The organism is Rhodoferax sp. GW821-FHT02C08 (assembly GCF_059421805.1).
This window is the reverse complement of sequence record NZ_JBWKVR010000009.1, coordinates 1-113,749: the sequence shown is the minus strand read 5'-3', so window position 1 is coordinate 113,749 and position 113,749 is coordinate 1. Positions and strand designations below refer to the sequence as shown.

Genomic DNA, 113,749 nt, shown 5'->3' with positions numbered 1-113,749 from the left:
TCATCGTGGTGTATGTGTTCCTGCAAAGCTGGCGTGCCACCATCATCCCGACGCTGGCCGTGCCGGTGTCGCTGATTGGCACCATGGCGGGTCTGCATCTGCTGGGCTACAGCATCAACACGCTGACCCTGTTCGGCATGGTGCTGGCCATCGGTATCGTGGTGGATGACGCCATCGTGGTGCTGGAAAACGTCGAGCGCCTGATGCATGAAGAGGGTATGACGCCGCGTGAAGCCGCGATTGAAGCCATGCGTGAAGTGACCGGCCCGGTGGTCGCCATCGTGCTGGTGCTGTGCGCGGCCTTTATTCCAGTGGCCTTCCTGGGCGGATTGGCCGGCGAGTTGTACCGCCAGTTCTCGGTGACCATCACCATTGCCGTCTGCCTGTCTGGCATCGTGGCGTTGACCTTGACGCCGGCACTCTGCGCCGTGTTGCTCAAGCCGGGTGCGGAGCGCAAGAACAAAGTGTTCACCTGGTTCAACAAGAGCTTCAGCAACCTGACCCACCGCTATACCAAGGGTGTGGCCTTCTTCCTGAAGCGTGGCGTGCTGGGTCTGGTGTTGTTCGTTGCCATGGGCGCGCTGACCGGCGTGCTGTTCAAGCTGGTGCCCAGCAGCCTGGTGCCCGACGAAGACCAGGGCTACTACATTGCTGCGGTGATTCTGCCGGAAGGCTCGTCGCTGGACCGTACCAACCAGGTGGTCAAGCAGGTCGAAGCCGCCGTGGGCGGTAACAAGAACATCGACACCACGTTCAGCCTGGTGGGCTTGAACTTCCTGGGTGGCGGCGGCTTGAAGTCGTCCGCGGCCACCATGTTCTTCCCGCTGAAGCCTTGGGCTGAGCGTGACCAGTCCGCCCAACAGTTGGTGGGCGAGTACTACATGAAGACCGGTGGCATCAAGGAAGGTTTGCCGCTGGCCTTCGGCCCTCCGGCGATCCAGGGCCTGGGCCAGACCGGTGGTTTCGAGTTCTACATGCAGAACAAGGGTGACGGTGGTGTGCGCCGCCTGGCCCAGTTGCTGCCAGCCCTGCTGGAAGAAGCCAACAAGCAGCCCGAGCTGCAAGGCGTGAAGACGCTGTGGCAAGCCAACTCGCCCCAGCTGTTTGTGAGCGTGGATACCGAAAAGGCGCGCTCCATGGGCATCGCCGTGGCCGATATCTACAGCACCTTGGCGGCTACGCTGGGTAGCTACTACGTGAACGACTTCAACAAGAGCGGCCGTATCTACCAGGTGCTGATGCAGGCCGAAGGCCAGTTCCGCTCCAAGCCAGATGACATTGGCGCGCTGTATGTGCGTTCCAACGCCGGCAAGATGATCCAGCTGCGCTCGGTGGCGGACGTGAAGTTCGTAGCCGGTCCGGAGTCCGTGCAGCATTTCAACGCGCTGCCGTCGATCCAGATACTGGGTGATCCCAAGCCCGGTTTCAGCTCGGGCCAGGCGATTGCCGCCATGGAACGCGCTGCCAACAAGGTGCTGCCTTCTGACGTGGGTTTCGACTGGGGCGGTACCGCGTTCCAGCAAAAGCGTAGCAGCGGCGCGGCGGGTCTGGCCATTGGCGCGGGCTTTGTGATGATCTTCCTGATCCTGGCCGCGCAGTATGAAAAGTGGTCGCTGCCGTTCTCGGTGCTGTTGGCTCTGCCCTTCGGTATCTTCGGCGCGCTGGTGGCGGTGTACTTGCGCAACCATGCGAACGACGTGTACTTCCAGATTGGTCTGGTCACGCTGCTGGGGCTATCGGCGAAGAACGCGATTCTGATTGTGGAGTTCGCGATGATGAAGGTGCACGACGGCATGACGCCAGTGGCTGCGGCCCTGGAAGCCGCACGTTTGCGCTTCCGGCCCATCATCATGACCTCGCTGGCCTTTATTCTGGGCGTGGTGCCCTTGGCCATCTCCACCGGCGCTGGCGCGGCAGCGCGCCAGTCCATTGGTACGGGCGTGGTCGGCGGCATGATTGCGGCGACCTTCCTGGCGGTGTTCCTGGTGCCGCTGTTCTTTAAATTGGTGAACGACTGGAACTTCCGCAGCAATCCGGAAGACTTCGACAGCGTGAACAAACCCGCCCACGGCGAAGGAGCGGCCCATGTTTAAGCGCATGCCCAAATTTGCTATAACTCTGATAGCGGCTGGCGTACTGTCTGCCTGCGGTATTGCACCTGTTGGCCCTGACTACAAACGGCCTGAGCTGGATGTGCCCGCCACGCTGTCGGTGAACGGCACAGCCACCAATGTGGACTGGCTGAGTTGGTGGAAGGGTTTCCAGGACCCGGTGCTGGACAGCTTGCTGCAGGAAGCCTCCAGCAACAGCCAGGACCTGGCCCTGGCCACGGCCCGTATCGCCGAAGCCCGTGCCACGGTGGACCAGAACTTGTCCAACTTCTACCCGACGGTGGACCTGAATGCCAGCGCCACGCGCCGGCGTGCCAGCGAGAATTCAGCCAGCTTTTCCACCCCCGGTGCAGACCCGCATTCGAATGACCGCCAGCTGGGCCTGACCGCCAGCTACGAGATCGACTTCTGGGGCCGGTACGCACGTGCTGACGAGGCCGCGCGGGCCCGCCTGCTCAGCCAGGCTGCCAGCCGCGGAACGGTGCTGACCTCGCTGTACGCCAACGTGGCGCAAAGCTACTTTGCACTGCGCGGACTGGATGCGCAAACAACGCTGGCCGAACAGACCCTGGCCACCCGGCAAGAGAACCTGCGCTTGCAAAAGCGCCGCTTCGACGCCGGTGTGATCGGCGAGCTGGACATGCGCCAGGCCGAGTCCGAAGCCGCCAGCATCGAAGCCACGCTGCAACAGACCCGCCAAAGCCGCAGCAATGCCGAGTCGGCCCTGGCCGTGTTGTTGGGCCGCAAGCCCAGCGACATCGTGCATCCGGTGCTGGCACGTGGTGCGGAACTGGGCAAGCTATACGCCGCCCAGCCAATTCCTGCGGACCTGCCGTCCGACGTGCTGACACGCCGGCCCGACGTGGTCAGCGCCGAGCAAAGCCTGATTGCGGCCAATGCCGACATTGGCCAGGCCCGCGCTGCCTACTTCCCCAAGTTCAGCTTGACGGCAAGCTTGGGCCAGCAGTCGAAAGACATGTCGACTCTGTTCGATCCGGCATCTTTGTTCTGGAGCCTGGTGGGCAATTTGACCCAGCCCATTTTCCGTGGCGGTGCGCTGAAAGCGGTGGAAGCCGCCGCCAATGCGCGCCAGCAGCAGGCCGTGGCAACGTACACGCAGACGGTGCAAAACGCCTTCCGCGATGTCCATGACGCCTTGAACAATGTGTCTACCGGCAACGAGATCACCGCCACCACTGCCAAGCGCATCGCGGCATTGCGCGATACCTTGCGCCTGGCGGACCTGCGCTACAAGGGCGGCTATTCCAGCTACCTGGATGTGCTGAATGCGCAGCGCGATCTGATGCAGGCCGAGTCTGGCCTGATCGACGCGCAACGCACCCAGCTGAACGCGGTGGTCAGCCTATACAAGGCACTCGGCGGCGGCTGGGATGCCAGCAGCCTGGTGGCCCAAGGCACCCAGCCCTGAGCACCCGCTGGGCGACCTGTTTGCCTACGGGCAGCAGCTTGTCTTGAAGCATCAAAATAGCACCCAGCGCAGGCAATATCTGCGCTGGGTGCTATTTTGTTTGTAGCAATGCGGAGGTGCTGGTGTGCTTGCTGCATCCATGCACAGGGATGGCTTGGGCGTTCAGCCTGCCGTCCATAGGCCGCTGGGGCCGAGGTTGTCTCTGGTGGCCCTGCAGGCTGCAGCCGCCTGTGATACCTTCCGTGCCCAGTTCAGAATAGATTTACGCTTGATTGACGTAGCAGCCGAGGCCGCAGGCCGCCACCGGGTGCTACGTGAGTCCTCTTACGGATACCCACGACATGCCCAGTTTGCCCACACCGTCCCACGCCGCCTTGCTGGAGCGCCTGCAGGCACTCGCGCCCGACCGGCTCCAGGGCATACGCCGTGGGCTGGAGAAGGAAAGCCTGCGCGCCCAACCCGGCGGCAGCCTGGCGTTGACGCCGCATCCTGCTGCACTGGGCTCGGCGCTCACGCATCCGCACATCACCACCGACTTCAGCGAGTCGCAGGTTGAGCTGATCACCGGTGTGCATGCCGGTGTGGAGGCCTGCCTGGACGAGCTCACCGAGGTGCACCAGTTCACCTACCGCGCCATGCAGGCCGTGGGCGACGAGATGCTGTGGGTGTCCAGCATGCCCTGCGGTCTGCCCACCGACGAGACTATTCCCATTGGCCGCTACGGCAGCTCGAATGTGGGCCGCGCCAAGAGCGTATACCGCATGGGCCTGGGCCACCGCTACGGCCGGCGCATGCAGACCATCTCTGGTATCCACTACAACTGGTCGTTGCCAGGCGTGTCCAGCGAGGAGTATTTCGGGCTGATCCGCAACTTCCGCCGCCATGCCTTTCTGCTGCTGTACCTGTTCGGCGCCTCGCCTGCCGTGTGCTCCAGCTTTGTGGCCGGCCGCCAGCACGAGTTGCAGCAGCTCAATGAGCGCACCATGTACATGCCGCACGGCACTTCGTTGCGCATGGGCCGCCTGGGTTACCAGAGCGATGCCCAGGCCTCGCTGGCTGTCAGTTACAACAGCCTGGAAGGTTATGGCGCGTCCCTGCAAGAAGCGCTGACCCGCCCGTACCCGGCCTACAAGGCGGTGGGCGTACGCGGCACCGGTGGCGATTACAACCAGCTGGCCACCAGCCTGCTGCAGATCGAGAACGAGTTTTACGGCACCATCCGCCCCAAGCGCGTCATTCACCCCGGAGAGCGTCCGCTGCACGCGCTGCGTGAGCGCGGCGTGGAGTATGTGGAAGTGCGCCTGCTGGACCTGGACCCGTTCGTGCCCGTGGGCATCACCGCGCAGACCATGCGTTTCATCGATGTATTCCTGCTGCACTGCCTGCTGTCCGACAGCCCGCCCGACAGCCCGCAGGAAATTACCGAGCTGGCCCACAACCAGCACCGCGTGGCGGCCCGTGGCCGTGAACCTGGCTTGACCCTGGAGCGCGCCGGCGCAGAAGTGTTGTTGACCGCCTGGGGCCAGGATCTGGTGGCCGCCTGTCGCCCGATTGCCGCCGCGCTGGACGCCACCCATGGCGGCCGCCTGTACACCGAGGCGCTGGATGCAGCCGACGCGGCCCTGGTTGACCCCAGCCTGCTGTCGTCTGCACGCGTGCTGGCCGCCATGCAAAGCAGTCACGGTGGCGCTTTTGTTCCGTTCATCGCCGAGCAGTCGCAACGCACCCGCAAGACGCTGCTGGATTTGCCGTTCAGCGCCGAGCAGCAAGCCCGTTTTGAGGCCATGGCCGTGCAGTCCGTCCAAGCCCAGAAAGATATAGAAGCGGCCGACACCATGCCCTTCGACGTCTATTTGCCGCAGTACCTTTCCGCCGAGCGGCTGGAAGTGAAACACCGCCGTACGCCCGCAGCCGTGCAGTCTGCCTGACTCTTGGTGTGTGATGAAATAGGCCGCCAGCGCAGAATTTTACTGCGCTAATAGCTATCAAATATGTAGCATTTCGAGTCAGGGCTTGGGTGTGCCAGTCCATACCAGGGTCTGGCCCTGGCTGGATACCAGCCGCAGGACCGGCGGGCTGCCTGCTGCCAGCAGCAATTGCAAAGGTTGGGCGAGCAGGGCGCTGATGGCTTTGTCTGCTTCCATCAGCGGCGCTTCGCAGCCCTTGCGCGTGCCCATCAGCGGGCCCACCTCCAGCATGCCTGCATCCAGCGTCCGGTAGTTGCCGCCCAGGCCATTGCAGCCACCGCTTACCGCCATGCGGTCGGCCATGAATTCCATGACAAAGCGGCGGTCAGCGCGCGGGAACAGTACTGCCATGGCCTGGCCTTGTCCGTCGCTGGCCGAGTCCAGCGTCCATCGAAAATCCTGCAGCTGGCTGGCGGTGGGCGGGCTGGCGTGGGGCATGGCCGGGGCGTTGGCCTTGGTCGCGCAGGCTGTCAGCGCGCTACCGAATACCAGGACACAGGCGATGGCCAGCAGGCCGGCAGAACGGTTCAGCATATAAAAATTTCTCCAGCGTATTTTGAAATGGCAGCTTGCCATGGTAGGCCTTTTGCCTGACTTGCAGCTTGGGCAATCGTTTTCCTTGGGCTGCTTAAATTTTAGGCGTTGCAAGCTTTGTCTTTATAAAACAAACACTTAGCTGCCCCATACAGCGGATTTCCAAACTTATCCACAAGTTTGTCCAGTGCCGGCGGGTAAAACTTTGTGGGCGGTTCTGGCGTGCCGCTGCGCGTTTCTCCAGCTTGACGCCGCGGCGGGCTTGGGGCATCATTCCTGGGTGTTGTCTGACAACTGATGACACTCTAGATTCCAATGTTCCCACGCGCCCGCACCGCCTCACTATAAGGACCGCCCGTATGACTTCCTCCACCCCGCTGACCATTTCCATGCATCCGCGGGATAACGTGGCCATCGTGGCGAACGACGGCGGCCTGCCCGCGGGCACCGTGCTGTCCAGCGGCTTGGTGCTGCGCGACAAGGTGCCGCAGGGCCACAAGGTCAACCTGGTAGACCTGGCCGCCGACGCGCCCGTGTTGCGTTACAACGTGGTTATTGGCTATGCGGAGCGCGATATCCCGGCCGGCAGCTGGGTCCATGAGCGCCTGCTGAAAATGCCTGCAGCCCGCGAGTTGGAAGGCCTGCCCATGCCCGGCGATGCCGGGGTGGTGCCGCCACCCGTGCTGCCGCCGCTGGAGGGCTATACCTTTGAGGGCTACCGCAACGCCGATGGTTCGGTGGGCAGCCGTAACATCCTGGCCATTACCACCACGGTGCAGTGCGTGGCCGGCGTACTGGACTTCGCCGTCAAACGCATCAAGTCCGACCTGTTGCCACGCTATCCGCATGTGGATGACGTGGTGGGGCTGGAACACACCTACGGCTGCGGTGTCGCCATTGACGCGCCCGACGCCATCATCCCCATCCGTACCCTGCGCAATATCAGCCTGAACCCGAATTTTGGCGGCGAGGTGATGGTGCTGAGCCTGGGCTGCGAGAAGCTGCAGCCCGAGCGTCTGCTACCGCCGGGCGTGATCCCGATCGAAGACCAGCGCGACGCTGCATTAGACGTGGTCTGCCTGCAGGCTGAGGAAAACGTGGGTTTCATGTCCATGATCGACGCCATCCTGCGCCAGGCCGAGGTGCATCTGAAGCGGCTGAACTTGCGCCGCCGCGAGGTCGTGCCTGCGTCCGAGCTGGTGGTGGGCGTGCAGTGCGGCGGCAGCGACGCCTTCTCGGGCGTGACGGCCAACCCGGCCGTGGGCTTTGCCACCGATCTGTTGGTGCGTGCGGGCGCCACCGTGATGTTTTCCGAAACCACCGAAGTGCGTGACGGCATTGCCCAGCTGACCTCACGCGCCAGCAGCACCGAGGTAGCTGATGCCATGGTGCGCGAGATGGCCTGGTACGACAACTACCTGCAAAAAGGCCGGGTGGACCGTAGCGCCAACACCACGCCGGGCAATAAGCTGGGCGGTTTGTCGAATATCGTTGAGAAGGCCATGGGCTCCATCGTCAAGTCCGGCAGCGCGCCGATCTCGGGTGTGCTGTCGCCCGGTGAGAAGCTGAAGCAAAAAGGTCTGGTCTATGCCGCGACCCCGGCCAGTGACTTCATCTGCGGCACACTGCAACTGGCTGCCGGTATGAACGTACATATTTTCACCACCGGCCGAGGAACGCCCTACGGTCTGGCCGAGGTACCGGTCATCAAGGTGGCCACGCGAACGGACCTGGCACGCCGCTGGCATGACCTGATGGACGTTAACGCCGGCCGTATTGCCGACGGATCGGCCACCATTGAGGACGTGGGCTGGGAGCTGTTCCACCTGATGCTGGCGGTGGCCAGCGGCAAGAAAACCTGGGCGGAGCAGTGGGGGCTGCAAAATTCGCTGGTGTTGTTCAACCCGGCGCCAGTGACCTGAGCTGGGGCTAGCCCAGCGCGGGGGCCATGAAAAAACCCGCCGAAGCGGGTTTGGGAGGAGGGAGCTGGGTTGCCTATTTCTTGGCGGCGCTGGCAGCTGCTGCGGGTTTGTCGGCGGCGGCGTCAGCCTTGGCTTTTTTCGCATCGGCCTTGGCCTTCTTGGCATCGGCTTTTGCATCCGATGCTGCTGGCGCGGCGGCTGCGGCTGGTGCTGCCTTGGCGGCGGGAGCAGCTGCACCATTGAATGTGCTGCCATTGACGGTCAGGCCGCCGGCAGAAAACTTGGCGGCGTTTTTGTCGCCTATGCCTTTGACGCGCTCGATCAAGTCGTTCCAGTCCTTGAACTCGCCTTTTTTGCGTTCATCCAGGATCTTGCTGGAAATGCCCGGGCCTATGCCTTTGACACCGTCGAGATCGGCCACGCTTGCCTTGTTTACGTCCACCGCGGCGAAAGCCAGGGCTGCAGTCAGCATGGCCAGAATGGCCAGAATCTTCTTCAACATAGGTTTTTCCTTTAAGTTCATGAGCGCCGCATGCCAACGCGGCAGAAGCGTTCAATGGCCAGCATACAACGGCAGGCAGAGGTTTGGGGTTGACGTGCCGTACTCACCGGTGCTGCTGGTCGAACGCAGCAGTAACACAGGCTAAGATAGCCCCTCACAAGCATAGAGCAGAAGGATTGGGTCATGAAAATATTGGTCACGGGCGCGGCAGGTTTCATTGGTATGACTGCGTCGCTGAAGCTGTTGGCGCGCGGAGATGAGGTCGTCGGCCTGGACAATCTGAATGACTATTACGATGTCAATCTGAAGCACAACCGCTTGAAGCGCCTGACGCCGCAGAGCAACTTCCGCTTTGTGCAGATGGACGTTGCCGACCGTGCAGGCATAGCCGATTTATTCACCCGCGAGAAGTTTGACCGCGTCATCCACCTTGCTGCCCAGGCGGGTGTGCGTTATTCCCTGCAGAACCCACTGGCCTATGTAGACAGCAACTTGGTGGGTTTCATCAATATTCTGGAAGGATGCCGTCATAGCAAGGTCCAGCATCTGGTGTATGCGTCCAGCTCCAGTGTGTACGGTGGCAACACCAAGATGCCATTCTCCGAGCATGACAGCGTGGACCATCCTGTCAGCCTGTACGCCGCAACCAAGAAGGCCAATGAGCTGATGGCGCATACCTATAGCCATCTATACGGCCTGCCTACCACGGGCCTGCGGTTTTTCACGGTCTATGGTCCGTGGGGCCGGCCCGACATGGCTTTGTTTCTGTTTACCAAGGCGATCATGGAAGGGCGCCCGATCGATGTCTTCAACCATGGCAATATGCAGCGGGACTTCACCTATGTAGACGATATCGTCGAAGGTGTGGTGCGTGTGTTGGATCGTGTGGCTGCTCCAAATCCGGATTACGACGCTGTATTGGCCGACCCCGCCACAAGCAACGCACCTTACCGCGTGTTCAATATCGGCAATAACAATCCTGTCCGTTTGCTGGACTTCATCGGCTGCATTGAAGACGCACTGGGTAAGAAGGCCGAGAAGCGTCTATTGCCGCTGCAAGATGGTGACGTACCGGAAACCTATGCCAATACCGACGCACTGCAGGACTGGGTGGGGTTTGTGCCGGGTACCAGCGTGCAGACTGGTATCGGTAACTTTGTCGCCTGGTACCGCGATTACTATAAAGTTTGAAGCTTATCGGATGAGGCTTTGGCAGTGCGCAACCACGCCGCGCGCGCCAGCCTCGCAGAGATCCAGCACTCGCTCGAAACCTTGGGCATTGCCAAAATACGGGTCTGGTACTTCATCTGTATCCGTCTTGCGTGCATACGCCATAAAGCACTGAACCTTGTGCGTTAGGTGGCCGGGGCATATCTGTCGCAAATCAGCCAGATTGGACTGGTCCATCGCCAGTATCAACTCATAGGTATTGAAGTCACTTTCCGTGACTTTGCGTGAACGGTCCTTGCCGGCCACATAGCCGCGGGCAGACAGCGCATTTTTGGCACGTCCGTCCATTTTTTCGCTGATGCGGCCTGCGTGGGTGCCTGCCGAGTCCACCCGCAACTTGCGTTTGAGTCCCGCATCTTCGGCAAATTTGAGCAAGACGCTTTGCGCCATGGGCGAACGGCAGATATTGGCCTTGCAGACTATCAATATTTTGAGCATCGGACGATACTGTAACGGTGCAATTTCGATGGGGCTGAAAATGGGATGAAACCTACCGTGGTGCGCCACCAGAGGCCCTGGCGCGATGGACTGTGCGCACTGCATGTTACCCATTATCTGAGCGGCGATTTCGTCCTTCCAGGCCGCTTGTGTGCTAACGCCATATCTTGGTCAACGCGGCGTCCAACAGGCAGTATTTCGATGTCTGCATATGGTGGGTTATCTTGACCTTGATTGTGGGTACGACGTACTCTGGCGTGGTGATAATGGGCGCCCGTAGCCAAGCGTGGATGAGTGGCCTGCAACCGTAGGAACGAGGGATACATGACAGAAGAAACCTTGAGTCAGCAGCCAGTGGCAATGCTTACGCAAGTCGAGAAAACCTACAGGCTCGATTCGGTGAGCGTCCCCGTCATCAAAGGTATCGATGTGATGGTGCGATCAGCATGTTTTACGGTGCTGATGGGGCCATCCGGGAGCGGGAAGACCACTTTGCTCAACATGATCGGTTGCATCGATAGACCGGACAAGGGCGAAATTGTCGTGTCGGACTGCAAGGTGGGAGAGCTGAGCGACGATGCTTTGTCTGACTTTCGCGCCAAGAACATCGGCTTCATTTTCCAGAACTTCAATCTGCTTCCGGTGTTGAGTGCCTACGAGAATATCGAATATCCGTTGCTACTGGCGGGGGTGTCTGCCAAAACGCGCGGTACCCGTGTACCCAAGTTGTTAGAGGCGGTGGGTTTGGAAGATCGGGCCAAGAACCTGCCAGGCCAGTTGTCTGGCGGCCAGCGGCAGCGCGTGGCCATCGCCCGGGCTTTGGCCCGCAAACCCAAATTGGTCATTGCTGATGAGCCTACGGCAAATCTGGACAGCCAGACGGGGGCTGCCATTTTGTCTTTGATGCGCCGTATGGTGGACCGCTACCAGATCTCTTTTATTTTTTCGTCCCACGATCCAGAAGTTATCAAAGCGGCGGATGACACGATTTTTCTGCACGATGGTGTGATCCGTGACGTTCAGCGCAAGAATATGGGTACGCCAAAATGAGAAGAACCCTGAATCTGGCTCTGCGCAATTTGCTGCGCAACCGGCGTCGCTCTCTTGCTACTTTGGTCGCGATGTCGATTGGCTGTGCTGCCATATTGTTGTTTGGTGGCTTCAGCGGCAACATCAATTACGAGATGCACACCCGCATCGTGCAGCGGGGCGGGCACTTGCAGATCCAGCACCGCGACTTTTATCTTTATGGCAGCGGGAACCCCACCGACTACGGCATCAGTGACTACGCCAAAATTTTGACTGATATTCAGCAGGATGAAGTGCTACGCAAAATGGTACTGGTCGCCACGCCAACCTTGCAGTTCGGCGGCATTGCCGGCAACTATGCAGCCAGTGTTTCTCGTACTGTGATTGGAACAGGGTTTGTCGCCGAAGATATCAACCGCATGCGGCAATGGAATGATTTTGGCCTGCGTTCCAAGGCTCCAATTTCGACCCTGGAGGGGACGGCGTTGGACTCTGCTGTGGTGGGGGTCGGGGTTGCAAGGGTGTTGCAGTTATGTGATGCCTTGAAGGTTGAGCACTGCCCCAAGCCGGATAAGAAGCGATCAGGAGACGGCGAGGCCGTGCCGGACGATATCGCTCAGCTCAGCATGCAGGAGTCAAAAGCTGCCTCCAGCGCTAGCAATTCCAGCCCGCGCAGGGTTGAAGTGCTCTTGGTGAATTCTAGAGGTGCGCCCAATGTGACTTCTCTGGAGGTGGTTCGGGCCGAAGACCAGGGTGTCAAGGAGCTGGATGAAATCGCTCTCATCATGCACCTGGCAAAAATTCAGCAATTGGTATACGGCAAATCTGCTCCCAAAGTGACTTCCATCATTCTTCAGTTAAGACACTCCGATCAGATACCCGCAGCCGTAGCGCGCCTGGAGCCCATATTGGCAAAGTATTCCAGCAGCCAACCATTGGCGATGCTCGACTTCCGCATGTTGAATCCGTTCTATGTGCAAACGGTGCAAATGTTTGACACCATATTCGGCTTTGTTTTTTTGCTGATTGGTGCGATTGTTTTATTTACTGTCAGTAACACCATGAATACCGCTGTGGTTGAGCGCACGGTAGAAATTGGGACCTTGCGCGCAATTGGTTTGCGACGTGCTGGCATCCGGGGGCTGTTTGTCACAGAAGGGGCTTTGCTTGGTGTGTGTGGTGCAGTTTTGGGTGTCGTACTGGCTTTGGTGATTTCGGCAATCATTAATCGGCTGGATATTCCTTGGGTTCCACCTAGTACGGTAGAGCCGGTACCGCTGACCATTTTGGTAGCTGGAGAGCTGAAAATGATCGTTGGCACGACTTTGGGCCTGATTGGCATCGCCATACTATCTGCTTGGTGGCCTGCTTACCGAGCAGCACAACTCAAGATCGTAGAAGCATTGCGCCACGTCTGAATTCATCAAGGCAGTCATCATGAAGACACTACGCATATTCCTATACTTTTGTGTGCTGTGCACTACTTCGGCTTGGGCCGCACCATCGGCGGAGGAGATACTTGTCGCCAGTGATGCTATCCGCAATCCTGGCCGTGCATTCAGTGTCACTGTTACGCTGACGGAGTTTCAGGGCGGTAAGCAAGCAGACAGCAGCACCTTGACCAGTTACTCGTTGAGCCAGCATCAGGGCGGGCAATTCTCTAGCCTGATACGCTTTGTTTTACCTGCTCGTGATGCTGGTAAGTTGATGCTTAAAAGCGGCAACGATATGTGGTTTTATGACCCTAGCAGTAAAGCCAGTGTTCGCCTGTCTCCTCAGCAGCGGTTATTGGGACAGGCATCCAATGGTGATGTAGCTACCGTTAATTTGGCCAAAGATTACAAGGCAACGCTTGCTGGCGAAGAGGAAGTTCAGGATGGGGAAAAGCATATGCGCAAGGCGTATAAATTGGCTTTGACTGCAGCAACTCCCGAAGTGACATATGCCAGCATAGAAATGTGGGTGGATAAGGAAAATAACCGGCCTATCAAGGGGCGGTTCTATGCTGAATCCTCTCGGCTGCTTAAAACGGTTTATTACCGGAGGTTCCAACCGCAGCTAGGTGCCGAGCGACCAACCGAGAGTGTGATCATTGACGGGCTGGATCCCCAATCCGTGACGCTCATGCGTTTTTCTGATTACAAAGCCCGTAACATCCCTGAAAGTTGGATGCAAAGAGATTTTCTGCCCCGTTTTCAACCTGATTAATCCGATGACTATCGTTTCTCGTTCCATTTTTTTGTCTGTTGTCACGCTGGCAATGATGCAGCCCCTGCCATCTTTGAGTGCAAGTGGCGCTGAGGTAGATGCACTTAATCTCGAAAGCGATATGAGTGCTGCAGCCGAGGGCACTCGGGACACCAAGCTTTTTGTTGAGGGCGCAGTTGGCAATGCTAGCCAGCGGTATAAGTCGAGCAGTGTGAACACATCTCGCGCGTCTATAGACTTTACCCATACGGAGCGTCTTGCCCCAGGCTGGCGGGGTGTGATCTCTGACCGATTCGATCAAATTCATCCCAGGGATGCGGGTCTTGATGAGAGCGTCAACAGCTTGCGTGAGGCTTATATAAGCTGGCAGTCGGATGACGGAGGGGTAATCGCAGAAGCTGGGCGCATTAATTTGCGCTATGGGCCTAGCTATGGCTACAACCCAACAGATTTTTTCCGCGATGGTAGCTTGCGTGCGGTAACCACTGCTGATCCTTTCGCTCTGCGAGAGAATCGGCTGGGCACTGTCATGCTGAGGGCGCAAAGCCTATGGGCTGGCGGCTCTTTGTCTGTTGCATTTGCTCCCAAGATGGCAGACAACCCTAATCAGGACACCTGGAGCCTAGACCTTGGGTCTACCAATAATCGGGATAGGGCTTTAGTGGTGCTCGGGAGTCAATTTTCTCAGCGGGTAAGTAGTCAATTCTTCGTCTATAAGCAAGATGGTCTTTCGTCTGCTCTGGGGGCTAATTTGACAGCTTTGTTGTCGGACGCTGCCGTGGCGCATTTGGAGTGGTCGCGCAGTAAGGAGTCTGATTTATTGAGCCGTGTTGCGGGTCTGCCAACCAGTACTTCAACACGTAACCGATTTGCGGGTGGGGCAACTTACACCACGTTGAGTAAGTTGTCCGTAACCGCCGAATATGAATATAACGGCTTCGCACCGGACAAGCCTGACTGGTCTGCACCAGGAATGGGGGGAGCTTTGGCTCAACAAGCCTATCTAAGCGAATCTTTGCGATTGCAAGAACTTGCTTCTCGTCAAGCCTACTTGGTGTATGTAACGCAAAAGGGCCTTTTTCTCAAGGACTTGGATTTGACAGCTTACCTGCGGGTCAACATGGGCGATAGCAGCCGGCTTGCTTGGCTGGAATTGCGACACCATTGGGCTAAGTTTGATTTGACGTTTCAATTGCAGCAGAACATGGGGCGTACAGGTAGTGACTTCGGAAGTCTGCCGGACCGTCGAGCCATGCAGGTCTTGGGCACTTACTTTTTCTAACTTCTGCGACTTGAGCTAATGAGGCGCCCTGTCGAGAAATCTTACACATCGATGTTGAAAAACTGAATTTTGTTTTATAAGTCATTGATTTTTATGGATTTTTTGTGATTGGCATACTGCGTGCTTTAAGTAATCAACGGTCGATTCCGCAGTGGACCAGACTGTTTAACTTTCACTCTAAGGGGTACATCATGAAATTTTCAATGCCAAAAGTCTCCGCTGCAGCAATGGCGGCTGGTGTTGTGCTCGCATTGAGCGCAGGTTCTGCGTCTGCGGTCCCAACATTCACTATCGATAGCAGCGCGATCATTGGCGGTGCAACTGCGTTGAAAACTGGCGACAAGTTTTCTGGCACGTCGTCGGAACTTCTGCACACCACCGCAACTGGTCACACCGGTTCCGGTTGGCTGCAAGTTAGCACGCTGGATTTGCTGGGTTCGCCAGTAAAAGGTTTTGGTAGCGTGCTCGGCTCCTACGGTTTGTATGTGACTTTTGATCTGGTTGATACTTATGTGGGTGGCGGGAGTGGTGTAAATACTCCGAACAGCGTTAACCAGTTGACCCTGCTGAACTTCAAGGTATGGGCTGATCCATCGAACAACAACTCGTTCACTGCAGCAAGCGCCGCTGGAACTGGTACTGAAGCAAGCGTTTCCGGTACTGGTGACGACATCCTGTTGGGCTATGGTTCTTTATTGAACGGCGTGACCGGTTTTAACAGCTTGGGTGGTGCATATGTCAATGCTGTTAATACCTTTGCTCTGTGCACGGGTGCTGGCACCGCAGAAATTGGCGCAACCGCGATACCTTCTGCAGATTGCACCAGCGGAACTGGCAAGAGTTTCTTTGTTGATCCTGATCCGTTTTACACATTTGCTTTCACGGAGATGAATAACACGACTCAGGGCCTTACAAGCAATGGCAATTTGGTTGCTATTACTCAAGCTACAGGTGCTGTTGACTTCAACAGCGTGCCTGAGCCAGGCTCCCTGGCATTGTTTGGTGTAGGTTTGGCTGGTTTGGCTGCATCCGCAAGCCGCCGCAAGTCTGCCAAGTAAGGTAAATGTCTTCTATTCAAATTTGAATCAAGTTTGAACTAAATTAAAAGCGAGGTTTTACCTCGCTTTTTTTTGCCTACTATATAGGGAAATACATATATTTCTAAGTTGGCGTAGAGAGGGGGGATTTTATTAAATCTCTTCTGATGTATTGAGTGAGAGGTAATCTTGATGTTCTGATGCTGGGCGCACTGGCCCGTCCCATGCGAAACACCATGATTGGTAAACTTTCAGGAGCGATTTCTCTCCAACCAGAAACCAGTGTTGATCTAAGCTTATCGGATGCGCCTTGGCCAGAGTTATTAGGAAGTGCCAACATGGCTGAGGCAGCCAATGGTTGCATGGCCATTCCCAATTGTGTTGCTCTTAACCATATACGTTCCAAGGCTGCACCTACGGAGATGGCACCTTTTTCTATTCCTATCGTTGTAGTCAGCAGACCCAGCGCAGGGGCTTGCCAGCAAGGTAAGAGGCCAGCCCTTAATCCGATAATGTGATGCGCGCCAAAGAAACTTAATGACCGCATTAAATTCCAGCTTCGTAGAGCCTTAAAAATTGGTCGCATGGGACTTTCAATACTTAGTGCGCCTGGCGGGAGTAAATTTTCTGCTGTTTCGCTCCACTTTAGGTCAAAGCGAATAGATGAAAAAAGATCCTCATGCAATGATTTTTGCAAAAATCTTTCGCTCTCAGCACGCCAAATAAGCTGAAGCGCTTTTTTTCGTTGCATGCCTGTCAACCATATTAGCTGTACTCCATCAATGCTGGCGGCTGCATCATTTAAAGAATTGACTTGATGGTCATTAAGCTTTGAACCTCGATACATTCGCCGATTGGTATGCCTATGGGGAATTGCGTCTGCAAGTTCGTCGATAATAGATTCGGTAATGTTATGAAATTGTAATTCTGCAAATGGGTTTGAGCTGTTGTGCTTGTAGAGCCAGGTGATGTCGCTGCTCAGGCCAAGTGCAAGAGCTTGTATTCGCATGTTTTCTATTACGGCGCCAATAGATACAAGGCCCAGCGTCAAACGAATGGGCTCAACTGTTGCAGCAAACGCAAGTGAGGGCCACAATCGGATAGCGGAGTCTAAGATTTCCATCTGAAATACATGTTGATTGTCTGCAGATGGTGCAAGCACGCCGCTGCGTGCAATTTTTAAAATATTCTCTCTCATCTGTGCGCTCCATTTCTTTTGATTTAGTGACATTCGGTCAAGCTTATTTAAGGTGTAGATATGATATTTAATTACGAAAAAGCATTCTCACGAAATATAGGATGGCTTACTTCGGATGAACAATTGAAATTGAAAAATTCTAAGGTCGCAATTGCTGGCTTGGGTGGCGTAGGCGGAACGCATTTATTGACACTTGTGCGGTTAGGGTTGGGTAATTTTAATATATCGGATTTTGATACTTTTGATGTGCACAATTTGAATAGGCAGGCTGGTGCATTTATGTCTTCCATGGGGAGGGCAAAGCTCGAAACTATGACGACCATGGCGGGAGATATTAATCCAGATATAAATATTAAGAATTTCCCCGATGGCATTAAATTAGATAATGTAGATGAGTTTTTATGTGATGTAGATGTGTATGTTGATGCGCTTGACTTCTTTGCCTTGCCTGCACGCCGTATGGTGTTTGCCAAGTGTCGTGAAAAAGGAATTCCTGCATTAACTGCGGCCCCCCTGGGGATGAGTACAGCACTTTTATATTTCAGTCCAAATGGCATGAGTTTTGAGGAGTATTTCAAAATGGAGGGGCATAATGTGCAAGAGCAATATGCTCGTTTCATAGCAGGCTTATCTCCAGCAATGCTCAATCGTAGCTACTTGGTTGCACCGGAGGCAGTAAATTTTCGAGAAAAACGTGGCCCGTCAACGGTGATGGCATGCGAACTATGTGCGGGTGTAATAGGAACATCTGTTTTGAAGTTGCTGTTGAATCGTGGTGCAATGAAAGCGGCTCCGTGGGGAATGCAATTTGATGCATATCGCCAGAAGTTAAAATTTACTTGGAGACCATGGGGAAATTCAAATCCACTTCAGCAATTTCTACTAAGGTTTATCAGGCCTATTTTGCAGGGGCGAGTTGAAAAATAACAGTTATTTTCCATTTACTGATTAAGTTATTTTATTTATTGGTGAAATATAAAATTATTTATTTTTCTAGTCAAATCGAATGTGATGAAGTTATATGGAGATTGCGAAAATTGTCAAGCGCTATATTTTTATAGACTATTGTTTTTTGTTCGGGTGAGAGTGGTTGTGTTTGAAATTGTTGGTCAGCAACGAGGTGGGCCCCCCTAGGGAAATCCAGCCTATGTATGGAAATATTTCATGTTAGAACTTGGGACCGTAGACGGGACCACGGCCTGGCACTGATTCCGAGTTTGGAATGCTATGAAACTAGTACCTGGGATATGTAAGGTAAGGCGTCGAAAAAATTGACTGAACCACCTCTTTGTGACTGCATGGTGCTGTGCTGGAAAGGGCCTCTGATCGAGGCTGGATTTGAACCACGGCGTCCGCGATACCTTATTCTTCATAGTCAGCAAAACCGCATTGCTTTGTCTCGGCGAGTGTGCTTGGCTATCTAAATTAGACCGCCCAAAACCATGATTTTTGACTATAGAGATGTGTCGAACTAGGTTATATTCAAACTAGGTATGTGCAAGCAATTAATTCAGTACGGGGAATAATTTTGAAAACTTTTAACGTTTTTTTTGTGGCCGCAGTTCGGTGGGCCTTGGTTGCTTTAGTCGCGTCTCTTGTGACCGCCTGCTCATGGTTTTCTCCTGCATTTCCTGCCGCTCCGGCACTCGCAATGCCCTCTACCGACTACAACTACATCATTGGACCTGGGGACTCGCTCAACATCATCGTATGGCGAAATCCGGAATTGTCTATGACAGTGCCAGTGCGTCCCGATGGAAAATTGACTACACCGTTGATCGATGAGTTGAGCGTTCAAGGCAAGACCTCGGTGGAGGTTGCACGAGAGGTGGAAAAATTGCTGGCTAAGTTCGTACGGGACCCAGTCGTAACAGTGATTGTCACGGGGTTTGTGGGGCCGTACAGCGAGCAGATACGAGTAGTTGGTGAGGCGATGAAACCTCAGGTGCTACCTTACAAAAATAAAATGACTGTACTGGATGTAATGATTGCGGTCGGTGGATTGACTGATTTCGCTGATGGCAATGCAGCAACCATTTTAAGAACAGCAGAGGGTGATAAACGATATGCTGTTCGCTTGAAGGACCTTATTAAGCGCGGCGATGTTTCATTAAATGTTGAAATGCGACCTGGAGATATATTGATAATACCGCAGGGATGGTTTTGAAAAAATGATTTCCACGCATTCGATAAGTAAATATATTCAGCAAAGAATTATCTAATGGATGAAATAATTAGTCAGATACTAACCTATGCTAAAGGTGCGTGGAAATATCGATGGCTCGGCGTGGTTGTCGCTTGGTTAATTGGAATAGTTGGCGTTGGTGTAGTGCTGCGTGTTCCTGATCGTTACGAGGCATCCGCCCGCATCTATGTAGACACTCAATCGATTTTGAAACCGCTAATGTCTGGTTTAGCAGTTCAGCCAAACGTTGATCAACAAGTCGGAATGCTAAGTCGGACATTAATAACACGTCCAAATGTTGAGAAATTAATTCGCATGGCTGATCTTGATTTGTCAAGTTCATCTAAATCGGCTCAAGATGGTTTAATTGAGCGACTAATGAGTACATTGCAAATAAAAAGTACTGCAAGAGATAATCTTTATACATTATCTTATCAAGACCCAAATCCGGAAAAGGCAAAAAGAGTCGTCCAGTCTCTTGTTTCTATTTTCGTAGAGTCGAGTATGGGGGATAGTAGAAAAGACACCGATGCAGCTAAGAAATTTATTAATGAACAAATAAAAACCTATGAATCAAAACTCGAAGCTGCTGAAGCTCGTTTGAAAGAATTTAAGTTACGAAATATAGATGTTCAAACTGCAGGTGGTGGTACCGATATAGCTGGAAAACTTGGAGAAATATCATCTCAATTAAATCAGGCAAAACTTGAATTGCGCGAGGCGGAAAATGCTCGAGACGCAGCAAAATTGCAGTTACAAAATGAGAAATCTCAAAATTCAAGTATTACTTCGAAGAGTTTGCTACAAGAGTCTGCGCAATCTCTTGCCACGCCTGAAATAGATTCTCGAATTGAGGCACAAAAGAGAAATTTAGATGGCTTATTACAGCGATTTACCGAGCAGCATCCAGATATCGTAAGCGCGCGAAAGCTAATAAAAGAACTAGAAGAGCAAAAGCGTAAAGAAGTGCAGGAACTAAGAAAAACTGCCATGCTAAATAGTTCGGCTGCCAGTGGTGGTGGCAATAGCCTTGCTGCGCAAGAAATGGGGCGATTGTTGGCCTCGTCTGAGGTGCAAGTAGCCGCATTACGTGCTCGTGTGTCTGAGTATTCAGCGCGCTACGATCGGGCTCGTGAAACAATGAAAACTGCACCTCAAACTGAAGCCGAATATGCGCAGTTAAATAGAGACTACGCGATTAATAAGAAAAATTATGAAGATTTGGTCACGCGGCGTGAGTCGGCATCTTTATCAGGCGACTTGGAGTCGGCTGCTGGAGTAGCAGATTTCCGATTAATTGATCCACCAAGAGTTTCGCCAAAACCGGTAGCTCCAAATAGAGTCCTTTTATTGTTGCTTGTTATGTGTGTAGCATTGGCTGTGGGAGGATTTACTGCATTTGCTTCAAGTCAATTGAAACCCGTTTTTCACGACGCACGTACGCTTCGCAGTGTTATTGATTTGCCAATATTAGGAGTGGTCACACTTGTTATGAGTGAAACTGCTAAAGCGCGCGAGCGATCTGATCTTAAAAAATTCTTTTTAGCATCGGGTGGTCTTGTCGGAGTTTTTATTATTGCGATTGCTGCGTTGACTATTATTTCCGGACAGGTAGGGTAATTTATGAGCAGCTTGATTGAACAAGCAACACGGCGTTTGGAACAACTTCGGCGAGCTGGTGTTGCTGTACCTGAAGAAGTTATTGCAGATGTACAACTAACTAAAGAAAATACGAAAATAGGTTTGGCAACGGCTATCAATTTAGATGAAAAAGTAAACACTACAAATAAGAGCTTCTCGAGAAAAGTTGATTTGGATTTGGATGCACTAAATGCAGCGGGTATAGTTAGTCCAAATGCCCCTCGTTCACAGATCGCGGATCAATATCGAGTAATTAAGAGGCCATTAATAAGCAATGCGATGGGGAGGGGGGCATCAAAGATAGAAAATGGTAATCTTATTATGGTTACAAGTGCATTAGCTGGGGAGGGGAAAAGTTTTTCCGCAATTAATTTGGCGATGAGCATTGCAACCGAGCTAGACAATACTGTGATGTTGGTCGATGCGGACGTTGCTCGTCCTTCCGTTTTAAGAATGCTGGGTTTGCCAGCTAGTCCTGGTTTATTGGATTTATTGGTTGGCGAAGTTGAAGATCTATCAAGCGTTTTATTAAAAACAAATATTGATAAATTAACTCTGTTACCTAGTGGCACCCCCCATCTGCGTGCGACAGAGTTGTTAGCCAGTGATGCAATGAGTGCATTAATTACAAATATTGCCAATCGATATTCTGATCGAATTATTATATTTGACTCACCTCCATTGCTATTAACTACAGAGGCTCGTGTTTTGGCTACGCATATGGGTCAAATTGTTATAGTTGTTCATGCAGAAAAAACATTGCAGACAAGTGTTCAGCATGCACTTACATCAATTGAGTCTTGCCCCGTGAAAATGATGGTACTGAATCAAGCTCGAAATGGATCACAAGGTGGATATGCTGGATATGGTGGATATGGATACGGTTATGCGCAATCCGATACATGAACTTTAGTATAGATAAATTGTTTTGTTATTTTGAAAATGAAAAAAAATATCTATAAAAAATCATTGTATTTATGGATGGTGGTTTTATTTTCATCTCCAAATTATTCTCAAGAAAATTCATCAAATGTAGATGCTGGAAGTTCAGCAAGAGGTGCGTCTATTGTCCCCAGAATATCTATAACTGAATACTATACAGATAATTATTATCGTACAAATGAAAATAAACAATCTGGATGGACAGCAGACGTCAGTCCTGGTGTGCATCTGAGTAGTTCTACCGGAAGAGTAGTGGGCTCCCTAGATTATTCCTTGCATCAAATAATTCAATCTAATGATTCAAGTAAAAATGAACTACAAAATGCACTTGATGCAACAGGATCTGTTGAGATTGTGGATAAATGGGCGTTTGTTGACGCCAATGGGAAAATTTCACAAAGAACTATTTCTGCATTTGGAACACAATCAACCGTAGATAGTTTCTCTAACGCAAATAAAACTGAAGTTTCGTCATTTAGGGTTTCTCCATATATTAAGGGCCGATTAAATTATTTTGCTGATTATGAGGCAAGATACGAGGCATCAACTACTCGTGCAAAAGATGCACAATTCGCGAATACGAATGGACAATCCGCAAATTTTAAACTGAATGGTACCGGTTTAAATGGACGTCTTCATTGGAGTTCTCAATTATCGACGAGTAAAGTCGAACAAAGTTCAAATCAAACATCTAGATCTGACAGTATTAAAAATACTTTAGGATATTTAATTGACCCACAATTTAATTTAACAGCTTCTTTTGGGCGAGAGTACGGAAATTACTCTCCATCTGAGAATAGCTATAAAAATACCTCAGGTATTGGAGCAATCTGGACTCCTTCTGAGAGAACAACTGTTTCTGCAGATATTGAAAATGCTTATGCAGGTAAGATGCATAAGTTGAATTTTGAACATAGAACACCAAAAACAAGTTGGCGTGTTAGTGATGCCAAGAGCGTATCTTTTACAAATTCTATTACGTCTAATTCAATACAAGGAAATACGTATGACCTACTGTTTAGCCAGCTTGCATCAATAGAGCCCGACCCCATAAAACGTGCTGAAATGGTGAATAATTTGCTTTTAACAAATTATGGAGCCTCGTCCGGAAGTATTTTGAATGGATATTTAACTTCCGGAGCGTCGATACAAAGAACTCGAGACTTTTCGGTTTCGTTGCTAGGTGTAAGAGATATCTTAACATTTACCGCCATGCAAAGTGTTGGGCAAAAAATAAACCAATCATCAATTGGTTTTGATGGTGCTGATGCTATAACTCAACGCGCAATTACTTTCAGTCTGACGCACCGTCTTAATCCAGATACGTCGTTAAATACTCAGCTTACTAGCCAAAGGACTAGCAGTGATGGTTCTAATTTAACTTCAAACTTGAAATCTTTTAGTGTGGATGCCTCAACTAAACTGAATTTGAAAACTATAGCTACATTTGGGATTCGTCGAACTATTTATTCTGGTGGTATTTCTCCTTACAACGCTAATTCCATTAACGGTGGATTGTCAGTGCAGTTTTAATTTATGTATGAATCATTTTATGGTTTAAATATTAAGCCTTTTCAGCTTAATCCTGATCCGGCATTTTATTTTTCAAGTAAACAACATAATAGAGCCAAAGCATATTTGGAGTATGGTGTACTTAGAAATGAAGGTTTTATTGTTATTACCGGTGAGATCGGTGCTGGAAAAACCACAATTGTTCGTGGCTTGCTTGATAGCCTTGATGCTGACAAAGTAATTGCTGGAAGTTTAGTCAGTACACAATTAGATGCTGACGATACATTGCGCTTGGTAGCCGCAGCTTTTGGTGTGCGGGTTAAAGATGTATCGAAAGCGGATCTTTTATTGGCGTTGGAGGCATTTTTTGTAAGTCAAGCAACTCAAGGAAAACGGTGTTTACTGATTGTGGATGAGGCGCAAAATTTAACTCCCCGTGCTGTTGAAGAATTACGGATGCTATCGAATTTTCAATACGGTAAGCAAGCATTGCTGCAGAGCTTTTTAGTTGGGCAGCCTGAGTTTCGCGAGGTTCTCCAGCATCCGCAGATGCAGCAATTAAGGCAGAGAGTAATTGCTGCTTGTCATATTGGTCCTATGGATCTGGACGAAACACAAGGGTATATACAGCATAGATTGAAATGTGCCGGGAGTACCGGTCGTCCTGAATTTGAGAGTGCTGCGTTTGACGAAATTTTTAATATAAGTGGAGGAGTTCCTCGTCGAATAAATGCAGTGTGCGATCGATTATTATTATTGGGTTTTTTAGAAAACAAAGAAGTATTGACATCAGATGATGTGGCTACTGTTTCGCGAGAGATGAGAGAGGAGTCCGGATCTTCGTTCAATTCGTTGAGCGGAGAAAATTCAAATGGTTCATTAAATGAATTTGGAAATTCGGTACATACTTCGTATGATATTAAATCATCAGAAGTTCATAATTTACTAGATGGATTTTCCAAGAAAATAGATTATATAAGTAATGATCTGCATGCTGAGCGCTTAGAACAAAGTCTGCTAAGGTTGGAAAAGTCAAATAGTGAAATACTTTTCATGCTAAAACAATACTTTGATGCAGTAATAAATAATTCGAAAGATCTAAAATAATGGAAAAATTGCCTTCACAAAGACCCGTAATTTGTGTAGTTGGAGCAAGGCCCAATTTCATGAAAATGGCCCCGATATTGAGGGCATTTTCTTCTCATGTTCCCGTTATTCCAGTGTTACTTGTTCATACAGGACAGCATTACGACAAAGACATGAGTGATCGTTTGTTCGAGGATTTGCAGTTACCTAAACCGGATATTAATCTTGAAGTTGGCTCCGCAAGTCATGCAATTCAGACCTCCGAGGTTATGCGTCGATTTGAGCCTATTCTGGACGAAAATGATCCATCATGTGTTCTGGTTGTTGGAGATGTCAATTCGACGTTGGCCTGCACTTTGGTCGCTGTAAAGAAGCACGTTCCGGTTGCCCATGTAGAGGCTGGTTTGAGGAGCCACGATCGCTCAATGCCTGAGGAGATTAATCGTATCTTGACCGATCAGATAGCGGATAAGTTGTATACAACTGAACGCAACGCGGAAGGAAATTTACATTTAGAAGGCATACCCTCTGCTCGTATTTGTTTTGTTGGCAATGTAATGATTGATACTCTTAAGTTCAGTCAAAAAATTGCTCGAAGCGCATCTGATACTTTGAGTTCTTATGGCATTTCTCCCGATATTTTGAGCGGTAAAAATGGTTATGGCGTAGTTACACTGCACCGCCCGTCCAATGTTGACGAGAAGGAGACTTTATCTAAATTAGTTGATGATTTATCTTTGATCTCTAAAAAATTGCCCTTGATTTTTGCGTTGCATCCACGAACTCGTGGAAATCTTGAGAAATTTGATTTGCTGCGTGCAATTGATACCAACAAGATTGTTTTATTGCCACCGCAAGGTTACTTGGAAATGATTGGCCTAATGAGCAATGCTGCATTAGTGCTGACAGATTCCGGCGGTTTGCAGGAGGAAACCACCGCCCTGGGTGTTCCCTGCATAACCTTACGTGAAAATACTGAGCGCCCGATTACTATTGAACAGGGAACCAATACGCTGGTTGGCACTGATCACGATGCCATTATGAACTGTGTTAATCAGGTGCTTGCTGGCAATGGTAAAAAAGGGAGAATGCCTGAATTGTGGGATGGGCATGCCGCTGAGAGAATTGCTGCAGATTTATGGACTTGGATATCTTCATTTCCTCAAAATTGAATTGATCTATGGCTGAAAAAAAGATCTTTAATGCATTGACCATCGATGTGGAGGACTATTTTCAAGTTTCTGCTTTTGCTCCTTATATTTCACGTTCAAGTTGGGATAGTTTGGATTGTAGGGTGGAAAAGAATATCGACTCCATACTGACCTTACTTGATGCTCGCAATGTTAAGGCTACGTTCTTCACGTTGGGCTGGATTGCCGAACGTTATCCCAATATGGTTCGACTTATAGTCGATCAAGGTCATGAATTAGCTAGCCACGGATATGGCCATGAACGCGTTAGTGATTTAACTGCTTCGAAGTTCTTGTCTGATATTGTTTTGTCTAAAAATATTTTAGAAGATATCGGTGGTGTTGAAGTTCGTGGCTACAGAGCGCCCAGTTTTTCAATTGGGGAAGCGAATCTCTGGGCGTTTGATTCTCTGTTGGAAGCAGGCTACAAATATAGTTCTAGCATTTATCCGATTCAACACGATCATTATGGAATGCCGAATTCTCCACGTTTTCCTTATGAGTCAAGAAAAGGTTTATTGGAAATTCCAATTACAACATTAAGATTTTTGAATAAAAATTTTCCATCTAGCGGTGGCGGATATTTTAGATTGTTTCCATATGCACTATCTAACTGGATGTTGTGTCGAGTTAATTCAAGGGAGAAAATGCCGGCTATATTTTACTTTCACCCTTGGGAAATTGATGCCATGCAGCCTCGTATTCCTGGGGCTGACTGGAAGTCGAAATTTAGGCATTATGTAAATCTTGAAAAAACAGAGGGTAAATTGAAGCGATTATTGTCTGATTTCGATTGGAATCGAATGGATAAAATTTTTCTAAGCCTTTGAAAAAATAAATTAGATGATAGATATTTCTACGCCTTCGATAAGTATAAAAAAACTTGTTCGAGGCGATGTGTTTACTGAAAATGCGTGGGATGTTTTTGTCGAAAAATGTCAAAACGCAACTTTTTTCCATCGATCAGGATGGCAAAATATTATAAATGACGTTTTTCAGCATCAAACATATTACTTGTATGCGGAAATCGATGATTTGATTGTTGCGGTGCTTCCCCTTGCGCATGTAAATAGCTTTTTGTTTGGAAAATCTTTAACGAGCTTGCCTTTTGCCGTTTATGCCGGGGTGGCTTTTGAAAATGCTGATGCCGCTATTTTACTGGAGGATGAGGCATACAAGATTTCTCAAAAAATTGGTGTTGATTACGTAGAGTTTAAAAATATCTATCCTCGCCATTCTGATTGGCCATCTCAGGATATCTATGTTACTTTTCGAAAGAAAATATTGCCTGATGTCGAAGGTAATCTACTTGAAATTCCGCGTAAGCAACGGGCAATGGTTAGAAAGGGTATAAAGAATAATCTGACTAGTCAGCTTGATACTAAGTCAGACAGGTTTTTTAGTTTATATGCAGATAATGTTCATAGGCATGGTACACCACCTATGTCAAAAAAATATTTTGATGCTTTACTGAAACAGTTTGAAGGGACTTGTGAAATCTTAACGGTGGTAGATGACGCTGGCAATCCCGTTAGTAGTGTTTTTAGCTTTTATTTTCGAGATGAAGTTTTGCCTTATTATGCGGGTGATAATGAAAAGGCACGAGATCTCGCGGCAAATGATTTCAAGTATTGGGAGTTGTTGCGTAGATCTTGTTTGCGTGGAAATAAGATATTTGACTTTGGTCGAAGTAAGATAGGTACAGGTTCATTTTCCTTTAAAAGGAATTGGGGTTTTGAAGCTACGCCGTTGGCCTATGAGTATCGCTTGCTGAATCGAGACTCGGTTCCACAAAATAATCCATTGAATTCAAAATACAGGTTACTGATTGCTGCCTGGCGGAAGCTTCCTATCGGCGCTGCTAATTTTATCGGTCCATTTATTGTTAGAAATTTGGGCTGATGTCTTGAGTAACATACTTTACCTTGTGCATCGAATACCTTTTCCTCCCAATAAAGGAGATAAGGTTCGATCTTTTCATTTATTAAAATATCTGTCGCTTCGTCATAATATATATTTGGGAGCATTTATTGATGACCCACTTGATGTAGCATATATTCCGGATGTTAAGAAATTTTGTGTCGATTCATTATTTTTGGAAATAAATTCTTTTAAATCTAAATTTAAAAGTGTATTCGGAATTTTTCATGATTCGCCGTTAACGTTGAGTTATTATTTTAATACTTCTCTTCGGGAATGGGTTGGAGATCTTCTTTTAAAAAAGAAGATTGATAAGATAATCATTTTTTCTTCTGCGATGTCTCAATATGTGGATCATGTAAATGATATAGATATATTGGTGGATTTTGTGGATGTGGATTCTTTGAAATGGTCTGAATATGCATTGAAGCATATTTTCCCAATGTCTTGGGTTTATCGTCGCGAAGCTACCAAATTACTCCAGTATGAGCGATTTGTTGCTACTCGCTCAAGACAATCTTTTTTTGTGACCGATAATGAGTCCTCGCTTTTTAAAGATCTGGCTCCTGAGTGTATTGATAAAATTTCGACTATTAATAACGGGGTTGATTCGGAATATTTTTCTTCAGATTTTTCATGTTCATCTCCATTTGAGACGGGGAGTTTCAGGCCAGATTCTCGGTTCTTGGTCTTTACTGGTGCAATGGATTATTGGCCAAACATTGATGCGGTAGTTTGGTTTGTTAACGAAATTTTTCCTAAATTACAGCGTGTACGTAAAAATCTATACTTTTATATAGTTGGCAGAAACCCTAGTACCCAGGTTTTAGCATTGGCATCGGACTCTGTGGTAGTGACTGGTACGGTTGCGGACGTTAGGCCTTACTTGAAGTTTGCTTCGGTTGTAGTGGCACCTTTAAGAATCGCACGCGGTATTCAAAATAAAATTTTAGAAGCGATGGCTATGGGTTGTCCTGTTGTTGCGTCGACAATCTGTGTTAATAGTATGGCCGTTGAGTCAGAAACGGATCTACTTTCTGCGGAGAGTTCTGATGAGTTCTTTTATCAAATTAATAAATTATTGAACTCCGTGGATCTTTCTCATTCAGTGGGTGAGGCCGCTCGTTGCAAGGTTCAGGAAAAATATAGTTGGACGGCCCATTTATCCCTAATCGATCAGTATCTTGATGAGCCAACCTTTCATTTACTCCATGAATAGCATCAAGATGTACTCTTCGCAGATTTGGCGAAATGCATTAATTTCGTTGATGCTTCTTGTTTTTATTGACTTCATTGTTTTTAAAAATAGCTTTTCCGGAATGCTAGCTATATGGTCCCGTTCCGAAACATTTGCTCACGGCTTTGTTGTGCCACCAATTTCTTTGTGGTTAATTTGGCGGAAGCGTAAAGTCATTGCTGTTGAAGTTCCTCGGCCTAATTTTTGGTTTCTGATCCCATTATTTTTTGTTATTACTGCATGGGTTTTGGGTGATGTAGTTGCGGTGAATTCTGTGACTCAACTGATGGCGATGGCATCCATTGTGTTGCTTGTTCCTACATTGTTCGGCTACACGATATTTAGAATTATCTTATTTCCACTCTGTTTTTTATTTTTTGCTGTTCCATTGGGGGAGTTTCTTTTTCCTCAATTGATGGAATGGACGGCGGACTTTACTGTGATTGCGTTGCGATTTAGTGGTGTTCCCGTATATCGCGAGGGATTGCAATTTGTTATTCCCTCTGGGAATTGGTCAGTGGTGGAAGCATGCAGTGGAATTCGATATTTAATTGCATCGGTGACCGTTGGTGCATTATTCGCTTATTTAAACTATAAATCTATTTATCGAAGATTTATTTTTCTTTTGATATCCGTTGCTGTGCCTATTTTTGCGAATTGGATTCGTGCATATCTTATTGTTATTTTAGGGCATTTATCCGCGAATAAAATTGCTACTGGTGTGGATCATATTATTTATGGCTGGCTTTTTTTTGGATTTGTTATTGCAGTAATGTTTTGGGTAGGGGCACGATGGTCGGACGCATCTATTAAGTTTTATCCGCGTTCTGATGCAATTGCGACGAAATTGCAGCCGAATATTTATGCTGAATTCGTTGGTATTTCTGCTGCAGTTATTTTTCTGTTAACCTGCCCCCTCTTGCTGAAGGCTGCTATAGATAATGTTGCTCCATATAATTTAAAGGGTTTGGCTAGCTTTTCGGATGTTAAATTTAATTGGGTATCCAGGCAGGAAACTCACTCTAATTTTTTGCCGTCGTACAAAAATACTGCACTTAATTTTTCTAGAATTTTTGAAAAAAACGGTAAAACTGTTGATGCTTTTTTGGGATACTACGTCGGGCAAAGTTATGGCCACAAGATGATTTCTTCGAACAATGTACTGGTAACTAGTGCAGATCCGCATTGGTCAAAAGTTGCCTCGGGTGTACAGTCTCTTGAAATAGATTCGCAATCTATCCCAATACGTACCACAGTGCTTCGAGGCGTCGGTTTTCCGGAGGGGGAGGTGCGGCTTGCTGTGTGGCAATTTTATTGGATTAATGGTTTTGTTACGAATAATGATTACGTTGCGATAGTTTATAGTGCGTTTCAAAAAATTTTAGGACATGGGGATGGTTCGGCTGTAGTTATCTTGAGTACAAGAATTGTTGAAGGTGTCAATGCTGATGATGTGTTGAATGAATTTTTTTTGGATAATTATGGTGGGTTGGAGTCTATTCTTTACAAAATTAAAAATAATTGATGTATTTATTTAATATTGATAAATGGAGTGATTTATGAGTGTTGTTGCTGTAATTGGTTTGGGTTATGTCGGGCTCCCATTGGTCATTGAGTTCGGTAAGCATTTCCGAACGATTGGATTTGATATATCTTTGCCTAAAGTGGAGTCTTGCAATCGCGGTATAGATCCTTCTCGGGAACTGTCTGATGAGGAAATGCGAGCATCTCCTCATGCGGTATATACCGCCGATCCTAAAATGTTGGGTGAGGCTGATATTATTGTTGTTGCAGTGCCCACACCTGTTGATGACGCGCATATACCGGATTTCAAACCATTAATTGGTTCCAGTACTAGTGTTGGCCGAAACATGAAAAAAGGTGCGATCGTTGTATACGAATCGACTGTTTATCCCGGTGCAACAGAGGAGGTTTGCATTCCTGTGCTTGAGCGTGAATCGGGAATGAAGTGGAAGCAAGATTTTTTTGTGGGTTATTCACCTGAAAGAATTAACCCCGGTGACAAAGAGCATACGCTGACTAAGATTTTAAAAGTGGTATCTGGCGACGGACCCGAAACCCTTGAAAAAGTTGCTCGGCTGTACGAAACTATTATTGTGCCTGGTGTGCATCGTGCATCGTCTATTAAGGCTGCCGAGGCGGCGAAAGTTATTGAAAATACACAGAGAGATTTGAATATCGCACTGATGAATGAGTTGGCTATTATTTTTGACAAAATAGGCATCGATACTTCGGAGGTTTTGGCTGCCGCTGGTACCAAATGGAATTTTCTGAAATTTAGTCCCGGGTTGGTGGGGGGGCATTGTATTGGTGTGGATCCCTATTATTTAACCCATAAGGCCGCCATGCTGGGGTACCAGCCGGAGGTTATTTTGGCCGGTCGTCGCATCAATGACAGTATGGGGAAATTCATCGCTGAGCAAACAATCAAAAATATGATTGCTTCTGGTAGTTATATTAAGGGTGCTAAAGTTAATATTTTGGGTTTGACATTTAAGGAAAATTGTGGTGATTTGCGAAACTCTAAGGTGATCGATATTATTAGAGAGTTGCGCTCCTACGGTGTTGAAATATTTGTTACAGATCCTCAAGCCGATGTAGAGGAGGCTGTGCATGAATATGGTGTGCATTTGTCCAAGTGGGATGATTTGCCACGAGCTGATGCTATTGTTGCGGCAGTTGCACACAAAGAGTATGCAGCGCTTTCTGTCGAGGATTTTTCCAAAAAACTTGTTAAGGGAGGAGCCTTTATCGACGTTAAGGCGGCCTTTGACGGTGATGCTATACAGGCTGCCGGTTATAAGTTGTGGCGTCTATAGTTGATTCACGTCCAGTTGTGGTACACGTGATGTACCGTTTTGATACAGGTGGCCTAGAGAATGGCGTTGTTAATTTGATTAATAAAATGCCTGTATCAGTTTATCGCCATGTTATTTTGGCTTTAACGGACGTTACCGACTTTCGCCGCCGTATTGTGCGATCTGATGTGGAATTTATTGCCTTGCATAAAACACCAGGGCATGCGATTTGGTTGTATCCACGTTTATTCAAATTGTTTCGAGCCTTACGCCCGGCGATTGTTCACACTCGGAACTTGGCAGCCCTTGAAGTGGTGGTTCCGGCATTTTTTGCAGGCGTGCGTGTTCGTGTTCATGGTGAGCATGGTCGTGATCAAGAGGATTTGGCGGGCTTGAGTAAGAAACACCAATGGATTCGGCGAATTTACAGTCCATTCGTTTCTCACTACTTGGCACTTTCTCGTGATTTGGCTGCCTATCTAATAGATAGAGTCAAAATCTCTGGCTCACGTGTCACGCAGGTCTATAACGGCGTTGATTCTGGCAAGTTTCGTCCTTTTGAGACGAATTTGGATTCTTTACCTGTTGATTTTCCATTTCGGCAGCCACGTGAATGGATTGTGGGTACTGTCGGGCGTATGCAGGTGGTAAAGGATCAGCTTAATTTGGCCAGAGCGTTTGTTCGAACGATTGAAATCGCTCCAGAGTTGAGAGCATGTTTGCGGCTGGTTATGGTGGGGGACGGGCCGTTGCGCTCGCAGTGTCAAGATGTCTTGGATGCTGCCGGCTTATCCGATATTGCTTGGCTGCCTGGCGAGCGCCAGGACATTGCGGAGTTGATGCGCAGCCTGGATTGTTTTGTGTTGCCTTCGCTAGCCGAGGGTATTTCCAACACAATCTTGGAGGCGATGGCGAGCGGTTTGCCTGTGATTGCGACGGAGGTGGGCGGGAATGCTGACTTGGTCGTGCAAGGGGAAACCGGTTTGCTCGTGCCTTCTGGTGATTCAGAGGCGCTGGCGCGCGGTGTGGTGCAGCTTGCTACGGCACCTATGTTGGCCAAGAGTATGGGGCAAGCAGGGCGCCGGCTTGCCGAAGAAAAATTTAGCATGGCGGCCATGGTTGCGACCTACCAAGGCTTGTACGATCGCCTCCTGGGTGCGGCAAGGGCTGCTGTCCAAACACCTCTCAATACAAAATAAATACCATGTGCGGAATCGTTGGCATTTTTGATACCCGTGGCAGCCGAGATATCAACCGCGCGGTGCTTCACCGTATGAATGAATCGCAACACCATCGCGGACCGGTGGAGGGGGATCTTTATCTGGAACCCGGCTTGGGTCTTGGGCACAGGCGTCTGTCGATTATTGACTTGGCTACGGGTCAGCAGCCCCTCTTCAACGAAGATGGTTCTGTTGTGGTGGTCTTCAACGGCGAGATATACAACTATCAGCAGCTGATTCCCGAGCTTCAGGCCCTGGGCCATGTATTTCGTACGCGTAGCGATACCGAGGTGATTGTTCATGCCTGGGAGGCTTGGGGCAAAGATTGCGTCAAGCGCTTCCGCGGTATGTTTGCGTTTGCTTTGTGGGATCGTAACCAGCAGACATTTTTCATGGCGCGGGATCGTTTGGCGGTCAAGCCCCTGTATTACGCCCATTTGGATGACGGCACATTGCTGTTTGGCTCCGAGCTCAAGTCATTGTTGGCCCATGGCGGTCTCAAGCGCGATATGGATCCGCTGGCCGTAGAAGAGTATTTTGCTTTAGGCTATGTTGCCGAGCCGCGGACCATTTTCCGTCAGGCAAAAAAGCTTTCACCAGCGCATACGTTGACTTTGCGCAGAGGGCAAGCTTTGGCAGAACCCGAGCAGTACTGGGACGTGCGTTTTAGTCTGGATAGCAAGATCAGTGCGGAAGAGGCTTGTGCGGAGCTGGATGTCAGGCTGAAAGAGTCCGTGCGTTTGCGGATGATTGCCGAGGTTCCGCTGGGTGCATTCTTGTCGGGGGGCGTGGACTCTAGCGCCGTGGTAGCGGAGATGGCTGATTTGTCTGCCGAGCCAGTCAACACCTGCTCCATCGCTTTTGATGATCCAGCTTTCAATGAGTCAGCGTTTGCGCAAACCGTGGCAGACCGATACCGGACCAACCATCGTGTAGAGACGGTGAAGAGCGACGATTTCGATCTGATTGATACCTTGGCCAGTCTGTACGACGAACCATTTGCAGATAGCTCGGCTATTCCCACCTACCGCGTATGCGAGTTGGCGCGTAAGCATGTGACGGTGGCGTTGTCGGGGGACGGGGGGGACGAGACTTTTGGTGGTTACCGGCGTTACCGTTTGCACTTGATGGAGGAAAAGATGCGCGCCTCCATGCCGCAGGCGTTGCGTCAACCCTTGTTCAAAACATTAGGGCGCTTGTATCCCAAGGCGGATTGGGCGCCTCGCATCTTCAGGGCCAAAACTACGTTTGAAGGCCTTTCTCGCAGTTCGGTAGAGGCCTATTTCCATTCAGTCTCGATACTGCGTGACCCGATGCGTGAGCAACTGTTCAGTAAGTGCTTCAAGAGTGAGCTTGCGGGTTACAGCGCCCAAGAGGTGTTTGATCACCACGCCGCAAAGGCGAACACCGACGATCCTCTTGCCTTGATCCAGTATTTGGATTTGAAAACCTATTTGGTGGGTGACATCAACACCAAGGTGGATCGTGCAAGCATGGCCCATTCGCTGGAGGTGCGCGAACCCTTGATGGACCATGAACTGGTTGAGTGGATGGCAACTTTGCCCTCTTCTCTCAAGATCAAAGGGCAAGAGGGTAAGTACTTGCTTAAAAAGGCGATGGAGCCGCGTTTGTCGGACGATATTTTGTACCGTCCCAAGATGGGTTTCTCCGTGCCCTTGGCCCGTTGGTTCCGGGGGCCTTTGCGCCAGCGCGTTCGTGATGCGGTGCTGGGGCCTCGCTTGGCGGAGACTGGTTGGTTTAACCGGGAATATCTGGAGCATCTGGTCAATGCACATGATTCTGGAGCCCGTGATTACAGTGCCCCTTTGTGGACGCTGTTGATGTTTGAGGCTTTTTTGCGCAATGTGATGCAGAGTGATATTGCGCTGCCTGCGCAGGCTGAAGGCGTGGCAGTATGACGCGCGTATTGCATGTACTGGACCACTCCATCCCTCTGCACAGCGGCTATACCTTTCGAACTCTGTCCATTTTGCGGGAGCAGCGCAAATTAGGCTGGGAAACCTTCCATCTCACCACCCCGAAGCACACTGCCGAAAGTGGCTTGGAGGAGACGGTGGATGGCTGGCATTTTTATCGGACGCCCACACCGGAATCCAGTGTCATGCGTTTGCCTGGCTTGGGTGAGTTGGCATTGATGCGCCATGTAGAGCGCCGTTTGCAAGAGGTTGCCGAGCAGGTGCGGCCGGATATCTTGCATGCCCATTCTCCTGTTCTGAATGCCTTGCCGGCACTGCGGGTGGGTAAGCGCTTGGGGATTCCAGTGGTGTATGAGGTACGTGCCTTCTGGGAGGATGCTGCCGTGGACCACGGTACTACGGAAGAGGGCAGTTTGCGCTATCGCTTCACGCGCAGCTTGGAAACTCGGGCGCTCAAGCAGGCGAACCATGTCTTCACCATCTGCGAAGGACTGCGGTCTGACATTGTGGCGCGGGGCATTGCGGCTAACAAAGTAACCGTCATTCCGAATGCGGTCGATATCGACGCCTTTGACGTGGGCGGCGTTCCTGATGATGCCTTGAAGGCCAAGCTGGGTCTTGCGGGTTGCACCATCGTGGGTTTCATTGGCTCTTTCTACGCCTATGAGGGGCTGGATGTTTTGCTGTCGGCTTTGCCTGCAATTCTGGAGAAAATGCCCCAGGTTCGCGTGCTGCTGGTGGGTGGTGGTCCGCAGGATGCGGCCTTGAAAGCCCAGGCCCAGGCACTTGGTTTGCAAGACAAGATCGTATTTACCGGTCGCGTGCCGCACACTGAAGTACAGCGTTATTACGACCTTGTGGATGTGCTGGCCTATCCGCGCCATTCCATGCGCTTGACCGAGCTGGTAACGCCTCTCAAGCCTTTGGAGGCCATGGCGCAGGGGCGTTTGCTGGTCGCATCCGACGTTGGTGGGCATAAGGAGCTTATCCGCCATGGTGTCACGGGCGTTCTGTTCAAAGCCGGCAGCGTTGAATCATTGGCCGAAGCTATCGTCAAGTTGTTGCAAGAGCCCGAGCGTTGGGCGCAACTGCGTGCTGCTGGCCGCAAGTTTGTCGAAACTGAGCGCAACTGGACCAAGAGCATTGCGAATTATTCTGGCCCCTATGCTGCGCTAACAGATCGCGTGGCTGGATGAGCTTTGCTGGCATTCGTGTGGGGCTGGTGGGACCATTGCCGCCACCCGCAGGCGGCATGGCCAACCAAACCCGGCAATTGGCTGAATTGCTGCGTTCGGGCCAGGCCGAGGTCACGCTGGTCCAAACCAATGCCCCGTACCGCCCAGCGTGGGCAGCAGGCTTGCCTGGGGCCCGCGCGCTGTTTCGGTTGATCCCGTATGTTGGGACTTTGTGGCGTGCGGCGGGTCGTAGCGATGTGTTGCATATCATGGCAAATTCAGGTTGGTCCTGGCATTTGTTTGCGGCTCCCGCGATCTGGGTGGGGCGCCTGCGTGGTGTGCCGGTGGTGGTGAACTACCGGGGCGGTGAAGCAGCGGAGTTTCTGAAAAGCGCACAGTTCATGGTTCGCACCTCCATGGCCGCTACTGCGCTGCTGCTCGTACCCTCGGCTTTTCTGCAAGAAATATTTGCCCGCTTTCACATGCCATCTACGATCGTGCCCAACATCATTGATTTGGCACGCTTTCACTCGCGAGGCCCTCGCGTGGGCGCCTCGGCGCACCTGGTGGTAGCCCGAAATTTGGAAGCCTTGTATGACAACGCTACCGCGATACGCGCATTTCATAGCGTTCGCTCGCATTTGCCTGCAGCACGCCTGACTATTGCCGGGAGTGGGCCACAAGAAGCCGAACTGCGGCAACTCGTGACCGATTTGGGCCTGGATGATGCTGTGCATTTCACGGGGCGTTTAGACCGTGATGCCATGGCTGCCTTGTACCGCGAGGCCGATATCATGTTGAATCCCAGTCTTGCGGATAACATGCCGAACTCCCTATTGGAGGCGATGGCCAGTGGTGTGCCTGTGGTCAGTACGTGCGTGGGCGGTGTCCCTTATATGGTGGAGGACGGGGAAACGGCGCTGCTGGTACCCGCCGGAGATGCCGACGCAATGGCACAGGCCTGTTTGCGCTTGCTGCAAGAGGCACCCTTGTGGGAGCACCTGCATGTCGCTGGTCTGGCCAGGGTGCAGCGCTATACCTGGAGCCAGGTCGGCCCTCTGCTGGCGGCCCAGTACAAGAGTGCCATAGGCGCTTCCCGCTAATTTTTGTTGCCTGGCAATATTCAAAAAATGGATCTGTACACAAAGCTGATCTCCAACGTGCTTTTCCCGCTGCAAGAGCGGCTTAAAAAGCACACCACCGTTGCCGTGCACCGCCATATGGAGGATGCCCAATGGTGGTCTTCTGCACAGCTGGCGGATTACCAGGTGCAGAGATTGCGTGCGTTCCTGGCCGAGGTTGCAGTCAACGTGCCTTACTACCGTGACTTGTTTGCGGCGACCGGGTTTGATCCGGCTAAGGTTTCGTCCGTCAAAGACCTTGCCGGATTACCGTTCCTTACCAAAGCCAGCATCAAGGCCAACACCGATGCGCTCAGACATGTGGATGCCCAGGGCTTGACCCGTTTCAATACCGGAGGCTCGTCAGGTGAGCCTTTGGTGTTTTTCATTGGCACCAAGCGCGTAAGCCATGATGTAGCCGCCAAGTGGCGAGCGACCCGTTGGTGGGGCGTGGATATCGGCGATCCAGAAATCGTGGTGTGGGGTTCGCCGATTGAGCTGGGCACGCAGGACCGCGTGAAGCTGGTGCGCGATACCTTGATGCGGACCCAGTTGCTGCCCGCATTTGAGATGTCGGAGAGCAAGCTTGACGGCTTCATTGCGACCATCCGAAGCACGCGGCCCAAAATGCTGTTTGGTTACCCGTCGGCGCTGACCTTGATTGCCCGCCATGCGCAAAAGCGCGGTATCGCCATGGATGACTTGGGCATCAAGGTGGCATTCGTGACCTCGGAGCGTTTGTACGATGACCAACGCGCCACCATCAGCCAGACTTTTGCCTGCCCCGTGGCGAACGGCTATGGTGGTCGGGATGCGGGTTTCATTGCCCATGAATGCCCGGCTGGCGGCATGCACATCACGACCGAAGATCTGGTGGTGGAAATCATCAACGAAGCTGGTGAGGTGCAGCCACCCGGCGTGGCAGGTGAAATCGTGGTGACCCATTTGGCGACCCAGGACTTCCCGTTCATACGCTATCGCACGGGTGACATCGGCGTGCTCGACACCGCCACTTGCAGCTGTGGCCGCGGTCTGCCTTTGTTGAAAGAGATCCAGGGGCGCAGCACCGACTTCGTGATTGCCGCTGACGGCACTGTGATGCATGGCCTTTCGCTGATCTATATTTTGCGCGACCTCGCGGGCGTCCAGTCGTTCAAGGTGGTGCAGGAGTCGCGCGAAAAGACCCGGGTACTGCTGGTGGCTGGGCCAGGTTTTCTGCCGGGTGCTCCGGCGCAGATCGTTGATGGTTTCAAGCGCCGCCTTGGAGCAGGGGTGGAGGTGCAGGTAGACCTGGTGGACGCCATCCCCGCCGAAAAATCCGGCAAATTCCGCTACATCGTGAGCCACGCCGCTTAAGGCCACAGGAGACCAGCATGCGTGACGTATTGATTGTGGGTCTGGTGCTGATGGGCGCCATCGCGGCCGTGCGCCAGGCATGGATAGGCGTGATGTTGTGGACATGGCTGAGCATCATGAATCCGCACCGCTACACCTATGGTTTTGCCTACGATGCGCCGGTCGCCATGGTGGCTTTTTGCGCTACGGTGCTGGGCCTGCTGGTGACGCGGGATCGGGCTTCGCCATTCAAGGCGCCGGTCGTGGTGGTGTTCTTGTTGTTCATGGTCTGGATATCTCTCTCGACCGTGCTGGGCCTGGACCCATCAGGCGACTACTGGCAATGGAACAAGGTCATGAAGGTGGACCTGATGATCCTGGTCGCGCTGGTTCTGCTGCACAGCAAGAAGCATATTCTGGCCCTGGCCTGGGTGTGCGCGGGCTCGCTGGCCCTGTTGGGCGCCAAGGGTGGCTTGTTCACCTTGCTGACAGGGGGCAACTTTCGGGTGTGGGGGCCACCGGGCTCCTTCATCGAAGACAACAATGAGTTCGCTCTGTCCCTGGTGATGGCCATCCCGTTGCTGCGTTTTTTGCAGCTGCAGCTTAATTCGCGCTGGGGCCGCCATGCCATGACGGGCATGTCATTGCTGTGCGCCGTGGCGGCCGTCGGCAGCTATTCGCGGGGGGCCTTGTTGGCCATCAGTGCCATGGCTGCATTCATGTGGTGGAACGGCAAGAACAAACTCGTGGTGGGCATGGTGCTGGGGCTGGCAGCGCCCTTGTTGATTGCCTTCATGCCCAGCGAATGGATGGGCCGCATGTCCACCATTGGCGAATACGAGCAGGATGAATCTTCCATGGGCCGCATTTCTGCCTGGTGGAATGCCTGGAACATCGCTTTCCACTATCCCACGGGGGTGGGTTTTGATGCGGCCCGGCCTGAGTTGTTTGCGCAGTATTCCCCTTACCCGGAGGCCGTCCATGCGGCCCACAGCATTTACTTTCAGGTGCTGGGCAACCACGGATTCGTCGGTCTGTTCATGTTCCTGACCATCTGGGTGATGACCTGGCGTGCGGCCGGCTGGCTGCGTACCCATTGCACCAAGATTCCCGAGGCGGCCTGGTGCGTGGACCTGGGTGCCATGTGCCAGGTCTGCTTGCTGGGTTATGCCGTGGGCGGGGCCTTCTTGAGCCTGGCCTATTTCGACCTGCCTTACAACGTGATGGTGCTGGTGGTGCTGACCCGGGTCTGGGTGCAAACCAAGGGCTGGCTGCGCGAGCCGGCCTATGTGCCGGGCTGGAAGAACATCCCCGGCATGGCCCGGCTGGTCAAACCCAAGTGATCCATGTTTAAAACGGTACTGAAACACCTTTCCCCCGCAGGTGAGCGGGGCCGCCTGTCGGTGCTGATCTTCCACCGTGTGCTGCCCGAGCCCGACCCGATCTTTCCGGGCGAGGTGGATGCCGTGGCCTTTGATGCCATCTGCCAATGGATGAAATCCTGGTGCAATGTGCTGCCGCTGGATGTGGCGGCCCAGCAGTTGCAAAGCCGCAGCCTGCCCGAGCGGGCCGTGGCCATCACCTTTGACGACGGCTATGCCGACAACCGCACCGTGGCCCAGCCCATCCTGGCGCGCCACGGCCTGCAGGCCACCTTCTTCATTGCCACCGACTTCCTGGATGGCGGCCGCATGTGGAACGACACCGTGATCGAATCCGTGCGCCTGTGTACCCAGGCACAGCTGGATTTGTCGTCCCTGGCCAAGCCTGACGGCAGTGGCTATCTAGGCCAGTACACCATAGACAGCCCGTTGCAAAAGCGCGAGGCCATCCAGGCCATCATCGGCCAGATCAAATACCTGCCACTGGCCCAGCGCAAGACCTTGACCGAGCAGATCGCTGCCTGCGCCGGGGTGCGTCCGCCCGACGACCTGATGATGACCTCGCAGCAGGTGCGTGAGCTGCGCCAGGCCGGCATGCAGATCGGCGCCCATACCCGCACCCACCCCATTCTGGCCAAGCTGGGCGCCGATGCCGCGCGCGCCGAGATCGGCGAGAGCCGGGCGTTTTTGCAGGACTTGCTGGGAGAGCGCGTGGGCCTGTTTGCCTACCCGAATGGCAAACCTGGCACCGACTACATCCCCGAGAGCGTGGACATCGTGCGTGAACTGGGCTTTGACGCCGCCGTGTCCACCACCTGGGGCGCCGCCCGTACGGGCACCGACCCGTTCCAGATTCCCCGCTTCACCCCCTGGGACCGCAGCAAGCTGCGCTTTGGCAGCCGCTTCGCCGGCAACCTCTGGAAGACCTGAGCGTCTGTTCTACACTGGTTCAGCGGCGCGATGACACCACGATACCGCCCACGATCAGCGCAAACGCCAGCCCGTGGTACAGATGCGGCCACTCGCCCAGAAAGGCGGCCGACAGCAGGGTCGCAAACAGCGGCGTGAGATTGATGAAGAAGCCCGCCACATTCGGGCCCACCCGCTGCAGCCCGGCGCCCCAGCAGCGGTAGGCCAGCACCGCCGGGCCCACCGCCACATAGGCCAAGGCGGCGGCCAGCGGCCAGCCCCATTGCACCGGGGCCGCGCCCACACCCCATTCCACCGCCGTCATGGCGCCCGACCACACCAGGCCGAAGCTGATCTGCGCCAGCAAAAATGCTGCCCAGTCAGCGCGTATGGCCGGTGGGTCCTTGGGCAGGCTGAGTTGCCAGCTGTAGAACGACCAGGACACGGTGGCCAGCAGCATGAAAATGTCGCCCGCCACCAGGCGCAGCGCCAGCAGCTGCTGCCATTCACCCCGGCACAGCACCAGCAGCACTCCGGCCAGCGACAGCAGCGCGCCCAGCACCTGCCTGCGTGTCACGCGGGCGCCAAAAAACAGGGCCCCGACGGCCAGCATGCACATGGGCAGGCTGGCGCCCACAAGGGTCACGTTGATGGGCGTGGAAGTCTGCAGCGCCATGTACTGCAGCGCGTTGTACAGGCCCACGCCCAGCAGGCCCAGCAACGCAAACCGCCGCCAGTGCGGCCACAGCCCGCTGTCGCGTCGCAGCACCCAGCCGGCCATGGGCAGCAGGATGGCAAAGGCCAGCACCCAGCGGATGAAGTTCAGCGTGATGGGCGGCACCAAGGTGTGCACCATACGCCCCACAACAGCATTGCCGGCCCATAACAGGGGGGCCAGGGTCAGGAGAAGAGCGGTACGGAGCGTCAGGCCTTGTTGCATGGCGCGCACTGTACCTAAGAACCTGAGCCGGGACGTGTTCTAAGGTTTCATGGCACCATGCGGCATACCCTTTGGAGGAATGTGTTTTATGTCTGTCAGCAGCCTGTCCGTACAAATCCGCCAGCATGGCGGCCCTGAACAACTGGAGCTGGTCACCATCCCGGTGGGCGAGCCCGGCCCCGGCCAGATCCGTATCCGCCACCACGCCATCGGCCTGAATTTCATCGACGTCTACCAGCGCAGCGGTTTGTACCCGCAAAACCTGCCGGTGCAGCTGGGCATGGAGGCCGCCGGTGTGGTCGAGGCCGTAGGGCAGGGCGTCACCCACCTGCAGGTAGGCGACCGCGCCGCCTACGCCAGCAACCCGCCCGGCAGCTACTGCGAGCGCCGCGTCATGCCGGCTACCTGCGTCTGCAAGCTGCCCGACGCCATCTCCTTCGAGACCGGCGCTGCCATGATGCTCAAGGGCCTCACAGCGCAGTACCTGCTGAAAAAGACCCAGCCCCAGGGCGGCCTGCAGCCGGGCGACTTCGTGCTGTTCCACGCTGCTGCCGGCGGGGTCGGCCTGATCGCCTGCCAGTGGGCCAAGGCGATGGGCCTGCAGCTCATAGGCACCGCAGGTTCCGTAGAAAAATGTGCGTTGGCGCTTGCCAATGGTGCGGCATATGCTATCAATTACGCAGCAGAAGACTTTGCTGCGCGGGTCAAGGAGATCACTGGCGGCCAAGGCGTCAAGGTGGTCTATGACTCGGTGGGCAAGGACACGTTTGATAAATCGCTGGATTGCCTGCGCCCCTTCGGCCTGCTGGCATCGTTCGGCAATGCGTCCGGCCCGGTGGCACCTTTTGCGCCCGGCATACTGGGCGCCAAGGGCTCGCTGTATCTGACCCGTGCCACGCTGTTCACCCACATGGCCACCCGCGAAAGCACCCAGGCCATGGCCGATGACTTGTTTGCCGTGGTGCAAAGCGGCCAGGTGCAGATCCACATTGGCCAGCGCTACCCCCTGGAGCAGGTACAGCAAGCCCACCGCGACCTGGAGGCACGCAAGACCACCGGCTGCACCATCCTCACCTTATGAACTGGTTGAAGACCTTGCGCGCCGAGGCCGACCAGCCGCCCGCGCGGCCGCGCTGGCCCCTGTGGGCTGGTGCGGTACAGATCGGCTCGGTGGAGCCGGAGTTCATGGCAAAAATCGGCCTGCAGCGCATACCCTACCTGCGCAAGGTGCTCCTGAAAGTAGAGCAATACGGCCAGCTGGGTTGGCAGCTGCAGGGTGAGCCCACGCACAGCCTGGCGCACCTGGCCCATGTGCTGCGTGAGGCCGGCCTGGCCCATGTCTGGCGCGACGAGCAACTTGCCGTGCCCGATGCCGACGGTCGTGTCGTGGCCACGGTGGAGCGCGGCGTGGTGCGTGCCCTGGGCATCACCACCTGCGCCGTGCACCTGGTGGGCGCCGCGCCGGACGGCCGGGTCTGGGTGCAGCAGCGTTCGGACAGCAAACCCAATGACCCCGGCCGCTGGGACACCCTGGTGGGCGGCATGGTGTCGGCGGCGGATTCCATCCCCACCGCGCTGGAGCGCGAAACCTGGGAAGAGGCCGGCCTGCGCCCGTCGCATATGCTGGACCTGTGCCCTGGCGGTCGTCTCACCACCCGCCGCCCCAGCACCGACAGCGGCGGCGCCGGCTATGTGGTGGAGCACATCCACTGGTACGCCTGCAACCTGGCCGAGGGCGTGGCCCCGGCCAACCAGGACGGTGAGGTGCAAGGCTTCGCCCTGCTGCCACCAGCAACGCTGGCCGAGCAACTGGCGCAAGGTCTGTTTACCGACGATGCGGCGCTGATACTGGCGGACTACCTGGGTTTGGACGCATGATGTCCAGTGTGTAAATACTCAGTCTTTTAGGCTGCTGGCGCAGATAGAATCTGCGCTGGTAGCTATGATATTCATAGTAAATACCGCGCCGGACCGCGGCAAGCGTGGTTTTTGTTTGTTGTGGGTAAATTTCCCATTTACAATACAGCCATGTCAGAACTTCCACCACCCACGCCAGGCCAGCCCGTGCTGGAGCAGGTGCTCGCCATGCTGCAGCCGCTGGTAGTGTGGCTGCTGCGTTCCGGGGTCGGTTATACCGATCTGACCGCCGCGCTGAAGCCGGTGTTCCTGGAGGCTGCGCGCACCGAGCTGACACGCATAGGCGGCAAGCAGACAGACTCGGCGGTCAGCCTGCTGTCTGGCCTGCACCGCAAGGACGTGCGGGCCGCTGCGCATACCGAGCGCGCCGCCGATGTGCGGGCCCGCCTGGGCAAGCCCACGCCTGCCAGCCAGGTGATGACGCGCTGGCTGGCCTCCGACCTACCCGACGTGCTGCCGTTTGCCGGTGCCCTGGCCTCGTTTGAAAGCCTGGCCCGTTCCGTATCCAAAGACATCCACCCGCGCTCCGTGCTGCTGGAGCTGGTGCGCCTGGATGTGGTCGAAGAATCTGATGGCCAAGTGTGCCTGCGGCGCCAGGCCTTTGTACCCAATACCTCGCTGGAAGAGGCGCGCCGCCTGCTGGCCGGCAGCGTGGCCGACCATATCGAAGCTGGGGTGCACAACCTCAGCGCGGGCGACGGCAAGACTTTTCTGGAGCAAAGCGTGTTTGCCGACGGGCTCAGCCCGCAGTCGGTACAGCAGCTGGAACAACTGGCCAACAGCCTGTGGCGCGACGTGCTGGCCGCCATGGTCAAGGCGGCCGTGCCTTTGTGCGAACAAGACGAACCCGCTGGCGGTAACCAGCGCATCCGGTTGGGCATGTTCTGCCTGACCGCGCCTATGGCACCCGTGCCCCCCCCACCCCCGAAGAACAACAGCCCGCAGGACGCGCCCGACCATGGCTAAAGCAGATACCAGCATCCAGATGGATCCAAACGACGGCGCCGCCCGCTTTGCTGGCGCTAGTCGGGAGTGGCAGGGTTGGCTGGCCGCCATTTTGGCCAGTCTGGCCGTCATGCTGCTGGCGCTGCTGCTGGAGAGTTGCGGCGGCGGCACAGTGGCCGGTGTGGGCAGCGGTGGCACCGGTGAGGCCGGCGGCACGGTCAGCGGCTTTGGCAGCGTGATCGTGGACGGCGTGGAATACAGCGACACCAGCGCCACCGTGCAGCGCCGCGACGCCAGCGGTGCCCTGGTCAATACCACGGCCGAGCTGGGCCAGCGGGTGCGGCTGCAATACCAGGGCAGCAACGCCGCGCTTAGCATCGAGGTGGTGTCGCAACTGTTGGGCAGTGTCACCACGGTGCCGGACAGCAATGGCCGCTTGCAGGTGCTGGGCCAGACCGTGCGCCTGGTCAGCACCAGCAGCGATGCGACTCGCAGCACCGCCACCGTGCTGGACGGCTACAGCGCGGCCAGCGACATCGCCGTGGGCGACGCGGTGGATGTGTACGGCTGCTGGGTTTGGGACGGTGGCAGCGCCAGCTATGTGCTGGTAGCGACCCGGCTGGCCAAGCAGTCCAGCGCGCCCAGCGTGGTGCAACTGGGCGGTGTGGTGCAAGCTCTGTCGGGCACCAGCTTCCGCCTGAACAGCGCCACCGGTACCTTGGTGCAGTCCAGCAGCCTGCCCGGCGGCTTGGCTAACGGCCAGGTGGTGCAGGTCTGGGCCAACGCTACGGATCTGGCCACCGTCCCGGTGCCGGCCGTCCGCGTGCTGCGCTCGGAAAGCAATATGCTGGACCTGGCCAGCGGCCAGTCACTGCGCCTGAGCGGCCTGGCCACCGAATACAACGCCAGCGCCCGTACTGTGGTGGTGCAAGGTGCCGTGGTGCACCTGCCCAGCGATGTGCCGGTGGATACGTCCGCGCTGGCCCAGGGGCAGTTTGTGAGTTTGGATGTAACGCGCGTGGGCGACACCCTGGTGGCCAGCGCGGCCAGTCTCCGCACGGGCTCGGGCGGCAATGACGACCAGGGCGCCATCACCGTGCTGACGGGGGTGACCAGCGGCATTGACTGGACCCCCAGCACCGTGCAGTTCACCCTGCGCGGCGTGAGCGTGCAGGCTGCCGCGTCGGTGATAGACAACAACTGCCGCAGCGTAGCGCTGACCGCCCAGGTCACCGTGAACGTCGAAGGCCGGCTGCAGGCTCCCGGCCAGCCTGTGACCGCCACCAAAGTAACGTGCAGCACCTCGATCCCCGCGAACGCGGTGGTGGACACCCGCGGCCAGGTGCTCAGCGTGCAGACTGCCACCAGCAGCATGGTGCTGAGCACCATCCTGGGCAACGTCAACGCCACCTGGGACAGCAATACCTATTTCTCCCAAAGCCCCGCCACGCTGGTCGGCAAGCAGGTGGACGTGCAGGCCCTGTTGGCACCTGACGGCAAGACCCTGCAGCTGCGCTCGGTACAGCTGGATGCACAGGCTCCACAGGCTCCACCAAATCCATAAGCACCACTACAGGAGAAAACCCATGCATGAAGAACACCTCCACGGTTTGGCCCAGGACTTGGCCATGCTCGACAATTTGCTGGCACAGCGCCGACGGACCCTGCGCTGGCTAGGCGTGGGTAGTGTGGCGCCGCTGGGCGTGTTGGGCTTTTCTGGCTGCGGCGGTGGCGGGGGGGATTCCAGCAGTACGGCGTCGTCGGACAGCTCCAGCACCAGCTCCACGACTTCGACCACAACAACAACAACTACCACCACCACTAGCGGCAGCTGCACCAACACCGTCAGCGAAACCAATGGTCCGTACCCGGCAGACGGCACCAACACGCTCAGCGGCACCACGGTGAATGTGCTGACGCAGTCCGGCATCAACCGCAGCGACATCCGCTCCAGCTTTGGCAGCAGCACCACCACCGCGCCCGGCGTGCCGCTGACCATTACCTTGACGCTGAGCAATACCAATTCCAGCTGCGCCTCGCTGGCGGGCTATGCCATCTACATCTGGCACTGCAGCCGCGACGGCCTGTACTCGCTGTACTCCAGCGGCATCACCGGCGAGAACTATCTGCGCGGCCTGCAGGTGACGGACAGCAACGGCAGCGTGACTTTCACCAGCATCTTCCCCGGCTGCTATTCCGGGCGCATGCCGCACATCCATTTCGAGGTGTATTCCAGCCTGTCGGCGGCTATCACCAACCCGGCGGGCGACCAGGTGTTGACCTCGCAGATCGCGCTTCCAACCGCCATCTGCACCACGGTGTATGCCTCCACCGGTTATTCCAGCAGCGCGAGCAATCTGGCTGGCTTCAGCTTTGCCAGCGACAACGTGTTCAGCGACGGCACCTCCACCGAAATGGCCACCGTGACCGGCAGCGTCAGCGCCGGCTACGCGGCCTCGCTGGCAGTGGGTATTTCGGTCTGAGCTTGCTATGGTTTAAATAGCTGCTGGCGTAGGTAGATACTGCGCTGGCGGCTTGTTTTTTATAAATCGCAGATTGCAAATAGGTTCTTAGGCCGGGCCAATGCGGCTGGGCTGTAGCAGCACTACCAGCGCGCCGGCGCCGCCTTCCATGGGCCGGGCCTGCACAAAGGCCAGCACCTCGTTCTTCTGCACCAGCCAGTTGCGCACCTTGGCCTTCAGCACCGGGGTTTTGCCCGGCGAGCTCAATCCTTTGCCGTGCACCACGCGCACGCAGCGTATGCCCTGTTTGTAGGCCTCGCGGATGAAGCCGCTGAGGGTGTCGCGCGCTTCGTCGCTGCGCAGGCCGTGCAGGTCCAGCTGGCGCTGGATGGCCCACTCACCCTTGCGCAGGCGCTGCAGCACGTCGATGCCGATGCCGGGGCGGCGGTAGCTCAGCGTGTCGTCGGTTTCCAGCAGGTTGCTGGCATCAAAACCGTCGCTGATGGCCTCCACCAGCACTGCCTGCTCGTCGCGCTGTAGCTGGATTGCCAGCGGCGGCGGTTGCTCTTTTTTCAATAGCGCCTTGCGCTGCTCCGGCAAGCGATGCACCGCACCTGCGGCATTCACAAACAGATTCTTCTGGGCGGCTTTGCGGCGCTGGGCCTCCAGCTCGGCAGCCTTTTGCGCGGCTTGCAGCGCGGCCGCGTCGGCAATGGCTTTCTGGATCTTCTTCAGGTCTTGTAGCGAACTGATCTTCATCACAGCAGCCCTTTTTCGGCCATGGACAGGGCCTCGCCCGGCGCCACAATGATGTGGTCCAGCACCCGCACGTCCACCAGTGCCAGCGCGGCCTTCAGCGTTTGCGTCAGCGCCTCGTCGGCGCGCGAGGGCTGGACCGAGCCGCTGGGGTGGTTGTGCGCCAGCACCACGGCGGCGGCCTGGTGGTGCAGGGCGCGGACCACCACTTCGCGCGGGTAGACGCTGGTCTGCGTCAGCGTGCCGCGGAACAGCTCCTCCAGCGCCAGCAGGCGGTTTTGCGCGTCCAGAAACAGCACGGCAAACACCTCGTGCCCCTTGGCCGCCAGGTGTAGCTGCAGATAGTGCTTCACGGCGCCCGGGTCGCTGAAGGCCGGCCTTTCCTGCAGCCGCTGGGCCATGGCACGGCGCGCCAGCTCCAGCACGGCGCTGATTTCGGCGCGCTTGGCCGGGCCCAGGCCCTTGACGCGTTTCAGGTCATCGGTGGTCGCGTTCAGCAGGCCGGCAATACCGCCAAAACCCATGCTGCCTGGGCTGGCAATCTGCAGCAGCTCGTGCGCCATTTGTAAAACCCCCTTGCCCTGTATGCCGGTGCGCAGCAGCAGGGCCAGCAGTTCCACGTCGCTCAAGGCGGCGGGGCCGCGCGCCAAAAGCTTTTCACGTGGACGGGCATCGGGAGGGAGGTCTTTGAGCGGCATGGCGGACTTTTACAATAGAGCCCAGTTTACCGAGACTCCTATGCCTTCTACTTCGCTTCCTACTGTTCAGCCCGGTTCCTTTTTGACCCTGCATTACCGCCTGAGCGGCCCCACGGGCGACATCATCAACACCTTCAACGACAAGCCCGCCACACTGTCTCTCGGCACGGGCGAGCTGTCGCCCGCCGTGGAGCAGCGCCTGCTGGGCCTGCCGGAGGGCACGCGCACCTCGTTCGATATTCCCGCCGGCGAAGCCTTTGGCGACCGCCAGCCCGATATGCAGCAGTGGGTGGCGCGCAAGCTGCTGAACCAGCTGGGCGACCCGCTGGAGCAGTACCACGTAGGCGATGTGGTGCAGTTCCCCACGCCGGACGGCCAAGGCAGCTACGCCGGTGCCGTGCAGCAGGTAGGCAATGCCGACAGCCCGGACGCCGTGCTGTTCGACTTCAACCATCCGCTGGCCGGCCAGCCTGTGACCTTCGAAGTACAACTGATTGGGGTGCTATGAGCTCCGCAGAAGAAATCATCCTGGCTGAACCGCGTGGATTTTGCGCGGGTGTGGACCGCGCCATCGAGATCGTGGACCGCGCGCTGGCCAAGTTCGGCAGCCCCATCTACGTGCGCCACGAGATCGTGCACAACACCTATGTGGTGAACGACCTGAAGTCGCGCGGCGCCATCTTCATCGAAGAGCTGGACGACGTGCCGCCCGGCGCCACCCTGGTGTTTTCGGCCCACGGCGTGAGCCAGGCTGTGCAGCGCGAGGCCAAGGCTCGCGGCTTCCAGATATTTGACGCCACCTGCCCGCTGGTGACCAAGGTCCACGTCGAGGTGGCCAAGCTGGCCAAAGAGGGCTATGAATTCATCATGATCGGCCACAAGGGCCACCCCGAGGTCGAGGGCACCATGGGCCAGCTCGACAGCGGCATCCATCTGGTGGAAGACGTGGCCGACGTAGCCAAGGTCCAGCCCAGCCAGACCACCAAGTTGGCCGTGGTCACGCAGACCACGCTGAGCGTGGACGACGCGGCCGAAATCTCCGCCGCCGTCAAGGCCCGCTTCCCGCTGATCCGCGAGCCCAAACAGCAAGACATCTGCTACGCCACGCAGAACCGCCAAGACGCCATCAAGATCATGAGCCCGCAGGTGGACATCGTGATCGTGGTCGGTAGCCCCACCAGCTCCAACAGTAACCGCCTGCGCGAGCTGGCTGAAAAGCTGGGCACGCCCGCCTACATGGTGGACAGCGCCGAAGAGCTGCAATCCTCCTGGTTCGAAGGCAAAGCCCGCGTCGGCCTGACTGCTGGTGCCTCCGCTCCCGAGGTACTGGTCCAGCAGGTGATAGACCGCATCCGCGCGTTGGGTGCGGTGGCGGTGCGCAAGATGGACGGGATCGAGGAGACGGTGAAGTTTCCGCTGCCTAAGGGGTTGCGGATGGAGGGGTAGGAGCCCCTGAATTTTGAGTTGAGAGACGAGCGCAAGGCTGGCTCTCGTTTGCTGGCTAGCGTGATGTGAGTGAGAGCAATTCGGCCAAAGACTGGGGAAGAAGGGTGGTAGTGGCGGAGGCCGACGGGCGCCAGAGTCCGTTTGGATCAGGCTCGAAGGCCAAGATTTCGACGAAGTAGCCTCGACCTCCGCGTTCGATGGCTATAAGGATGCAATTTGTCGATGCCGCAGCAAGACCAAAGCGACGCATAGGTAGTTCTTCGTGAACGACGTCGGTCTTGTTGAACGGTTGTCCCCGATCAGCGATGCCCGTTGTGCCGAGGTTCGACTGAATGCTTTGAGGAAGCTTCCTGAGGTAGTCAACCTGAAGTGCTTCGGACGGTTGGCAGAGGTGTCCAGCGGCGATCGCTGCACTGAATAAAAAATGGCTCGCGAGAATTGCGACCGTGATGCGGGCCAACGTCCTTATTGGGCCTTGCATGGGTACTGCAATATGTCTTGAACGAGGTCCCGTCTTGGATTTTCGGGGCGGCTGCAGGCGATCAGTGTTCATACGAGTTCCAGCAAAAGCAGCGGGCGAAAGCGCTGGACCACTATAGTTGGGCTCCGTTGTGTTGCTCCCACTGTGCCAGCGTCTCTTTCTTCAAAAGTGGAAGTGAAGTGTGCTTTATTTTTGTAGCGTCTTGCGCTGATTGCCATTGCGCGGGGTGCTCTTAGCGTCCATGCGATCCCCAGGCCGGGGATGCCCATAAACACCCACTCCACAAACAAAAATAGCCGCCAGCGCAGACGAATCCTGCACTGGCAGCTATTTTTACGATAGCGGAGCCGAGGGCTCCGCCGTGGCTCTTACTTCGCCGTAGGCATCACAAACTCGGCGCCCTTGGCAATGCTTTCGGGCCAGCGTTGCATGATGGATTTTTGCTTGGTGTAGAAGCGCACGCCTTCTTCGCCGTAGGCGTGCATATCGCCGAACAAGCTCTTCTTCCAGCCACCGAAGCCGTGCCAGGCCATGGGCACGGGGATGGGCACGTTGATGCCGACCATGCCGACCTGGATGCGGCGGGCGAACTCGCGGGCCACGTTGCCGTCGCGGGTGAAGCAGGCCACGCCGTTGCCGAACTCGTGGTCGTTGATGAGTTGCACGGCGGTGCCGAAGTCGGGCACGCGCATGCAGCCCAGCACCGGGCCGAAGATTTCTTCCTTGTAGATCTTCATGTCGGGCGTGACGTTGTCGAACAGCGTGCCGCCCAGCCAGAAGCCTTCGCCACAGCCGTCGCCGGCCTTGCTGCCGTCAAAACCACGGCCGTCGGCCAGCAGCGTCGCGCCTTCCTTGATGCCTTGCTCGATGTAGCCGCTGATGCGGGCATGGGCGGCGGCGGTGACGATGGGGCCCATTTCGGCGGCCAGATTGGTGCCGTTCAGCACCTTCAGGGTCTTGGTGCGTTCCAGCAGCTTGGGGATGACCTTGTCGGCCACGTCGCCCACCAACACGGCGACCGAGATCGCCATGCAGCGTTCGCCGGCCGAGCCGTAGCCTGCGCCGATCAGCGCGTCCACGACCTGGTCCACGTCGGCGTCGGGCATGACCACCATGTGGTTCTTCGCGCCGCCCAGGGCCTGTACGCGCTTGCCGTGGTGGGCGCCGGTTTCATAGATGTAGTTGGCAATGGGGGTGGAGCCGACGAAGCTCACGGCCTTCACATCGGGGTGCACCAGCAGGGCGTCCACGGCTTCTTTGTCGCCTTGCACCACGTTGAATACGCCGTCGGGCAGGCCGGCTTGCTTCAGCAGGTCGGCGATGAACAGGCTGGGGCTTGGGTCGGTGGGGCTGGGCTTCAGGATGAAGGTGTTGCCGGCGGCAATCGCCACCGGGAACATCCACATCGGCACCATCACGGGGAAGTTGAACGGCGTGATGCCGGCCACCACGCCCAGGGGTTGGCGCAGCGTCCAGTTGTCGATGCCGGTGGAGACCTGGTCGGTGAAGTCACCCTTCAACAGCTGGGGAATGCCGCAGGAGAATTCGACGATGTCGATGCCGCGGGCGACTTCGCCCTGGGCGTCGGTGAACACCTTGCCGTGTTCGGCGGTGATCATGTGGGCCAGCTCGTCCTTGTGCAGGTTCAGCAGCTCCAGGAACTTGAACATCACGCGGGCACGGCGGATCGGCGGCGTGTCGGACCACTTGGGGAAGGCGGCCTTGGCGGACGCCACGGCAGCGTCCACGTCCTGCACATTGCCCAGGCGTACCTGGCGCGCCACGGCGCCAGTGGCGGGGTTGTACACGGGCTGGGTGCGGGTGCCCGTGCCGGTGCTGCGTTGGCCCTGGATGTACTGGGCGACTTCGGTGTTATCGGTGTAGGACATGGTAGGTGTCTCGTTGTGTAGTGCGGACTTGCAGTTTATGGACTCGCCCCCTGTGCTACAAGGCCGAAAATTTGAATTGATTGTTCAGAATGGTGAACAATAGGGCCATGAACGAGCAAAAGATCAATGAGCTGTGGAGCCATTTGCACTGGCTTACCGTGCTGGCCCAGCAGGGCAGCTACACGGCGGCGGCGGCGCGGCTGGGCGTCAGCAAGGCGGCGATGAGCCAGCGCATGGCCGACCTGGAGCAGATGGCCGGCGTGCCCCTGGTGCGCCGCACCACCCGCAGCGTGCGCCTGACCGAGGCCGGCCAGCGCCTGGTGGACGACACCCGGGCCTCGTTCGAGCAGATCGCCCAGAGCTTTGCCCAGGTGCGCGATCTGGCCGATGCGCCGCACGGCCTGCTGCGGGTGACGGCACCGGTGGCGTTTGCGCGCCAGCAACTGGTGCCGCGCCTGGCCGACTTTCTGCGCGAATACCCGGATGTGCGCCTCGAATTGGAACTGTCGGACCGCCTGTCCAGCCTGGCCACCGAAGGTTTCGACCTGGCGATACGCCACACCGCCGCGCCGCCCGATACCCATGTGGCCTGGACCCTGTGCGCCACGCGCTCGGTGCTGGTGGCCAGCCGCGGCTATCTGCGCAAACGTGGCACCCCACTGCGGCCCGAAGACCTGCGCAACCACAGTTGCCTGCACTATCCGCGCGCCCAGGACACGCCGGCCTGGACTTTTGCGCAGGGCACGGGATCGAATGTGGAGCGGGTGACGGTGCCGGTGTCGGGCGTCTTGTCGGCCAACAACAGCGAGGCGTTGCGCGATGCGGCCGTGACCGGCTTGGGTATTGCGTTGTTGCCGGACTTCAGCCTGCCCGCCAGCCTGCGTGCCAGCAAGCTGGTGCCGGTGCTGCCGGACTGGCAACTGGTCGGGGGCTATGCGGACCAGTTGTACGCCATCCGTCCCTACACCGCCCATGTGCCGCGCGCCGTGACGGCGTTTGTGAACTACCTGCGGCAGGCCCTGGCGCAGGGTTTTGCCCAGGGGTTGGACGAGGTTTAAATCGCTAATTTAAGGCTTATTTTTTGGCATGAAATAGGCCGCTAGCGCAGGTTTTATCTGCGCAGGACGCTCCTGTTTTTGATGTCAAAAATAGGAGCAATTTAGTTGTCTATGACGCGCCGCGCAAAGCCCTGCAGATAGTCCATCAGCCGGGTGGCGCCACCCACGGCTGCGGCTTCGTCGCCCGTGGCAATGCCCTGGGCCAGGTCCATGTGCGCCTGCGCGGCTTCCATGATGTCGCCCTCGTGTTGGTAGGCCACCCAGAAGCGCCGGCACTGCACGATCAGCGGCACCACGGCCTTCACGGCCGAATGGTTGTGGCTGGCCTGGTGGTTCACCTGGTCCAGCGCCAGGTCGGCGGCCATGTAGTCCACCAGATGGCCGCGCGTGGCAGCCTGCACCATTTTGTCGGCGCAGCGCAGGATGTCCTTGCGCTGCAAGGCCGTGGCCCGGCGCGCCGAGCAGGCGGCAATCAGGCACTCCAGCACCCGCCGGGTTTGCACCACGTCCAGGTGGTCGGCCAGGTCGATGTGCGACACCAGCAGGCCGCGCCGCGGCTGCTGCACGATCAAACCAATCGACACCATGCGCAGCAGCGCCTCGCGCACCGGCGTGCGGCCCAGCTGCGTCAGCTCGACGATATCGGCTTCCACCACCGGGCTGCCGGGGGCCAACTGCAGGGTGGAGATCAGCGTCTCTATCGCGTCGTAGGCCATGTCGGCTGCACGGCGCTTGGGCAAAGGAGGGGCGGGGAGTTTGGGCATGGTGGTGGGCGCAAGCCATTAATTGCATTGCATTGGTGCATTGGACCAAAAAAAGCTGGCACGCAAGCTGCTTAAAACCCTAACAAGATATTTTAAATATGTCGTTAATATATTAAGACTGCTACAGTTCAGCTCTCCAACCACCCATTTACCAAGGACACACACCATGACGCTCCCCCGCTGGAAAGGCATCTTCCCCGCCATCACCACCAAGTTCCACGCCGATGAAAGCATCGATGCGGAGGGCACGGCCAAGCACATCGAGTTCCAGATCGCCAACGGCATCCACGGCCTGGTCACCTGCGGTTCGCTGGGCGAAGCCAGCACCCTGACGCTGGAAGAAAAGCTGCAGGTCGCAGACATTGCTTTGAAGGCAGCCAAAGGCCGCATCCCGGTGCTGGCCAATGTGTCCGAAACCAGCACCCGCGAAGCCCTGCGCTACATCGAGGGCGCCAACAAGCTGGGCGTAGACGGCTTCATGGTCATGCCGTCCGTCATCTACGTGGCCGATGCCCGTGAAGCGATGCTCAACGTGCGCACCATGGCCAACGCCGCGCAAAAGCCCATCATGGTCTACAACAACCCGGTGGCCTACCGCGTGGACCTGAAGCCCGAGCACATGGCCGAGTTGGCCGACTGCCAATGGATCGTCGCCATCAAGGAAAGCACCGACAACATCCGCCGCATCACCGATCTGCGCAACACCGTGGGCACGCGCTACCAGCTGTTCCTGGGCGTGGACGACCTGGCCTATGAAGGCCTGGCGCTGGGCTGCGACGGTCTGCTGGCTGGCGTGGGCTGCGCCTTCCCGCGCGAAACCGTGGCGCTGTACGACCTGATGAAGGCGGGTGAGTGGGCCGAGGCGCTGGCGCTGTACCAGTGGATGACGCCCATGCTGCATCTGGACGTATCCACCAAGCTGGTGCAAAACCTCAAGCTCATCGACGCATTGGTGGGCGTGGGCAGCGAGCACATGCGCCGTCCGCGCCTGCCGCTGGTTGGCGAAGAGCGGGCCGTGATTGAGCGTATCGTGACGCGGGCACTGGAAACCCGTCCGGCTAAATACCAATCCGTCATGTAAGGAAACCCGCATGCAGCGCATCCAGATCATCGATTCCCACACCGGCGGCGAGCCGACGCGCCTGGTGGTGGGCGGCTTCCCCGACCTGGGTACCGGCAGCATGGCCGAGCGCCGGGTTTTACTGGCCGCGCAGCACGATAAATGGCGGGCCGCCACCGTGCTGGAGCCGCGCGGCAACGACGTGATCGTCGGCGCCTTGCTATGCGAACCCGTGGCCGCCGATGCGGCCGCTGGTGTGATCTTCTTCAACAACACCGGCTACCTGGGCATGTGCGGCCACGGCACCATCGGCCTGGTGGTCAGCCTGGCGCACATGGGGCGCATCCAGCCCGGCGTGCACAAGATCGAAACCCCGGTGGGCACGGTGGAGGCCACTCTGCACGCGGATGGCTCGGTCAGCGTGCGCAATGTGCCGGCCTACCGCTATGCAACCCAGGTGGCCGTCCAGGTGCCAGGCTACGGCCTGGTGCATGGCGACGTGGCCTGGGGCGGCAACTGGTTCTTTTTGGCCAGCGACCACGGCCAGACCGTGGCCAGCGACCAGTTGGCGGCGCTCACCATCTACGCCAGCGCGCTGCGCGAGGCGTTGGGTGCACAAGGCATTACCGGTGCCGAGGGTGCCGAGATCGACCACATTGAACTGTTCGGCCCTGACGACAAGGGCGCCGACAGCCGCAACTTCGTGCTGTGTCCGGGCCTGGCCTACGACCGCTCGCCCTGCGGCACCGGCACCAGCGCCAAGATTGCCTGCCTGGCAGCCGACGGCAAGCTGGCTCCGGGCGAGACCTGGCAGCAGGCCAGCGTGATCGGCAGCCGCTTCGAGGCGTCTTACACCGTGAACAACGGCCAGGTAATTCCGACCATCCGCGGTCGCGCCCATGTGTGCGCCGAAAGCACTTTGCTGGTGGCCGAGGACGATCCCTTCGGCTGGGGCATCACCTTAGTACCCCGACTCGGAAGTATCGGAACATGAAAGCGCGTCTTCGCCCCCATGGCGGCGTTGCAAAGCCTCGCCATAGCCACAGCTATGTCTGCGTTTTACGCCTTGCCCTAGTGGCGAATCCATCACTTTCATTGTGTTCCTCTACTTCCGAGTCGGGGTACTAGGATGAACGCCGACACCATCGTCATCGGCGCCGGCATCGTGGGTGCGGCCTGCGCCCACGCGCTGGCCCAAGCCGGCCATACCGTGCTGGTGTTGGACGCGCAGCGCGGTGGCGCCACCGGCGCGGGCATGGGCCACCTGGTGGTGATGGACGACAACCCGGCGGAGCTGGCCCTGAGCCGGTATTCCGTTAGCCTGTGGCAAGCCTTGGCGCCGCAGATGCCCGCAGACTGCGCCTACAGCGGCTGCGGCACGCTGTGGATTGCCGCCAACGCCGAGGAAATGGCCGCCGCCGAGGACAAACGCCAGCGCATGCAGCAGCACGGCATTGCCAGCCATTTGCTGGACGCGGCCGCGCTGGCCCAGGCCGAGCCGGCGCTGCGCCCCGGCCTGGCCGGTGGGCTGGTGGTGCCGGGCGACGCCATCGTCTACGCACCCAATGCGGCGCGTTGGCTGCTATCAAAATACGAGCGATTCGTGCAGGTGGAATATGCGCAAGTGACCGAAATCGATGGTCAAAAAGTGCGCCTGGCCGACGGCAGCTACCGCCAGGCGCCGCAGATATTGCTGGCCAATGGCATCCAGGCCACCACGCTATGCCCGGACTTGCCGATACGCCCCAAAAAAGGCCATTTGCTGATTACCGACCGCTACCCCGGCACGGTGCACCACCAACTGGTGGAGCTGGGCTACATCACCAGCTCGCACCATAGCGAAGGGCCTTCCGTGGCTTTTAACCTGCAACCGCGCCCCACGGGGCAGTTGCTGCTGGGCTCCTCCCGCCAGTTCGACACGACGGACATGGCGGTCGAGGCCCATATGCTGCAGGCCATGTTGCAACGGGCCTTGGCCTACATGCCGGGCTTGGCCCGCTTGAACGCCATCCGCGCCTGGACCGGCTTGCGCGCCGCCACGCCAGACAGCCTGCCCATCCTCGGCCCGCACCCCACGCGCGAGGGCCTGTGGCTGGCCGTGGGCCACGAAGGGCTGGGCGTAACCACTGCGCTGGGCAGTGCCCAGTTGCTGGCGGCCCAGATGACCGGCGGCACGGCCGCCATCGATGCCAGCCCCTACGGCTTGCAACGTTTCAAGGAGGCGGTATGCGCGTGAATCTGCATATCGATGGCCAGCCGGTAGCCGTGCCCATGGGCTGCACCGTGGCGGTGGCCTTGGCTATTTCGGGGAATGGCGTAGCGCGCATTTCCGTGCGTGGGGATGTGCGGGCGCCGCTGTGCGGCATGGGTGTGTGCCAGGAATGCCGGGTCAGCGTGGACGGTCAGCGCCAGCTGGCCTGCCAGACCCTGTGCATTGAGGGCATGCAGGTGGAGAGAACGCTATGACGCACAACTTGCCCATCCACGAATCCTGCGACCTGCTCATCATCGGCGCAGGCCCGGCAGGCATGGCGGCGGCGCTGGCCGCGGCGCCCAGTGGCGCGCGCATTGTGGTGGTGGACGACAACCCGTTGCCCGGCGGCCAGATCTGGCGTGATGGCCCCGGTGCCCAATTACCGCCTGTTGCACGCCACATGCGTGAGCAGGTGGCTGCCTGTGCCAATGTGTACTGGCTCAGCGCCACCCGCGTCGTGGCTGCACCCGCGCCCCAGACCCTGTTGCTGGAAGATGCGCAGCGCGGCTGGTCCATCCAGTGGAACAAGCTGTTGCTGTGCACCGGCGCACGCGAGTTGCTGTTGCCTTTCCCGGGCTGGACCTTGCCCGGCGTGACCGGCGCCGGGGGCTTGCAGGCGCTGATCAAGTCCGGCCTGCCTGTCGCCGGCGAGCGGGTGGTGGTGGCCGGCAGCGGCCCCTTGTTGCTGGCCGTGGCGGCTACCGCGCGCAAAGCGGGCGCCCAGGTGCTGCGCGTGGCCGAGCAGGCCAGCGCAGCGGCCATGGCTGGTTTTGTAGCACAGCTGCCGCGCTGGCCTGGCAAAGCGGTGCAAGCGCTGGGTCTGCTGCAGGCCGGCTGGCGCACGTCTTCGCATGTGCTGTCGGTGCAGGGCCAGGGCCGGGTGGAGTCGGTGCGGTTGCAGCAGGGCAGCAGCATTGTGGAGCTGGCTTGCGACCGCGTCGCCTGTGGTTTTGGGCTGGTGCCGAATATCCAGCTGGGCCAGCTCTTGGGCTGCGCGCTGGTACCTACCGCAACAGGCGCGCAGGCGCTGCAGGTTGATACCTGGCAGACCACCAGCGTGCCCAATGTGTATGCCGCAGGCGAATGCACAGGCATAGGCGGTAGCGAGCGGGCATTGGCCCAGGGCGCAGTCGCCGGCCATGCGGCCGTGGGCCAGCAGGCTGCGGCGCAGCAGCGCTGGCCGGAGCGTGCACGTTGGGACCGCTTTGCGCAGCAGCTGGCGCACAGTTTTGCACTCCAGCCGCAGCTACGTAGCTTGCCCCAGGCCGACACCCTGGTCTGCCGCTGTGAAGACGTGCCCTACGCCGCCGTGTCTGCCTGCTCCGGCTGGACCGATGCCAAGCTACACAGCCGCTGCGGTATGGGCGCCTGCCAGGGCCGCGTGTGCGGCGCCGCCACCCAGTTTTTACTGGGTTGGACACCGCCTGCGCCCCGGGTGCCGCTGACGCCAACGCGGGTTGGCACGCTTGCTGCAATAGTCTCTACACCAGGCGCTGCCCAGCGCCATACCTCTTGAAAGGATATTGCCAACATTAGCCGACCTTCTTTGCGCTCATATTTGCTTCAATCAGAACAAACCCGCCCATGCGACCCGGCCGTTAGAGCCTACAGTCCAGCGGTGGCCTATTACAAGCTTCACATATGTCTTACCCGGTGCCCTGTCGATGGTTACAAGCCCTTGAATCAGACACTGTGTAAGTCTTAACCCAATCCCTTTCTAGGACAGAGTTCATGCAACCTACTTTCACGAAGATCGCACTTGTTGGTGCCATGGCAATGGCAATGGCTGGCGGCGCGTACGCAGAAGACCAGATCGTCAAAATCGGTGTGACCGGCCCCTTGTCTGGCCCCAATGCTTTCATCGGCAAGGACAATGAAAACGGCGTACGCCTGGCAGTTGAAGACCTCAACGCCAAGAAAATGGTTGTCGGCGGCAAGACCCTGAAGTTTGAGCTGGAGTCCGAAGACGACCAGTGCGACCCCAAGTCCGGCGTAAGCGTGGCCCAGAAGCTGGTGGACGCAGGCGTCAAGTTCGTGATGGGCCCATACTGCTCGGGCGTGGCCATCCCCGCTTCGCGCGTGTACAGCCAAGGCAATGTGGTGGTGTCCACCGTGGGCAGCAACCCCAAGGTCACCATGGGTGGCTACAAGAACCTGTTCCGCATCATGGCCGGTGACAATGAAATCGGTGCACGCCTGGCCTTCTATGCGGCCAACATCATGAAGGTTAAGAAGGTCGCCTTGATCGATGACCGCACCGCCTACGGCCAAGGCCTGGCAGACGAGTTCTCTAAAGAAGCCAAGAAGCTGGGCCTGGAAATCGTGGGCCAAGAGTTCACCACCGACAAGGCAACGGACTTCTCCTCCATCCTGACCAGCCTGAAGGCCAAGCAGCCTGAAGTCATCTTGCTGGGCGGCTACGCGCCACAAGCTGGCCCGATGGTGCGCCAGATGAAGTCCCTGGGTGTGACCGCCAAGCTGCTGGGCGGCGACGCCATCTGCACGGCTGAACTGGGCAAGCTGGCAGGTGATGCCGCGACCGACACGGTGTTCTGCGCCCAGGGTGGTGCGGTGCTGGAGAAGACGGCTGAAGGCCCAGCCTTCAAGGCCAAGTACAAGAAGCGTTTCAACATCGACCCCGATGCGTACGCTCCTTCGTTCTACGACCAGACCATGTTCGTGGGCCAGTCCATCCAGAAGGCTGGTGCAGTGGACTCTGAAAAGGTGGGCGCCGAGATCTACAAGACTTCCTACAAGGGTATGTCGGGCACGTTCGGCTTTGACGACAAGGGCAACCTGAAGGCTGCGCCTATCACCATCTACACCTTCAAGGCTGGCGCACCGTCCGCACTGGGTACGTACTAATCTCTAGCTTTGCTAGCGTGAAGTAAAAAGGGCCGTTCAGACGGCCCTTTTTTTATGCACAACTGTAGTGCGTAGTCAGTCTGCAGTGCCTTCGTCTTCGTCGTCCATGCCCTCGCTGTCCATCACGGCGATTTCGGCATATTGCACGGCGTTCAGCTGGTGGCGGTAAGCTGCATAAGCGTGGCGCGCGCAGGCTTCGTCATCGCCGTCGTCGTCTGCTGTCGCGGCCAGCGCATGGAATTTGGCAGCCGCAGCAAAGTGGTGCGCCGCCATGCGGTGGTGGTCGCCCAGGGTTTCAAACTCTTCTTCCAGGATGGTGGTGTCGGCAGTGTTCATAAAGTCCTCGCAGATGCTGGCGCGGCGACATACCGCGTGGCTAGGATGCGTGGTTTGGATGAAGGCTTGATGACACGGGTGCTATGGTTGTTGTAGCTGGTTACGCAGGGTTTATGTGCGCTGGAGAGGAAATTGGGCTGTGGCGTCTGAGCTGAACCTCGAGTGGTGACATGCCGACGTGGGTCTGCTTGAGCGACTGGTTAGCTCTTGTCTTCAAGTAAGCCTCTTTCCAATTCGAACTAGGCTTGCATAACTGTCGATCGCAAGTTGCCTCCGGCGTGCGGCGATCCTGGCATTTTGCCTATATGCGCGTCGCTGCGCTGCAGGCTCTTCTTCCGAGGCAGTGCTAGTGAAGACAATATTGAAACCTAGAATTCTTCGAACCCTTGCACCAGGATCTCTTAGTGCATCAGCAACGAGGATGCTCTTGAGGGCATAGAGTACATCTGAGAGCTTTGATGCCAGCTTAGGTTGCACGAACTCGGCTTCGATTCCGCTCCAGGCGTGCACAAAGGTGTCAACTGCTGCAGCGTCCCCGCGCTCAATCATCTGCCTGAAGCTGTCAAAGGAATAGGTTTCAAGTAGCCTTCCAAAGAGCTCCTTGTCGCGCGCGCGATGCGCAGAGGTAATGTCCTTCTTGACGGAGAGCTTGTATGCAACTACCCAGCCAAGGACTGCAATCAGCGCGGATGCGCCAGCAACGACTAGCGGAATTAGTTCTGTTGGCATTTGGTAGGGCTAACGTTTGACATTAGAGGTAAGACCCTGCTTGCCGGGGTATGTCCTCTCGATTGAAGGGTTAGGTGCTCGCGTCGTGAGGTAGCGGTTCATTGCGTAACTCAGCGAGTGTTTTGCCGAATGATGGGTTGTACGTTCTCGCACGTTCGAGGGTTACATTCGGAACTGTAAAGCGAGCAATATGCTTCCCGCCGAAGACATCTTTTACGCAAACTTTGATTCGCGTTCCTTTTGCACTAGCCGTGGGAAAGCAACCGCCCCAACTGTCCGATTGTTCGAAGTAGACAACCCCGTTTTCCGACTGGCCTGGCTCCAGATATGTTGAGGTATGAACGGGGGAGTGGATGCTCTTCTGTGTCAGAAATGGATAGAACTTGATGTTCTCGCCGATCTTGGCCTGGAAGTCATGTATGGCTGCCGTCTGATCGTGTAGCCAAAACCATCCAAGCCCATACCTGAACCAAGCTCGCGTGAAGCGAATCACCCGCCAGTGATATCCAACAGATATTTGGTCGATGCTTGATGCCGCAGATCCTGAGTTTGCAATTTTTAGATAGAGAGCCACGCCAGTTCGATGGACGTCGAATTTGTCTTGCTTCTTCCCTGTATCAAATGTGCATACAAAAGTCGGCCCATCGATTAGCTGGATTCGAAACTTTGGTCGCCGACGAAGAGCGGAAAAGATGCCGCTGACCCAGCCAAGCGTAAGGGTCACCACGAAGATGCCAACGCCAACGACTCCTTGGTTGTCGTTCAGCCACTTAGCGCCAGTGGCGTAGGTTTGGGTAATGTTTTCCAGCATCTAACGAATAGCGTTTATCTGCCGCGATGCGCTGCAAGAGACAAGAGCGATGTTCATACGCGGTGGATAAACCTTGTTGGACTGAACCAACGCCCGCAATGGCCGTTGATAGTTGTTGACGGGACAGGCGATTGCTCAAACCCACCCTGCCTATGGCGCAAATTATGGCGTGATTCGAGGGCCGTTCGGGCGCCTATTTCTGTGACGCCTCCACCCCGCCGTAGCGCCCTGCAACGCCTGAACTGCAGGCATCTTCCCCTCAAAAAGGTGGAACCACCAAGTGCTCTATTTTCCATAGCTGGTTGCGCTGGTTGCGCTGGTTAAATCTGCGCTGGAGCCTGTTTTCATTTGAAGATTTATGTGGGGGTTGGGGTGGTGTAGATGGCGCCTGACGTCTATGAGATCCCTGGCCGGGAGTTCGCCCCGGCGGGCGAGTAACTTGTTCTTTTGCGCAAAAGAAAAGTCACCAAAAGAAAGGCGCCCCCACCGTCTGCGCCCTCCGCTGGCGCTACGGGAACCTGCGGTGCGCGCTTTGGTCGGGGTCTGGCTAAACTCGCCTGCGGCTCAAACAACGCCAGCCCTGATCCGCCCAAAGCTGTGCTCCTCGGCGCATACAGAGGGGGACCCCGGGGATCGGGATCGGTGGCGCTGCGCGCCACATCGCGCCTAGGGCGCGAGCCCGGCTGCGCCGGGCTGGGGTTGGCTGTTCGGCTGTTGGTTCCCACGCCGTGTGGCGTCGGCGAGTAGCGCAGGGCTGGGCGGATCAGGGCCCGCGATTGTTTGAGGCCGCAGGCCGAGTTCGAGCGGGACCCCGCACAGACCGAGCAACGCAGCGTACCCCGTAGCGCAGCGAAGGGGGCGACGACTTCGGCTCGCCTTTCTTTGGGTTACGTTTCTTTGGCGACGCAAAGAAAGGTGACTGCGCCGCCGGGCGCACATCCCGGCCGGGGATGCCGAAGACATCAACCCTTTCAAAGGTTCAAGCCAAATCACCCGCTAGCGCACGAATTAACTGCGCAACCAGCTATCAATATGAGAGTGAACGTCTATCCGGCCTTGGGGTCAGCCGAAATGCGGGTGGGCGCTGTGGGCTCAGATAGGCAGACAGAGCGCAATTCGGATCTGACCCCATGGCCTTGCGCTGCGTGGTGCGTTGCGTTCCAGCGCGTTGAGGCGAAAGCTGGACTGGATGTCCGGCCCCATGGCCTCGCGCCGTGCTTGTCGTGTGCAGCGTGGCCTCGAAGAAATTACAAGCCAAATCGGCTGCCAGCGCAGATAGAACCTGCGCTGGCAGCTATTGAATCACTAGCAACGACTACTTCGCCGCCAGCATCCACTCATGCGCGGGATCGTTCTTGAAGACCCAGAAACGGTTCGGGCCGGCCATCACGTTCAGGTAGTACAGGTCGTAGCCATGGGGCGCCACCACAGGGTGGTAGCCGCGCGGCACCATCACCACGTCGTGGTTCTCCACGGCACATGCTTCGTCCAGGCTGCGGTCATCTGTGTAGACGCGCTGGAAGGCGAAACCCTGCGGTGGGTTCAGGCGGTGGTAGTAGGTTTCTTCCAGCAGGGTTTCCACCGGCGGTTGCTCGATGTCGTGTTTGTGCGGGGGGTAGCTGCTGGAGTGGCTGGCGGGCGTGAGGACTTCGACCACTAGCAGGTGGGCGGCGGTGGGGTCGTCGTGCGGCAGCACGTCGCAGACATAGCGGGTGTTCGTGCCCTTGCCGCGCACGCTGCGGCGCATGTTGGCGGGGTCTAGCACCTTGACCGTATGCGGCGTGTTGCCGGCGGGCGCCGTGCACAGGCCGACTTCGGCATCGGTCTCGGCCAGCACCACTACCGTCTTGCCGGCCGGCACGTAGACCGCTGCGGGCGAGACTTCTTCGAACACGCTTTTGCGCGTGCCCAGGTGTTCATGCGTTTGGCCGTCGATGGTGACGCTGACGGTGCCGGTCAGCACCACCAGGCAGAGTTCGCGCGTGGCAGTAACGACGGTTTCAGATTCGCCTTTTACCAAGCGCACCGCGCGGAAACCCACATGGGTCCAGCCGGCGCGCTCGGGCGTGACGTTGACGATTTCGCGGCCCGTGGGCGCGGCTTTGGCTAGCAGGGGGCTGACCATCTCAGCCGCCGATCTTGTCTACCAGGCCACGCAGCGTGTCGTAGCCCTTCTGGGCGTACTCGTAGCTCGGGGCGACGGCCGGGTCTTGCTCGGCTTCGACCACCAGCCAGCCTTGGTAGCCGGCGTTCTTCAGCGTGGTCAGCACGGCTTCGTAGTCGATGCTGCCGTCGCCGGGCACGGTGAAGGTGCCGTTGATCACGCCGTTCAAAAAGCTCCAGCCGTCGTTGCGGGCCTGGGCAATCACGGGGGTGCGCACGTCCTTGCAGTGCACGTGCACCACGCGCTCGACGTGTTTCTTCAGCAGGGTGACGGGATCGGCGGCACCGCCGAAGTAGGCGTGGCCGGTGTCGAACAGCAGGAACACCTTGGTCGGGTCGGTCAGGGCCATCAGCTTGTCCACATCGGCGGGGGACTCGACGTAGGCGCCCATGTGGTGGTGGTAGGCCAGTTTGATGCCGTAGGTCTTGATGAGGTGCTCACCGAAGGCGTTCAGGCGGTCGGCGTAGGCCTTCCATTGTGCGTCGTTGGCGAACTTGGGGCGCTTGGACACGGGGGTGTCGATCTGGCCCTGGATGGTGTCGGCGCATTCGCCGTAGACCACCACGTTCACCTTGTTGTACTGCAGCTTTGTCATGTGCGCCTTGCAGCGCTCGATCTCGGCTTCCACCGTGTCGTTGCCCAGAAAGCCGGAGTACCAGCCGGACACGCAGGCCAGGCCGAATTCGTCCAGCTTGGCTTTCAGGCCGGGGCCGTCCTTGGGGAATTTATTGCCCAGCTCGAAGCCTTCATAGCCGATTTCCTTGCCTTCGCTCAAAGCCGTTTCCAGCAGGGTTTCGCCGCCCAGCGAGGGCAGGTCGTCGTTCATCCAGGACAGGGGGTTGATGCCGATGCGTACGTTCCAGGTCATAGTGGTTCTCTTGAGTAAATACTTAAATACGTTGTTCAATTTTTGCGGCGGTGTAGCGCTCAAACGCTTCGTTCACCGCAGGGCGTTCAGAGACTTCGGGAATGGCGACCTCCCACCAGCAGCCGCCTTCGGCCGTAGTGCGCTCGTGGGTGGTGTCGATCACGATGACTTGGCTCTTGGTGGCAGCACGTGCGGCCACCATGGCGGTCTTCAGCTCGGCCACGTCCTTCACGTGCACCGCGTCGGCGCCCATGCTGCGGCCATGCATGGCAAAGTCGATCTGGCTGCTGCTGCCCCCCTCGGGGATGCAGTCGTCCAGCATGTTGTTGAAGTTGGGCGTGCCGCTGGCGCGCTGCAGGCGGTTGATGCAGCCGTAGCCCCGGTTGTCCAGGATCACCACGATCAGTTTTTTGCCCAACAGTACCGAGGTGGCCAGCTCGGAGTTCATCATCATGTAAGAGCCATCGCCGACGATGACGATGACTTCCTGGTCGGGCCGGGCCATCTTGGCACCCAGGGCACCCGCCACTTCGTAGCCCATGCAGGAGTAGCCGTATTCCACGTGGTAGTTGCCGGGCCGGGTTGCGCGCCACAGCTTGTGCAGCTCGGCGGGCAGGGTGCCGGCGGCGCAGACCACCACGTCGTGCACATCGCTGTTGGTAATGGAGTCGCGCACCGCGCCAATGACTTCGGCGTCATAGGGCAGCACGTCCTTGGGCACGGCGGTAGTGAGCTCGGTTACGCGCTTCACCCAGCCTGCGGCCAGGCTGCGGGCGCGGGTGGTCCAGGCCGGTTCGGCCTTCCAGTCGCCAGCGGCGGTGCTGAGCTGGCCCAGGCCCACGCGGGCATCGGCCACCAGGGCGGTGCCGGCCCACTTGGTGGCGTCGAAGCTCTGTACGTTCAGGCACAACAATTTGGCCTTGGCGAACAGCGCGTGCGAGCCGGTGGTGAAGTCCTGCAGGCGCGTGCCCACGGCCAGCACCACATCGGCTTCGCGGGCCATTTCATTCGCGGCCGGGCCGCCATCGACGCCGATGCCACCCAGGTTCAGCGGGTGGTCCCAGGGCAGGCTGCTCTTGCCACCGTGGGATTCGACCACGGGCACGCCGTGCTTCTCGGCAAAGGCGCGCAGTGCGTCCCAGGCCTGGCTGTACAGCACGCCGCCACCGGCCACGATCAGCGGCTGCTTGGCGGTCTTCAGTAGTGCGGCGGCAGCGGCCAGCTCGCGGGTGTCGGCCGGTGGGCGGCGGAAGTGGATCACGCCGGGCTGCAGAAAGCTCTCGGGGCAGTCGAAGGCATGGGTTTGCACATCCTGTGGCAGCGCCAGGCAGACCGGGCCGCAGCTGGCGGGGTCGGTCATCACCTGGATAGCGCGGGGCAGGGCGGTCAGGATTTGTTCGGCACGGGTGATGCGGTCAAAAAAGCGCGTCACCGGGCGGAAGGTGTCGTTGGCGCTCAGGTCGCCGTGCTGGAAGCTTTCGATCTGCTGCAGCACCGGGTCGGGCGCGCGCGAGGCAAAGGTGTCGCCGGGCAATAGCAGCACCGGCAGGCGGTTCACATGGGCCATGGCCGCGGCGGTGACCAGGTTGGTGGCGCCGGGGCCGATGCTGGTGCTGACGGCCATGATGCGCTGGCGGAAATGGGCCTTGGCATAGGCCACGGCGGCGTGGGCCATGCCCTGCTCGTTATGGGCGCGGTAGGTGGGTAGTTGGGCGCGTTCGGCGTACAGGGCTTCACCGAAGCCGGCCACATTGCCGTGGCCGAAGATGGTGAACACGCCCGCGCAGTAGGGTTGGATGCTGCCATCGGCCATTTCGACTTGCAGCGCGGCCAGGTGCTTGACCAGCGCCTGGCTCATGGTGAGTTTTTGGGTGAGCTTTTGGGTTTTCATGGGCAGATTCAGGACGCAGATTTCCGGTTACGCCAGGCGTTGACGAGGGTAGCAAAGTTGTGTGCAACGGCGTCTTTGAAGGCGGCGTCATTGATTTCGTTCTTCAGCCACTTTAGCGAAGGTTCTGCCCACAGGGTGCGGCCCACCATGAAGCCCTTGACGATGGGGTTGGTGGCGTGCACAAAGCTGTCGGCCAGGTGCTGCAGTGGCTGGTTCAGGCCCAGGATCACCGCGCCGCGGCAATACGGGTCGCGCTCGGCCACCAGGGCGGCCAGTTCGGTCCAGCCCTTAGCCTGCATGGGCGCCAGCTTCCACCATTCGGGCTTGACACCCAGGTTGTAGAAGCGCTTTACCGAACGCAGCACGGCCCCGTCTTCGGCGCCGGCGGGCGTCATGGCGCGGGGGCAGATGATTTCCAGCAGCAGCTCGTTGCCGCTGGTGCGGGTGGCTTCCCACAGTTCCAGCACGGTTTGCTCTTGCTGCAGGCGCAACTCGTAGCTGTCGTCCGGGTGGTAGTGCACCAGGCACTTGACCACGTGTTCGGTAGGCCAGTTGATCAGCGCGCTGCCGACCGAGCGGGTACCGTCAAAACGCAGCGGGCGTGAGCCGGGCAGCTCGACCGGGCGGCCCACCCACCAGCCACGGCCGGTGGCACTGGCCAGCGCGTCGCGGCCGTAGTCGCCGCCGTCGATCAGCACGCCGGTGTGGCCTTGCAGCTTGTGGCTGGTTTCCACCTGCTCGGCGGCTTGCACCAGCAGCTTTTTCAGCGCGGGAATGCGGGAGTCGCTGGCACCGGCTTCACGGGCAATATCAAAAAACTGGCTGCGGTGGTCGAACGCCAGTACGCACATCTCGTTCCAGTCGGGGCGGGCCGCGGTGACGCGGTGCAGATGGGCCAACTGTTCATCGGCATCCACCTTGGGGTTGCGGCTGCCGCTGAACCAGTGGGCCAGCTCGGCCGGCGTGGCCATGGCAGCCGAGCAGGCGTGGCGCGACACCACGATGGCACCGCAGGCGTTGGCTACTTTGGTGGATTCGGCCCAGTCCTTACCCTGCAGCAGGCTGGCCATCAGGCCGGACAGGAAGGAGTCGCCCGCGCCCAGCACGTTCAGCACTTCGACGCGCTCGCCCTTGAAGGTGGGGGCGTCGTCGATATTCGTGGGAATCGCGCCTTCGATCACGCTGCAGCCAGCGGCGCCGCGCTTCACCACCAGGGTGGCGGAGCTGATGGCGCGCACTGCACGCAGGCTGGCCATCAGGTCGTCGGCCACGCCGCCAGCGATGAAGAACTCTTCTTCGGTGCCGACCAGCAATTCAAATTCGGGCAGCATTTCCTGTAGCTGCTGTGTCACGTGTGCGTCCGCCACATAGCGGTTTTCGCCGGCGCCGCGGCTGGTCAGGCCCCACAGCACGGGGCGGTAGTCGATGTCTAGCACGCGCACCACGCCGTGTTTTTTGGCGTAGGCCAGCGCGGTCTGCGATGCGCGGCGGGTGCCGGGGGTGGAAAGATGGGTACCGGTGATGGCCAGCGCACGGCACTGGGCTATGAAATCTTCGCTGATTTGGTCGGCATCCACCGCCATGTCGGCGCAATTCTCACGAACGAACAGCAGGGGGAAGGTGTCGCGGTCCTTCAGGCCCAGCAGCACCAGTGCGGTCAGACGCTCGGGGTCGACCTGCACCTGGCTGGTGTCGCAACCTTCCTGAGCCAGCGTTTCGGTCAGGAAACGGCCCATTTGTTCATTGCCCACGCGGGACAGCATGGCGCTTTTGAGACCTAAGCGGGCCACACCAAAGGCGAGGTTGCCCGAGCTACCACCCAAATACATGGCCATGCTGCGTGCGTCTTCCAGGCGGCTGCCAAATTGCTGGGCATACAGGTCTACTGCCAGGCGGCCCAGGCAGGCGAGGTCGATACGGCGACCTTGGGGGAAGTTCAGTTGGCTCATCAAGTGCAGTAGTTTCAAGGAAATGGGTTCTCGCCACGGGCGAGAAAACGAAATACACGGCTCGCAGCCATGCCAGGTGGATTGACTATAAATTGTAGAGAAATTTTTTTCTCTAAGTGTAATCACTTAGAAATTTATTTTCTATTTTTGGAAATAGTGATTACAGTACGGATCGTGGTTTGGCGCATTTCCATGACCAGATCTCAACCAACCGAGCGGCACAAAAATAGCCGTTCCTTACTACTTCGGAGACGTATTCAATGAAAAAACTTCTACTCGCAGCTGCCGTGTCTTCCACCTTGTTGGCGCCAATGGCTGCGCACGCTGAGAAGGTTGGCTTGGCCATGGCCCAGCTGGACACCTTTCTGACGATCCTGAAAAACGGCGTGGTGGATGCCGGTAAGAAATCTGGCACAACCGTGCAAGTGGAAGATGCACAGAACGACGTGGGCAAACAGCTCAGCCAGATCCAGAACTTGATTGCCCAGAAGGTCGACGCCATCATCGTCAACCCGGTGGATACCGACGTCACCCCCAAGATCACCAAGATGGTGACCGACGCCAAGATTCCGCTGGTCTATGTAAACCGCAAGCCGGTCGACTTTGCCAAGCTGCCCGCAGGCGTGGCGTTCGTGGCCTCCGACGAAGTGGTCTCCGGTACCGTGCAAACCCAGGAAGTCTGCCGCCTGCTCAAGGGCAAGGGCGAGATCGTGGTGCTGATGGGCGAGCTGTCGAATGAAGCCGCACGCACCCGTACCAAGGACATCGAAGACGTGCTGGCCACCAAGGACTGCAGCGGCATCAAGATCCTGGACAAGCGCGAAGGCAAGTGGGACCGCACCCAGGGCCAGGACATCACCACCAACTGGTTGTCCAGCGGCGTGAAGTTTGACGCCATCATCGCCAATAACGACGAAATGGCCATCGGCGCCATCAATGCATTGAAGGCATCCAAGAAGTGGACCCCTGCTTCCATCGTGGCTGGTATCGACGCCACCCCTGACGCCCTGGCTTCCATGAAGGCCGGCGACCTGAAGGTCACCGTGTTCCAGAACGCGGCCGGCCAAGGCAGCGGCGCGCTGGACGCAGCCCTGAAGCTGTCCAAGAAACAGCCCGTCGAGCGCTTCGTCAACGTGCCATTTGAACTGGTAACGCCGGCTAACCTGGCCAAGTACTCCGGCAAAAACTAATTTGCCCTGATTGGCCATTCGCCAGACGCCTCCACCGATGGGGGCGTCTACCCATTTTTACCGTTCAATCGAGTTAGCTGTATGTCAGATACCGCCACCATGGAGCGACCGGCTGCGCCGTCCGCCGCCGCCGTTCCGCCTTTGCTGGAGATCCAGGGCATCCTGAAGATATTTCCAGGTGTGGTCGCACTTAACAATGTGCAACTCAAGCTGCGCGCAGGTACCGTGCACGCGCTGATGGGAGAAAACGGCGCCGGCAAGTCCACGCTGATGAAGATCATTGCGGGCATCTACACGCCAGAGAAGGGTGATATCCGCCTGCGTGGCCAGCCCATCGTGCTGAAGTCGCCGCTGGACGCGCTGAACCAGGGCATCGCCATGATCCACCAGGAGCTGAACCTGATGCCGTACATGACGGTGGCAGAGAACGTCTGGATCACCCGCGAACCGAAAAACTGGCTGGGCCTGGTAGACCACGCCGAGCTGAACCGCAAAACTGCCGAGCTGTTCAAAGACTTGAACATCGACATCGACCCGGCGATAGAGATCCAAGAACTGTCTGTCGCCAGCCGCCAGATGGTGGAGATTGCCAAGGCCGTGTCCTGGAACTCCGACGTGCTGATCATGGATGAGCCGACATCGGCCCTGACCGAAACCGAAGTGGCGCATTTGTTCGCCATCATTCGCCGCCTGCGGGCCCAGGGCAAGGGCATCATCTACATCACACACAAGATGAACGAGCTGTTCGAGATTGCCGACGAGTTCTCGGTGTTCCGCGACGGCCAGTACATCGCCACCCATTTGTCCTCCGAGGTGACCCGCGACGACATCATCCGCATGATGGTGGGGCGGGAAATCACCCAGATGTTCCCCAAGCTGGACGTGCCGATCGGCGACGTCGTGCTGTCGGTGAAAGACCTGTGCGTCGAAGGCATCTTCAAGAATGTGAGCTTCGACATCCGTGCCGGCGAAATCGTCGGCATGGCCGGCCTGGTCGGCTCGGGCCGCTCGAATGTGGCCGAAGCGCTGTTTGGCGTGGTGCCTGCGACCTCGGGCACGATTTCCATCAAGGGCGAACCCGTGCAAATCCGTACGCCGCAGCAGGCGCTGGCTGCGGGCATGGCGTTTTTGACCGAAGACCGCAAGGAAACCGGTTGCTTCCTGGCGCTGAACATCCAGGAAAACATGGACTCGGCGGTGCTCAACCAGCGTTACGTGAGCAAAGGCTTTGTGCAGAGCGAACAGCTCAACAAGGACTGCCTGGAAATGGCCAAGCGCCTGCGCGTGAAGACGCCCAGCATGGACGAGATCATCCAGAACCTGTCGGGTGGCAACCAGCAAAAAGTGCTGGTGGGTCGCTGGCTGCTGACCAACCCGCGCATCCTGATCCTGGACGAGCCCACCCGCGGCATCGACGTGGGCGCCAAGGCCGAAATCCACCGCCTGGTCTCCGAGCTGGCCGGCACGGGCGTGGCCATTTTGATGATTTCGTCGGAAATGCCCGAGGTGCTGGGCATGAGCGACCGCGTCGTGGTGATGCACGGCGGCCAGGTCACCGGCATCCTGGACCGCAAAGACGCCAACCAGGTCTCCGTCATGGACCTGGCTGCGAAGTAATTTAAAAGGAATGAATGTATGAGCTCCCCTACCATCTCCCAGCCCGCATCAGGCGCTGCCAAATCCAAAATGAAGTTGCCCCCGGAGTTCAGCATCCTGCTGGTGCTGCTGGGTATCTGCGTCTTTTTTGAGGCGCTGGGCTGGTACCTGAACGGCCAAAGCTTCATGTTCAACGCCGAGCGGCTGCAGGTCATCATCTTGCAGATGTCGGTCATCGGCATCATCGCGGTGGGCGTGAACATGGTCATCATCACCAGCGGCATTGACCTGTCGTCGGGCTCGGTGGTGGCCGCGTCTGCGGTGGTGGCGGCCAGCCTGGCCCAGGTGTCGGACTTTCCGCGCGCCGTGTTCCCGCATCTGACCGACCTGAACCCGATCTGGCCCATCCTGGCCGGGGTGTTGGTGGGCGTGGTGGTGGGCTTGATCAACGGCTGGCTGATTGCGGCCACCGGCATCCCGCCCTTCATTGCCACGCTGGGCATGATGGTGGCTGCACGCGGCTTTGCCAAATGGTTCACCGGCGGTATGCCCGTCAGCATGCTGACACCAGAGTTCGCCTGGATCGGCGAGGGGGCCAACCCGGTGATCATCTTCTTGGTGATCGTGGCGATTGCCCATGTGGTGCTGCGCTACACCCGCTTCGGCAAGTTCACCTACGCCATCGGTGCCAACCGCCAGGCGGCCCGCGTCTCGGGTATCAATGTGAACCGCCACCTGATCTGGATCTACACCATTGCCGGCCTGCTCAGCGGCGTGGCCGGTACCGTGACCGCAGCGCGTGCCATCTCCGGCCAGTCCGGCATGGGCGTGAGCTACGAGCTGGACGCGATTGCGGCCGTGGTGATCGGCGGCACCTCGCTGGTCGGCGGCCTGGGCCGGGTTACCGGCACCGTCATCGGCATCCTGATCCTGGGTGTGATGATGTCGGGCTTCACCTTCATTCGCATCGACGCCTACTACCAGGAAATGGTCAAGGGCGGCATCATCGTCGCGGCCGTAGTGGCCGACCAGTACCGCAACAAGAAACGCCGTACCTAAATAGATCGGCGGTTGCTGGGAGTCTGAGCGGCTCCTACGCCATTCGCCCGTTGGTTTCCTTCAGGAAGCAGCCGCTGATGCGCCACTGTTTGTTCTTTTGCCGCTCCAGCGTGTAGATGACCATCCAGCTGGTGCCTTCGGCGTCTGACATCTGTACCGGCTGTACCACCACCTTGCCATCGAGGTCTGGCTGCAAATACGCCACCGACGCGGGCCGGTACACCACGGCGTATTGGCCGCGCACCATGGCCATGAAGTACTGCGCCGAGGCGACCGATTTGCGCACACTGGGCGCCGCGTAGGAAAAGGCTTTTTCCGCATCGTCGGCGGCAAAGGCATCCAGCTGCGCATGGATGACCTCACGTACCGCCTTGGCATCCTGGCTACTGAGCGGCGTTGCCAGCGCGGACGCGCCCACCAGCAGTGCTAGCAGCATGCCGACCGTGGTGCGCCATAAGGATTGGAAGCATTGGATGGGGGTTTGCATGGCCACGGCTCCTTTCACAAATGCATGGAGAGCGCCCCACGCGGGGCTCCATGCCCATCCAGCTTACGCTTTTCAGCGGATTTGTGTCAGCGCAAGGTGTTGCCGGCACTGGCTGGCCTGTGCAGTACAGCTCAGCATTCCGTTTCTGGATTGATGGGGAAACATGGCTCTGGCGCAGGTATTACCTGCGGTAGTAGCTATTAAAAAAGGAGTATTTTTCACGCGAAACGCGTGGGAAACGCGTGGGAAATGCGATCTGGGCTGCGAGCCGTTGCGGCCCTGAAGGCGTTCTCAACCCGTGTCCCGTGCCACGCTGAATCCTATGATGTTGACGCCGTTTGCACTGCTGGCGCTGACCTGGCCACCGTGCATGCTGGCGACAGCTTTCACTATCGCCAGGCCCAGACCGTGTCCGTGGTGTTGGCCCAGGCCCTGGCGGGATGTATCGACGCGGTAGAAGCGGTCGAACAGGTGCTGCTGGTGCGTTCTGGCAATCGGCTCGCCGGGGTTGGCGACCGAGATCCAGGTGGCCTTGGCCTCGTTGCGGAGTTGTACGGTCAGTTGTGCGCCGGGTTGCGAGTGCTCGATGGCGTTCTGCAGCAGGTTGCTCATGGCGCGGCGGAACAGGGCGGTTTCGAGTTCTGCCTCGACCGCCGCGTCGCCTTCGATACGAACCTGCATGCCGCTTTCGTCCAGCACGAATTCAAAGAAATCGATGGTTTTGCGCACCTCTTCGGCGATGGGGGTGCGCACCCGGCCGGTAGCGGCTTCACCCCGGTCGGCGCGCGCCAGGAATAGCATGTCGTTGACGATGGAGCGCAGGCGCTCCAGGTCTTCCAGGTTCGATGCCAGCACCTCCTGCAGCTCGGGGGCCGAGCGCTGGCGTGATAGCGCGACCTGCGTGCCACCTATCAGGTTGCCCAGTGGCGTGCGCAGCTCGTGGGCTACATCGGCATTGAAGGCCTCCAGCTGGGCATAGGCTTCCTCCAGCCGGGCCAGTGCACCGTTGAAAGCCTGGGTCAAGGCTTTCAGCTCAATCGGCAGGGCTGCCTCTGGCAGGCGCTGTGACAAAGTCTTGGGGCGCAGGGCCTGTGCTTCGTTGGACAGCTGTTCCAGCGGCTTCAGGCCCACGCGGGCTATCCAGCGGCCGGCCAACGCCACCGCCAACACCGCCGCCAGGCTGAGCGCCAGTAGCGCGCTGACAAAGGCCTGGCGCGTGCGCCGGTAGGGCGTGGTGTCGCTGCCGATGATGAGCCGCACCCCGGGGCGTTCGTCCAGCGGCGCGATATAGATAGACCGGGTGCGCAGAGACGCTGCCTGGCCGGGTAGCGCCAGGGTTCCCCGGCCATCCGCCCCTTGGGTGATGCGCTCCATGTCGGCCAGGCCGCTGCCGTACACGAAGCGCGGGTCGTCGCTGAGCACCCAGAAGCGCACATTGCCATCTTGCGGCGCGAGCGTGTCCATCTTGGCCTGTACGCGGTTCCAGCGTTCTGCGCGGCCCACGCGCTGGATGGTGTAGGCCATGCTGTTGAGGCCGATGTTGAGCTCATCGTCCTGGTGGCGGGTCAGTTCGCGGTCCAGCACGGTGTACAGCGCGGCACCTATCAGCGCAAAGGTCAGCAGCGCTGCTGCGGCGAACATGGTGACCAGTCGCGCCGTGATGGAGCGCTTCACGGCGCAGCGCCCCGGTCGGCTTCCGCCTCGGCGCGTACCTCCATCACATAGCCCATGCCGCGTATGGTGTGCAGCAGCTTGGGCGCGGCAGCCGCAAAGGGCACATCGATCTTGTCGCGCAACCGCTTGATGGCGACTTCGACCACATTGGTGTTGCTATCGAAGTTCATGTCCCAGACCAGCTCGGCAATTGCTGTTTTGGACAAAATCTCACCCTGGCGCCGCGCCAGTACCGCCAGCAGGGCGAACTCCTTGGCGGTCAGGTCGATGCGCACGCCGCCGCGGAAGGCTTTGCGCTTGAGCAGATCGATCTGCAGATTGGCAATATTCAGCTGCATGGGCTCCTGGCTGCGGCCGCGCCGGTTCAGCGCTTGCAGCCGGGCCAGCAGTTCGATAAAGGAAAAGGGCTTGACGAGGTAGTCATCCGCGCCGTCGTGCAGTCCTTTGACGCGGTCCTCGATCCGGTCGCGGGCGGTAAGCATGATCACCGGCGTCTGCTTCACTGTGCGCAGCGAACGCAGCACCGAGAAGCCGTCCAGGCCGGGCAGCATGGCGTCGAGCACGATCACGTCGTAGTCGTGCTGCATCGCCAGGTGCTGGCCGTCGAGTCCGTTGTCGGCGACGTCCACCGCGCAGCCTTGCTCGGTCAAGCCCTTGTGCAGGTACTCGGCCGTCTTGGCTTCGTCTTCGACAATCAGGATTTTCATCTCACTCCAAAATCTAAGCCTGGGCCTGCGGCTGTGGCAATGCTTCTGCGCCAGCTTTAGCGGCCTTTTTCGCGGCCCGGGCGTCCTTGCGTGCCTGGTACCAATAGTGTGCCCGATCGAGGTAGAGGTAGACCACCGGGGTGGTGAAGAGCGTCAGCATCTGCGACAGGATCAGGCCGCCCACCATGGCGTAGCCCAGGGGTCGGCGCAGCTCTGAGCCCGAGCCATGGCCCAGCATCAGCGGCAGGCCGGAGAGCAGGGCGCACATGGTCGTCATCATGATGGGCCGAAAGCGCAGCAGGCAGGCTTGGTAGATGGCTTCTTGTGGCGCCATGCCGTGCTCGCGCTCGGCTTTCAGTGCGAAGTCGATCATCATGATGCCGTTCTTCTTCACGATGCCGATCAGCAGGATGATGCCGATCAGCGCGATCACGCTCAAGTCGTAGCCACCGGCCATCAGGATCAGCAGTGCACCCACGCCGGCTGAGGGCAGGGTGGACAGAATCGTCAGCGGATGGATGTAGCTCTCATACAGCAGGCCCAGCACGATGTACACCGCCACCAGTGCCGCGGCGATCAGGTAGGGCTGCGAGGCCAGCGAGTCCTGGAAGGCCTGCGCCGTACCCTGGAACGCGCCCGACAGCGACTGCGGCAAGCCCATGTCGGCCTGGGCTTTGTTGATGGCGTCCACCGCCTCACCCAGCGCGTGGCCCGGCGCCAGGTTGAAGGAGATGGTCACCGCCGGGAACTGGCCCTGGTGGTTGATCGCCAGGTAGGCGGTCTTGCTGGTGTCTACTTTCACAAAGGTCGACAGCGGCACCTGCTGGCCGGTCAGCGGCGAGTTCAGGTACAGCTTGCTGAACAGCGCCGGGTCCTGCTGCATCGCTGGCGTCACTTCCAGCACCACGTGGTAGCTGTTGAGCTGGGTGAAGTACTGGGCCACCTGGCGCTGGCCGATGGCGTCGTACAGCGTGGCGTCGATGGTGGCCGGCGTGATGCCGAAGCTGGCAGCGCGGTCGCGGTCAATGGTCAGCACGGCGGACGCTGCGGCGTTCTGCTGGTCAGAGGCCAGGTCGGTCAGCTCGGGTAGCTGGCGCAGGCGCTGCAGCAGCTTGGGCGCCCAGGTGTTGAGCTCGTCCAGGTTCGCATCGGTCACGGTGTACTGGTACTGCGTGCGCGAGGAGCGGCCGCCCACGCGGATGTCCTGTCCGGCCTGCAGGAACAGGTTTACGCCCTGTATCTTGGCCAATTGCGGGCGCAGCCGGGCGATGATCTGGTCGGCACTGGCCTCCCGGCCGGCTTCCTTGGATTTGAGTCCGATGTAGAAGTTGCCGGTGTTGTAGGTGGACGAGCTGCCGTTCATGCCGAAGCCGGCGACATCCGGGTCGCGCCGCACCACGTCGGCCAGCTCGACCATGCGGGCGTTCATCGACTGAAACGATGCGTCTTGCGCGGATTCCGCAAAGCCCGAGATAAAGCCGGTGTCCTGCTGCGGGAAGAAGCCCTTGGGAATGATGAAGAACAGAAAGCCGGTGGCCACCACGGTGGCGATGAAGCCGCACAGGGTGAGGAACTGGTGCTTCAGCACCAGGTGCAGGCCGCGCTTGTAGCCACTCAGCAGCGCGTCGAAGCCGCGTTCAAACAACATATACAGACGGCCATGCTTGCTGGCATGCTCGTTCTTCAAAAAGCGCGAGCACAGCATGGGGGTGAGCGTGAGTGAAACCACCACCGACACCAAGATGGTCAGCGTCACCGTCACCGCGAATTCGCGGAACAGCCGCCCGACGATGCCGCCCATCAACAGCAGTGGGATGAACACCGCGATCAGCGACACCGAGATGGAGATGATGGTGAAGCCGATTTCGCCCGCGCCCTTGTAGGCGGCTTCCATCGGCGTCATGCCTTCCTCGATGTAGCGGTAGATGTTCTCCAGCATCACGATGGCATCGTCCACCACGAAGCCCACCGCAATGGTCAGCGCCATCAGCGACAGGTTGTCCAGGCTATAGCCCAGCAGATACATCACGCCCACGGTGCCCATCAGCGCCAGCGGCACGGTCACGCTGGGGATCAGCGTGGCCGGCACATTGCGCAGGAAAACGAAGATCACCATCACCACCAGGGCAATCGTAAGCAGCAGCGTGAACTCAACATCCTTTACCGAGGCCCGGATGGTCTCGGTGCGGTCGATGATGGCGTTGACCTCTACCGTGGGGGGGATGGAAGCCTTGAGTTTGGGCAGGGCCGCGTTGATGCGGTCTACTGTCTCGATCACGTTGGCGCCGGGCTGCTTGGTAATGGCCAGCACGATGGAGCGGCCGTTTTGCACGGTGTTGCCCGCCGGTGCGGCAGCACCTGCATAGGCCCAGCCGGCGATCTTGGCGTTTTCGGGGCCGTCCACTGCCACGCCCAGGTCGCGCACGCGGATGGGGGCGCCGTTGCGGTAGGCCAGGATCACGTCGTTCCAGGGGCCGGACTTCAGAATCTGGTCATTGGTATAGACGGTAAAGCTCTGGTTCGGCCCGTCTATCGTGCCCTTGGGCTGGTTGGCCGTGGCCGATGCCAGCACCGTGCGCACATCTTCCAGGCCCAGGCCCAGCGCGGCCAGCTTGGCCGGGTCCAGCTGCACCCGTACGGCCGGCTTTTGCACGCCACCGATGTTGACCAGGCCCACGCCGGATATCTGCGAAATCTGCTGCGCCAGGATGTTGTCGGCATAGTCATTCACCTCGGTTAGCGGCAGGGTTTTGGACTGCACCGCCAGTATCAGGATGGGCGAATCCGCCGGGTTCACCTTGCGGAAGATTGGCGGGCTTGGCAGCGTGGCCGGTAACTGGCCGCTGGACGCGTTGATGGCCGCCTGCACGTCGAGTGCTGCGGCGTCGATGCTGCGGTCCAGGTCAAACTGCAGCGTGATCTGGGTCGAGCCCAGGCCGCTGGTGGAGGTCATTTGCGACAGCCCGGCGATCAGCGAGAACTGCCGCTCCAGCGGCTGCGCCACGTTGGACGCCATGGTCTCCGGGCTGGCTCCCGGTAAGCTGGCCGAGACCTGGATGGTGGGAAAGTCCACCTGCGGCAGGGGTGCCACCGGCAGCAATGGGAACACCGCCGCACCGATGAGCAGCAGGGCAATCGCCAGCAGCGTGGTGCCGATGGGGCGTTTGATGAAGGCAGCAGAAATGCTCAATTTCAGCTCCCTGCCACCGTGGTGGATGGCTTGGCCGCGGCCTTGGTCGGCTCGATGATGCCCACGCCCACCTTGAGCTTGTACTGGCCATCGACCACCACGCGCTGGCCGGCACTCAGGCCCTTGTCGACCACGGCCACGCCGTCGGCAATCTGCGCCACGTGCACGGGGGTGTTGGCCACGGTGCTGTCATCGCCTACGGTCCACACATAGGTACCGTCCTGGCTGCGCTGCACAGCGGCGGCGGGCACGGTCAGCGCATTCTGGCGTTGCCCCAGCTGCAGCCGTACGTTGACGAACTGGCCTGGCCACAGGCTGTGCGTGGGGTTGGCGAAGCTGCCCTTGAGCTGCACCGTGCCGGTGGTGGTGTCGATCTGGTTGTTCATCAGGATCAGCTTGCCGCTGCCCAGCATATTGCTGCCGCTGCGGTCATAGGCCACCACACCCAGCGGCTGCTTGCTGGCGTTCTGCGCGCGGTTGATGTCCTGCACGGCTTCTTCCGGCAGGGTGAACTGCACCGCGATCGGGTCGATCTGGTTGATGACGACCAGGCCGGTGGCGTCCGCCGCATGCACGATATTGCCCGGATCCACCAGGCGCGCACCCACACGCCCGCTAATGGGCGAGGTGATGCGGGTGAAGCTCAGCTGCACCTCGGCGTACTGCACGGCGGCGTTGTCGGTCTGCACCGCGGCTTCCAGCTGCGCGACCAGCGCCTTCTGCGTGTCCAGCTGTTGCTGGGTGGCGGCGTCTTGTGCGATCAAGGTGGCGTAGCGTGCCAGGTCGGTGCGGGCATTCGCCAGCTGGGCCTGGTCCTTGGCGCGGGTAGCCTGGGCCTGGGCCAACTGGGCTTGCAAGGTGCGCGGGTCCAGCTGCGCCAGCAACTGGCCGGCCTTCACGTCCTGGCCTTCGCTGAAGCCCACCTTGTCGAGCTGGCCGTCGATGCGTGCCTTGACCGTGACGGTGGCCATCGAGCTGACGGAGCCTATGCCGGCACGGTAGACCTGCACGTCCTGCTGCTGCACGCGGGCGGTGGTCACCTGCACCGGCGGCGTCTTCACGGCGGTATCCAGCTTGGCGGCAAACGCCGTGTGGTGCAGCGACCAGGCAGTGCCCGCGCCCAGGATCAGAACGGCAGTGGTCGCAATCCAGATCGGGCGGCGTTGGAGGAGGGGGGCGGGTGGAGTGGGAGTCGTCATGGTGTCAGGTTCCTGAACCGGTAGCGGTGGTCAAGGTGGTGGTCGATGCAGTGGTAGATGGTGTGGATGCGAGATCGGCGGTGCTCCAGCCGCCGCCGGTGGCGGCGATCAGCGCCACGCTGGCGACCAACTGGCGGCCCAGCAGCTGGGCGGCAGTGCGCTGGTTGCTCAGCGACAGGGTTTGCGCTGTCACCACGCTGAGGTAGGTGGCCGTGCCAGCGCGGTACTGGTCCAGGGCCAGGCGCTCGGACAGCTGTGCGGCCTCGACGGCTTTGGCCTGGAGTGCGGCCTCCTGCTCCAGCAGGCGCAGGGTGGCCAGGTTGTCCTCGACCTGCTGAAAGCCGCTGAGCACGGTCTGTTTGTACTGCGCCACGCTGGCGTCAAAGCTGGCAATCGCCTGGTCGCTGTGCGCGCGGCGCAGGCCGCCGTCGAACACGGTTTGCGCCAGGGCCGCACCGAGTGAGAAGACCCGGCTGGGCGTGTCGAACAGTGCGCCGATGGTGGCGCTGCTGAAGCCGCCGCTGGCGCTGAGCGTGATCTGCGGATAGAAGGCGGCCTGCGCCACGCCGATGTTGGCATTGGCCTGGCGCATGCGGCGCTCGGCACCGGCAATGTCAGGGCGGCGCTCCAGCAGTGTGGACGGCAGGCCGGGCGGCACCACCGGTATGGCCAGGTGCACGCCCTCGCGGGTGTCGATGGGCGCCAGCGTGAAGCTGGAGGGCGTCTGCCCGGTCAGCACCGCAATCGCATGTTCCAGCTGCGTGCGCTGGGCGTCCAGGTCTACCGCCTGTGCCTGCGCCTGGGCCAGCTGGCTTTGCGCCAGCGCCACGTCAGAGCGCAGCACCACGCCGGCCGCATACTGGTGCTGGGTCAGCTCCAGCGATTTGGCATAGGCCTCGGTGGTGGCGGCGTAGAGCTTGCGCTGCAGGTCGATGGCGCGGACCTGCATATAGTCCTGCGCCAGCGTCGACTGGATGCTCAGGCGCGCGCCGGCCAGGTCGGCGGCGCTGGCCTGCGTGCCGGCATCGCCGGCTTCGACGGTGCGCCGCACCGAACCCCAGACATCCGGCTCCCAGCTGGCGGCTAGCCCCAGGCTGTAGTCATCGCCCAGCTTGACGCTGCCGCTGCTATTGGTCTGCGCGCGGGTGGCGCCGGCGTTGGCGCCCAGGGTAGGGAAGAAGCTGGAACGGGCTGCGGCAGCAACGGCCCGCGCCTCGCGGTACACCGCTTCCGACTGCAGGATGTTCTGGTTGGCGCGGTTCGCCTGGGCCATCAGTGCGCTTAGCGTGCCGTCGTGGTACAGCTCCCACCAGGGCTGGTTGGCATCGATCACCTGGGGGCTCGCCGGCTTCCAGCCGCTGTCTTCCTTGTATTCCTTGTAGCTGCTGCCCAGGTCCAGCGGTGGCCGCACATAGTCGGGGCCGACCGCGCAGCCGGCGAGTAACGCGGCCACGGCGGCGGCGCTCAGCCACGGCGTGGGGCGGAAGTGACGGAAGTGGTGCGACCGGTAGGGGCGCGGATGTGCGTTGGGTAGGTTCATGGCACATCCCACTATAGGCAGCGCCTCCGACCGTACGCTGTCGGCTATATGACGGTTTTGTCAGTTTCGCGCAGCGCCTGCCTTCGCCCGAACTTATGAATGAAATAGGCCGGTAGCGCAATGGATACCTGCACAAGCAGCTACATTTTATATAGCACTAGCCCATGTTCTCCGGCGTGAACAGGTCCATGGCCAGCAGCTTCTGTTGTGGCCCGGTGTAGCTGGCGCCGGGCAGGGTGGCGGCCAGCATCTGGGCCACGGCGGTCTGGGCCAGGCGCTCTTGCGGGGTGTGGATCACCAGGTCGACCACACCGTCGATCAGCGCGGCGCGGGTGGTGGCATTCAGTTCGTTGCAGACCACCACCAGTTTGCGGCCAGCGGCTTCTTCGCGCAGCGCCCGGATCACGCCGAATCCACCACCACCGGCCAGGTGCAGGCCCACTAGGTCCAGGTGCTTGGCCAGCAGTTCCAGCGTGGCTTCATAGGCCAGCTGCGGGTCTTCCAGGTTCACCAGCGTGTCCAGCACCTTGAAGCCGGGCGCGTTCTCGCGCAGGTACGAGCGAAAGCTGATCTCCGACAGCTCGTGGCCCAGGTAGCGGTGGCTGCCAACAAACACCGCGACCTCGCCCGTGGCCTGGCGGTTCAGTCGGCTGATGGCCCAGGCCGCGGTACGGCCACGCTGGCGGTTGTCCAGGCCGATGTAGCCGGCGCGGTGCGGCGCGCTGATGTCGCTGAGCAGCGCGAAGCAGGGCTTGCCTTTCCCATATAGCGTCTCCACCGCGGCGGTGACATGCGGGTGGTCCACCGCCACCACGGCCAGCGCGTCCACCTTGCTACCCAACGCCAGCAGTTGTTCGGCAATCGCTGCGGGCTCCAGCGCGTCCATGAACGTGATGTGGGCGACGCAGGTTTCCGGCTGGTTCTGGGCCACGGCCTGTTGCAGCGCGGCGGCCAGGGTTTGGTAGAAATGGTCGTTGCGCTTTTGCAGGCAAAAGCCCAGGTGCCGCACCGGCACGCGCTCTTTCAGCCTCTCGCGCATCAGGCCCACGGCGTGGTAGCCCAGCTTTTCGGCTGCGCCTATGACTTTCAGTGCTGTGCCTTCGCGCACCGGCAGGCGGCTGTTCAGCACGCGGTCCACGGTGGCGGTGCTGACGCCGGCCGCCGCGGCCACATCGGTCAAGGTGATTTTGGTCTTCATGGGCCTGCATCATCCCATTCCTTGCCATAAATGCAAGTTTTCTACATATGTGGCTGATGTATTTTGATATGAAATGATGTTTTTTGAGGTTTTACATCACATGGCCAGGGGTATTGGTTTTAGCATCCGCCATCGCTTCCCCATAACGAGAGACAAGCCCCATGCCCACTGCCGAACCCCCCCGCTACGCAGGCCCGAACTGGGCCCGTACGCAAGACGACTACCACTTGATTTCCGGCGCCGGCGAACGCGCCCAGGCCGCCGGCCTGGTCAACGCCAGCTGGTACAAATGCCCGGTGCCGCGTCCGCGCATGAAGCAGTTGATGGTGCGCGAAGACGCGCGGGCCATCCGCGACACGGTGCTGTGGTACGCGCTGATCATTGCCGCCGGTGCGGCGCTGGTTGCCACCTGGGGCACGGCCTGGGCCTGGCTGGCCTTTTTTGTCTACGCCACGCTCTACACCGGCCCGGCTGATTCGCGCTGGCACGAGGCCGGCCACGGCACGGCCTTCAAGACCCGCTGGATGAACGAGGTGCTGTACCAGGCGGCCTGCTTTCAGGTGCTGCGGCGCCCCAGCGTGTGGAAGTGGAGCCATGCGCGGCATCACACCGATACCCTGGTGACGGGGCGCGACCCCGAGGTCGCCGTTCCGCTGCCCACCGATTTTGCTGGCATATTGCTCAACCTGTTTTCCATCAAGTCCGGCCCACGCGAACTGTGGCGCGTGCTGCGCAATGCCTGCGGCATTCTGGGCGAGGAAGAAAAGACTTTTGTACCTGAAATGGAGTGGCCCAAGATGGTCAAGGAAGCCCGTGCCTGGGTGGCCATTTACGCCGTGCTGATCGCTAGCGCCGTGTACTTCGGCAGCTGGTTGCCGCTGGTGCTATTCGGCCTGCTGCCGGTGATGGGCGGTACCTGGCTGTATACCTTTTTCGGCCTGACCCAGCATGCCGGCCTGCCCGAAAACGTGCTGGACCACCGCAAGAACTGCCGCACCGTCTATATGAACCCGGTGTTCCGCTTCCTGTACTGGAACATGAACTACCACGTGGAGCACCACATGTTCCCCATGGTGCCGTTCCATGCCTTGCCGCAGCTGCACGAAACCATCAAGGACGACTGCCCGCCGCCCTACCAGAGCACGGTAGAGGCCTACCGCGAGATCATCCCCGCGCTGTTCAAGCAGGCCAAAGACCCGCACTACTACGTGGTGCGCCCGCTGCCCGCCGCTCCCCTATCTGCACCCTGAAAAACCATAAGGAGACAAGCCCATGACTACCTGGACCGAAGTTTGCGCACTGGAAGATATCGATGACGAAGACGTCATCCGCTTTGACCACGAGGGCCACAGCTATGCCGTGTACCGCTATGAGGACAAGGTCTACGCCACCGATGGCCTGTGCACGCACGAGAAGGTGCACCTGTGTGACGGCCTGGTGATGGAGCACGTGATCGAGTGCCCCAAGCACAACGGCCGCTTCGACATCCGCGACGGCCGCGCCCTGGGTGCGCCGGTGTGTGTGAACCTGAAGACCTACCCGGCCAAGGTCGAAGGCGGCACGGTTTTCATCCAGGCCTGAGTTTGCAGGCTGTCGCCGGGCTACACGCTTTGCTGCACCTGGATGTCCATGGGCACCATCAGCTGTCGCAGCCCGGTGCTGGGCTGGCTTAGCGCCTCGGCCATCTGCGCCACCAGTTGCGTGCACAGCAGCGGCAGCGGGTGCGACAGCACGGCATGCAGATGCCCGCTCAGCAAGGCGCTGCGCGTGACGGCCGTCAGGTCATTCGCCACACCGATCAGGCGCTGCGCGCCAGCGTGGCTGCGTAGCGCCCGCAGCACGCCTTCAATGCCGCCGCCCCCCACGTAAAAGCCGCACAGGTCGGGCCGGCGCTGCAGCAAGTCCAGCGTGCGTTCTTCGCTGTAGTCGTCGCTCTCCAGCGTGGGGATGGTTTCCAGTAGCTCAAATTCCGGCGCGTGTTCACGGACGTAGGAGCGGAAGCTGATCTCGCTCAGCTCCTGGCATTGGAAGCGGTGGCTACCCACAAAAATCGCCACCGGCCCCGGGGCTTTGGCCAGTTGGGTCACCATCCAGGCTGCCGTGCGCCCCAGGCGCCGGTTGTCCAGGCCGGCGTAGCCAGCGCGTTGGGCTGCACTCAGGTCGGAGATCAGCGCAAACACCGGCACACCGCCGGCGTGCAACTGCTCAATGGCTTCGCTGACCAAGGGGTGGTCGGCCGTCACGACGGCGACGGCATCCACCTGTTTGCCCAGGGCCAGCAGGTGGGCGGCTACATCTTCGGGCGACTGCTTCTTCAGGTACTCGACCACCGCCGTGCCCTGGATTAGCGGGCAAGCCGACGTGGCCTGGGTCAGGCTTTGTGCCAGGTCTTTGTAGAAGGCGGTGGCCGGTTGCTGCAGCAGAAAGCCCAGCCGGCGCCGGGGCTTGACCTCGCGCACCCGCTCACGGATCACCTCGACCGCGTAATAGCCCAGCGCCTCTGCTGCCTGCTGGATGTGCTGTGCCGTGTCGGCGCGTACGGTGGTGCGGCCATTCAAAACCCTGTCCACGGTGGACAGGCTGTGGCCAGAGGCCTTGGCCACGTCTTGCATGGTCGGGCGGGTGGATTTTTGTCTTGACATATATATGTCAAAACTGCTTTTGTGGTGACGTGTTTTGAAACATTGTGATTTCATCATATGTCAAAAAACAGGGCCGCGCACTACCATCGCTGCACCTGTGGACGGACCTTGGATCCGCCCCATTTCCACAAGATCAGGAGACAACCATGTCCAGCCCACATCCCCACGCCCGCTACGTCTTGCGCGGCGAAGCCACTGCCCAGAGCGATCTGCAGAACCAGCAATTCGACACCCAGGTCAGCGACTTGTGGTTCACCCCCAAGGTGGACCGCAAGCTGTTCAAGTCGCTAATGAAACGCAGCGACGGCCCCGCGCTGTGGAACTACGGCCTGTGGCTGGGCCTGATGTTGGTCAGTGGCATCGGCGGCTACCTCACCTGGGGTACTGTGTGGGCCATACCGTTTTTTGCGGTGTACGGCACGCTCTACGCCACCAGCGACCACCGCGCGCATGAGCTGTCGCACGGCACGCCGTTCAAGACCCGCTGGATCAACGAAATCTTCTACCACCTGGCCGGCTTCATGACCCTGCATGAGGGGCACTACTGGCGCTGGAGCCATACCCGCCACCACACCCATACCGTGGTGGTCGGCAAGGACCCGGAGATCGCCGTGCCGCGCCCCGCGAACCGCCTGCACATCCTGCTGGACTTCTTCTTTCTGCGCTCCGGCCTGGTCCAGATCCGCAACATCTGCTGCCACGCGGTAGGCCACATCACTGAAGCCGGCTCGCACTTCATTCCGGATGCGGAGCGCCGCAAGGTCATCAACTCTTCGCGCGTCTTCGTGCTGATCTTTGCGCTGGTGATTGCCGCCTGTGTCTGGACGCAGAGCATTCTGCCGGCCATGTTCATTGTGCTGCCGCGCTTCTACGGTGGCGTGCTGCCCCAGATTTTTAACGTGACCCAGCATGCCGGTCTGGCCGAAGACGTGCACGACCACCGCCTGAATACCCGCAGCTTCGCCACCAACCCGGTGTTCCAGTGGCTGTACGCGAATATGAACTTCCACGTAGAGCACCACATGTTCCCCATGGTGCCCTACCACCGCCTGCCAGAGCTGCATGAGGCCGTGAAAGACCAGTTCCCCACGCCATGCCCTAGCGTGTGGGCCGCCTGGGCCGAGTTCTGGCCCGTGCTGTCGCGCCAGTCGCAAGACCCCAGCCACCATTTGGTGCGGCCCCTACCGGTTGCCAGCAACTAAAACCCAAGCCTATTCCCAACATCAGGAGACAAAAGCATGAGCACCTGGACCGAAGTTTGCGCACTCGACGACATCGACGACGAAGACGTCATCCGCTTTGACCACAAGGGCCACAGCTACGCCGTGTACCGCGTTGACGCCAAGGTCTACGCCACCGACGGCCTGTGCACGCACGAGAAGGTGCACCTGTGTGATGGCCTGGTGATGGAGCACGTGATCGAGTGCCCCAAGCACAACGGCCGCTTCGACATCCGCGACGGCCGCGCCCTGGGCGCGCCGGTGTGCGTGAACCTGAAGACCTACCCAGCCAAGATCGAAGGCGGCACCATCTTTCTGCAGGTCTGAGCCACGTCCTGCGTTGCCGCCTTAGTTGGGCCGCGCCATTACCGGGGACCTTCTTTCAATTGGATGGTGTGGCTGGGTTGCTATGTAAAACATAGCTTGGGGCGCAGGTACTATATGCGCCGGCGGCTTGTTTTGCATAAATTCTGCAGGGGTGAATGAAGGCGGTGCATCGTGGCGGCGGGCCCCAGGTATGGGTCACTTTCCGTCTGGCGTGCCGAGCAAGGCCTGTTCCGTTCCTGTCGCAATCTGGTCCGCGAAGGCGCCATTCCCAACGGCACGCGCGAGTGTGACGGCACCTGCCAGCGACGAGAGGGCGGCGCAAGCGGCGCCAATGTCCCGCGGTACACCGGGTGAGGCCGGACCATCGACTATCGCCTGGGCAACATCGCGCAAAGCCCCCTCAAACGTTGTACGCGAGGCTTCGTCCGATCGTGACACTTCCGCTGGCATCGTTTGCAGCGTGCAACTCTCTGACAAGTCACAGGTGCGCTTGGCGCTGAGGTAGAAGCGCACAAACTCCGGCCACCAAGCGTGGCCGTGTTTTTCTTGGAAGTACAGCACGCCACCGCGCAATTCGGCCATGCCCTGGGCGACCGATTCTCGGAATGCGTGGGCCTTGGAGTCGAAATGGACGTAGAAGGCGCCCGATGTCAGGCCCGCTTCCTTCGCCAGGCCGTCCACCCCGATACCGCCGAATCCAGCCTTGCGAAACCCACGACCTGCGCCCTCCAGGATGCGTTGCCGCGTCTGCAGCTTTTGTTCGGACCTTGACACGAGGGGCTCCTTCGCCATGTGAAGTTATGAACAGGTTCTAAGGATTGTAGTTGTTCAAAACACGATCGTTATGTATTATTGGATAACGATCGTTACTTGAAATGCTCTGCAGATCGCAGCGCATGGGTCGACGCCGTTTTTTCTACTTGGAGTACCTATGCCACTTACGCTCACCCTTACCGAGGGCGTTCTCCCCAAAGGCCAGGAAAAAGTCGCCTTCAGCCGCCTGTCCGATGCCATGCTCAAGTGGCACGGCCTGGCTGGAAACAAGGCGATGACGCCCAACATCGTTGGCTCGATCCATGTCTTGCCGAAAGAGCACACGTATTCGGGATCCAAGGAGGCCTCTGTGGCCTTCGTTGAATGGAAGGTGCCATCCTTTGTGTTCGCCAGCCGAGAGGTGCAAGTCGGCTACATCGAAGAGGCCACAAACATCATCCATGAGCTGTCTGGCACGCACCACCCGAAGGAGCGCATCTGGGTCAACGTAGTGCATGCGGTGGACGGGGCCTGGGGTATTGCGGGAATGGCCCTCAGCAATGCACAGCTTGGCCAAGGGGCGGCAGCATAAGCCCACTCATCTCAAGGTACGCGATCATGCAACTCTCGAACTATCTGTTTTTCACCACCAGCTGTGACCAGGCTTTGGCGTTCTATACGCAGTGCGGTCTTGGCCGTGTTGTCGAGGTGCTGCGCTACGGAGTCGATGGCATGCCTGTGAAGAACGAGGCCATGCGCGGCAAGGTCATGCACGCCAAGTTCGAAGGGCCCGGTCTGCTCTTCTACGCCTCGGACAACGATGACGCCGAGCCGATGCGGGGCTCCGCGCACTTGCTGGCGATGGACGACCGGGATTCGACAAACCGGCTATTCCAGGCCCTGGGTGCGGGCGGGACCATCACAACCCCCTTAGGCATCCAGGCCTGGGGCGACTACTACGGAAAATTGACCGATCGTTTCGGTGTCCAGTGGATGCTGAACTGCGCTGAGTGAGATTGCTGGCAGCGCGCCTGTGGAGCAGGGTTTTCTTCGCAACAAGCCAAAGGCAAAGGCCGGCAGCAGGCACCAAGCGGCTATCCAGCACCTTGCAGAAGATCGATGGCCAATTACTCCTCTGGCTGGTGAGCTTTATGGTGCTATGGTAAAAATAGCTGCCAGCGCTGGTAGTACCGGCGCTGGCGGCCTATTTAGTTTGAAGTTTCGCCCATTCCTCGCGCAGCCAGTTGGCGCAGGCGATGTTGTTGTCCCAGATCGAATAGCGTCCACCACCGCCGTAGTCGGGGAAGGGGATGAACTCGCAGCTGATGCGTTGCGGCGCGCGGTCTGGGTAGGCGTGCATCCAGGCCAGCAGCTCGCGCACGGCTTGCTTCCACGGCTCCAGTTCTTCGGCGCGCCAGGCGCTGTGGAAAGTACCGGGCGGCGGCTGGATGAACGGGTACTGCACGGCGCGGCCAGGCAGGCCGGGCGCGCGCTCCATGGCTTTGTTATGCGGCACGCAGGTGGCGACGCTGCGGGTGTGGGCATGCACCACCCAGCCGGATTCCAGCCACAGCTTGTACAGGGCCAGCACCTCTTTGTGGCCACCGTCGGCTGCGTTGCTCAGGCCGCTGAGGGCCAGCTCCTGCGGATTGTTGATCTTGAAGATCTGGTGCGAATGGTCCAGCGTGATGCGCAGCGGCACGTGGCGGCGTGCCAGCAGTTCGGCCACACGTTCCACGCGGTGGAACTGTTCGTTCCACATGTCGATGTGCACTTCCAGGCTGGGCAGGCAATGGGCCGGCGCGCCATATTCCATGGCGTCCAGGAAGAAGTCGGCGACCTGCTGGTCGCTTAAAGCGCTGCCGTCGGCATGGCGGGCAAACAGCTGCATATTGCACAGCTGGGCGCCCAGCTTGCCGCCGGTGGCCAGACACCAGCGCATGCGTTCCTCGTCGCGCCCGGCGCAGAAGATGCCGCCGAACACGCCAATCGGCACACCGTATTCGGCCACCAGATCGAAGTAGGGTGCGAAGTCTTCGGCGGGGTTGTGGTTCTTCTCGATGTAATCAAAAGCGCCGCTGTCGCGTATCCAGGCAAAGCGTGTCGCGGCGTCGGGCGTGGGCAGGCCGTCGTGGACCAGCACACCATCGATATTGATGCCGACGGGCAAGAGGGTATTGGTGGACATTATTTGAGCAAGGCTTTTAATTTGGTGGCGGGGTCGGCAAGTGCTTCGGCGGAGGCGCTGACGCCTTTCTCCACCAGCGTGCGGGCCAGCTTCAGTTCCTTGGCGACGCGGCTGGTTTCGCCCCAGCCGCAGGCACCGACGATGCGCTGCGTGGCGTCCAGGTAAAAGATCACCAGGCCATCGTCTTCCAGCGCACGCGTAGCCGACGTGACGGCCAGGGCCGGCTCGCCCACCACCTGCAACTGGTAGTGGTATTGGTCGGACCAGAACCAGGGCAGGCTGGTGTAGCTGGTATTGCCGCCCAGCATGTTCTGCGCGGCAATGCCGGCCTGGGTTTCGGCGTTGTGCCAGGTCTCCTGGCGTATCAACTGGCTGGACAGCGCGCTGGGGAATTCGGCCACGTCGCCGGCTGCGAAGATGCCGGGCACGCTGGTGCGCAACTGTGCATCCACCTGGATGCCGCGCCCCACCGCCAGGCCGGCCGCCTTGGCCAGACCCAGGTGCGGCTCGATGCCGATGCCGGCCAATACCGTGTCGGCATCCAGCTGCGTGCCGTCGGCCAGCAGCATGCGTACGCCATCGGCCGTGCGTTCAATACTTTGCGGGCTGGCACCCAGCAGCACACGCACGCCCTGGGTGCGGTGCAGGGCCAGGGCGCGTTCGGCCACGGGCTCGGGCACGGCGCGGCCCATCAGGCGCGGCGCGCCTTCGACCACGGTGACTTCGCAGCCCAGCTTGCGTGCCGAGGCCGCCACTTCAAGTCCGATGAAGCCACCGCCCACCACCAGCAGGCGCTTGCCCGGCTGCAAGCGTTGCGCCAGTGCGGCGGCATCGCCCAGATTGCGCAGGGTCAGCACCTCGGGCAGGTCGCCGCCGGGGATGGTCAGTGTGCGCACCTTGCCGCCGTGGGCCAGCAGCAGCGACTGGTAGCCCAGCACTTCGCCGTTGCTCAGCGTCACGCAATGGTCTGCGGGGTGAATGGCCGTTACCTGCGCGACATGGCGGGTAACGTCGAGTCCGGCCCAATCCTCGGCCGAATGCAGAGCGCAGGCGGCTGCGTCTTTCTCGCCCGTCAGCAGGTCTTTGGACAGTGGAGGGCGTTCATAGGGTGCGTGCGGTTCATCGCCCACCAGATGGATGGTGCCGGCCCAGCCAGCGCTGCGCAGCGCCTGGGCGGTGCGGCCACCGCAATGGCCTGCGCCGACGATGACCATGGACGTAGGATCAAGGGTTTGCATGGAGAGCTGTCTCGTTATATTCAGAACGTGTCTGCGATTTATTTGGGGCCGCGCAACTGCCTTTTCGGGAGGGGCTGGTAGGCGCGACTCGCCGCCAATAGCCCGGCTATTGGCAAGAGTCGCAACGCCCCAGACTGCCCGAAAAGGCAGCTGCCCTGCGGGTTGGGGAGAAATCGGGCGATTTGTCCGCCATCACCCTTGCATGGGCAGGGAGCCCATGCTGCAGGCGCTGACAGCCAACTCATCCCGATTGCTCCCCAACGCGGCCCCAAATAAATCGCAGACACGTTCTCAGGCTGAATTATAGGAAGTATGCGTGTGAAAAAGGTAAAAATTTTCTATTTCTAATTTTTTATGAAAATTAATTCTTTGGGTAAGATGGACTCTTTCACAAGCGCACACCACCATGGCCGTTGACACCGTTCCCAAGCTCAGCGTTGACCAGCTGATCAAGCGCATCACCGGCGAGTACGACGCCCTGAGCAAGCAGCTCAAGGTGATCGCGCGCCACGTCGAACAGAACCGCCACCACATCGGGCTGGACGGCATCCAGCAGGTGGCGCAGCAGTGCAGCGTGCAGCCCTCGGCGGTGGTGCGCTTTGCCAAGCACTTTGGCTTCTCGGGCTTTTCGGAAATGCAGGCCATCTTCCGTGAAGGCTTGTCGCGTCAGTTGGCGCCAGCACGCAACTACAAGACGCGCATCCGCGACGCCATCGAATCGGGCGCGGGCAGCCTGTCCAGCATCGAGATTGCCAATGAATTTTTAGCCGGCAGCATCGCCGGCATGCAGGAGCTGCAGGCCAGCCTGCACGGCCCCACTTTCAAAAAGGCGGTGGACCTGCTGGTGGAGAGCGACTGCATCTGGATCGCCGCGTCGCGCCGCTCGTTTCCGGTGGCGGTGTATCTCGACTATGCGTTGCAACACACCGACAAGCGGGTAGGCCTGGTGTCGGGCCTGGGCAGCATGCACCTGGGCCAGATGCGCTCGGTGCGCAAGGGCGATGTGATGCTGGCGATCTCGTTTTCTCCCTATGCCGAAGAAACCATAGGCGTGGCCAAAATGGCGGTGGAGCGCGGTGCGCGCCTGATCGCCATTACCGACAGTCGCATGAGTCCGCTGGCCAAACTGGCGCAGGCCTCGCTGGTGGTGCAGGACAACTCCACCTTCGGCTTCCGCTCGCTCAACAGCACCATGGGCCTGGCGCAAAGCCTGTTCATTGCCCTGGCCTACACGCTGGAGCTTCCCTACCAGGCAACCACACCCAACGGCCAGGTGGCTTAAAGAAAAACCGCCTCTAGCGCAGGTACTACCTGCGCGGGCAGCTATTTATTTGGTAGCAAACCGCTGCTGGGCAGGTAGGGCTGGCTGGGCAGGTTCTCGGCGCAGAACAGGCGGAACTCGTTGGGGCCAACGGGCGGTTTCTGGTCCAGCCATTTGTTTTCAAACAGCAGGTGTTGCATGCCCGACATCACCTGGCCGTCGGGGTCCTGGTCGATCACCAGGTCCATCACGCCGAGCTTAAGCCAGCGGCGGTGCTCGTCCGACAGCTCATGCCCAATCCACACCACCTGGCCCGCGCAGCCGTGGCGCTGCAGCGCCTGGTAGATGCCGGCCGAGCCGGCGCCGCTATGGTAAATGCCGGCCAGATCGTCTTGCTTCAATGCCGAGTCCACCGCCTGGAACACCTGGTCGGTGTCATCAAAACAGGGGGTGACGGGCAGGCAGCTGAGGGCGGGGAATTTCTCTTGCAGCGCATCCAGAAAGCCGGCCGTGCGGTCGCGGTGGGCGCGGAAGTGCAGGTCGTTGGTCAGCACCAGCAGGCGCCCGCAGGTGCCTTCTTTTGTGGCGGCGAGCCGGCCCATGAAGTGCCCGGCGGTGCGGCCGGCGTGCAGATTGTCTATGCCCGCATAGTGCAGGCGCAGGGCGTTGTGGCTGCCGCTGGGGTCGCTGATGTCGCTCATCAGGGTGACCACCGGCACACCCTTTTGGCTCACCTGCTGCACCGCGGCGCGCAGCACCGGCGTGTCGTGCACGGCCAGCAGCAGGCCGTGGCGCGGGTGAGGCGGGCGGCGGATGAAGTCTGCCGTGCGCTCGTCGTCACCGGGCGCGAAGCTGTGGCGGTGCACCACGATGCGCCGGTCCAGCAGTTGCACGAAGCGGGTCAGCGCCAGCTCCATGCGCTGGAAGAACGGCGTCTGGCTGCGCGCCAGCACCACGTCGATGCGGGTCAGGCCGCGGTGCACCTCGGGCATCAGCCGCGGCACGGCCAGTTGCTGGGCCGCGCGCACCACCTTTTCGCGCGTGGCCAACGACACGCTGCCTCGGTCGTTCAGCACCCGGTTGACGGTGGCGATGCTGACCTGGGCCTGCGCCGCGATGTCGATGAAGCGGGCGCTGGATTTCTTGCGCGGAGTTACGGTGTCGGCCATGCCCCCACTGTAGATGATCAAGCTGCTACGGCGGCCTTTTGCTTTTCGGCGGCCACGGCCTGGGTCAGGTAGGCCATGCTGCTGGCCAATTGCTGCTCGATGTCTTTGGCGGCGGCGATTTCTTCGGCAAAGGGTTCGAACGACACATAGCCCTGGTAGCCGGCATCTAGCAGGGTGTTGAGCTGGGTGGCATTGCCCAGGCGGTCGGCGGCACCGACCAGTACACGGTGGCTGTCGCGCATTTGCGCAGGCGTGAGGGCAGTGTCTTCCACGCCGGAGATATGCACCAAACCTGTCAGCTCGGGGAAGAACAGGCCTTCGCCGGCCAGGTGGTGGTGGAAGGTGTCGTGCACCAGCTTGAAGGTGTCCTCTCCACCGATTTCGCGGATGGCGCGCACGGCCTGCGATTTGCGGCGCACCGCGCATTCTTCAAAGCCCAGCGGCTCGACCAGGCCGATCAGGCCAGCGGCGTCGAGCAGGGGTTTGAGCTGCTTCAGGGCGTGGACCAGGTCCAGGTGGCGCTGGTCTGCCGAGCGCTTGTCGCGCAGGTCGTTGGTGGGGCAGAGCACCAGGGCTTCGGCGCCGCAGGCCACGGCGTAGGTAATCATGTCCGTGGCTTCGTGCAGGCGCTTGGCGTCGAACTGTTCGAAGCGCTGCAGCGCGTTGATGGAGCGGATCACCAGGCCCTGCGCCTGGGCGGCGGCGCCTATGTCTTTGGCGGCTGCGCCGTCGACCATTTCGGCGTCGGGCAGGTCATTGCGGATCTCGATGGCGCCCACGCCCAGGCGCTTGGCCAAGGCGGCGAAAGCGGTGAAGGGAATGCGTGGAGCGCTGATGCGGTTGATCGAGAAGGGGATGGTCTTGGACATGGGGCAGGTCTCCGTATGGGGTTGGTTGGTGTCGCGAATCAAGCCGCCACTCTAGAGAAACTGGGTCGCCCTGGCATCCGGTTTTTTGATCATTTTTGATCATTTACTAGGGTTTACCTTGAAACAAAATTCGACTTTTAAATTTTTTAGAAAAATATTTTCGAAAGTGAAAATTCCCCGTATAGTTCGGCCTGTCGTCACCCGGTTTGCGGGTTTTCTCGTCGATTTGCCGCCCCTTATCTCGACTATTTATCTGGACTATTTATGAAGAACGTTGCTGTTTTCGGTGCCGGCCGCATTGGCCGTATCCACTCCTCCAACCTGGCTGCGTTGCCCGGCGTCAAGCTGAAGTACGTGTGCGATCCCGTGCCTGCGGCCGCCAGTGATCTGGCGCAGAAGTACGGCGCCGAGGTGTCGTCCATCGAAGCCGTGTTGGCCGACAAGAGCGTGGATGCCATCGCCATCTGTTCGTCCACCGATACGCACAGCGACCTGATCATGCGCGGCGCCGCCGCAGGCAAGCACATCTTCTGCGAAAAACCTGTGGACCTGTCCGTGCCCCGCGCCCAGGCCTGCGCCGATGCGGTCAAGGCCGCTGGTGTGGCCTGCATGATCGGCTTCCAACGCCGCTTTGACCCTACCTTTAACGATGCCAGCCGCCGTCTGCTGGCCGGCGAAATCGGCAAGCCCGAGATGCTGATCATCACCAGCCGCGATCCAGGTGCGCCTCCGGCCGAATACATCAAGGCTTCTGGCGGCATCTTCCGCGACATGCTGATCCATGACCTGGACGTGTTCCGCTGGATTCTGTGCGCCGACGGCGACGAAGCCGTGTGGCTGAGCGCTACCGGTTCGGTGCTGACCGACCCCGCCATTGCCGCCACCGGCGACGTGGACAGCACCGCTGTCAGCATCCGCACCAAGTCCGGCCGCCTGTGCCAGATCAACACCAGCCGCCGCGCCGCCTATGGCTACGACCAGCGCTTTGAAGTGCTGGGCTCCACCGGCCTGCTGCAATGCGGCAACCACACGCCCACAGAGGTGGTGCAGTGGGATGCAAACGGCATCCGCGCTGACAAGCCCGAGGCCTTCTTCCTGCAGCGCTATGCCGCCGCCTACCGCCTGGAAATTGCACACTTCTTCGAGTGTCTGCAGTCCGGCGCGGCCTTCAAGACCACGGTGGCCGATGGCGTCGCAGCACAAAAGCTGGCCGACGCTGCCACCGAAAGCTACAAGTCCGGCCTGCCCGTTACGTTCTAAGCCATGGCTACCAAACCTAATTTGCGGATCGGTATTGCCGGTCTGGGCCGTCTCGGCCAACGCCATGCCGAAGCCCTGGCTTTCAGCACCCGTCATTGCACCCTGGTGGCTGCCTGCAGCCCGGTGGCCAGCGAGCGCGCCTATGCGGGCGAGCAGCTGGGCATCGCGCGTCTGTATGAAGATTTCGACGCCATGCTGGCCGACTCCGAGATCGATGCGGTGGTGCTGGTGACACCCACTTCATTGCACGCAAACCAGACCATTGCGGCACTGGAGGCGGGCAAGCATGTGTTCGTGGAAAAGCCGCTGGCGTTGAACGTGGAAGACTGCGAACGCGTGCTGGCCGTGGCCGAGCGCCGCCCCGACCAGGTGGCCATGGTGGGCTTTGTGCGCCGCTTTGACCCCAGCTATGTCAGCGCCCAGGCGGCGGTGGCATCGGGCGAGATTGGCCAGCCTTTCCTGGTGCGTTCGCAAACCTGCGACCAGAATGACCCCGAAGGCTTCTTCGTGCGCTTTGCCCCCACCTCCGGCGGCATCTTCATGGACTGCAGCGTGCACGACATCGATCTGGCGCGCTGGATGCTGGGCCGCCCCAAGGCGCTGCGCGCATTCGCTACCGGCACGAATGCGCTGCACCCGGCGCTGGCCGAATTTGGCGATGTGGACAACGGCCTGGCGGTGGTCGAGTTCGAAGGCGGCGCCCGTGCCGTGCTGTACGCATCGCGCACCATGGCCCATGGACACGAGACCAGCACCGAAGTGATCGGCACGGCCGGCAAGCTGACCGTGGGCGAGCACGCCGCGCGCGACCGCGTGGTGCGTAGCGACGGCCATGGCGTGCGCCATGCGGTGGTGAAGGATTTCTACGAGCGTTTCGAAGCCGCGTTCGCGGCCGAAATGGCAGCCTTCGTCGCGGCTTGCCGTGGTGAAAAGCCTTTGACGCTGACCTTGGCCGACGCGCTGGAAGCGACCCGTATTGGCCTGGCCATTACCCGCTCGCTGCGTAGCGGGCAAGCCGAATCGGTGTAGCGCCTGCTACCCGTCTTACCGCACCGGCCTGTCTGCGGTGCGGGAAGCCAGCCCTGAGGGGCTAACGACAAACGTCCTGCCCAGGCGGGTCGATAAAAAAAGAGGCGGAGACAATGTTCAAATTCAAGCTTCCCAAAAAGACAGTCGCGCGCCAGTTGGCGCTTTTGTCGTTTGCCGGACTGGTGCTGGTCTTGCTTGGGGCCAGTGTGGCGATAGGCGTGCTGGAGCACCGCAGCACGCATGCGCTGATGGTCTCATCGGTGGCCGAGCGGGTACAGGGCATCGTGGCCTCTACCGACGCGTCCGACCAGGTCAACCGGGGCTTGGTGGTGAATGCGTTCGGCGCCTTGCGGCGCAACTTCGACCGGACTGTGGTGCTCGACCCCGCGTCCGGCGAACTCATGAGTGGCGGCAATGCCATCAACGACGACTTCCAGGTGGTGGACAAGTACGCGCGCGACACCGGTGGCGTGGTGTCGGTGTATGCCAAGCAGGGTGATGACTTTGTCTCCATCACCTCGTCGCTGCGCAAGGGGGATGGCGCACGTGATATCGGCACGGTGCTGAACAAGCAGTCGCCAGCCTACAAGCTGGTCATGGCGGGCGAGGGCTATTCCGGCGTCGCCAACCTGTACGGCAAGCCGTATATGACGCATTACGAGGCCATGAAAGATGCTTCGGGTGCGATCGTGGGAGTGCTGTTTTCAGGGACCGACGTGTCCTTTCAGCAGTTCGTGATGGGCAAGCAGATTGCCGACACGCATTTTTTTGAAACCGGCGGTGTGTACTACATCGACGCCAGCGGCGCGGTATCGGACGCCCGATTCCTGGTGCACCCCGAGGCCAAGGGCAAGAAGGTGCTGGATGCCTACCCGAACGCCGGCAAGTTCCTGGACGCTCTGGCCGCCGCGCCAGACGGCTATGTGCGCAATGCCTTTCCGTTCCTGGGCGAGCCCGACGAGGACCGCTGGGCCGTGATGCGCAAGACCAAGGAGGGCAATGGTTGGATCGTCGCCGAAGTGTCGGAGCGCGAGTCGATGGCGCCGTACTGGGCGAATATGCGCATGGTCTGGGGCATGCTGGGCGTGACCGCGTTGCTGCTGGCCGCCGGGCTGTTCTTGCTGGTGCGCCGCATGGTCAGCCAACCGTTGGGAGAACTGACTACCGCCATCAACCAGGTGACGCAGGGTGATCTGACCCAGGCCCTGCTTTCCCAGCGCAACGATGAAATCGGCGACCTGGTAAACCAGGTGGACGCTATGCGGCAACGCTATAGCCAGACCTTGCTGAAAGTGCGCGGCTCGGTGGACAGCATAGGTACGGCCAGCTCCGAGATTGCCAGCGGCAGCCAGGATTTGAGTGTGCGCACTGAGCGCGCCGCCACCAATCTACAGACTGCAGCCACGAACATGGAGCAGCTGACCAGCGCGGTGAAAAGCTCGGCCGATGCCGCGCGCCAGGCCAATCTGCTGGCGGCAACCGCTGCCGAGGTGGCGGCCCGAGGCGGTGCGGCGGTGGGTGATGTGGTGTCCACCATGGACGAGATCAACCGCAGCTCGAAGAAGATATCCGACATCATCGGCGTGATCGACGGCATTGCGTTCCAGACGAATATTCTGGCCTTGAATGCTGCCGTGGAGGCTGCCCGGGCCGGAGAGCAAGGACGGGGCTTTGCGGTGGTCGCCAGCGAGGTGCGTAGCCTGGCCGGGCGCAGTGCCGATGCGGCGAAGGAAATCAAGCTGCTGATTGGAGCCTCGGTGCAGACCGTGGTAAACGGCTCCCGGTTGGTGCGCAATGCCGGTGACACCATGAATGAGATTGTGGGTTCGGTGCAGCGCGTCAGCGCCATCATCGGCGAGATTACCGCCGCTGCGGGCGAGCAATCAGACGGTATTGCCCAGGTGAACCACTCGGTGGGCGAGCTGGACCAGATGACGCAGCAAAACGCGGCCCTGGTCGAACAATCCGCGGCGGCGGCCGAGAGCCTGCGCGATCAGGCCCAGCTGCTGGCCCAGGCGGTGGAGGTGTTCAAGCTCGCGCCCGGACACCTCGCCTTGCCTTAAAACGGCGCGTCTTCGCTCTTGCTGTCTTCGGCCGCGTCTTCCATGGGCGCGGCTTCAGCGGTTTCGCTTGCTGCAGCCTGGCGCAGCGTGGCTTTTTCGCCAGCGCTGGCGAACTTGCTGTACTTGCCCAGGATGGACACCAGCTGGCCGTACACGCGCGGGTTGCCGGCCATACATTCCTTCTGGTCCAGGAAGTCGGCTTCGCCGGTGAAGTTGCCCACCAGGCCACCGGCTTCGGTGATCAGCAGCGAGCCGGCCGCCATGTCCCATGGGTTCAGGCCGGTTTCAAAGAAGCCATCGGTAAAGCCGGCGGCCACATAGGCCATGTCGAGTGCGGCCGCGCCCGGGCGGCGCATGCCGGCCAGCTTGGGCATCAGGTCGGACATCATGCCCAGGTAGTTCTTGAAGTTGTCGCCCGGGCGGAACGGGAAGCCGGTGGAGATCAGGCATTCGTTCAAGCGCACGCGCTTGGACACGCGGATGCGGCGCTCGTTCATGTACGCGCCGCGGCCCTTGGTGGCGGTGAACAGGTCGTTGCGGGTGGGGTCGTACACCACGGCTTGTTCGATCTTGCCCTGCACGGCCAGCGCGATGCTGACGCAGTAGAACGGAAAGCCGTGGATGAAATTGGTGGTGCCGTCGAGTGGATCGATGATCCACACGTACTCAGAATCTTTGGCGCCGTGTTCCGAACCCGATTCCTCTGCCAGGATGCCGTGGCCAGGATAGGCCGCCAGCAGCGTCTCGATGATCACGGCCTCGGCGGCTTGATCGACTTCGGTGACAAAGTCATTGATCTGCTTCTGCGAGATACGCACCGCTTCGACATCGAGTGCCGCGCGGTTGATGAGGTTGCCTGCGGCACGGGCGGCCTTGACGGCCACGTTAAGCATCGGGTGTAGGTTGGGGAGCGCCATAAATTGTAGGTAAGAGCAAAAGAAGAGCGGCCAGGCGATGCGGGCAGCGACAATCGGGGGATTTTACCTCTTCATAAGTTTTTGCCGATTCCGCCATGCAAAGCCGTTTTATTCTGATCCAACCCAGCCATGCTGGCAATGTGGGTGCTACCGCCCGTGCGATGAAAGTCATGGGCTTTGACGACCTGGTGCTGGTCGATCCGCGCTGGCCGAATGTGCTGCGCCGCCAAGAGACCATTCAGCGCGCCAGCGGCGCGCTGGACGTGCTGGACAAGGCCCGCATCGTCGCCACCCTGGACGAGGCGCTGGACGGCATGGACCACCTGTGCGCCACCGCCATGACGCCGCGCGACTTCGGCCCGCCCACCCGCGCACCGCGCCAGCATTTTGAAATGCTATTGAAACAGGAGCTGCCTGCGCAGGTAGAATATGCGCTAGAGGCCGATTTGCCTTCAAGCCTGCCGGAAGGGGTGGCCTTCCTGTTTGGTTGTGAACGCTTCGGCATGGCAAACGAAGACGTGTACCGCAGCCATGTCGCTTTGAGCATTCCCACCAACCCGAAATTCGGCTCGCTGAACCTGGCCGCCGCCGTGCAGCTGATCGCCTACGAATGGCGCATGGCCCTGGGCGGTTTTGCGGTGGAAAGCAGCACGCCGCCGCCGGTGCGGGCCGATGCGCGCCAGGTGGCCGGCATGCTGGCGCACTGGGAGCAAGCGCTGACCGAGCTGGGTTTTCTGGACCCGGCCGCGCCCAAGAAGCTGATGCCGCGGCTGAACCAGTTGTTCAACCGTGCCCAGCCGCTGCAGGAAGAAATCCACATCCTGCGCGGCATTGCCAAAGCCATCTCGCAGATGGCGGATAAAGCGCAATCCCCAGCAAACGACTAGACTATTCCGATGTTTTCCCGCATCCGCTCCGACATCCGCTGCATTCTCGACCGTGACCCCGCTGCCCGCAGCACCTGGGAGGTGATCACGTGTTACCCCGGCTTGCACGCAGTGGTGCTGCACCGCCCGGCCCACTGGTGCTGGAACCATGGCTTCAAGTGGTTGGGCCGCTTCATTTCGCATTGCACGCGTTGGCTGACAGGCATCGAGATCCACCCCGGCGCCAAGCTGGGTGAACGGGTGTTTTTCGACCACGCCATGGGTGTGGTGGTCGGCGAGACCGCGGAAATTGGCGACGGCTGCACCATCTACCAGGGCGTGACCCTGGGCGGCACCTCGCTGTACAAGGGTGCCAAGCGCCATCCGACCCTGGGCCGCGACGTGGTGGTCAGCGCGGGCGCCAAGGTGCTGGGCGGCTTCACCGTGGGCGACGGCGCCAAGATCGGCTCCAACGCCGTGGTCATCAAACCGGTGCCGGCCGGTGCCACGGCCGTGGGTATCCCGGCCCGCATCATCCTGCCCAAGGGCGGCCAGGCCGGTGATGCCGCGATGTCGAACCCGCGCTTCTCGGCCTACGGCGTCACGCCCGACGACGACCCGCTGAGCCAGGCCATGCGCGGCCTGATCGACAGCGCCTCGTCGCAAGAGCACCAGATCGCGCTGCTGTGGCAGGCCATCGAAACACTGTCGGCCCGCCAGCAAACCCCCGACTGCGTACCCAGCGACGCCGCGCGTAGCGAGTGCTTCGAGGCAGCCAAGCTCAACGAGCTGGTCGGCAAGTAAGCCTGGGCAGATCCAGCGCGCGGCACATCAGCCAGCCGCATCCGTAGGCCACCAGGTCCCGAAGGTCGAAGGTAGTGCCCAGCGCGATGCGCAGAACGTGGTGCATCGCTGTCTGGTCGTGCAGGCCCAGCCGGTCGACCATGCCCAGGCCTTGCAGGCCTTCAATCGCACATGCGAACAACAGCGCCCACAGTGCCAGCCGCGCGGGCGGCTGCGCCACGCAGGTCCGCAGCAGGGCGTACACCAGCACCACCACCAGCACATCGCCGCCAAAGCCGCGCAGTACGCCTGGCGGCGCGTAGCGGGCGATGGCCACTTCGACGGCCAGTAGCGCCAGGGCGGCGAGCAGCCAGTGGGGGCGGAAGGTGAATGTGTTCATGCTGCTTCAGGCTGGGCGGTGGAGGTGGCGATGGGTGGGCTCTGCAGCCGACCATACCAGTCCACCTTGCGCGTCAGCATCATCACCGCGGCCAGCACGCTGAACAGGGCCAGCGCACCCACCACCAGCGCCGTCTGCTCCAGTTGCAGCAGCATGTAGAGCAGGCCGTACAAGGCGGCGATGCCCGCGCCAAAGGGCAGGCCACGCTTCCAGCTGTGCAGCATGTGGCTGGCGTAGTAGCTGAGCAGTAGCACGCAGGCGCTGGCGCCGATGGCATAGGCAGCGTCAAACGGCAGGTGCTCGGACAGACTCACCAGCAGCAGGAAGAAGATGCTGATGGCCGCGCCCACCAGAAAGTACTGCACCGGGTGCACCCGCAGCCCGCGCATGAATTCGAAAAGACCGACCGCCACAAAGGTCAGTGCGATGAACAGCAGGCCGTATTTGGTGGCCCGGTCGGACAGCGAATAGGTGTTGATCGGATCGATAAAGCTGACGCCCAGGGTCTCCACGCAGGCGGTGTTGGCGGCCGTGGTTTCCGCCGATGCGGCGCGTGCTGCGTTGTAGGCCTGGCTATCGGTGTTGCCGTTGCACAGCCGGCCTCCGTTCAGCACCGCCTGCTGGGCAGAGCTGGCCAGCGCGGAGACGCGCCAGCTGGCTTCAAAGCCCTTGTCGCTCACCTTACGCTCTGATGGCAGAAACTGCCCGTAAAAACTTGGATGCGGCCAGTTGGACGTGAGGCTGATCTGGGTCGCGCTGCCCAGCGGCACGATGTTCAGGCTTTCAGTACCGAGCAACTCAAGCTCGATATCGGCCGTGAGCGGTGCGGCTGGGTTTGTGCCCGCAGGCAGACTGGCCTGCACTCCGCGCGGGTAGGCCGCATGCTGGGTGCCGGCGCGCACCGCCTGGGCTGCGCCGTTGACCTGTACATCGGCCTGGCGGATGCCGCGGGCGTCGGATACGGCCAGCATCAACAGCGGTGGTCCGCATTGCAGCTTGGAGTCCGCATGCTGGCGCCCGCCCTCCAGGGCTTTTAGATCCGTCCAATGCGCGGTAATCCGCGACTTGAAGGTGAAGACCTGCGTGGCATGCAGGCCGCGCGCCCGCGCCTCGACCTGGCTGGTGCCTCCCAGGTTCAATGTGCTGGGCGCGGCAACTCGGACGAACTCACGGCGCTGGGTCAGCGGGCCTTTGTCGCTTAGGGTGGTCCATTCCTCGGTGCAGCTGACCTGCACCAGCGGCCCCAGCAAAGTCTGGCTGCCGGCCAGGCTTTGCGCGACGCTGCTGACCGCGTTCTGGTGCAGGGCCTGCCGTTCGCGGACCAGACCGGTGATCTGCCCCAAGCCGATCAGCAGCAGCACCGCCACCAGCATCAGTCCGCCGAGTTTTCCAAAAATAATGGATTTCATCTTCCCTCCTTGTTGAACAAGCCACGAGCGTGACCAGCCAGGGTGAGGGCGGTATGAAGTCTGTGAAGCGAAAGTGAAGTCTGGCGTTTTAAGGACGTGTTCAAGGCGGAAAGTGCAGCTCCACCCGCAGCCCCGGCTGGGTGTTGCGTACCTGCATATGCCCGCCATGCAGCGCCATGATCTGCTGCACGATGGCCAGGCCCAGGCCCGAGCCTTTGGTGATGCCGTCGGGCCGCACGGTGGAAAAGAACTTCTGCCCCAGCTTGGGCAGCGCATAGTCGGGCACGCCGGGGCCGCTGTCCTGCACCACGATGGCCTGGCCTTCGACGCCCAGGCGGATGCGGCTGCCCGGCGGGGCAAAGGCAGCGGCGTTGTCCAGCAGATTGCCCAGGGCCAGGGCCAGCAAGTCGGCTTCGATGTGGGCCGTGGCCGGGCTGTCGCTTGCTATCAAGTCGATAGCTATATGCGCACGGTCTACCTGCGCCAGGGCCATAAATGATGCCAAATATTCGGTCAAACGCAGGCGCTGGGGCTGCTGCAGTTCCTGGCGCTGCTCCAGCTTGCTGAGCTCCAGCAGGCGGTCCACCAGGCTCTGCAGCCGCCGGGTCTGGGCCAGCACGTCGGCGGCGAATTCCTGCCGGTCGGGCTCGGGCAATGGCTCTTGCAGCAGCTCGCCAGCGCCGCGGATGGCGGCCAGCGGGCTCTTCAGCTCGTGGGTCAGGGCGCGCACATAGCCTTCGATGTAGTCGCGGCCCTCGACCCGCTGGCGCATCGCCTGCATGGCCCGCGCCAGCTCGCCCAGCTCGCCGGGAATGCGCGGCAGCGGCAGCTTCTTGCCGGCCTCCATGGCATTGGCGTAGCGGCGCAGCTGGCGGATGCTGTAGACCACCCACAGCGTCACCGCCACCCCCACCGCTGCCGACAGGGCCAGCAGCCAGAAGCCGCTGACCAGAATCTTGCGCTCGGCCCGGTCGATGAAGGCCTGCACCGTGGCCACCGGCTTGGCCACCGTCAGCACGCCGATGACCTGGCCGCCGTAGTTGACGGGCGCGGCCACGTACAGCACCGAGCTGCGGTCGTCCTCGTAGACCTGGCGCGTGGCCCGGGCGCCGTACTCGCCACGCAGCGTGCGGGCCACGTCGCGCCATTGCGAATAGTCCTGGCCCTCGGCTGTATGAGTGGAGTCGAACATCACCTTGCCCTTGGCGTCGGTCACGTAGACGCGGAAGTCCAGCGACTGCTTGTCCAGACCCCAGATGCGCGCGTCTATAGGCCGGCGCGCGTAGGCGCCCACCTGGGTGGCGAACCGGCCCTGCGCCATGTTGCCGGCGCGCAGATCGTCGACGGCCAGCTCGGCTAGGATGTTGGCGGTGTCGACCATCATGTCTTCCATCACCTCGCGCACGCTGGGCTTGACCTCGGCCACAAAGATGCGCAGCACGAACAGGCCGGCCAGCCCGGTGATCAGGAAGAAGCCGAACAGGATGCGGATGCCCAGATGCATCTCAGGTTTGCGGCGCGATGGAATAACCCAGGCCGCGGTGCGTGGCGATGGGGTCGAGGGTGGGCGTGATCTGCTGCAGCTTGGCGCGCAGGGTTTTGATGTGCGTGTCCACCGTGCGGTCGCTGCTTTCCGAGTCGTTGCCCCATACCGCGCTCAGCAGGGCGTCGCGGCTGCGGATGCGCCCGGGCTGGCGCAGCAGCTCGGCCAGCAGGCCCAGCTCGCGCCGGGTCAGCGGCAAGGCCTGGCCCTGCCAGGTGGCGCGCTGGCCGTCCAGGTCCAGCGTGAAGCCGGTGGGGGCTGGCGGCGTGGAGCTGGCCTGGGCGGAGACTCGGCGCAGTAGGCCGCGCACCCGCGCCACCAGTTCGCGCGGGCTGAAGGGCTTGGTCACGTAGTCGTCGGCGCCCAGCTCCAGACCGACCACGCGGTCGATCTCTTCGCCCTGCGCGCTGAGCACCAGCACCGGCAGATGGCGCTGTGTAGCGCTGGCGCGCACTTGGCGGCACACGTCCAGGCCGGAGCCGTCGGGCAGTCCGATGTCGAGCACCAATACATCGGGCGGCGCAATCGTCAGCTGGCGCAGCGCATCCGTCACCAGCAGGCAGTGCGTGACCCGCAGCCCCGCGCGCTCGAACGCATAGACCACGGTTTTGGCGATCGCCGGATCGTCTTCCAGCAGCAGGATGTGGGGTTGGTGCATGGTTCGGCTGGACAGATGATCTGGGGGGCGTTGTTGCTCGCGTGAAGTTCAAGCCTTTTAGGCCGCTAGCGCAGATTCCACCTGCGCCAGAAGCTCCTATTTCGATAGCAATCAGGCCATCAACCGGGCTGTGCCAGATACGCGTACCGAGCTGCCTGGCTGGCTGCTGAACTCGGCGCGCAGCAGGGCGCGCATGCCCATGTCTTCGCCCTGCACCACGTCGATGGCACCGCCGTGCGGCCAGTCCAGGTCGCGCAGGTAGCCGGCCAGGGCGGCGGTAGCGGCGCCGGTGGCGGGGTCTTCCAGCACACCGCCAGATGCGAAGGCGTTGCGAGTGTGGAAGCGCTGCGCTGACTCGGCAAACGCCAGCAGGATGGTCACCAGGCCGGCGCGCAGCATCAGGCTGCGGCCTGTGGCCAGGTCGTAGTGCATGGTGGCCAGGGCGCTGCGGGTCTTCAGGGCCAGCACCAGGTGGTCGGCACCGCCGTGTATCAGGGCCGGCGGGATGCGCGGGTCCAGGTCGTGGGCGGTGTAGCCCAGCAGGGCCAGAGCCTCGGCCACCAGTTCGGCGGGCGCGGACTGGCTGCGTGTGGGCGGCGACTGCAGCGCTGCAGTGAACAGTGTGCCGGCGCTGCGGCCTTCCACGGTGATCTGGGCGTGGTTCAGCGTCAGCGGGTAGACGCCGTTGCCGTGCTGCTGCGCCAGGACCGCACCTAGCGCGATGGTGGCGTGTCCGCAGAACGCTACCTCGGTCTCGGGTGAGAAATAGCGCACCCGCCAGGCGCTGCCCATGGGCGCGGCGAAAGCGGTTTCAGAAAAACCGACGGCTGCAGCGGTGCGCTGCATTTCCGCGTCGCTGGGTAGTACGTCGGCGATGACGACGCCAGCGGGGTTTCCGCCGCTGGGGCCGTCGGAGAAGGCGGCGAGTTTCAGGACTTGCATGGTGTCTCCTTGCAGAAATGAGGTGGGCTGAAAGCTATTTTCAGCCGGGGCGTGTAGCCCTGCCGCCGTCGTGCTTATGGGGCTGACGGTGGGCGGATGGCTGATTTGGGCCGGAAGGCCTTGCATACCGTATCTACCGTTTCCAGATAAGGGCCGCCGATCAGGTCGATGCAGTAGGGCACGGCGGCAAAGATGCCGGGCGTGCCCAGGGCGGGCAGGCCTTCCAGCGTCTCGGCTATCGCCTTGGGCTGGCCGGGCAGGTTGATGACCAGGCTTTTGTCGCGGACCACGGCGGTCTGGCGCGACAGGATGGCGGTGGGCACGAACTTCAGGCTGATCTGGCGCATCTGTTCGCCAAAGCCGGGCATTTCCTTGTGGGCAATGGCCAGCGTGGCCTCGGGCGTGACGTCGCGCAGGGCAGGGCCGGTGCCACCGGTGGTCAACACCAGGCTGCAGCCGGCGTCGACCAGCTCGACCAGGGTGGCGCTGATGACGGCTTGTTCGTCGGGGATCAGGCGCGGCACGAATTCGATGGGGTTCTGCAGCGCGCGGCTCAGCCAGTCTTGCAGCGCGGGCAGGCCTTTGTCTTCGTAGACGCCGGTGCTGGCGCGGTCGCTGACCGAGACGATGCCGATCTTGACGGGGTCGAACACGGCCTTATTCCTCGTCAGCCTGGTGGCTTGCATCGATGGCACCGTCGTTCAGCGGGCCGTCGATGTCCAGCAGCTGTTCACGCACCAGCTGGAAGATGTCGCGGTAGGCGCGGCCGTGGCGGGGCAGGGCGCCGGGTTTTTCGGGCGTGGCGTCTTTGCGGGCCTGGCGGACCAGGGCGCGCAGTTGCTGCGAGTCGGTGGCGGGGAATTCGCTGATCCATTCGCCAAAGGCGCCGTCTTCGGCGATCAGGCGGTTGCGCCAGGTTTCGGCCTTGTGCAGGGCCAGGTTTTCCTGGGCCGAACCGGAGTGCTGCACCTTGAGCGCCGCGCGGATCGCATCCAGCATCTCGGGCTCTTGCTTGCGCATGAGCTTGCCGATGTACTGCATTTGCCGGCGCTTGCCTTCGAAGTTGGTGATGCGCTTGGCTTCGACCACCGCGTCGTGCAGCTTTTCGCCCAGTTGCAGCTTGGTGAACAAGTCGGTGCGCAGGGTCAGCAGGTCTTCACCCAGCTTTTGCAATTCGTCGCTTTCGCGTTTCATGTCGGTGCGGCTGGCGGAGTCGGTGCCCTTGAGTTCGGCTTTGAGCTGGATGTCCAGTTCGCTGCCTTCGGCGACGAAGGTGCCTTGGACGTAATAGCCTTTGGTGGGTTTGCGTGACATGGTATTTCTGGGTGGGGTGGCGCTGTGCGCGGGTATCCGATGGGGCGCGGCCTAGGTGCCGGCGTGGCAAGTATCATAGCCGCCAACATGAAAAACCCAGATTCCACAGTTTCCCGCCCCGACAGTGGCTTTGCCTACAGCCGGCCTTTCTTTGAAGAACTGGTAGACAGCGCCTTGGCGCACGCCAAAAAACTCGGTGCGACTGACGCCGGTGCCGAGGCCTCCGAGGGCTGCGGCCTGAGCGTATCGGTGCGCAAGGGCGCGCTGGAAACCGTGGAGCGCAACCGCGACAAGTCGCTGGGCATCACGGTTTACATCGGCAAACGCCGTGGCAACGCCAGCACCTCCGATTTCTCCAAGGCAGCCATCCAGCAGACCGTGCAAGCGGCCTACGATATTGCCCGCTTCACTGCCGAAGACCCGGCCGCCGGCCTGCCCAGTTCCAAGGACATTGCCAAGCGCCAGGTGGACTTGGACCTGTTCCACCCTTGGGCCATCACCAGCGAAGACGCGGCCCAGATCGCCATGGAATGCGAGGCCGCGGCCCTGCAGACCAGCAAGCACATCACCAACAGCGAAGGCGCGGGCGTGTCGGCCCAGCAGTCGCATTTCTTCAGCGCACACACCAATGGTTTCCGGGGCGGCTACGCCAGCTCGCGGCATTCTTTGTCGGTAGCGCCGATTGCTGGCAAGGGTAGCGGCATGCAGCGCGACTCCTGGTACAGCTCCATGCGCGACGCGGCCGAGCTGGCTTCGCCGCAGGACGTGGGCCGCTACGCCGCCCAACGTGCGCTGAGCCGTTTGAAGGCACGCAAGATCCCCACCGTGGAGTGCCCGGTGTTGTTCGAGTCGCCGCTGGCCGCCGGCCTGCTGGGTGGCTTTGTGCAGGCCGTCAGCGGCGGTGCGCTGTACCGCAAGAGCACATTTCTGCTGGACTCCATGGGCAAGCAGATCTTCCCCAAGCACATCGATCTGATGGAAGACCCGTTCGTGAAGCGCGGCAAGGGCAGCTCGCCGTTCGACGAAGAGGGCGTGCGCGTCAAGGCGCGCAAGGTGGTGGACGCGGGTGTGGTCGAAGGTTACTTCCTCAGCAGCTACTCGGCGCGCAAGCTGGGCATGAAGACCACCGGCAACGCCGGCGGCTCGCACAATCTGACGCTCACCTCCCGCCGCACCCGCGCGGGCGACGACCTGGACGCGATGCTGAAAAAGTTGGGCACCGGCCTGTTCGTGATTGAGCTGATGGGCCAGGGCGTGAACTACGTGACCGGCGACTACTCGCGTGGTGCCAGCGGCTTCTGGGTGGAAAACGGCGAGATCGCCTTCCCCGTGGAAGAGATCACCATCGCCGGCAACCTGAAGGACATGTTCAAGGGCATCCAGGCGATTGGCGCAGACACCTACAACTACGGCGCGAAAACCGTGGGCTCGATCCTGGTGAACAAGATGAAGGTGGCCGGGAGCTGATCTAAGCTTTTTAGGCCTCAGGCGCTTATTTCACCTGCGCCGCCAGCTATCAATATAGTAGCTGGTGGCGTTTTGCTTGGCGTTTACTTACCGCGCTGCTTGGCCAGTGCGGCCTGGGTTTCCTGCCACAGGTCCATACCCACATTGGCGGCGACCAGGGCGTTGACCTTGGTGAGCTTGTCGCGCATGCGGGCGGCTTCGGTGGGGGCCAGTTGGTTGATCTGCATGCCCTTGGTTTTCAGATCGGCCAGGGCTTTGGCGGCTTCGTCGCGGGTGTCCTTGCGTTCGAAGTCGCGGCTTTGGATGGCGGCGTCGAGCAGCACTTTTTGCTCGTCCTTGCTTAAGCCGTCCCACCACTTCTTGCTGGCCAGCACGATCCAGGGGCTGTAGACGTGGTTGGTCACGCTCAGGTACTTTTGCACCTCGTAGAACTTGCTGGAGACGATGGTGTTGAAAGGGTTTTCCTGGCCGTCCACGGTATTGGTTTCCAGCGCGCTGAAGAGTTCGCTGAAGGGCAGGGGGATGGCGTTGGCGCCCAGGGTCTTGAAGCTGCTCAGGAAGACTTCGTTCTGCATCACGCGCAGCTTGATGCCGTCCATGTCTTCCAGCTTGGTGACGGGGCGTTTGTTATTGGTCAGGTTGCGGAATCCGTTCTCCCAGTACACCAGGCCGACCAGGCCTTTTTCCTGCAGCTTGGCCATTACTTTCTGGCCGATGGGGCCGTCCAGGATGGCGTCGGCTTCCTGCACGTTGTTGAACAGAAAGGGCGTGTCCCACAGTGCCATTTCCTTGGTGATGCCGACCAGGGTGGCGGTGGAGCCGACCATCATCTCCTGCGCACCGCCCACCAGGGCTTGCTGCATCTGGGTGTCGGGGCCGAGGGCGGCAGCGCCGATGGCCCGCATCTTCATCTTGCCGCCAGAGGCTTTTTCGATCGCACTGACCAGCACTTTGGCGGCGCGGCCCTGGTTACTTTGCTCGTTCAGGCCGTAGCCAAAGCGGATGATGCGCGGCTTGATGTCTTGCGCGAAGGCGGCGCTGGCAGCGCCCAGGGCGAGTGCGGCCACGGTGGCCAGGGCGGTGCGGCGAAGGAAGGTGTGCATGGTGTTTGTCCTTGGTTGTAAGTTGTAGGGTGCGAGAGAGTGGGCGGTTTAGCGCATCCACGCCACGGGGGCGATGACAAGCTGCGGGAAGATCACGAACAAAATCAGGATCAGCGTGTAGGTGATGAGGAAGGGGTTTACGCCCTTGATGACGGTGTGCATGGGCAGGCGGCCCACACCGGCAATCACGTTCAATACGGTGCCCACTGGCGGGGTGATCAGGCCGATGGCGCCGTTCAGCACGAACATCAGGCCGAAGTACACCGGGTCGATGCCGGCCTTGACGGCGATGGGCAGCATCACCGGGGCGAAGATCAGGATGGTGGGCGTCAGGTCCAGCGCGGTGCCTATCAACACCAGCACGACCATCATCACCGCCATCAGGACGCGCGGGCTTTCCACCAGCGGGCCGAGCCAGTTCGACAGCGTGCTGGGCAGGTCGGCCAGGGTGATCATGTAGCTGGCCACGGCAGCGCCGGCGCACAGGAACATCACCACGGCGGTGGTCTTGGCGGCGCGTACCAGCACCGTGTACAGCTCGGGCAGCTTCATTTCACGGTGCACGAACAGGGCTACGACCAGCGCGTAGAACGCTGCCACCACGGCGGCCTCGGTGGGGGTGAACAGGCCGCTCTTCATGCCGCCGATGATGATGATGGGCATCAGCATCGCCCAGAAGGCTTTCAGCGTGGCCTGCAGGCGTTCCTTCATGGGCAGGGGCTGGCCCACCGGCAGCTCGGTCTTGCGTAGCACGAACTTCCAGGCCACGATCAAGCCCGCACCCATGAACAGGCCGGGCACGATGCCCGAGACGAACAGCGCCGAGATCGACGTGTTGGTGGTCACGCCATAAATCACAAACGGCATGGACGGCGGAATGATGGGCGCGATGATGCCGCCCGAGGCCAGCAAGCCGGCCGATACAGGCAGCGGGTAGCCGTGCTGGCGCATCATGGGCAGCAGGATGGTGGCCAGCGCCGCGGTGTCGGCCAGGGCCGAGCCGCTCATGCTGGCCATCAGCACGGCAGCGCCGATGGCCACATAACCCAGGCCGCCCCGGATGTGGCCGACCCAGGCCTGGGCCATGGCGATGATGCGCCGGCTGATGCCGCCCGAGTTCATCAGTTCACCGGCCAGGATGAAGAAGGGCACGGCCAGCAGCGGAAAGCTGTCCACCCCGGCCACCAGGTTCTGCGCCAGCAGCTGGGTGTCCCAGAAATCCAGTACCCAGGCCATGCCGGCCCCGGTGAGTACCAATGCCAGCGCCATGTTCATGCCAATGCCCATCAGCACCAGCATGCCCAGCGAAAAAACCACGAATGCTTGACCTTCTGCGGACATATGACTTACTCCACTTCCGCGCCGTGACCGAGGTCCAGGGCTTTGTTACGTACCAGCTCCCACAACGCCATTGCAGCGATCAACAGGGAGCACAAAAACGCCGGCAAGGGCAGTAGCGCGCTGGAGTAGCCCAGCACCACGGAGTGGCTGCCCAGGCCCACGACCACCTGCTGCCAAGCGCCCCAGGCCAGGAAACTGCAGCCCAGCACCACCAGCACGCGGATCAGGGCAGCCATGGCCGCCAATGCAGCAGGCTTGTCGCGCAGCGCCAGCAGCAGGCTGGTGAAAGCCATGTGTTCGCCCATGGGGTAGGCGGCAGCGGCGCCGATGAACACCATCCAGACGAACAGCAGGCGCGACAGCTCTTCGCTGGCGGCCACGCCGCTGCCAAAGCCATAGCGCAGCACCACGTTGATGAAGACCGAGGTGGCCATGACGGCCAGGCACAAGGCCATGGCCGCATGGGCCAGACGCACCACGCGGGGCACGGGGATAGGTGTTTCAGGGGTTTGCATATGGGGTCTCCTGCAGCCAGTGGATGACGTGTTGGGTAAGGGGCGCCAGGGCCAGGGTGGCATCGACCACCAGCACACCGGCTTCGCCCTCGGGGCTTTCCAGGGCTTCGAATTGGCTGTCCACCAGGTTGGCCTGGAAATAATGGCCACCTGCCCGCTGGGCCACGCGCAGTCGGGCTTCCTCGCGGCTCAACGCCAGGTGCACAAAGCGCAAGCCCGGCACGGCGCTGCGCAACTGGTCCCGGTAGGCGCGCTTGAGGGCCGAGCAGGTCAGCACGGCGCCCTGGGGATGGCGCTGCAGCTCCTCACCCAGCCGCGCCAGCCAGCCAGTGCGGTCGGCATCCACTAGGGGCACGCCGGCACGCATCTTGGCGACGTTGGCGGCGGAGTGGAAGTCGTCACCTTCGACCAGGGGCCAATGCAGTGCCTCGGCCAATGCATCCCCCAGACTTGATTTACCGCACCCGGCAACGCCCATAACAACCAGTGAAACCATGTTGGACAGCGCAATCCCAATAAGTGAAAAAACCAGGCCGGCGGCCTGTACGACGCCAAAAAATCGGTTTCGATTTTTGGACAGCGCTATCCTAAGTCCGGCCGGTATGTATTTCCATCAGGGTTTTCACCTGAACAAGTGGCCAATGGCGTAAGCGGAACCTGTCGATTGGCATACCGTTGCCTCGGTAGAATCGCCTCCACACCGCATGGATAGCCCCTCCTCACCCCCTTCCTCACCCCCTTTGCGCCGGCGGGCAACCGGGCGTGCCACACTCAACGATGTGGCCCTGGCCGCAGGTGTCAGTGCCATCACGGCGTCACGCGCCTTGCGCGGCGCCCGGGCGGTGGACCCGGTGCTGGTCGAGAAGGTGCAGGTGGCAGCCCAGCAGCTGGGTTATGTGCCCGACCCTGCGGCCCGCGCCCTGGCTTCGGCCCGCAGCTCGCATGTGGCGGTGTTGATTCCGCTGTTGTCGAACGCGCTGTTCGTCGAGCTGCTGGAGGCGGTGCAGCGCACCTTGGCGCCTGCCGGCTACCAGACGCTGATGGGCGTGACCCACTACCAGGCCGCGGAAGAAGAGGCTTTGCTACGAAGCTATCTGGCACACCGCCCGGCCGGGCTGCTGGTCACCGGTTTCGACCGCAGCGAAGCCGCCCGCCAGATGATTGCCCGCAGCGGCGTGCCCTGCGTGCATTTGATGGAAACGGCGGTGACGCCGGGCGTCTACGGCGTGGGGCTATCGCAGCGGGACGCGGCCCGCACCATCACCGAACACCTGTTGCAGCGCGGCCGCCGGCGTATCGCCTACGTCGCCGGGCAGCTGGACCCGCGGGTAATGCAGCGTGCCGAGGGCTACCGCGCCGCTTTGCGGGACGCGGGGTGTTACGACCCTGGTTTGGAGGTCTTGGACCCGTCGCCCACCTCCATGGCCCTGGGCGGGCAATTGCTGGAGAGCCTGCTGGCCCGCCGGCCGGATGTGGATGCCGTCTTTTTTTGCAATGACGACCTGGCGCAGGGTGGGTTGCTGGCGGCCTTGCGTTTGCAGGTAGCCGTGCCAGGGCGAATTGCCGTGGTGGGCTTTAACGACCTGGCCGGCAGCGACCAGATGCTGCCGCCACTGACCACCATCCGCACACCGCGCGCCGAGATCGGCACACAGGCCGCCACGATGCTGCTGGCGCTGATGCGCGGTGAACCGGTGCCGCACAGCACGATCGATCTGGGCTTTGAACTGGTGGTGCGCAGCAGCAGCTAAGGGCCTTGCCAGGCATCGTATCTTTTAAGGCAACGCTGAATAAGTCCCGAGCTGGCGCGTGATTTGCATGTTTGCGTTCCTCATTCTTGAGGAGGTAGGG

Annotated in this window: 102 protein-coding genes (1 of these 102 cut by a window edge); 60 read left to right on the top strand and 42 right to left on the bottom strand. The window is 59.4% G+C overall.

All coding sequences use genetic code 11. From position 1 onward, the window contains the following. From AC07VY_RS13220 to gshA, 3 genes are all read left to right on the top strand, one after another. Window positions 1–2,093, top strand: partial view of an efflux RND transporter permease subunit gene (locus tag AC07VY_RS13220; RefSeq protein ID WP_495097986.1) — the 3' portion only. It extends 1,057 nt beyond the left edge of the window; the window shows 2,093 of its 3,150 coding nt (coding positions 1,058–3,150); its start codon lies beyond the left edge, outside the window; the stop codon is at window positions 2,091–2,093. Beyond that, the gene (locus AC07VY_RS13215) at window positions 2,086–3,540 is read left to right on the top strand and encodes an efflux transporter outer membrane subunit (protein ID WP_495075870.1); all 1,455 of its coding nucleotides are present in this window, start codon (window positions 2,086–2,088) and stop codon (window positions 3,538–3,540) included. Before AC07VY_RS13220 ends, AC07VY_RS13215 begins: the two co-directional genes overlap by 8 nt. Window positions 3,541–3,881: 341 nt before the next feature. Further along, window positions 3,882–5,468 (top strand): glutamate--cysteine ligase, encoded by a 1,587-nt coding sequence (gshA, locus tag AC07VY_RS13210; protein ID WP_495097987.1) that lies wholly within the window; start codon window positions 3,882–3,884, stop codon window positions 5,466–5,468. Window positions 5,469–5,546: 78 nt separating this feature from the next. On the opposite strand, the gene AC07VY_RS13205 is transcribed toward gshA, so the two are convergent. Further along, the gene (locus AC07VY_RS13205; RefSeq protein ID WP_495097988.1) at window positions 5,547–6,041 is read right to left on the bottom strand and encodes an META domain-containing protein; all 495 of its coding nucleotides are present in this window, start codon (window positions 6,039–6,041) and stop codon (window positions 5,547–5,549) included. A gap of 359 nt (window positions 6,042–6,400) precedes the next feature. Here AC07VY_RS13205 and garD point away from each other — a divergent pair, with 359 nt between their 5' ends. Beyond that, window positions 6,401–7,963: a galactarate dehydratase gene (garD, locus tag AC07VY_RS13200; RefSeq protein ID WP_495097989.1), complete on the top strand. Its 1,563-nt coding sequence runs from the start codon at window positions 6,401–6,403 to the stop codon at window positions 7,961–7,963. 73 nt (window positions 7,964–8,036) lie between these two features. Here garD and AC07VY_RS13195 read toward each other — a convergent pair whose 3' ends face one another. Then, window positions 8,037–8,465 carry a ComEA family DNA-binding protein gene (locus AC07VY_RS13195; protein WP_495075866.1) on the bottom strand — a complete coding sequence of 143 codons (429 nt, stop codon included), beginning with the start codon at window positions 8,463–8,465 and terminating at the stop codon, window positions 8,037–8,039. Window positions 8,466–8,648: 183 nt separating this feature from the next. On the opposite strand from AC07VY_RS13195, the gene AC07VY_RS13190 reads away from it, so the two are divergent. Beyond that, window positions 8,649–9,656, top strand: a complete 1,008-nt coding sequence (locus AC07VY_RS13190; RefSeq protein WP_495097990.1) for an NAD-dependent epimerase — start codon at window positions 8,649–8,651, stop codon at window positions 9,654–9,656. A 3-nt stretch (window positions 9,657–9,659) separates the two neighbouring features. Here AC07VY_RS13190 and AC07VY_RS13185 read toward each other — a convergent pair whose 3' ends face one another. Further along, window positions 9,660–10,133 (bottom strand): low molecular weight protein-tyrosine-phosphatase, encoded by a 474-nt coding sequence (locus AC07VY_RS13185; RefSeq protein WP_495097991.1) that lies wholly within the window; start codon window positions 10,131–10,133, stop codon window positions 9,660–9,662. Window positions 10,134–10,457: 324 nt separating this feature from the next. On the opposite strand from AC07VY_RS13185, the gene AC07VY_RS13180 reads away from it, so the two are divergent. From AC07VY_RS13180 to pepA, 5 genes are all read left to right on the top strand, one after another. Continuing rightward, on the top strand, window positions 10,458–11,183 hold the full coding sequence (locus AC07VY_RS13180) for an ABC transporter ATP-binding protein (protein WP_495097992.1): 726 nt from the start codon (window positions 10,458–10,460) through the stop codon (window positions 11,181–11,183). Then, on the top strand, window positions 11,180–12,580 hold the full coding sequence (locus tag AC07VY_RS13175; RefSeq protein ID WP_495097993.1) for an ABC transporter permease: 1,401 nt from the start codon (window positions 11,180–11,182) through the stop codon (window positions 12,578–12,580). Before AC07VY_RS13180 ends, AC07VY_RS13175 begins: the two co-directional genes overlap by 4 nt. Before the next feature lie 19 nt (window positions 12,581–12,599). Continuing rightward, window positions 12,600–13,370 carry an outer membrane lipoprotein-sorting protein gene (locus tag AC07VY_RS13170; RefSeq protein WP_495097994.1) on the top strand — a complete coding sequence of 257 codons (771 nt, stop codon included), beginning with the start codon at window positions 12,600–12,602 and terminating at the stop codon, window positions 13,368–13,370. Between the two features lie 4 nt (window positions 13,371–13,374). Next, window positions 13,375–14,652, top strand: a complete 1,278-nt coding sequence (locus AC07VY_RS13165) for a hypothetical protein (RefSeq protein ID WP_495097995.1) — start codon at window positions 13,375–13,377, stop codon at window positions 14,650–14,652. A 191-nt stretch (window positions 14,653–14,843) separates the two neighbouring features. Further along, window positions 14,844–15,710: a flocculation-associated PEP-CTERM protein PepA gene (pepA, locus tag AC07VY_RS13160; protein ID WP_495075859.1), complete on the top strand. Its 867-nt coding sequence runs from the start codon at window positions 14,844–14,846 to the stop codon at window positions 15,708–15,710. A gap of 103 nt (window positions 15,711–15,813) precedes the next feature. Here pepA and AC07VY_RS13155 read toward each other — a convergent pair whose 3' ends face one another. Continuing rightward, window positions 15,814–16,887 (bottom strand): hypothetical protein, encoded by a 1,074-nt coding sequence (locus AC07VY_RS13155; protein ID WP_495097996.1) that lies wholly within the window; start codon window positions 16,885–16,887, stop codon window positions 15,814–15,816. A 60-nt stretch (window positions 16,888–16,947) separates the two neighbouring features. On the opposite strand from AC07VY_RS13155, the gene AC07VY_RS13150 reads away from it, so the two are divergent. The 19 genes from AC07VY_RS13150 to AC07VY_RS13060 all read left to right on the top strand — a co-directional run bounded on the left by AC07VY_RS13150 (window position 16,948) and on the right by AC07VY_RS13060 (window position 40,519). Further along, the gene (locus tag AC07VY_RS13150; protein ID WP_495097997.1) at window positions 16,948–17,814 is read left to right on the top strand and encodes a ThiF family adenylyltransferase; all 867 of its coding nucleotides are present in this window, start codon (window positions 16,948–16,950) and stop codon (window positions 17,812–17,814) included. A 724-nt stretch (window positions 17,815–18,538) separates the two neighbouring features. Further along, window positions 18,539–19,054 (top strand): XrtA/PEP-CTERM system exopolysaccharide export protein, encoded by a 516-nt coding sequence (locus tag AC07VY_RS13145; RefSeq protein ID WP_495098075.1) that lies wholly within the window; start codon window positions 18,539–18,541, stop codon window positions 19,052–19,054. Window positions 19,055–19,108: 54 nt separating this feature from the next. Next, window positions 19,109–20,692: an XrtA system polysaccharide chain length determinant gene (locus AC07VY_RS13140; protein WP_495097998.1), complete on the top strand. Its 1,584-nt coding sequence runs from the start codon at window positions 19,109–19,111 to the stop codon at window positions 20,690–20,692. Window positions 20,693–20,695: 3 nt separating this feature from the next. Next, the gene (locus AC07VY_RS13135; protein WP_495097999.1) at window positions 20,696–21,619 is read left to right on the top strand and encodes an XrtA-associated tyrosine autokinase; all 924 of its coding nucleotides are present in this window, start codon (window positions 20,696–20,698) and stop codon (window positions 21,617–21,619) included. Between the two features lie 36 nt (window positions 21,620–21,655). Then, on the top strand, window positions 21,656–23,188 hold the full coding sequence (locus AC07VY_RS13130) for a TIGR03016 family PEP-CTERM system-associated outer membrane protein (protein WP_495098000.1): 1,533 nt from the start codon (window positions 21,656–21,658) through the stop codon (window positions 23,186–23,188). Window positions 23,189–23,191: 3 nt separating this feature from the next. Next, window positions 23,192–24,274, top strand: a complete 1,083-nt coding sequence (locus AC07VY_RS13125) for an XrtA/PEP-CTERM system-associated ATPase (RefSeq protein ID WP_495098001.1) — start codon at window positions 23,192–23,194, stop codon at window positions 24,272–24,274. Beyond that, complete coding sequence (wecB, locus tag AC07VY_RS13120; RefSeq protein ID WP_495098002.1) at window positions 24,274–25,425, top strand: non-hydrolyzing UDP-N-acetylglucosamine 2-epimerase; 1,152 nt, start codon at window positions 24,274–24,276, stop codon at window positions 25,423–25,425. The genes AC07VY_RS13125 and wecB overlap by 1 nt, the downstream gene beginning before the upstream one ends. Before the next feature lie 8 nt (window positions 25,426–25,433). Then, complete coding sequence (locus tag AC07VY_RS13115; RefSeq protein WP_495098003.1) at window positions 25,434–26,273, top strand: XrtA system polysaccharide deacetylase; 840 nt, start codon at window positions 25,434–25,436, stop codon at window positions 26,271–26,273. A gap of 13 nt (window positions 26,274–26,286) precedes the next feature. Then, window positions 26,287–27,345, top strand: coding sequence for a FemAB family XrtA/PEP-CTERM system-associated protein (locus AC07VY_RS13110; RefSeq protein WP_495098004.1), 1,059 nt, complete (start codon window positions 26,287–26,289; stop codon window positions 27,343–27,345). Between the two features lie 25 nt (window positions 27,346–27,370). Then, window positions 27,371–28,582 (top strand): TIGR03087 family PEP-CTERM/XrtA system glycosyltransferase, encoded by a 1,212-nt coding sequence (locus tag AC07VY_RS13105; protein ID WP_495098005.1) that lies wholly within the window; start codon window positions 27,371–27,373, stop codon window positions 28,580–28,582. Continuing rightward, a complete protein-coding gene (gene xrtA, locus AC07VY_RS13100; protein WP_495098006.1) occupies window positions 28,575–30,125 on the top strand; it encodes an exosortase A in 1,551 nt (516 codons plus the stop codon). Before AC07VY_RS13105 ends, xrtA begins: the two co-directional genes overlap by 8 nt. Before the next feature lie 34 nt (window positions 30,126–30,159). Further along, window positions 30,160–31,440: a nucleotide sugar dehydrogenase gene (locus tag AC07VY_RS13095; RefSeq protein WP_495075847.1), complete on the top strand. Its 1,281-nt coding sequence runs from the start codon at window positions 30,160–30,162 to the stop codon at window positions 31,438–31,440. Beyond that, window positions 31,428–32,618, top strand: coding sequence for a TIGR03088 family PEP-CTERM/XrtA system glycosyltransferase (locus AC07VY_RS13090; RefSeq protein WP_495111299.1), 1,191 nt, complete (start codon window positions 31,428–31,430; stop codon window positions 32,616–32,618). Before AC07VY_RS13095 ends, AC07VY_RS13090 begins: the two co-directional genes overlap by 13 nt. Before the next feature lie 5 nt (window positions 32,619–32,623). Next, on the top strand, window positions 32,624–34,558 hold the full coding sequence (locus tag AC07VY_RS13085; protein WP_495098008.1) for an XrtA/PEP-CTERM system amidotransferase: 1,935 nt from the start codon (window positions 32,624–32,626) through the stop codon (window positions 34,556–34,558). Continuing rightward, window positions 34,555–35,772, top strand: a complete 1,218-nt coding sequence (locus AC07VY_RS13080) for a TIGR04063 family PEP-CTERM/XrtA system glycosyltransferase (RefSeq protein ID WP_495075844.1) — start codon at window positions 34,555–34,557, stop codon at window positions 35,770–35,772. The genes AC07VY_RS13085 and AC07VY_RS13080 overlap by 4 nt, the downstream gene beginning before the upstream one ends. Window positions 35,773–35,828: 56 nt before the next feature. Continuing rightward, window positions 35,829–36,854 carry a glycosyltransferase family 4 protein gene (locus AC07VY_RS13075; protein WP_495098009.1) on the top strand — a complete coding sequence of 342 codons (1,026 nt, stop codon included), beginning with the start codon at window positions 35,829–35,831 and terminating at the stop codon, window positions 36,852–36,854. Window positions 36,855–36,881: 27 nt separating this feature from the next. Then, window positions 36,882–38,228 (top strand): phenylacetate--CoA ligase family protein, encoded by a 1,347-nt coding sequence (locus tag AC07VY_RS13070; RefSeq protein ID WP_495098010.1) that lies wholly within the window; start codon window positions 36,882–36,884, stop codon window positions 38,226–38,228. A gap of 17 nt (window positions 38,229–38,245) precedes the next feature. After that, on the top strand, window positions 38,246–39,550 hold the full coding sequence (locus AC07VY_RS13065; RefSeq protein ID WP_495098011.1) for a putative O-glycosylation ligase, exosortase A system-associated: 1,305 nt from the start codon (window positions 38,246–38,248) through the stop codon (window positions 39,548–39,550). Window positions 39,551–39,553: 3 nt separating this feature from the next. Then, window positions 39,554–40,519 carry a polysaccharide deacetylase family protein gene (locus AC07VY_RS13060; protein WP_495098012.1) on the top strand — a complete coding sequence of 322 codons (966 nt, stop codon included), beginning with the start codon at window positions 39,554–39,556 and terminating at the stop codon, window positions 40,517–40,519. A gap of 19 nt (window positions 40,520–40,538) precedes the next feature. On the opposite strand, the gene AC07VY_RS13055 is transcribed toward AC07VY_RS13060, so the two are convergent. Further along, window positions 40,539–41,438: a DMT family transporter gene (locus AC07VY_RS13055; protein WP_495098013.1), complete on the bottom strand. Its 900-nt coding sequence runs from the start codon at window positions 41,436–41,438 to the stop codon at window positions 40,539–40,541. An 88-nt stretch (window positions 41,439–41,526) separates the two neighbouring features. Between AC07VY_RS13055 and AC07VY_RS13050 the strand changes: the two genes are divergently transcribed. From AC07VY_RS13050 to AC07VY_RS13030, 5 genes are all read left to right on the top strand, one after another. Continuing rightward, window positions 41,527–42,519, top strand: a complete 993-nt coding sequence (locus AC07VY_RS13050) for a quinone oxidoreductase family protein (RefSeq protein ID WP_495098014.1) — start codon at window positions 41,527–41,529, stop codon at window positions 42,517–42,519. Further along, the gene (locus AC07VY_RS13045) at window positions 42,516–43,316 is read left to right on the top strand and encodes an NUDIX hydrolase (RefSeq protein ID WP_495098015.1); all 801 of its coding nucleotides are present in this window, start codon (window positions 42,516–42,518) and stop codon (window positions 43,314–43,316) included. The genes AC07VY_RS13050 and AC07VY_RS13045 overlap by 4 nt, the downstream gene beginning before the upstream one ends. Window positions 43,317–43,466: 150 nt before the next feature. Beyond that, window positions 43,467–44,321, top strand: coding sequence for a DUF6502 family protein (locus AC07VY_RS13040; protein WP_495075836.1), 855 nt, complete (start codon window positions 43,467–43,469; stop codon window positions 44,319–44,321). Then, complete coding sequence (locus AC07VY_RS13035) at window positions 44,314–45,864, top strand: hypothetical protein (protein WP_495098016.1); 1,551 nt, start codon at window positions 44,314–44,316, stop codon at window positions 45,862–45,864. The genes AC07VY_RS13040 and AC07VY_RS13035 overlap by 8 nt, the downstream gene beginning before the upstream one ends. Window positions 45,865–45,886: 22 nt before the next feature. Continuing rightward, the gene (locus tag AC07VY_RS13030) at window positions 45,887–46,783 is read left to right on the top strand and encodes a dioxygenase family protein (protein ID WP_495075834.1); all 897 of its coding nucleotides are present in this window, start codon (window positions 45,887–45,889) and stop codon (window positions 46,781–46,783) included. 87 nt (window positions 46,784–46,870) lie between these two features. Here AC07VY_RS13030 and AC07VY_RS13025 read toward each other — a convergent pair whose 3' ends face one another. Both AC07VY_RS13025 and radC read right to left on the bottom strand, forming a co-directional pair. Then, window positions 46,871–47,521 (bottom strand): Smr/MutS family protein, encoded by a 651-nt coding sequence (locus AC07VY_RS13025; RefSeq protein WP_495075833.1) that lies wholly within the window; start codon window positions 47,519–47,521, stop codon window positions 46,871–46,873. Next, entirely contained in the window at window positions 47,521–48,216 is a 696-nt protein-coding gene (radC, locus tag AC07VY_RS13020) for a RadC family protein (RefSeq protein WP_495098017.1), read from the bottom strand. The genes AC07VY_RS13025 and radC overlap by 1 nt, the downstream gene beginning before the upstream one ends. Before the next feature lie 40 nt (window positions 48,217–48,256). Here radC and AC07VY_RS13015 point away from each other — a divergent pair, with 40 nt between their 5' ends. Continuing rightward, window positions 48,257–48,724: an FKBP-type peptidyl-prolyl cis-trans isomerase gene (locus AC07VY_RS13015; RefSeq protein WP_495098018.1), complete on the top strand. Its 468-nt coding sequence runs from the start codon at window positions 48,257–48,259 to the stop codon at window positions 48,722–48,724. After that, window positions 48,721–49,662, top strand: a complete 942-nt coding sequence (ispH, locus tag AC07VY_RS13010; RefSeq protein ID WP_495098019.1) for a 4-hydroxy-3-methylbut-2-enyl diphosphate reductase — start codon at window positions 48,721–48,723, stop codon at window positions 49,660–49,662. Before AC07VY_RS13015 ends, ispH begins: the two co-directional genes overlap by 4 nt. Before the next feature lie 55 nt (window positions 49,663–49,717). Here the strand turns inward: ispH and AC07VY_RS13005 are convergent, their stop codons facing one another. After that, window positions 49,718–50,215, bottom strand: coding sequence for a hypothetical protein (locus AC07VY_RS13005; protein ID WP_495098020.1), 498 nt, complete (start codon window positions 50,213–50,215; stop codon window positions 49,718–49,720). A 296-nt stretch (window positions 50,216–50,511) separates the two neighbouring features. After that, on the bottom strand, window positions 50,512–52,032 hold the full coding sequence (locus AC07VY_RS13000; protein WP_116603804.1) for a CoA-acylating methylmalonate-semialdehyde dehydrogenase: 1,521 nt from the start codon (window positions 52,030–52,032) through the stop codon (window positions 50,512–50,514). 107 nt (window positions 52,033–52,139) lie between these two features. Here AC07VY_RS13000 and AC07VY_RS12995 point away from each other — a divergent pair, with 107 nt between their 5' ends. After that, window positions 52,140–53,090, top strand: coding sequence for a LysR family transcriptional regulator (locus AC07VY_RS12995; protein WP_495098021.1), 951 nt, complete (start codon window positions 52,140–52,142; stop codon window positions 53,088–53,090). 101 nt (window positions 53,091–53,191) lie between these two features. On the opposite strand, the gene AC07VY_RS12990 is transcribed toward AC07VY_RS12995, so the two are convergent. Further along, window positions 53,192–53,854 (bottom strand): GntR family transcriptional regulator, encoded by a 663-nt coding sequence (locus tag AC07VY_RS12990; protein WP_116603802.1) that lies wholly within the window; start codon window positions 53,852–53,854, stop codon window positions 53,192–53,194. Between the two features lie 166 nt (window positions 53,855–54,020). Between AC07VY_RS12990 and AC07VY_RS12985 the strand changes: the two genes are divergently transcribed. The 6 genes from AC07VY_RS12985 (at window position 54,021) to AC07VY_RS12960 (ending at window position 60,033) form a co-directional block, all read left to right on the top strand. Next, window positions 54,021–54,935: a dihydrodipicolinate synthase family protein gene (locus AC07VY_RS12985; protein ID WP_495098022.1), complete on the top strand. Its 915-nt coding sequence runs from the start codon at window positions 54,021–54,023 to the stop codon at window positions 54,933–54,935. Window positions 54,936–54,945: 10 nt separating this feature from the next. Continuing rightward, the gene (locus tag AC07VY_RS12980; RefSeq protein ID WP_495098023.1) at window positions 54,946–55,908 is read left to right on the top strand and encodes a 4-hydroxyproline epimerase; all 963 of its coding nucleotides are present in this window, start codon (window positions 54,946–54,948) and stop codon (window positions 55,906–55,908) included. A 135-nt stretch (window positions 55,909–56,043) separates the two neighbouring features. Then, window positions 56,044–57,150 carry an NAD(P)/FAD-dependent oxidoreductase gene (locus tag AC07VY_RS12975; protein ID WP_495098024.1) on the top strand — a complete coding sequence of 369 codons (1,107 nt, stop codon included), beginning with the start codon at window positions 56,044–56,046 and terminating at the stop codon, window positions 57,148–57,150. Beyond that, on the top strand, window positions 57,141–57,380 hold the full coding sequence (locus AC07VY_RS12970; RefSeq protein WP_495098025.1) for a (2Fe-2S)-binding protein: 240 nt from the start codon (window positions 57,141–57,143) through the stop codon (window positions 57,378–57,380). Before AC07VY_RS12975 ends, AC07VY_RS12970 begins: the two co-directional genes overlap by 10 nt. Then, entirely contained in the window at window positions 57,377–58,684 is a 1,308-nt protein-coding gene (locus tag AC07VY_RS12965) for an FAD-dependent oxidoreductase (protein ID WP_495098026.1), read from the top strand. The genes AC07VY_RS12970 and AC07VY_RS12965 overlap by 4 nt, the downstream gene beginning before the upstream one ends. 215 nt (window positions 58,685–58,899) lie before the next feature. Continuing rightward, window positions 58,900–60,033 (top strand): branched-chain amino acid ABC transporter substrate-binding protein, encoded by a 1,134-nt coding sequence (locus AC07VY_RS12960; RefSeq protein WP_495077162.1) that lies wholly within the window; start codon window positions 58,900–58,902, stop codon window positions 60,031–60,033. A gap of 75 nt (window positions 60,034–60,108) precedes the next feature. On the opposite strand, the gene AC07VY_RS12955 is transcribed toward AC07VY_RS12960, so the two are convergent. From AC07VY_RS12955 to AC07VY_RS12925, 7 genes are all read right to left on the bottom strand, one after another. Beyond that, window positions 60,109–60,369, bottom strand: coding sequence for a hypothetical protein (locus tag AC07VY_RS12955; protein ID WP_495098027.1), 261 nt, complete (start codon window positions 60,367–60,369; stop codon window positions 60,109–60,111). 213 nt (window positions 60,370–60,582) lie between these two features. After that, window positions 60,583–61,098, bottom strand: a complete 516-nt coding sequence (locus tag AC07VY_RS12950) for a hypothetical protein (protein WP_495098028.1) — start codon at window positions 61,096–61,098, stop codon at window positions 60,583–60,585. A gap of 70 nt (window positions 61,099–61,168) precedes the next feature. Continuing rightward, on the bottom strand, window positions 61,169–61,909 hold the full coding sequence (locus AC07VY_RS12945; protein WP_495098029.1) for a hypothetical protein: 741 nt from the start codon (window positions 61,907–61,909) through the stop codon (window positions 61,169–61,171). 1,315 nt (window positions 61,910–63,224) lie between these two features. Next, window positions 63,225–64,034, bottom strand: coding sequence for a 5-deoxy-glucuronate isomerase (gene iolB / locus AC07VY_RS12940; RefSeq protein ID WP_495098030.1), 810 nt, complete (start codon window positions 64,032–64,034; stop codon window positions 63,225–63,227). A gap of 1 nt (window position 64,035) precedes the next feature. Then, window positions 64,036–64,941 carry a myo-inosose-2 dehydratase gene (gene iolE, locus AC07VY_RS12935; RefSeq protein WP_495098031.1) on the bottom strand — a complete coding sequence of 302 codons (906 nt, stop codon included), beginning with the start codon at window positions 64,939–64,941 and terminating at the stop codon, window positions 64,036–64,038. Between the two features lie 22 nt (window positions 64,942–64,963). After that, the gene (iolD, locus tag AC07VY_RS12930; RefSeq protein WP_495098032.1) at window positions 64,964–66,832 is read right to left on the bottom strand and encodes a 3D-(3,5/4)-trihydroxycyclohexane-1,2-dione acylhydrolase (decyclizing); all 1,869 of its coding nucleotides are present in this window, start codon (window positions 66,830–66,832) and stop codon (window positions 64,964–64,966) included. 8 nt (window positions 66,833–66,840) lie between these two features. Next, window positions 66,841–68,781, bottom strand: a complete 1,941-nt coding sequence (locus AC07VY_RS12925) for a bifunctional 5-dehydro-2-deoxygluconokinase/5-dehydro-2-deoxyphosphogluconate aldolase (RefSeq protein WP_495098076.1) — start codon at window positions 68,779–68,781, stop codon at window positions 66,841–66,843. A gap of 260 nt (window positions 68,782–69,041) precedes the next feature. Between AC07VY_RS12925 and AC07VY_RS12920 the strand changes: the two genes are divergently transcribed. The 3 genes from AC07VY_RS12920 to AC07VY_RS12910 all read left to right on the top strand — a co-directional run bounded on the left by AC07VY_RS12920 (window position 69,042) and on the right by AC07VY_RS12910 (window position 72,626). Further along, a complete protein-coding gene (locus AC07VY_RS12920; protein ID WP_495098033.1) occupies window positions 69,042–69,971 on the top strand; it encodes a sugar ABC transporter substrate-binding protein in 930 nt (309 codons plus the stop codon). 81 nt (window positions 69,972–70,052) lie between these two features. Beyond that, entirely contained in the window at window positions 70,053–71,588 is a 1,536-nt protein-coding gene (locus AC07VY_RS12915) for a sugar ABC transporter ATP-binding protein (RefSeq protein ID WP_116603781.1), read from the top strand. 18 nt (window positions 71,589–71,606) lie between these two features. Beyond that, window positions 71,607–72,626, top strand: a complete 1,020-nt coding sequence (locus AC07VY_RS12910) for an ABC transporter permease (protein WP_495098034.1) — start codon at window positions 71,607–71,609, stop codon at window positions 72,624–72,626. Between the two features lie 34 nt (window positions 72,627–72,660). Here AC07VY_RS12910 and AC07VY_RS12905 read toward each other — a convergent pair whose 3' ends face one another. The 7 genes from AC07VY_RS12905 to AC07VY_RS12875 form a co-directional block, all read right to left on the bottom strand. Further along, window positions 72,661–73,113, bottom strand: a complete 453-nt coding sequence (locus AC07VY_RS12905; RefSeq protein ID WP_495098035.1) for a DUF4864 domain-containing protein — start codon at window positions 73,111–73,113, stop codon at window positions 72,661–72,663. Between the two features lie 291 nt (window positions 73,114–73,404). Further along, window positions 73,405–74,787: a heavy metal sensor histidine kinase gene (locus tag AC07VY_RS12900; protein ID WP_495098036.1), complete on the bottom strand. Its 1,383-nt coding sequence runs from the start codon at window positions 74,785–74,787 to the stop codon at window positions 73,405–73,407. After that, the gene (locus tag AC07VY_RS12895; RefSeq protein ID WP_495098037.1) at window positions 74,784–75,494 is read right to left on the bottom strand and encodes a heavy metal response regulator transcription factor; all 711 of its coding nucleotides are present in this window, start codon (window positions 75,492–75,494) and stop codon (window positions 74,784–74,786) included. Before AC07VY_RS12895 ends, AC07VY_RS12900 begins: the two co-directional genes overlap by 4 nt. Before the next feature lie 13 nt (window positions 75,495–75,507). Continuing rightward, entirely contained in the window at window positions 75,508–78,684 is a 3,177-nt protein-coding gene (locus AC07VY_RS12890) for an efflux RND transporter permease subunit (RefSeq protein ID WP_495098038.1), read from the bottom strand. A gap of 2 nt (window positions 78,685–78,686) precedes the next feature. After that, window positions 78,687–79,883, bottom strand: coding sequence for an efflux RND transporter periplasmic adaptor subunit (locus AC07VY_RS12885; RefSeq protein WP_495098039.1), 1,197 nt, complete (start codon window positions 79,881–79,883; stop codon window positions 78,687–78,689). A 4-nt stretch (window positions 79,884–79,887) separates the two neighbouring features. Then, window positions 79,888–81,423, bottom strand: a complete 1,536-nt coding sequence (locus AC07VY_RS12880; protein ID WP_495098040.1) for an efflux transporter outer membrane subunit — start codon at window positions 81,421–81,423, stop codon at window positions 79,888–79,890. A gap of 157 nt (window positions 81,424–81,580) precedes the next feature. Next, window positions 81,581–82,621 carry a LacI family DNA-binding transcriptional regulator gene (locus tag AC07VY_RS12875; protein WP_495098041.1) on the bottom strand — a complete coding sequence of 347 codons (1,041 nt, stop codon included), beginning with the start codon at window positions 82,619–82,621 and terminating at the stop codon, window positions 81,581–81,583. A gap of 161 nt (window positions 82,622–82,782) precedes the next feature. Between AC07VY_RS12875 and AC07VY_RS12870 the strand changes: the two genes are divergently transcribed. Together AC07VY_RS12870 and AC07VY_RS12865 are read left to right on the top strand one after the other, a co-directional pair. After that, the gene (locus AC07VY_RS12870; RefSeq protein WP_495098042.1) at window positions 82,783–83,871 is read left to right on the top strand and encodes a fatty acid desaturase family protein; all 1,089 of its coding nucleotides are present in this window, start codon (window positions 82,783–82,785) and stop codon (window positions 83,869–83,871) included. A 22-nt stretch (window positions 83,872–83,893) separates the two neighbouring features. Beyond that, window positions 83,894–84,202, top strand: coding sequence for a MocE family 2Fe-2S type ferredoxin (locus tag AC07VY_RS12865; RefSeq protein WP_495098043.1), 309 nt, complete (start codon window positions 83,894–83,896; stop codon window positions 84,200–84,202). A 20-nt stretch (window positions 84,203–84,222) separates the two neighbouring features. Here the strand turns inward: AC07VY_RS12865 and AC07VY_RS12860 are convergent, their stop codons facing one another. Further along, entirely contained in the window at window positions 84,223–85,263 is a 1,041-nt protein-coding gene (locus tag AC07VY_RS12860; RefSeq protein ID WP_495098044.1) for a LacI family DNA-binding transcriptional regulator, read from the bottom strand. 146 nt (window positions 85,264–85,409) lie between these two features. Here AC07VY_RS12860 and AC07VY_RS12855 point away from each other — a divergent pair, with 146 nt between their 5' ends. Both AC07VY_RS12855 and AC07VY_RS12850 read left to right on the top strand, forming a co-directional pair. Beyond that, window positions 85,410–86,465 carry a fatty acid desaturase gene (locus AC07VY_RS12855; RefSeq protein WP_495098045.1) on the top strand — a complete coding sequence of 352 codons (1,056 nt, stop codon included), beginning with the start codon at window positions 85,410–85,412 and terminating at the stop codon, window positions 86,463–86,465. 36 nt (window positions 86,466–86,501) lie between these two features. Then, on the top strand, window positions 86,502–86,810 hold the full coding sequence (locus AC07VY_RS12850) for a MocE family 2Fe-2S type ferredoxin (protein WP_495098046.1): 309 nt from the start codon (window positions 86,502–86,504) through the stop codon (window positions 86,808–86,810). Between the two features lie 195 nt (window positions 86,811–87,005). Here AC07VY_RS12850 and AC07VY_RS12845 read toward each other — a convergent pair whose 3' ends face one another. Next, a complete protein-coding gene (locus AC07VY_RS12845) occupies window positions 87,006–87,584 on the bottom strand; it encodes a TetR/AcrR family transcriptional regulator (RefSeq protein WP_495098047.1) in 579 nt (192 codons plus the stop codon). Between the two features lie 157 nt (window positions 87,585–87,741). Between AC07VY_RS12845 and AC07VY_RS12840 the strand changes: the two genes are divergently transcribed. Both AC07VY_RS12840 and AC07VY_RS12835 read left to right on the top strand, forming a co-directional pair. Next, window positions 87,742–88,155 carry a 4-oxalocrotonate tautomerase gene (locus tag AC07VY_RS12840; protein ID WP_495098048.1) on the top strand — a complete coding sequence of 138 codons (414 nt, stop codon included), beginning with the start codon at window positions 87,742–87,744 and terminating at the stop codon, window positions 88,153–88,155. A 26-nt stretch (window positions 88,156–88,181) separates the two neighbouring features. Beyond that, window positions 88,182–88,577, top strand: a complete 396-nt coding sequence (locus tag AC07VY_RS12835) for a VOC family protein (protein WP_495098049.1) — start codon at window positions 88,182–88,184, stop codon at window positions 88,575–88,577. A 190-nt stretch (window positions 88,578–88,767) separates the two neighbouring features. Here AC07VY_RS12835 and AC07VY_RS12830 read toward each other — a convergent pair whose 3' ends face one another. Together AC07VY_RS12830 and AC07VY_RS12825 are read right to left on the bottom strand one after the other, a co-directional pair. Continuing rightward, window positions 88,768–89,751, bottom strand: coding sequence for a xylose isomerase (locus tag AC07VY_RS12830; RefSeq protein WP_495098050.1), 984 nt, complete (start codon window positions 89,749–89,751; stop codon window positions 88,768–88,770). After that, a complete protein-coding gene (locus tag AC07VY_RS12825) occupies window positions 89,751–90,989 on the bottom strand; it encodes an NAD(P)/FAD-dependent oxidoreductase (RefSeq protein WP_495098051.1) in 1,239 nt (412 codons plus the stop codon). The genes AC07VY_RS12830 and AC07VY_RS12825 overlap by 1 nt, the downstream gene beginning before the upstream one ends. A gap of 406 nt (window positions 90,990–91,395) precedes the next feature. On the opposite strand from AC07VY_RS12825, the gene AC07VY_RS12820 reads away from it, so the two are divergent. After that, on the top strand, window positions 91,396–92,271 hold the full coding sequence (locus AC07VY_RS12820; RefSeq protein WP_495077187.1) for a MurR/RpiR family transcriptional regulator: 876 nt from the start codon (window positions 91,396–91,398) through the stop codon (window positions 92,269–92,271). Between the two features lie 41 nt (window positions 92,272–92,312). Here the strand turns inward: AC07VY_RS12820 and AC07VY_RS12815 are convergent, their stop codons facing one another. Together AC07VY_RS12815 and AC07VY_RS12810 are read right to left on the bottom strand one after the other, a co-directional pair. After that, a complete protein-coding gene (locus AC07VY_RS12815; protein ID WP_495098052.1) occupies window positions 92,313–93,419 on the bottom strand; it encodes a LacI family DNA-binding transcriptional regulator in 1,107 nt (368 codons plus the stop codon). 17 nt (window positions 93,420–93,436) lie between these two features. Then, the gene (locus AC07VY_RS12810) at window positions 93,437–94,288 is read right to left on the bottom strand and encodes a TIM barrel protein (RefSeq protein WP_495098053.1); all 852 of its coding nucleotides are present in this window, start codon (window positions 94,286–94,288) and stop codon (window positions 93,437–93,439) included. Between the two features lie 264 nt (window positions 94,289–94,552). On the opposite strand from AC07VY_RS12810, the gene iolG reads away from it, so the two are divergent. The 3 genes from iolG to AC07VY_RS12795 all read left to right on the top strand — a co-directional run bounded on the left by iolG (window position 94,553) and on the right by AC07VY_RS12795 (window position 98,640). Next, window positions 94,553–95,548 (top strand): inositol 2-dehydrogenase, encoded by a 996-nt coding sequence (gene iolG, locus AC07VY_RS12805; RefSeq protein WP_495098054.1) that lies wholly within the window; start codon window positions 94,553–94,555, stop codon window positions 95,546–95,548. Between the two features lie 3 nt (window positions 95,549–95,551). Beyond that, window positions 95,552–96,577 (top strand): Gfo/Idh/MocA family oxidoreductase, encoded by a 1,026-nt coding sequence (locus AC07VY_RS12800; protein ID WP_495098055.1) that lies wholly within the window; start codon window positions 95,552–95,554, stop codon window positions 96,575–96,577. Window positions 96,578–96,690: 113 nt separating this feature from the next. Next, the gene (locus tag AC07VY_RS12795) at window positions 96,691–98,640 is read left to right on the top strand and encodes a methyl-accepting chemotaxis protein (protein ID WP_495098056.1); all 1,950 of its coding nucleotides are present in this window, start codon (window positions 96,691–96,693) and stop codon (window positions 98,638–98,640) included. Here the strand turns inward: AC07VY_RS12795 and AC07VY_RS12790 are convergent. Then, complete coding sequence (locus AC07VY_RS12790) at window positions 98,637–99,557, bottom strand: inositol monophosphatase family protein (protein WP_495077193.1); 921 nt, start codon at window positions 99,555–99,557, stop codon at window positions 98,637–98,639. The genes AC07VY_RS12795 and AC07VY_RS12790 overlap by 4 nt on opposite strands. A gap of 95 nt (window positions 99,558–99,652) precedes the next feature. Here AC07VY_RS12790 and AC07VY_RS12785 point away from each other — a divergent pair, with 95 nt between their 5' ends. Together AC07VY_RS12785 and cysE are read left to right on the top strand one after the other, a co-directional pair. Next, window positions 99,653–100,444, top strand: a complete 792-nt coding sequence (locus AC07VY_RS12785; protein WP_495098057.1) for an RNA methyltransferase — start codon at window positions 99,653–99,655, stop codon at window positions 100,442–100,444. 9 nt (window positions 100,445–100,453) lie between these two features. After that, window positions 100,454–101,227, top strand: a complete 774-nt coding sequence (gene cysE, locus AC07VY_RS12780; RefSeq protein WP_495098058.1) for a serine O-acetyltransferase — start codon at window positions 100,454–100,456, stop codon at window positions 101,225–101,227. On the opposite strand, the gene AC07VY_RS12775 is transcribed toward cysE, so the two are convergent. The 7 genes from AC07VY_RS12775 to yjgA form a co-directional block, all read right to left on the bottom strand. Continuing rightward, window positions 101,205–101,606, bottom strand: a complete 402-nt coding sequence (locus AC07VY_RS12775; protein WP_495098059.1) for a ribosomal maturation YjgA family protein — start codon at window positions 101,604–101,606, stop codon at window positions 101,205–101,207. The genes cysE and AC07VY_RS12775 overlap by 23 nt on opposite strands. Beyond that, the gene (gene creD, locus AC07VY_RS12770; protein WP_495098060.1) at window positions 101,603–103,015 is read right to left on the bottom strand and encodes a cell envelope integrity protein CreD; all 1,413 of its coding nucleotides are present in this window, start codon (window positions 103,013–103,015) and stop codon (window positions 101,603–101,605) included. The genes AC07VY_RS12775 and creD overlap by 4 nt, the downstream gene beginning before the upstream one ends. Before the next feature lie 100 nt (window positions 103,016–103,115). Beyond that, window positions 103,116–104,519: a two-component system sensor histidine kinase CreC gene (gene creC / locus AC07VY_RS12765; RefSeq protein WP_495098061.1), complete on the bottom strand. Its 1,404-nt coding sequence runs from the start codon at window positions 104,517–104,519 to the stop codon at window positions 103,116–103,118. Window position 104,520: 1 nt separating this feature from the next. Then, complete coding sequence (gene creB, locus AC07VY_RS12760; RefSeq protein ID WP_495098062.1) at window positions 104,521–105,216, bottom strand: two-component system response regulator CreB; 696 nt, start codon at window positions 105,214–105,216, stop codon at window positions 104,521–104,523. Between the two features lie 111 nt (window positions 105,217–105,327). After that, a complete protein-coding gene (locus AC07VY_RS12755; RefSeq protein WP_495098063.1) occupies window positions 105,328–106,158 on the bottom strand; it encodes a PhzF family phenazine biosynthesis protein in 831 nt (276 codons plus the stop codon). A 74-nt stretch (window positions 106,159–106,232) separates the two neighbouring features. Further along, on the bottom strand, window positions 106,233–106,844 hold the full coding sequence (gene mog, locus AC07VY_RS12750) for a molybdopterin adenylyltransferase (protein ID WP_495098064.1): 612 nt from the start codon (window positions 106,842–106,844) through the stop codon (window positions 106,233–106,235). Continuing rightward, a complete protein-coding gene (gene yjgA / locus AC07VY_RS12745; protein WP_495098065.1) occupies window positions 106,816–107,472 on the bottom strand; it encodes a ribosome biogenesis factor YjgA in 657 nt (218 codons plus the stop codon). The genes mog and yjgA overlap by 29 nt, the downstream gene beginning before the upstream one ends. An 87-nt stretch (window positions 107,473–107,559) precedes the next feature. Between yjgA and pmbA the strand changes: the two genes are divergently transcribed. After that, entirely contained in the window at window positions 107,560–108,939 is a 1,380-nt protein-coding gene (gene pmbA / locus AC07VY_RS12740) for a metalloprotease PmbA (protein ID WP_495098066.1), read from the top strand. 83 nt (window positions 108,940–109,022) lie between these two features. Here the strand turns inward: pmbA and AC07VY_RS12735 are convergent, their stop codons facing one another. From AC07VY_RS12735 to AC07VY_RS12720, 4 genes are read right to left on the bottom strand one after another with little or no spacing between them, the layout of a single operon-like run. After that, on the bottom strand, window positions 109,023–110,042 hold the full coding sequence (locus tag AC07VY_RS12735; protein ID WP_495098067.1) for a TRAP transporter substrate-binding protein: 1,020 nt from the start codon (window positions 110,040–110,042) through the stop codon (window positions 109,023–109,025). Between the two features lie 48 nt (window positions 110,043–110,090). Next, window positions 110,091–111,383, bottom strand: coding sequence for a TRAP transporter large permease (locus AC07VY_RS12730; protein WP_495098068.1), 1,293 nt, complete (start codon window positions 111,381–111,383; stop codon window positions 110,091–110,093). Window positions 111,384–111,388: 5 nt separating this feature from the next. Further along, window positions 111,389–111,898 (bottom strand): TRAP transporter small permease subunit, encoded by a 510-nt coding sequence (locus AC07VY_RS12725; protein WP_495098069.1) that lies wholly within the window; start codon window positions 111,896–111,898, stop codon window positions 111,389–111,391. Beyond that, a complete protein-coding gene (locus AC07VY_RS12720) occupies window positions 111,885–112,394 on the bottom strand; it encodes a gluconokinase (protein WP_495111298.1) in 510 nt (169 codons plus the stop codon). Before AC07VY_RS12720 ends, AC07VY_RS12725 begins: the two co-directional genes overlap by 14 nt. A 208-nt stretch (window positions 112,395–112,602) precedes the next feature. Here AC07VY_RS12720 and gntR point away from each other — a divergent pair, with 208 nt between their 5' ends. Beyond that, window positions 112,603–113,649 (top strand): HTH-type transcriptional regulator GntR, encoded by a 1,047-nt coding sequence (gntR, locus tag AC07VY_RS12715; protein WP_495098071.1) that lies wholly within the window; start codon window positions 112,603–112,605, stop codon window positions 113,647–113,649. Window positions 113,650–113,749: the final 100 nt, after the last annotated feature.

Bases quoted from the DNA above. Each gene is read 5' to 3' on its own strand.
- AC07VY_RS12870 (WP_495098042.1), top strand. From the start codon at position 82,783: ATGCCCACTGCCGAACCCCCCCGCTACGCAGGCCCGAACTGGGCCCGT.
- AC07VY_RS13055 (WP_495098013.1), bottom strand. From the start codon at position 41,438: ATGCAACAAGGCCTGACGCTCCGTACCGCTCTTCTCCTGACCCTGGCC.
- AC07VY_RS12945 (WP_495098029.1), bottom strand. From the start codon at position 61,909: ATGCTGGAAAACATTACCCAAACCTACGCCACTGGCGCTAAGTGGCTG.
- AC07VY_RS12960 (WP_495077162.1), top strand. From the start codon at position 58,900: ATGCAACCTACTTTCACGAAGATCGCACTTGTTGGTGCCATGGCAATG.
- yjgA (WP_495098065.1), bottom strand. From the start codon at position 107,472: ATGTCACGCAAACCCACCAAAGGCTATTACGTCCAAGGCACCTTCGTC.
- AC07VY_RS13085 (WP_495098008.1), top strand. From the start codon at position 32,624: ATGTGCGGAATCGTTGGCATTTTTGATACCCGTGGCAGCCGAGATATC.
- AC07VY_RS13140 (WP_495097998.1), top strand. From the start codon at position 19,109: ATGGATGAAATAATTAGTCAGATACTAACCTATGCTAAAGGTGCGTGG.
- AC07VY_RS12950 (WP_495098028.1), bottom strand. From the start codon at position 61,098: ATGCCAACAGAACTAATTCCGCTAGTCGTTGCTGGCGCATCCGCGCTG.
- iolB (WP_495098030.1), bottom strand. From the start codon at position 64,034: ATGGTCAGCCCCCTGCTAGCCAAAGCCGCGCCCACGGGCCGCGAAATC.
- AC07VY_RS12830 (WP_495098050.1), bottom strand. From the start codon at position 89,751: ATGTCCACCAATACCCTCTTGCCCGTCGGCATCAATATCGATGGTGTG.
- AC07VY_RS12790 (WP_495077193.1), bottom strand. From the start codon at position 99,557: ATGGCGCTCCCCAACCTACACCCGATGCTTAACGTGGCCGTCAAGGCC.
- AC07VY_RS12815 (WP_495098052.1), bottom strand. From the start codon at position 93,419: ATGGCCGACACCGTAACTCCGCGCAAGAAATCCAGCGCCCGCTTCATC.
- AC07VY_RS12990 (WP_116603802.1), bottom strand. From the start codon at position 53,854: ATGCCCAAACTCCCCGCCCCTCCTTTGCCCAAGCGCCGTGCAGCCGAC.
- AC07VY_RS13095 (WP_495075847.1), top strand. From the start codon at position 30,160: ATGAGTGTTGTTGCTGTAATTGGTTTGGGTTATGTCGGGCTCCCATTG.
- AC07VY_RS12910 (WP_495098034.1), top strand. From the start codon at position 71,607: ATGAGCTCCCCTACCATCTCCCAGCCCGCATCAGGCGCTGCCAAATCC.
- AC07VY_RS12980 (WP_495098023.1), top strand. From the start codon at position 54,946: ATGCAGCGCATCCAGATCATCGATTCCCACACCGGCGGCGAGCCGACG.
- AC07VY_RS13060 (WP_495098012.1), top strand. From the start codon at position 39,554: ATGTTTAAAACGGTACTGAAACACCTTTCCCCCGCAGGTGAGCGGGGC.
- AC07VY_RS13145 (WP_495098075.1), top strand. From the start codon at position 18,539: ATGCCCTCTACCGACTACAACTACATCATTGGACCTGGGGACTCGCTC.
- AC07VY_RS12865 (WP_495098043.1), top strand. From the start codon at position 83,894: ATGACTACCTGGACCGAAGTTTGCGCACTGGAAGATATCGATGACGAA.
- AC07VY_RS13215 (WP_495075870.1), top strand. From the start codon at position 2,086: ATGTTTAAGCGCATGCCCAAATTTGCTATAACTCTGATAGCGGCTGGC.
- AC07VY_RS12775 (WP_495098059.1), bottom strand. From the start codon at position 101,606: ATGAACACATTCACCTTCCGCCCCCACTGGCTGCTCGCCGCCCTGGCG.
- AC07VY_RS12820 (WP_495077187.1), top strand. From the start codon at position 91,396: ATGGCCGTTGACACCGTTCCCAAGCTCAGCGTTGACCAGCTGATCAAG.
- AC07VY_RS13150 (WP_495097997.1), top strand. From the start codon at position 16,948: ATGATATTTAATTACGAAAAAGCATTCTCACGAAATATAGGATGGCTT.
- AC07VY_RS13075 (WP_495098009.1), top strand. From the start codon at position 35,829: ATGGCCAACCAAACCCGGCAATTGGCTGAATTGCTGCGTTCGGGCCAG.
- AC07VY_RS13205 (WP_495097988.1), bottom strand. From the start codon at position 6,041: ATGCTGAACCGTTCTGCCGGCCTGCTGGCCATCGCCTGTGTCCTGGTA.
- AC07VY_RS13170 (WP_495097994.1), top strand. From the start codon at position 12,600: ATGAAGACACTACGCATATTCCTATACTTTTGTGTGCTGTGCACTACT.
- AC07VY_RS12860 (WP_495098044.1), bottom strand. From the start codon at position 85,263: ATGTCAAGACAAAAATCCACCCGCCCGACCATGCAAGACGTGGCCAAG.
- AC07VY_RS12795 (WP_495098056.1), top strand. From the start codon at position 96,691: ATGTTCAAATTCAAGCTTCCCAAAAAGACAGTCGCGCGCCAGTTGGCG.
- AC07VY_RS13070 (WP_495098010.1), top strand. From the start codon at position 36,882: ATGGATCTGTACACAAAGCTGATCTCCAACGTGCTTTTCCCGCTGCAA.
- AC07VY_RS13165 (WP_495097995.1), top strand. From the start codon at position 13,375: ATGACTATCGTTTCTCGTTCCATTTTTTTGTCTGTTGTCACGCTGGCA.
- AC07VY_RS12720 (WP_495111298.1), bottom strand. From the start codon at position 112,394: ATGGTTTCACTGGTTGTTATGGGCGTTGCCGGGTGCGGTAAATCAAGT.
- iolD (WP_495098032.1), bottom strand. From the start codon at position 66,832: ATGAAAACCCAAAAGCTCACCCAAAAACTCACCATGAGCCAGGCGCTG.
- AC07VY_RS13135 (WP_495097999.1), top strand. From the start codon at position 20,696: ATGAGCAGCTTGATTGAACAAGCAACACGGCGTTTGGAACAACTTCGG.
- AC07VY_RS13130 (WP_495098000.1), top strand. From the start codon at position 21,656: ATGAAAAAAAATATCTATAAAAAATCATTGTATTTATGGATGGTGGTT.
- AC07VY_RS12785 (WP_495098057.1), top strand. From the start codon at position 99,653: ATGCAAAGCCGTTTTATTCTGATCCAACCCAGCCATGCTGGCAATGTG.
- AC07VY_RS12965 (WP_495098026.1), top strand. From the start codon at position 57,377: ATGACGCACAACTTGCCCATCCACGAATCCTGCGACCTGCTCATCATC.
- AC07VY_RS13045 (WP_495098015.1), top strand. From the start codon at position 42,516: ATGAACTGGTTGAAGACCTTGCGCGCCGAGGCCGACCAGCCGCCCGCG.
- AC07VY_RS13180 (WP_495097992.1), top strand. From the start codon at position 10,458: ATGACAGAAGAAACCTTGAGTCAGCAGCCAGTGGCAATGCTTACGCAA.
- radC (WP_495098017.1), bottom strand. From the start codon at position 48,216: ATGCCGCTCAAAGACCTCCCTCCCGATGCCCGTCCACGTGAAAAGCTT.
- AC07VY_RS12925 (WP_495098076.1), bottom strand. From the start codon at position 68,781: ATGAGCCAACTGAACTTCCCCCAAGGTCGCCGTATCGACCTCGCCTGC.
- AC07VY_RS12735 (WP_495098067.1), bottom strand. From the start codon at position 110,042: ATGCACACCTTCCTTCGCCGCACCGCCCTGGCCACCGTGGCCGCACTC.
- xrtA (WP_495098006.1), top strand. From the start codon at position 28,575: ATGAATAGCATCAAGATGTACTCTTCGCAGATTTGGCGAAATGCATTA.
- AC07VY_RS12920 (WP_495098033.1), top strand. From the start codon at position 69,042: ATGAAAAAACTTCTACTCGCAGCTGCCGTGTCTTCCACCTTGTTGGCG.
- AC07VY_RS12995 (WP_495098021.1), top strand. From the start codon at position 52,140: ATGAACGAGCAAAAGATCAATGAGCTGTGGAGCCATTTGCACTGGCTT.
- AC07VY_RS12875 (WP_495098041.1), bottom strand. From the start codon at position 82,621: ATGAAGACCAAAATCACCTTGACCGATGTGGCCGCGGCGGCCGGCGTC.
- AC07VY_RS12975 (WP_495098024.1), top strand. From the start codon at position 56,044: ATGAACGCCGACACCATCGTCATCGGCGCCGGCATCGTGGGTGCGGCC.
- mog (WP_495098064.1), bottom strand. From the start codon at position 106,844: ATGCAAGCCACCAGGCTGACGAGGAATAAGGCCGTGTTCGACCCCGTC.
- AC07VY_RS12915 (WP_116603781.1), top strand. From the start codon at position 70,053: ATGTCAGATACCGCCACCATGGAGCGACCGGCTGCGCCGTCCGCCGCC.
- AC07VY_RS12880 (WP_495098040.1), bottom strand. From the start codon at position 81,423: ATGAACCTACCCAACGCACATCCGCGCCCCTACCGGTCGCACCACTTC.
- garD (WP_495097989.1), top strand. From the start codon at position 6,401: ATGACTTCCTCCACCCCGCTGACCATTTCCATGCATCCGCGGGATAAC.
- AC07VY_RS12955 (WP_495098027.1), bottom strand. From the start codon at position 60,369: ATGAACACTGCCGACACCACCATCCTGGAAGAAGAGTTTGAAACCCTG.
- AC07VY_RS13190 (WP_495097990.1), top strand. From the start codon at position 8,649: ATGAAAATATTGGTCACGGGCGCGGCAGGTTTCATTGGTATGACTGCG.
- AC07VY_RS13155 (WP_495097996.1), bottom strand. From the start codon at position 16,887: ATGAGAGAGAATATTTTAAAAATTGCACGCAGCGGCGTGCTTGCACCA.
- AC07VY_RS13025 (WP_495075833.1), bottom strand. From the start codon at position 47,521: ATGAAGATCAGTTCGCTACAAGACCTGAAGAAGATCCAGAAAGCCATT.
- AC07VY_RS13005 (WP_495098020.1), bottom strand. From the start codon at position 50,215: ATGAACACTGATCGCCTGCAGCCGCCCCGAAAATCCAAGACGGGACCT.
- pepA (WP_495075859.1), top strand. From the start codon at position 14,844: ATGAAATTTTCAATGCCAAAAGTCTCCGCTGCAGCAATGGCGGCTGGT.
- gshA (WP_495097987.1), top strand. From the start codon at position 3,882: ATGCCCAGTTTGCCCACACCGTCCCACGCCGCCTTGCTGGAGCGCCTG.
- AC07VY_RS12895 (WP_495098037.1), bottom strand. From the start codon at position 75,494: ATGAAAATCCTGATTGTCGAAGACGAAGCCAAGACGGCCGAGTACCTG.
- AC07VY_RS12855 (WP_495098045.1), top strand. From the start codon at position 85,410: ATGTCCAGCCCACATCCCCACGCCCGCTACGTCTTGCGCGGCGAAGCC.
- iolE (WP_495098031.1), bottom strand. From the start codon at position 64,941: ATGACCTGGAACGTACGCATCGGCATCAACCCCCTGTCCTGGATGAAC.
- AC07VY_RS12755 (WP_495098063.1), bottom strand. From the start codon at position 106,158: ATGCAAGTCCTGAAACTCGCCGCCTTCTCCGACGGCCCCAGCGGCGGA.
- AC07VY_RS13185 (WP_495097991.1), bottom strand. From the start codon at position 10,133: ATGCTCAAAATATTGATAGTCTGCAAGGCCAATATCTGCCGTTCGCCC.
- AC07VY_RS13050 (WP_495098014.1), top strand. From the start codon at position 41,527: ATGTCTGTCAGCAGCCTGTCCGTACAAATCCGCCAGCATGGCGGCCCT.
- AC07VY_RS12800 (WP_495098055.1), top strand. From the start codon at position 95,552: ATGGCTACCAAACCTAATTTGCGGATCGGTATTGCCGGTCTGGGCCGT.
- AC07VY_RS12970 (WP_495098025.1), top strand. From the start codon at position 57,141: ATGCGCGTGAATCTGCATATCGATGGCCAGCCGGTAGCCGTGCCCATG.
- AC07VY_RS12835 (WP_495098049.1), top strand. From the start codon at position 88,182: ATGCAACTCTCGAACTATCTGTTTTTCACCACCAGCTGTGACCAGGCT.
- AC07VY_RS12730 (WP_495098068.1), bottom strand. From the start codon at position 111,383: ATGTCCGCAGAAGGTCAAGCATTCGTGGTTTTTTCGCTGGGCATGCTG.
- gntR (WP_495098071.1), top strand. From the start codon at position 112,603: ATGGATAGCCCCTCCTCACCCCCTTCCTCACCCCCTTTGCGCCGGCGG.
- AC07VY_RS13195 (WP_495075866.1), bottom strand. From the start codon at position 8,465: ATGTTGAAGAAGATTCTGGCCATTCTGGCCATGCTGACTGCAGCCCTG.
- ispH (WP_495098019.1), top strand. From the start codon at position 48,721: ATGAGCTCCGCAGAAGAAATCATCCTGGCTGAACCGCGTGGATTTTGC.
- creC (WP_495098061.1), bottom strand. From the start codon at position 104,519: ATGCATCTGGGCATCCGCATCCTGTTCGGCTTCTTCCTGATCACCGGG.
- AC07VY_RS13125 (WP_495098001.1), top strand. From the start codon at position 23,192: ATGTATGAATCATTTTATGGTTTAAATATTAAGCCTTTTCAGCTTAAT.
- pmbA (WP_495098066.1), top strand. From the start codon at position 107,560: ATGAAAAACCCAGATTCCACAGTTTCCCGCCCCGACAGTGGCTTTGCC.
- AC07VY_RS12825 (WP_495098051.1), bottom strand. From the start codon at position 90,989: ATGCAAACCCTTGATCCTACGTCCATGGTCATCGTCGGCGCAGGCCAT.
- AC07VY_RS12725 (WP_495098069.1), bottom strand. From the start codon at position 111,898: ATGCAAACCCCTGAAACACCTATCCCCGTGCCCCGCGTGGTGCGTCTG.
- iolG (WP_495098054.1), top strand. From the start codon at position 94,553: ATGAAGAACGTTGCTGTTTTCGGTGCCGGCCGCATTGGCCGTATCCAC.
- AC07VY_RS12850 (WP_495098046.1), top strand. From the start codon at position 86,502: ATGAGCACCTGGACCGAAGTTTGCGCACTCGACGACATCGACGACGAA.
- wecB (WP_495098002.1), top strand. From the start codon at position 24,274: ATGGAAAAATTGCCTTCACAAAGACCCGTAATTTGTGTAGTTGGAGCA.
- AC07VY_RS13000 (WP_116603804.1), bottom strand. From the start codon at position 52,032: ATGTCCTACACCGATAACACCGAAGTCGCCCAGTACATCCAGGGCCAA.
- cysE (WP_495098058.1), top strand. From the start codon at position 100,454: ATGTTTTCCCGCATCCGCTCCGACATCCGCTGCATTCTCGACCGTGAC.
- AC07VY_RS13015 (WP_495098018.1), top strand. From the start codon at position 48,257: ATGCCTTCTACTTCGCTTCCTACTGTTCAGCCCGGTTCCTTTTTGACC.
- AC07VY_RS13030 (WP_495075834.1), top strand. From the start codon at position 45,887: ATGCATGAAGAACACCTCCACGGTTTGGCCCAGGACTTGGCCATGCTC.
- AC07VY_RS13175 (WP_495097993.1), top strand. From the start codon at position 11,180: ATGAGAAGAACCCTGAATCTGGCTCTGCGCAATTTGCTGCGCAACCGG.
- AC07VY_RS13040 (WP_495075836.1), top strand. From the start codon at position 43,467: ATGTCAGAACTTCCACCACCCACGCCAGGCCAGCCCGTGCTGGAGCAG.
- AC07VY_RS12840 (WP_495098048.1), top strand. From the start codon at position 87,742: ATGCCACTTACGCTCACCCTTACCGAGGGCGTTCTCCCCAAAGGCCAG.
- creD (WP_495098060.1), bottom strand. From the start codon at position 103,015: ATGAAATCCATTATTTTTGGAAAACTCGGCGGACTGATGCTGGTGGCG.
- AC07VY_RS12985 (WP_495098022.1), top strand. From the start codon at position 54,021: ATGACGCTCCCCCGCTGGAAAGGCATCTTCCCCGCCATCACCACCAAG.
- AC07VY_RS13035 (WP_495098016.1), top strand. From the start codon at position 44,314: ATGGCTAAAGCAGATACCAGCATCCAGATGGATCCAAACGACGGCGCC.
- AC07VY_RS12905 (WP_495098035.1), bottom strand. From the start codon at position 73,113: ATGCAAACCCCCATCCAATGCTTCCAATCCTTATGGCGCACCACGGTC.
- AC07VY_RS13080 (WP_495075844.1), top strand. From the start codon at position 34,555: ATGACGCGCGTATTGCATGTACTGGACCACTCCATCCCTCTGCACAGC.
- AC07VY_RS13115 (WP_495098003.1), top strand. From the start codon at position 25,434: ATGGCTGAAAAAAAGATCTTTAATGCATTGACCATCGATGTGGAGGAC.
- AC07VY_RS12885 (WP_495098039.1), bottom strand. From the start codon at position 79,883: ATGACGACTCCCACTCCACCCGCCCCCCTCCTCCAACGCCGCCCGATC.
- AC07VY_RS13110 (WP_495098004.1), top strand. From the start codon at position 26,287: ATGATAGATATTTCTACGCCTTCGATAAGTATAAAAAAACTTGTTCGA.
- creB (WP_495098062.1), bottom strand. From the start codon at position 105,216: ATGCACCAACCCCACATCCTGCTGCTGGAAGACGATCCGGCGATCGCC.
- AC07VY_RS13065 (WP_495098011.1), top strand. From the start codon at position 38,246: ATGCGTGACGTATTGATTGTGGGTCTGGTGCTGATGGGCGCCATCGCG.
- AC07VY_RS12810 (WP_495098053.1), bottom strand. From the start codon at position 94,288: ATGTCCAAGACCATCCCCTTCTCGATCAACCGCATCAGCGCTCCACGC.